The 104724-nt window shown below is 71.3% G+C and carries 92 protein-coding genes and 1 pseudogene (1 of these 93 cut by a window edge); 54 read left to right on the top strand and 39 right to left on the bottom strand.

Annotated features, from left to right (window positions below):
• Both BLU79_RS38885 and BLU79_RS50150 read right to left on the bottom strand, forming a co-directional pair.
• Nucleotides 1–1848: SpoIIE family protein phosphatase (locus BLU79_RS38885; RefSeq protein ID WP_371132021.1), on the bottom strand; the 1848-nt coding region annotated here is incomplete at its 3' end.
• Between the two features lie 471 nt (nt 1849–2319).
• Nucleotides 2320–2484 (bottom strand): annotated as a pseudogene (locus tag BLU79_RS50150) (MurR/RpiR family transcriptional regulator); the annotation flags it as partial.
• A 455-nt stretch (nt 2485–2939) separates the two neighbouring features.
• Between BLU79_RS50150 and BLU79_RS38880 the strand changes: the two are divergent.
• The 3 genes from BLU79_RS38880 to BLU79_RS49460 are packed head-to-tail and all read left to right on the top strand — an operon-like array spanning nt 2940 to nt 4461.
• Entirely contained in the window at nt 2940–3356 is a 417-nt protein-coding gene (locus tag BLU79_RS38880) for a DUF6313 family protein (RefSeq protein WP_143052554.1), read from the top strand.
• Nucleotides 3357–3358: 2 nt separating this feature from the next.
• Entirely contained in the window at nt 3359–3673 is a 315-nt protein-coding gene (locus BLU79_RS38875) for a DUF6313 family protein (RefSeq protein WP_093910735.1), read from the top strand.
• Nucleotides 3670–4461, top strand: coding sequence for a pentapeptide repeat-containing protein (locus BLU79_RS49460; protein ID WP_093910734.1), 792 nt, complete (start codon nt 3670–3672; stop codon nt 4459–4461). The genes BLU79_RS38875 and BLU79_RS49460 overlap by 4 nt, the downstream gene beginning before the upstream one ends.
• A 33-nt stretch (nt 4462–4494) precedes the next feature.
• Here the strand turns inward: BLU79_RS49460 and BLU79_RS38865 are convergent, their stop codons facing one another.
• On the bottom strand, nt 4495–5982 hold the full coding sequence (locus BLU79_RS38865) for an alpha/beta hydrolase (protein WP_093910733.1): 1488 nt from the start codon (nt 5980–5982) through the stop codon (nt 4495–4497).
• 149 nt (nt 5983–6131) lie between these two features.
• On the opposite strand from BLU79_RS38865, the gene BLU79_RS38860 reads away from it, so the two are divergent.
• The 10 genes from BLU79_RS38860 to BLU79_RS38815 all read left to right on the top strand — a co-directional run bounded on the left by BLU79_RS38860 (nt 6132) and on the right by BLU79_RS38815 (nt 17553).
• Entirely contained in the window at nt 6132–7388 is a 1257-nt protein-coding gene (locus BLU79_RS38860) for an ATP-grasp domain-containing protein (protein WP_177001340.1), read from the top strand.
• The gene (locus BLU79_RS38855; protein WP_093910732.1) at nt 7385–8230 is read left to right on the top strand and encodes a Rossmann-like domain-containing protein; all 846 of its coding nucleotides are present in this window, start codon (nt 7385–7387) and stop codon (nt 8228–8230) included. Before BLU79_RS38860 ends, BLU79_RS38855 begins: the two co-directional genes overlap by 4 nt.
• The gene (locus BLU79_RS38850) at nt 8227–9318 is read left to right on the top strand and encodes a PLP-dependent cysteine synthase family protein (RefSeq protein ID WP_093910731.1); all 1092 of its coding nucleotides are present in this window, start codon (nt 8227–8229) and stop codon (nt 9316–9318) included. The genes BLU79_RS38855 and BLU79_RS38850 overlap by 4 nt, the downstream gene beginning before the upstream one ends.
• On the top strand, nt 9315–10370 hold the full coding sequence (locus BLU79_RS38845) for a dipeptide epimerase (protein ID WP_093910730.1): 1056 nt from the start codon (nt 9315–9317) through the stop codon (nt 10368–10370). Before BLU79_RS38850 ends, BLU79_RS38845 begins: the two co-directional genes overlap by 4 nt.
• Nucleotides 10354–11616 (top strand): MFS transporter, encoded by a 1263-nt coding sequence (locus BLU79_RS38840; RefSeq protein ID WP_093910729.1) that lies wholly within the window; start codon nt 10354–10356, stop codon nt 11614–11616. The genes BLU79_RS38845 and BLU79_RS38840 overlap by 17 nt, the downstream gene beginning before the upstream one ends.
• Nucleotides 11617–11819: 203 nt before the next feature.
• A complete protein-coding gene (locus BLU79_RS38835) occupies nt 11820–12668 on the top strand; it encodes a class I SAM-dependent DNA methyltransferase (RefSeq protein ID WP_093910745.1) in 849 nt (282 codons plus the stop codon).
• Nucleotides 12669–12687: 19 nt separating this feature from the next.
• Entirely contained in the window at nt 12688–14253 is a 1566-nt protein-coding gene (locus BLU79_RS38830) for an ABC transporter substrate-binding protein (RefSeq protein WP_093910728.1), read from the top strand.
• Entirely contained in the window at nt 14250–15203 is a 954-nt protein-coding gene (locus BLU79_RS38825; protein ID WP_093910727.1) for an ABC transporter permease, read from the top strand. Before BLU79_RS38830 ends, BLU79_RS38825 begins: the two co-directional genes overlap by 4 nt.
• Nucleotides 15200–16009, top strand: coding sequence for an ABC transporter permease (locus tag BLU79_RS38820; RefSeq protein WP_093910726.1), 810 nt, complete (start codon nt 15200–15202; stop codon nt 16007–16009). Before BLU79_RS38825 ends, BLU79_RS38820 begins: the two co-directional genes overlap by 4 nt.
• The gene (locus BLU79_RS38815) at nt 16006–17553 is read left to right on the top strand and encodes an ABC transporter ATP-binding protein (protein WP_093910725.1); all 1548 of its coding nucleotides are present in this window, start codon (nt 16006–16008) and stop codon (nt 17551–17553) included. Before BLU79_RS38820 ends, BLU79_RS38815 begins: the two co-directional genes overlap by 4 nt.
• 88 nt (nt 17554–17641) lie before the next feature.
• Here the strand turns inward: BLU79_RS38815 and BLU79_RS38810 are convergent, their stop codons facing one another.
• The 3 genes from BLU79_RS38810 to BLU79_RS38800 all read right to left on the bottom strand — a co-directional run bounded on the left by BLU79_RS38810 (nt 17642) and on the right by BLU79_RS38800 (nt 20621).
• Nucleotides 17642–18385 carry a DUF2470 domain-containing protein gene (locus tag BLU79_RS38810; RefSeq protein WP_093910724.1) on the bottom strand — a complete coding sequence of 248 codons (744 nt, stop codon included), beginning with the start codon at nt 18383–18385 and terminating at the stop codon, nt 17642–17644.
• A gap of 83 nt (nt 18386–18468) precedes the next feature.
• Entirely contained in the window at nt 18469–19935 is a 1467-nt protein-coding gene (locus BLU79_RS38805) for a sensor histidine kinase (RefSeq protein ID WP_093910723.1), read from the bottom strand.
• Nucleotides 19932–20621, bottom strand: coding sequence for a response regulator transcription factor (locus BLU79_RS38800; protein ID WP_093910722.1), 690 nt, complete (start codon nt 20619–20621; stop codon nt 19932–19934). The genes BLU79_RS38805 and BLU79_RS38800 overlap by 4 nt, the downstream gene beginning before the upstream one ends.
• 152 nt (nt 20622–20773) lie before the next feature.
• Between BLU79_RS38800 and BLU79_RS38795 the strand changes: the two genes are divergently transcribed.
• From BLU79_RS38795 to BLU79_RS38785, 3 genes are read left to right on the top strand one after another with little or no spacing between them, the layout of a single operon-like run.
• Entirely contained in the window at nt 20774–22111 is a 1338-nt protein-coding gene (locus BLU79_RS38795) for a ferredoxin reductase family protein (protein WP_177001339.1), read from the top strand.
• 20 nt (nt 22112–22131) lie between these two features.
• Nucleotides 22132–22848: an FMN-binding protein gene (locus BLU79_RS38790; protein WP_093910720.1), complete on the top strand. Its 717-nt coding sequence runs from the start codon at nt 22132–22134 to the stop codon at nt 22846–22848.
• Nucleotides 22849–22850: 2 nt separating this feature from the next.
• Nucleotides 22851–23591, top strand: coding sequence for an FAD:protein FMN transferase (locus BLU79_RS38785; RefSeq protein WP_093910719.1), 741 nt, complete (start codon nt 22851–22853; stop codon nt 23589–23591).
• A gap of 80 nt (nt 23592–23671) precedes the next feature.
• On the opposite strand, the gene BLU79_RS38780 is transcribed toward BLU79_RS38785, so the two are convergent.
• A complete protein-coding gene (locus BLU79_RS38780; RefSeq protein WP_093910744.1) occupies nt 23672–25672 on the bottom strand; it encodes an ArnT family glycosyltransferase in 2001 nt (666 codons plus the stop codon).
• Between the two features lie 210 nt (nt 25673–25882).
• Between BLU79_RS38780 and BLU79_RS38775 the strand changes: the two genes are divergently transcribed.
• The 3 genes from BLU79_RS38775 to BLU79_RS38765 are packed head-to-tail and all read left to right on the top strand — an operon-like array spanning nt 25883 to nt 28373.
• The gene (locus tag BLU79_RS38775; RefSeq protein WP_093910718.1) at nt 25883–27022 is read left to right on the top strand and encodes an ABC transporter ATP-binding protein; all 1140 of its coding nucleotides are present in this window, start codon (nt 25883–25885) and stop codon (nt 27020–27022) included.
• Entirely contained in the window at nt 27019–27705 is a 687-nt protein-coding gene (locus BLU79_RS38770; protein ID WP_093910717.1) for an ABC transporter permease, read from the top strand. Before BLU79_RS38775 ends, BLU79_RS38770 begins: the two co-directional genes overlap by 4 nt.
• Nucleotides 27702–28373: an ABC transporter permease gene (locus BLU79_RS38765; protein WP_093910716.1), complete on the top strand. Its 672-nt coding sequence runs from the start codon at nt 27702–27704 to the stop codon at nt 28371–28373. Before BLU79_RS38770 ends, BLU79_RS38765 begins: the two co-directional genes overlap by 4 nt.
• Before the next feature lie 57 nt (nt 28374–28430).
• Here the strand turns inward: BLU79_RS38765 and BLU79_RS38760 are convergent, their stop codons facing one another.
• From BLU79_RS38760 to BLU79_RS38745, 4 genes are read right to left on the bottom strand one after another with little or no spacing between them, the layout of a single operon-like run.
• A complete protein-coding gene (locus tag BLU79_RS38760) occupies nt 28431–29036 on the bottom strand; it encodes a GTP-binding protein (protein WP_093910715.1) in 606 nt (201 codons plus the stop codon).
• Nucleotides 29023–29478, bottom strand: a complete 456-nt coding sequence (locus BLU79_RS38755) for a DUF742 domain-containing protein (protein WP_093910714.1) — start codon at nt 29476–29478, stop codon at nt 29023–29025. The genes BLU79_RS38760 and BLU79_RS38755 overlap by 14 nt, the downstream gene beginning before the upstream one ends.
• A 34-nt stretch (nt 29479–29512) precedes the next feature.
• Nucleotides 29513–29989, bottom strand: a complete 477-nt coding sequence (locus tag BLU79_RS38750) for a roadblock/LC7 domain-containing protein (RefSeq protein WP_093910713.1) — start codon at nt 29987–29989, stop codon at nt 29513–29515.
• Nucleotides 29986–32631, bottom strand: a complete 2646-nt coding sequence (locus tag BLU79_RS38745) for a sensor histidine kinase (protein WP_093910712.1) — start codon at nt 32629–32631, stop codon at nt 29986–29988. Before BLU79_RS38745 ends, BLU79_RS38750 begins: the two co-directional genes overlap by 4 nt.
• Nucleotides 32632–32980: 349 nt before the next feature.
• Here BLU79_RS38745 and BLU79_RS38740 point away from each other — a divergent pair, with 349 nt between their 5' ends.
• Nucleotides 32981–33934 (top strand): ABC transporter substrate-binding protein, encoded by a 954-nt coding sequence (locus tag BLU79_RS38740; RefSeq protein ID WP_093910711.1) that lies wholly within the window; start codon nt 32981–32983, stop codon nt 33932–33934.
• Nucleotides 33935–34003: 69 nt separating this feature from the next.
• Here the strand turns inward: BLU79_RS38740 and BLU79_RS38735 are convergent, their stop codons facing one another.
• The 9 genes from BLU79_RS38735 to BLU79_RS38695 form a co-directional block, all read right to left on the bottom strand.
• A complete protein-coding gene (locus BLU79_RS38735) occupies nt 34004–35383 on the bottom strand; it encodes a glycoside hydrolase family 43 protein (protein ID WP_093910710.1) in 1380 nt (459 codons plus the stop codon).
• 150 nt (nt 35384–35533) lie between these two features.
• Nucleotides 35534–36121, bottom strand: coding sequence for a GTP-binding protein (locus BLU79_RS38730; protein WP_093910709.1), 588 nt, complete (start codon nt 36119–36121; stop codon nt 35534–35536).
• The gene (locus BLU79_RS38725; protein ID WP_177001338.1) at nt 36108–36488 is read right to left on the bottom strand and encodes a DUF742 domain-containing protein; all 381 of its coding nucleotides are present in this window, start codon (nt 36486–36488) and stop codon (nt 36108–36110) included. Before BLU79_RS38725 ends, BLU79_RS38730 begins: the two co-directional genes overlap by 14 nt.
• Nucleotides 36469–36888 (bottom strand): roadblock/LC7 domain-containing protein, encoded by a 420-nt coding sequence (locus tag BLU79_RS38720; protein WP_062705779.1) that lies wholly within the window; start codon nt 36886–36888, stop codon nt 36469–36471. Before BLU79_RS38720 ends, BLU79_RS38725 begins: the two co-directional genes overlap by 20 nt.
• A gap of 11 nt (nt 36889–36899) precedes the next feature.
• Nucleotides 36900–39404 (bottom strand): sensor histidine kinase, encoded by a 2505-nt coding sequence (locus BLU79_RS38715; protein WP_093910708.1) that lies wholly within the window; start codon nt 39402–39404, stop codon nt 36900–36902.
• A gap of 238 nt (nt 39405–39642) precedes the next feature.
• A complete protein-coding gene (locus BLU79_RS38710) occupies nt 39643–40641 on the bottom strand; it encodes a substrate-binding domain-containing protein (RefSeq protein WP_093910707.1) in 999 nt (332 codons plus the stop codon).
• A 239-nt stretch (nt 40642–40880) separates the two neighbouring features.
• Nucleotides 40881–41684, bottom strand: coding sequence for an SAM-dependent methyltransferase (locus BLU79_RS38705; protein ID WP_093910706.1), 804 nt, complete (start codon nt 41682–41684; stop codon nt 40881–40883).
• Between the two features lie 139 nt (nt 41685–41823).
• Nucleotides 41824–42234, bottom strand: a complete 411-nt coding sequence (locus tag BLU79_RS38700; RefSeq protein WP_093910705.1) for a DUF6114 domain-containing protein — start codon at nt 42232–42234, stop codon at nt 41824–41826.
• Complete coding sequence (locus tag BLU79_RS38695; RefSeq protein ID WP_093910704.1) at nt 42231–42926, bottom strand: DUF6230 family protein; 696 nt, start codon at nt 42924–42926, stop codon at nt 42231–42233. The genes BLU79_RS38700 and BLU79_RS38695 overlap by 4 nt, the downstream gene beginning before the upstream one ends.
• Nucleotides 42927–43638: 712 nt before the next feature.
• On the opposite strand from BLU79_RS38695, the gene BLU79_RS38690 reads away from it, so the two are divergent.
• Nucleotides 43639–44280, top strand: coding sequence for a Tat pathway signal sequence domain protein (locus BLU79_RS38690; RefSeq protein ID WP_093910703.1), 642 nt, complete (start codon nt 43639–43641; stop codon nt 44278–44280).
• A gap of 18 nt (nt 44281–44298) precedes the next feature.
• Here the strand turns inward: BLU79_RS38690 and BLU79_RS38685 are convergent, their stop codons facing one another.
• Nucleotides 44299–45249: a lytic polysaccharide monooxygenase auxiliary activity family 9 protein gene (locus BLU79_RS38685; RefSeq protein WP_093910742.1), complete on the bottom strand. Its 951-nt coding sequence runs from the start codon at nt 45247–45249 to the stop codon at nt 44299–44301.
• 434 nt (nt 45250–45683) lie between these two features.
• Between BLU79_RS38685 and BLU79_RS38680 the strand changes: the two genes are divergently transcribed.
• Nucleotides 45684–47489: a S8 family peptidase gene (locus tag BLU79_RS38680; RefSeq protein WP_093910702.1), complete on the top strand. Its 1806-nt coding sequence runs from the start codon at nt 45684–45686 to the stop codon at nt 47487–47489.
• A gap of 176 nt (nt 47490–47665) precedes the next feature.
• Here the strand turns inward: BLU79_RS38680 and BLU79_RS38675 are convergent, their stop codons facing one another.
• Complete coding sequence (locus BLU79_RS38675) at nt 47666–48343, bottom strand: ScbR family autoregulator-binding transcription factor (protein ID WP_093910701.1); 678 nt, start codon at nt 48341–48343, stop codon at nt 47666–47668.
• A 180-nt stretch (nt 48344–48523) separates the two neighbouring features.
• Between BLU79_RS38675 and BLU79_RS38670 the strand changes: the two genes are divergently transcribed.
• The 3 genes from BLU79_RS38670 to BLU79_RS38660 all read left to right on the top strand — a co-directional run bounded on the left by BLU79_RS38670 (nt 48524) and on the right by BLU79_RS38660 (nt 51393).
• Nucleotides 48524–49465 (top strand): ScbA/BarX family gamma-butyrolactone biosynthesis protein, encoded by a 942-nt coding sequence (locus BLU79_RS38670; protein WP_093910700.1) that lies wholly within the window; start codon nt 48524–48526, stop codon nt 49463–49465.
• 70 nt (nt 49466–49535) lie between these two features.
• Nucleotides 49536–50183, top strand: coding sequence for a ScbR family autoregulator-binding transcription factor (locus BLU79_RS38665; RefSeq protein WP_093910699.1), 648 nt, complete (start codon nt 49536–49538; stop codon nt 50181–50183).
• Nucleotides 50184–50205: 22 nt separating this feature from the next.
• Nucleotides 50206–51393 (top strand): damage-control phosphatase ARMT1 family protein, encoded by a 1188-nt coding sequence (locus BLU79_RS38660; RefSeq protein WP_093910698.1) that lies wholly within the window; start codon nt 50206–50208, stop codon nt 51391–51393.
• A gap of 21 nt (nt 51394–51414) precedes the next feature.
• On the opposite strand, the gene BLU79_RS38655 is transcribed toward BLU79_RS38660, so the two are convergent.
• Both BLU79_RS38655 and BLU79_RS38650 read right to left on the bottom strand, forming a co-directional pair.
• Nucleotides 51415–52677 carry a cytochrome P450 gene (locus BLU79_RS38655; RefSeq protein ID WP_093910697.1) on the bottom strand — a complete coding sequence of 421 codons (1263 nt, stop codon included), beginning with the start codon at nt 52675–52677 and terminating at the stop codon, nt 51415–51417.
• The gene (locus BLU79_RS38650) at nt 52674–53456 is read right to left on the bottom strand and encodes an alpha/beta fold hydrolase (RefSeq protein WP_093910696.1); all 783 of its coding nucleotides are present in this window, start codon (nt 53454–53456) and stop codon (nt 52674–52676) included. The genes BLU79_RS38655 and BLU79_RS38650 overlap by 4 nt, the downstream gene beginning before the upstream one ends.
• A 161-nt stretch (nt 53457–53617) precedes the next feature.
• Here BLU79_RS38650 and BLU79_RS38645 point away from each other — a divergent pair, with 161 nt between their 5' ends.
• The 4 genes from BLU79_RS38645 to BLU79_RS38630 all read left to right on the top strand — a co-directional run bounded on the left by BLU79_RS38645 (nt 53618) and on the right by BLU79_RS38630 (nt 57162).
• Nucleotides 53618–54592 (top strand): ABC transporter substrate-binding protein, encoded by a 975-nt coding sequence (locus BLU79_RS38645; protein WP_093910695.1) that lies wholly within the window; start codon nt 53618–53620, stop codon nt 54590–54592.
• Between the two features lies 1 nt (nt 54593).
• A complete protein-coding gene (locus tag BLU79_RS38640) occupies nt 54594–55373 on the top strand; it encodes an ABC transporter permease (protein ID WP_093910694.1) in 780 nt (259 codons plus the stop codon).
• Between the two features lie 183 nt (nt 55374–55556).
• Nucleotides 55557–56375 carry an ABC transporter permease gene (locus tag BLU79_RS38635; protein WP_256333625.1) on the top strand — a complete coding sequence of 273 codons (819 nt, stop codon included), beginning with the start codon at nt 55557–55559 and terminating at the stop codon, nt 56373–56375.
• Between the two features lie 37 nt (nt 56376–56412).
• Nucleotides 56413–57162 carry an ABC transporter ATP-binding protein gene (locus BLU79_RS38630; RefSeq protein ID WP_093910692.1) on the top strand — a complete coding sequence of 250 codons (750 nt, stop codon included), beginning with the start codon at nt 56413–56415 and terminating at the stop codon, nt 57160–57162.
• Nucleotides 57163–57165: 3 nt separating this feature from the next.
• Here BLU79_RS38630 and BLU79_RS38625 read toward each other — a convergent pair whose 3' ends face one another.
• Entirely contained in the window at nt 57166–58407 is a 1242-nt protein-coding gene (locus tag BLU79_RS38625) for an endonuclease/exonuclease/phosphatase family protein (RefSeq protein ID WP_093910691.1), read from the bottom strand.
• 236 nt (nt 58408–58643) lie between these two features.
• Here BLU79_RS38625 and cyc2 point away from each other — a divergent pair, with 236 nt between their 5' ends.
• On the top strand, nt 58644–60803 hold the full coding sequence (gene cyc2 / locus BLU79_RS38620; protein WP_093910690.1) for a germacradienol/geosmin synthase Cyc2: 2160 nt from the start codon (nt 58644–58646) through the stop codon (nt 60801–60803).
• Nucleotides 60804–60827: 24 nt separating this feature from the next.
• Here the strand turns inward: cyc2 and BLU79_RS38615 are convergent, their stop codons facing one another.
• Entirely contained in the window at nt 60828–62315 is a 1488-nt protein-coding gene (locus tag BLU79_RS38615; protein ID WP_093910689.1) for a hypothetical protein, read from the bottom strand.
• Nucleotides 62316–62479: 164 nt separating this feature from the next.
• On the opposite strand from BLU79_RS38615, the gene phsA reads away from it, so the two are divergent.
• The 5 genes from phsA to BLU79_RS38590 all read left to right on the top strand — a co-directional run bounded on the left by phsA (nt 62480) and on the right by BLU79_RS38590 (nt 68107).
• Nucleotides 62480–64366, top strand: a complete 1887-nt coding sequence (gene phsA / locus BLU79_RS38610; protein ID WP_093910688.1) for an O-aminophenol oxidase PhsA — start codon at nt 62480–62482, stop codon at nt 64364–64366.
• Between the two features lie 107 nt (nt 64367–64473).
• Entirely contained in the window at nt 64474–65070 is a 597-nt protein-coding gene (locus tag BLU79_RS38605; protein WP_093910687.1) for a PDZ domain-containing protein, read from the top strand.
• 72 nt (nt 65071–65142) lie between these two features.
• Nucleotides 65143–65763, top strand: a complete 621-nt coding sequence (locus BLU79_RS38600; protein WP_093910686.1) for a LysE family translocator — start codon at nt 65143–65145, stop codon at nt 65761–65763.
• 189 nt (nt 65764–65952) lie between these two features.
• Nucleotides 65953–67080: an aminopeptidase P family protein gene (locus BLU79_RS38595; protein WP_093910685.1), complete on the top strand. Its 1128-nt coding sequence runs from the start codon at nt 65953–65955 to the stop codon at nt 67078–67080.
• A gap of 73 nt (nt 67081–67153) precedes the next feature.
• Nucleotides 67154–68107 carry an aminoglycoside phosphotransferase family protein gene (locus BLU79_RS38590; protein ID WP_093910684.1) on the top strand — a complete coding sequence of 318 codons (954 nt, stop codon included), beginning with the start codon at nt 67154–67156 and terminating at the stop codon, nt 68105–68107.
• A 47-nt stretch (nt 68108–68154) separates the two neighbouring features.
• Here the strand turns inward: BLU79_RS38590 and treZ are convergent, their stop codons facing one another.
• Nucleotides 68155–69909, bottom strand: a complete 1755-nt coding sequence (gene treZ / locus BLU79_RS38585) for a malto-oligosyltrehalose trehalohydrolase (RefSeq protein ID WP_093910683.1) — start codon at nt 69907–69909, stop codon at nt 68155–68157.
• A gap of 197 nt (nt 69910–70106) precedes the next feature.
• Here treZ and BLU79_RS38580 point away from each other — a divergent pair, with 197 nt between their 5' ends.
• From BLU79_RS38580 to BLU79_RS38570, 3 genes are all read left to right on the top strand, one after another.
• On the top strand, nt 70107–70658 hold the full coding sequence (locus tag BLU79_RS38580; RefSeq protein ID WP_093910682.1) for a DUF1707 and FHA domain-containing protein: 552 nt from the start codon (nt 70107–70109) through the stop codon (nt 70656–70658).
• Nucleotides 70659–70795: 137 nt separating this feature from the next.
• Nucleotides 70796–72166, top strand: a complete 1371-nt coding sequence (locus tag BLU79_RS38575) for a M14 family zinc carboxypeptidase (RefSeq protein ID WP_093910681.1) — start codon at nt 70796–70798, stop codon at nt 72164–72166.
• Nucleotides 72163–72681 (top strand): SSI family serine proteinase inhibitor, encoded by a 519-nt coding sequence (locus tag BLU79_RS38570; protein WP_093910680.1) that lies wholly within the window; start codon nt 72163–72165, stop codon nt 72679–72681. The genes BLU79_RS38575 and BLU79_RS38570 overlap by 4 nt, the downstream gene beginning before the upstream one ends.
• A gap of 69 nt (nt 72682–72750) precedes the next feature.
• Here BLU79_RS38570 and BLU79_RS38565 read toward each other — a convergent pair whose 3' ends face one another.
• From BLU79_RS38565 to glgX, 3 genes are all read right to left on the bottom strand, one after another.
• Entirely contained in the window at nt 72751–74001 is a 1251-nt protein-coding gene (locus BLU79_RS38565) for a M14 family zinc carboxypeptidase (protein ID WP_093910679.1), read from the bottom strand.
• A 386-nt stretch (nt 74002–74387) separates the two neighbouring features.
• Nucleotides 74388–76760, bottom strand: a complete 2373-nt coding sequence (gene treY, locus BLU79_RS38555) for a malto-oligosyltrehalose synthase (protein ID WP_093910677.1) — start codon at nt 76758–76760, stop codon at nt 74388–74390.
• A 106-nt stretch (nt 76761–76866) separates the two neighbouring features.
• Nucleotides 76867–79011: a glycogen debranching protein GlgX gene (glgX, locus tag BLU79_RS38550; RefSeq protein WP_093910676.1), complete on the bottom strand. Its 2145-nt coding sequence runs from the start codon at nt 79009–79011 to the stop codon at nt 76867–76869.
• Between the two features lie 181 nt (nt 79012–79192).
• Between glgX and BLU79_RS38545 the strand changes: the two genes are divergently transcribed.
• The 4 genes from BLU79_RS38545 to BLU79_RS38530 all read left to right on the top strand — a co-directional run bounded on the left by BLU79_RS38545 (nt 79193) and on the right by BLU79_RS38530 (nt 83589).
• Nucleotides 79193–80005, top strand: a complete 813-nt coding sequence (locus BLU79_RS38545) for a Tat pathway signal sequence domain protein (RefSeq protein ID WP_093910675.1) — start codon at nt 79193–79195, stop codon at nt 80003–80005.
• 56 nt (nt 80006–80061) lie between these two features.
• A complete protein-coding gene (locus BLU79_RS38540) occupies nt 80062–81390 on the top strand; it encodes a copper amine oxidase (protein ID WP_093910674.1) in 1329 nt (442 codons plus the stop codon).
• 103 nt (nt 81391–81493) lie between these two features.
• The gene (locus BLU79_RS38535) at nt 81494–82732 is read left to right on the top strand and encodes an SAV2148 family HEPN domain-containing protein (RefSeq protein WP_093910673.1); all 1239 of its coding nucleotides are present in this window, start codon (nt 81494–81496) and stop codon (nt 82730–82732) included.
• A gap of 119 nt (nt 82733–82851) precedes the next feature.
• Nucleotides 82852–83589 carry a 3'-5' exonuclease gene (locus BLU79_RS38530; RefSeq protein WP_093910672.1) on the top strand — a complete coding sequence of 246 codons (738 nt, stop codon included), beginning with the start codon at nt 82852–82854 and terminating at the stop codon, nt 83587–83589.
• A gap of 97 nt (nt 83590–83686) precedes the next feature.
• Here BLU79_RS38530 and BLU79_RS38525 read toward each other — a convergent pair whose 3' ends face one another.
• Both BLU79_RS38525 and BLU79_RS38520 read right to left on the bottom strand, forming a co-directional pair.
• Nucleotides 83687–84190 (bottom strand): YbaK/EbsC family protein, encoded by a 504-nt coding sequence (locus BLU79_RS38525; RefSeq protein ID WP_093910671.1) that lies wholly within the window; start codon nt 84188–84190, stop codon nt 83687–83689.
• On the bottom strand, nt 84154–85119 hold the full coding sequence (locus BLU79_RS38520) for a DMT family transporter (RefSeq protein WP_093910670.1): 966 nt from the start codon (nt 85117–85119) through the stop codon (nt 84154–84156). Before BLU79_RS38520 ends, BLU79_RS38525 begins: the two co-directional genes overlap by 37 nt.
• A 92-nt stretch (nt 85120–85211) precedes the next feature.
• Here BLU79_RS38520 and BLU79_RS38515 point away from each other — a divergent pair, with 92 nt between their 5' ends.
• Nucleotides 85212–86129 (top strand): LysR family transcriptional regulator, encoded by a 918-nt coding sequence (locus BLU79_RS38515; protein WP_093910669.1) that lies wholly within the window; start codon nt 85212–85214, stop codon nt 86127–86129.
• A gap of 3 nt (nt 86130–86132) precedes the next feature.
• On the opposite strand, the gene BLU79_RS38510 is transcribed toward BLU79_RS38515, so the two are convergent.
• A complete protein-coding gene (locus BLU79_RS38510) occupies nt 86133–86996 on the bottom strand; it encodes a phosphotransferase enzyme family protein (RefSeq protein ID WP_093910668.1) in 864 nt (287 codons plus the stop codon).
• Between the two features lie 169 nt (nt 86997–87165).
• Between BLU79_RS38510 and BLU79_RS38505 the strand changes: the two genes are divergently transcribed.
• The 5 genes from BLU79_RS38505 (at nt 87166) to mgt (ending at nt 92548) form a co-directional block, all read left to right on the top strand.
• Nucleotides 87166–88101, top strand: a complete 936-nt coding sequence (locus tag BLU79_RS38505; protein ID WP_093910667.1) for a carbohydrate ABC transporter permease — start codon at nt 87166–87168, stop codon at nt 88099–88101.
• Complete coding sequence (locus BLU79_RS38500; protein ID WP_093910666.1) at nt 88098–88931, top strand: carbohydrate ABC transporter permease; 834 nt, start codon at nt 88098–88100, stop codon at nt 88929–88931. The genes BLU79_RS38505 and BLU79_RS38500 overlap by 4 nt, the downstream gene beginning before the upstream one ends.
• On the top strand, nt 88931–90214 hold the full coding sequence (locus BLU79_RS38495) for an ABC transporter substrate-binding protein (protein WP_093910665.1): 1284 nt from the start codon (nt 88931–88933) through the stop codon (nt 90212–90214). The genes BLU79_RS38500 and BLU79_RS38495 overlap by 1 nt, the downstream gene beginning before the upstream one ends.
• 274 nt (nt 90215–90488) lie before the next feature.
• A complete protein-coding gene (gene erm / locus BLU79_RS38490) occupies nt 90489–91268 on the top strand; it encodes an ErmE/ErmH/ErmO/ErmR family 23S rRNA (adenine(2058)-N(6))-methyltransferase (protein ID WP_093910664.1) in 780 nt (259 codons plus the stop codon).
• A gap of 44 nt (nt 91269–91312) precedes the next feature.
• Nucleotides 91313–92548: a macrolide-inactivating glycosyltransferase gene (gene mgt / locus BLU79_RS38485; protein WP_093910663.1), complete on the top strand. Its 1236-nt coding sequence runs from the start codon at nt 91313–91315 to the stop codon at nt 92546–92548.
• Nucleotides 92549–92605: 57 nt separating this feature from the next.
• On the opposite strand, the gene BLU79_RS38480 is transcribed toward mgt, so the two are convergent.
• The gene (locus tag BLU79_RS38480; RefSeq protein WP_093910662.1) at nt 92606–94873 is read right to left on the bottom strand and encodes an MMPL family transporter; all 2268 of its coding nucleotides are present in this window, start codon (nt 94871–94873) and stop codon (nt 92606–92608) included.
• 304 nt (nt 94874–95177) lie between these two features.
• Here BLU79_RS38480 and BLU79_RS38475 point away from each other — a divergent pair, with 304 nt between their 5' ends.
• Together BLU79_RS38475 and BLU79_RS38470 are read left to right on the top strand one after the other, a co-directional pair.
• Nucleotides 95178–95732, top strand: coding sequence for a DUF1697 domain-containing protein (locus BLU79_RS38475; RefSeq protein WP_093910661.1), 555 nt, complete (start codon nt 95178–95180; stop codon nt 95730–95732).
• Complete coding sequence (locus BLU79_RS38470) at nt 95729–96100, top strand: nuclear transport factor 2 family protein (protein ID WP_093910660.1); 372 nt, start codon at nt 95729–95731, stop codon at nt 96098–96100. The genes BLU79_RS38475 and BLU79_RS38470 overlap by 4 nt, the downstream gene beginning before the upstream one ends.
• A 14-nt stretch (nt 96101–96114) precedes the next feature.
• Here the strand turns inward: BLU79_RS38470 and BLU79_RS38465 are convergent, their stop codons facing one another.
• Nucleotides 96115–96861 (bottom strand): GbsR/MarR family transcriptional regulator, encoded by a 747-nt coding sequence (locus BLU79_RS38465; protein WP_093910659.1) that lies wholly within the window; start codon nt 96859–96861, stop codon nt 96115–96117.
• Nucleotides 96862–97092: 231 nt separating this feature from the next.
• On the opposite strand from BLU79_RS38465, the gene BLU79_RS38460 reads away from it, so the two are divergent.
• The 4 genes from BLU79_RS38460 (at nt 97093) to BLU79_RS38445 (ending at nt 100810) form a co-directional block, all read left to right on the top strand.
• Nucleotides 97093–97758: a DUF4097 family beta strand repeat-containing protein gene (locus tag BLU79_RS38460; protein ID WP_093910741.1), complete on the top strand. Its 666-nt coding sequence runs from the start codon at nt 97093–97095 to the stop codon at nt 97756–97758.
• 95 nt (nt 97759–97853) lie between these two features.
• Nucleotides 97854–98870 (top strand): ketopantoate reductase family protein, encoded by a 1017-nt coding sequence (locus BLU79_RS38455; RefSeq protein ID WP_093910658.1) that lies wholly within the window; start codon nt 97854–97856, stop codon nt 98868–98870.
• Between the two features lie 117 nt (nt 98871–98987).
• The gene (locus BLU79_RS38450) at nt 98988–100463 is read left to right on the top strand and encodes a hypothetical protein (protein ID WP_093910657.1); all 1476 of its coding nucleotides are present in this window, start codon (nt 98988–98990) and stop codon (nt 100461–100463) included.
• 26 nt (nt 100464–100489) lie between these two features.
• A complete protein-coding gene (locus tag BLU79_RS38445) occupies nt 100490–100810 on the top strand; it encodes a hypothetical protein (protein ID WP_093910656.1) in 321 nt (106 codons plus the stop codon).
• Nucleotides 100811–100854: 44 nt separating this feature from the next.
• On the opposite strand, the gene BLU79_RS38440 is transcribed toward BLU79_RS38445, so the two are convergent.
• The 4 genes from BLU79_RS38440 to BLU79_RS38425 form a co-directional block, all read right to left on the bottom strand.
• Nucleotides 100855–102192, bottom strand: a complete 1338-nt coding sequence (locus BLU79_RS38440) for a protein kinase domain-containing protein (protein ID WP_093910655.1) — start codon at nt 102190–102192, stop codon at nt 100855–100857.
• 3 nt (nt 102193–102195) lie between these two features.
• The gene (locus BLU79_RS38435) at nt 102196–103086 is read right to left on the bottom strand and encodes a protein phosphatase 2C domain-containing protein (RefSeq protein ID WP_093910654.1); all 891 of its coding nucleotides are present in this window, start codon (nt 103084–103086) and stop codon (nt 102196–102198) included.
• Nucleotides 103080–103742 carry a vWA domain-containing protein gene (locus tag BLU79_RS38430; protein WP_093910653.1) on the bottom strand — a complete coding sequence of 221 codons (663 nt, stop codon included), beginning with the start codon at nt 103740–103742 and terminating at the stop codon, nt 103080–103082. Before BLU79_RS38430 ends, BLU79_RS38435 begins: the two co-directional genes overlap by 7 nt.
• A 197-nt stretch (nt 103743–103939) precedes the next feature.
• On the bottom strand, nt 103940–104724 hold the 3' end of the coding sequence (locus BLU79_RS38425; protein ID WP_093910652.1) for a TRAFAC clade GTPase domain-containing protein. It continues 805 nt past the right edge of the window; the window shows 785 of its 1590 coding nt (coding positions 806–1590); its start codon lies off the right edge, out of view; it ends in the stop codon at nt 103940–103942.

The following is a 104724-nucleotide window of genomic DNA, read 5'->3' as shown; positions in this document are numbered from 1 at the left end:
CTCGAACCAGACGACTTTGCCGGTGCTGAGGCGGGTGGCGCCCCAGCGGCGGGCGAGTCGGTTGACGAGGTAGAGGCCGCGTCCGCCTTCGTCGGTGGCGCGGGCTTGGCGCAACCGCGGCAACTGCGGTACGTCGTCGCCGACTTCGCAGCGCAGGACGTCGGTGCGTAGCAGGCGCAGGGTGACGGGTCGGGTGGCGTAGCGGACGGCGTTGGTGACGACTTCGCTGACGAGGAGTTCGACGGAGTCGGTGAGTTCTTCCAGTCCCCAGCGGGCCAGGGCGCGTCGGGCGAGGCGGCGGGCGCGGCCGGGGGCGGCGTCTTCGGGCTCGAGGAACCAGTAGGCGACGTCGCTGGGGGCGATGCCGTCGAAGCGGGCGGCGAGCAGGGCGATGTCGTCGTCGCGGTCGCCGGGGCCGAGCATGTCGAGGACTTCGTCGCAGAGGGCTTCGAGGGGCGGGGGGTGGTCGGGTCCGGTGAGCTGGGCGGTCGCGGCGAGCTTTTCGCGTAGTTGCTCTATGCCGGTCCAGACGTCGCGCAGCCGGGACTCGACCAGGCCGTCGGTGTACAGAAGCAGCGTCGCTCCGGCCGGCGCGTCCAGTTCCACGGCCTCGAAGTCGACGCCGCCGACGCCGATCGGGGCGCCCGCGGGAACGCGGAGTACTTCTGCCCGGCCGCCGAGGTGGAGCAGGACGGGTGGTGGGTGGCCGGCGTTGGCGATGGTGATGCGGTGGGATACGGGGTCGTAGACGGCGTACAGGCAGGTGGCCATGCGGTCGGTGCCCAGGCGTTGGGCCTGTTCGTCGAGGTGGTGGAGGACTTCTTGTGGGGGCAGGTCGAGGCCGGCGAGGGTCTGGGCGGTGGTGCGCAGTTGGCCCATGATCGCGGCCGAGGTCATGGAGTGGCCCATGACGTCGCCGACGACCAGGGCGACGCGGCTGCCGGGCAGGGGGATCGCGTCGTACCAGTCGCCGCCGACGCGGGCGGTTTCGGCGGCGGGGAGGTAGCGGGAGGCGAGCCGGACGCCGGTGGGGCGGGGGAGTGTTTCGGGCAGCATGGTGCGCTGGAGTTCGTCGGCGATGTAGGCCTCGCGGCCGTAGAGGACGGCTTTGTCGATGCCGAGGGCGCTGTGGGTGGCGAGTTGGGCGGCGACGAGGAGGTCGTCGGGTTCGAAGGCGAGGCGGTCGGGGCGGCGTAGGAAGACGGCGGCGCCGATGACGCGGCGGCGGCCTCGTAGGGGGGCGAGGATGGCGCGTTGTCCGTCGGGGATGATCAGTTCGCCGTCGTCGCCGAGGAGTTCGGGCAGGGCGGCGCGGGCTGCGGGTGCGTCGGCGAAGACGGGGCGTACGCCGCGCAGGACCTCGGCGAGCGCGCCGCCGGGGCGGACCTCGCACAACTCGGCGGTCAGGGCCGACAACTCGGCCAGCTCCGTCGGCTCCGGCTGGGCCTGCGCGGGCAGGAAGCCGCCGTCGGTGTCCCGTTCCTCGGGGATGCGGTCCGTGCGGCGCAGGCGCAGGACGACGGGGCCGGTGGGCCGTTCGTCGCCGACGGGGAGGGGGTCGCGCAGGTAGACGAGGATCGCGTCGGAGAAGGTCGGCACGGTCGCCCGGCACAGCCCCATCACGATCTCGTCCAGGTCGATACCGCGCGCGATCCGCCGGGTCGCGGCGCCGACGAAGCGCAGCCGGTCACCGTCCCGCCGCATCGGCGTCGGCCGGCCGGGCGGCAGCCCCTGCGGCGCGGACGGTTCCCCGCCCTGCCGCATCGGCGTCGGTCCTTCGGACGGCTGATCTTGTGGCGCGGACGGTTCGTCGCCCCGCCGCCGCAGTGGGGGACGCTCGGGCGGCAGCCCCCGTGGCGTGGACGGTGGTGGGGCCGGGGCTCGGCGTGCGGGCCTGGCGGGGACTTCAGGCGGCGTCGGGTCGGGATTCGCGGCGACGCCGAGTGCGACGTGGGACGAGAGCTGGCCGACGAGGTGCAGATCGTCGGGGTCGAAGACCGGTCGGTCCGGGCGGCGGAGGAACACCGCCGCCCCCAGGACGTTCCGCTCGGCGAGCAGGGGCGCGAGCAGGACACGATCGCGACCCGGAAGTCGGGGATTGGGCCCGAGCAGTTCGAGGAGGGCTGTTTCGAGTTCGAGGTCCTCGGGGCCCATGCTCCGGGCGTCACCCTGGTGCAGAACCTTGGCGAGGACACCGAGCGGCTCCACGGAGGCTGTCGCCCGCGCCTCTCCGCCCATCGCGCCGCCCAGCTTGGGGTGTGATGCGCCGTGCCATTCCGTGTCGCCGGCGAGCTGGAGGTCGGCCAGGTCGGCGAGTGCGGCGCGCAACCCCGCGTAGCCGGGGTACCCGAGGAGACGGGCGGTGCGTACGACCGTCGCCTCGCTGGTGCCGGTGCGCTCGGCGAGGCCGGTGATCGAGAGGGCTGCGGTGGCGGCCGGGTCGTCGACGACGGCTTCGGCGACCCGCTGCATGGACCGGGTCATCTGCGGGACGAGCGTGCGCGCCCTGGCCGCCAGTAATGAGGTCGCCGTATCCGAAGACCCGGGCTTGCGGGGAGGACGGAAGCCGCATCCAGTGAGCCGCAGTTGGCGGGGGATCGCAGCTGATGCACCACCTTCCGTATCTGCCCGCACACCGAGATAGACGACGACCGCGTCGGCCATGACGGGCACCGTCACCAGGGCGAACTCGCGAGCGACCTGTGTCGGACTCTCGGCGCGCGCGATACGGCGGACGGCCGGGGCAAGAAAATGGGGATCCTGCGGCATCGCCTCTCCGGGCCGGTGGCCATGAGTGTCAGCGTCATCCTCGGGCCGCCGGGGGCGATCTGTCCAGGAGATCGTCGGCCCTTCAACGTCCTTGTACAGGGATCGACTTGGCGAGGAGAACCGATGGAGATCCGGTGCCCTGCGGTAGGGCATCGGCTACCGTCGGGTCCGTGACGTCAGGGATGCCCGGTATCCAGCCCCCACCGCCCCCTGGCCTGCGCCGTCGGGTCTCGCGCTGGTGGAGGTCCCGGGACGCGCTGTCGCGGCTGCACCGCTGGCTGCTCCTGCGGGCCCTGCCCCTGCTGGCGGTCTTTCTCGGCCTCTTCGCGCTCAACGGCGCACTGATCGGCTGGACCGACGCGTACAACGTCCTCGTCGGCATCGACTCACCGGCCGACGTCAGTCCCCAGCTTCCCGCATGGCCCCTGTCGATCGTCGGCTGGGCCGCGATCCCCGCACTGGTGGGAGGAGCGGTCGGCTACGCCGTCACCGCCCAGATCCAGACGCACCGCACGCAAGAGCTCACGGAGATCCTCGACGAGCTCAGGCGGCGTTCCACCGCCTCCGTGAACTCCGACGGAGGCTGAGCGTGCGTTTGCTGTCCGAGATCCACGAATGCGGCGGTCCCTCCGCGGAGTTCGTCCAGCACTTCGCCGCCAAATGGCATGACGGAGACTGGGAGACGGCCGAGGACCACTGGCAACGAATCGTCAACAGACTGCTGCGGGGCAGGGAGATGGAAGGACTCAAGCCGCACGACGCACTGCGCACCGCCGAGCAGGAGGCGCAGAACTTCGGCCTGGCGCTGCTGCTCTCCCCGTCCCCCACCCGGTGCCCCATGTGCGCGATCGTGCCCCCTCCGAGTCCACCCGACGCACAACGGCCCGGGACGGAGCCCCGATGACGAAGAGGACAACGGAGCAGATCCTGCGCGAACTTCTCTACCTGGCCGCACCGGACAGCTCGGAGGAGGCACGGTCCGCCGCCGCCGAAGCCATCGCCGAGCGTGGTGATGAAGCCCTGCCCGCCGGTGATGTCTCCCGGTTGGCGGAGGTCCTGCGGTCCCGTGCGCCGGAGGACGGGGACGCGGGGGAACGTGTCGCCCTGCGCGGCGCCGACCTCGCGCACGCCAACCTCTACCAGGTCCGGCTGAACGGCGCCGAGTTGACGGAGGCCGATCTGACCGAGGCCGACCTCAGTTTCTCGTATCTGCGCGGAGCCCGACTCGACGCCGCGACACTGACCGGCGCCGACCTGACGGGCGCGGACCTGACCGATGCCGATCTGCGCGGAGCGGTGCTGCGCCGGGCCGACCTGACCGGGGCGTGGCTTCGGCGGGCTCGGCTGGACCAGGCCGACCTGCATGACTGCGACCTCACGGACGCCGATCTCAAGACGGCCTCCGGTGCACTGAGCATCGAGGGTCTGGGCGGAGTCAGGTGGTCGGCCGACACCCGCTGGCCCCAGTCCCAGCCCGGCCTCGGGAGTCAACTCCTGGACAGGTCGGTCAGGCTGGCACCGGGAATCTACCGCGTGGGCGGCGACGACGGCCGGGACCGCAGTACCGGTACGGCCCCCGGCCCGGGCGCGCCGGAGCCCTCCGGCCCCGGCACACCCGACCCCGCCTCTCCGTGGGGATTCTCCAACTCGGGTACGCCCAGCTCCGGCGCCCGCTCTAAACGCGGCGGGTGAGGTGACGGGCCGGAAGCTGCTGGGCCGAGTGCCTCAGGACACCGTCGGCAGCCCCGGACCGGAGCAGCGCACATCGGCCGCGGGCACCGTCCCGTCGACGAGATAGGCGGCCACCGCCCCGTCCACGCACGCGTTGCCCCGGCTCGCGAAGACGCCGTGGGAGTAGTCGTCGTCGAGCGTCACCAGCCGGGAGCCGGGCATGACCTCCCGCAGTCGCCGGGCGCCCTCGATCGGCGTCACCGGGTCGTGTGCGGACGCGACCAGCAGGACCGGCGGGGCGGCCGGACTGCCCAGGGGCGTACGGCGGTTCGGCCGGTGGTGCCAGTACGCGCAGGCCGACGCCTCCATGCCGGTCAGGATCGGCTGCGGGTCGAGAAGCCGGGTGCGGCGCATGTCCGCCAGGATCTCGCGCGGCGTCGGCCCCGGCCCGTCCGCGCACTTCACGATCCGGTTGGCCGCCTCGTAGTTGCGGGACTCGGGGCTGTCGAAGGCGGACGCGGGCCGCAGGCCGTCGGGGCTGCCGTCCGTCAGAGAGGTGCGCAGCCCGTCGGCGAGGCCAGCCCAGCGCTCGGTGCGGCCCAGGGCGCGGTAGACTGCACGGTCGAACTCCGCCGGGCCGAAGCCGTTCACCGGCCGGGCGGCGAGTCCTCGGCGTACGCGCAGATACGACCGCCGAACGGCATCCGCGCCGCCGCCCAGCCCGAAACGCTCCGCGTGCTCGCCGGTCCAGGCGAAGAACGTGTCGCGGGCGCGCAGCATCGCACGGCTCTGGACGACGTCGAAGTCGTACCAGTCCCAGGGGCCGACCACGCTGTCCAGCACCATGCGGCCCACCCGGTGCGGGAAGCGTGCCGCGTAGGCGGCGCCCAGGTAGCTGCCGTACGAGACACCGAGGAAGCTCGTCCGGGGCTCGCCCAGCGCGGCCCGGATCGCGTCCATGTCGTAGGCCGTCTGTTCGGTGGACAGGTATGGCAGCACATGCGTGCCCGCGCCCGCCGCGCAGTCGTCGGCCATCGCGCGCAGTGAGGTGAGATACGTCCGCTCCGTCCGCGGGGTCGTCGGTACCGGGTCCGTGCCCGGAGCGGTGAACAGGCCGCCCATCGGGCCGCACTCCACCGGGGTGCTACGGCCCACGCCGCGCGGGTCGAAGCCGATGACGTCGTACGAACGCCGCACGCTCTCGGGGAGTTTGGCGCGCTTGGTCACCGCGTAGGGGAGCCCGGAGCCGCCCGGGCCGCCCGGGTTCACCAGCAGGACGCCGCGGCGCTCGGCCGGGGTGCCGGAGGCGGGGACGCGGGAGACGGCGATCTCGATGCGCGGGCCGGACGGGTGCCGCCGGTCGAGGGGGACGGTGAGGCGCCCGCATTCCACGCGGTCCGGTGCGGGCGGGGTCGGGACGGAGTCCGGGCAGGGGCCGAACGTGAGGGGGGTCGACGCGCGGGCGGGCGTGGCCGTGGGGAGCAGGGCGGCCGCGGCCACGAGGGCGCACAGCAGGACGGTGGGTCGGGACGGGACGGACAAGAGGTCGCCTCCGAGGCAGCAGAGTAAGAACGGGGTAGCAAATGAAAATGATTATCGATAGCGTGTGCCAGTCAAGTCCGGCACCCCTCCGCCCGAGGGGCGCCCCGGGCTGCCTTGACGTCTGAACTCACGGCACGAAAAGGGGAGTTGTGGCTCATCTGCTGGTGGTAGAGAGCTGGGTCGGGTCGATGAGCAGGCTGCTGCCGCGTGCGATCCGGGAGGGCGGACATGAGTTCACCTTCCTCACCCGTGACCTGCATCACTACCTGCGCTCGGCGCCCGAGGGGACCGCGCATCCGCTGCTCGGCGCCCGCAACGTGATCACCGCCGACACCAACGACCTCGACGCCCTGCTGCCCGAGGTGGAGCGGCTGCACTCGGTCCTGGGCTTCGACGGGGTGATCACCTCCTGCGACTACTACCTGCCGACGGTGGCCCGGATCGCCGGACACCTCGGACTGCCCGGCCCCGGCCCCGAAGCGGTGGAGAACGCCTGCCGCAAGGACGCCACCCGCCGCGTCCTCGCCGACGCGGGCCTGCCCGGACCGCGCTTCGCCGTGCACGAGGAGTGGGCCGGTCTCGCGCGGGCCGCGCAGGAGATCGGCTATCCGCTCGTCGCCAAACCGGTCGACCTGTGCGCGGGCATGTATGTGCGCCGAGTCGACGACGAGGCCCAACTGGCGGAGGTGTTCAGGGCGTTGGCCGACTTCCCGGTCAACGCCCGGGGGCAGCGACGCACCCCCGCCGTCCTGCTCGAAGAGCTTCTCGACGGCCCCGAGGTGAGCGTCGAGACCGTGTCCTACGCGGGCGCGGTGCACATGGTCGGCGTCACCGACAAGAGCATCGGCGGGGCGCCCGCCTTCATCGAGACCGGCCACATGTTCCCGGCGGCCCTGCCGCTCGCCGACATCGACGCCGCCGAGCAGACCGCGCTCGGCGCCCTCAAGGCGCTGGGGCTGACGGACGGTGTCGTGGCGCACACCGAGATCAAGCTGACCTCCGCCGGCCCGCGCGTCGTCGAGGTCAACCCCCGGCCCGCCGGCAACCGCATCACCGAGCTGGTCCGCCATGTCACCGGCATCGACCTCGCCGCCGCCTGCGTGGACGTCGCCCTCGGCCGCGCCCCCGACCTCAGGCGCACCGACACCGGGCTGCGCAGCGCCGCCATCGGCTTCCTCGTCCCGGAGCGTGCGGGCACCCTCGAAGCACTCGACGCCGGTCGACTGGCCGACGAACACGGTGTGTTGGAGGTGCAGCTCGCCGAGCCCGGCAAGGCCGTGAAGGCGGCCGGCAGCAACAACGAGTACCTCGGCCATGTCATGGCGGGCGACCCGGAGGGGCCCGGCGCCCGCGACCGCGTCGAAGGCCTGCTGGCCGGATTGCGCGCGGGGCTGGTGATCCGATGACCGCCCTCAGCGCCTCGCCCACGGCGCCCTGTCGGACGTACGACGAACTCGTCGCCCGGGTCCGCGAAGGCGCCCTCGGCCCCGACCCGCGCACCCAGCGCATCGCCGTCGCCTTCACCACCTGCCAGGCCGTACGGCACGACGGGCGCGGCACCGGCTACCGCAACGAGGTCCTCAGCCTCCGCCTCGCCGAGGCCGTCGGATCGTGTGCCGTCGAGCCGGGGGAGCTTCCCGACGGCGCGCTCGACGACTGCGTCGGCACCGATGTCGCACGGCTTCTCGACCATCCCCTCGCTGCCGTGCGGGTGGCCGCCCTCGACGCCTACCTGATGCACATCACCCCGCACACGCCGGACCACGGGGCGCAGCCTGTCGCGCTGCCCGCCGGGTCGTCGCTGGAGAAGTCCAGGGCCAGGGCTCAGGCCGTGGTGGAGCTGCTGGACCTGCCGGCCGGTTCGACGGTCCTGGTGGTCGGGGTCGTCAACTCGCTGCTGGAGGCGCTGCGTTCGCGCGGGCTCGACCCGGTGCCGTGCGACCTCAAGGGCGGGGTGACCGAGTGGGGCGAACCCGTGGTCACCGACGCGCTCGCCGCGACGGGGCGCTGTGACGCGCTGCTCGTGTCCGGGATGACCCTGGGCAACGGCACCTTCGAACCGCTGCGTGAGCACGCGTTGCGGCACGGCAAGCAGCTGGTGATGTTCGCGCAGACCGGCAGCGCGGTGCTGCCCCGCTTCCTCGGGCACGGCGTGAGCGCGGTGTGCGCGGAGCCGTACCCCTTCTTCTGGCTCGACGGCGGGCCCGGCGTCGTCCACCGGTACCGGTGTCACGGGGGTGCGCGATGACCATCACGACCACCTCCGCCGCCGTACATCCACCCGCCGCTCGCCCTGAGCTGCTCGCCCTGCTCGGCCGTACCCCCGTCGTCCGCGTCACCACCGAACTGCCGCATCCCCACCCCGGATTCTGGGCCAAGCTCGAAGGGCTCGCGGCGGGCGGCATGAAGGCGCGGGCCGCCGTGTCGATGCTGCTCGGCGCGCGCGAGCGCGGTGAACTGCGGCCCGGCGCCCCGGTGGTGGAGTCCACCTCCGGCACCCTCGGCATCGGGCTCGCCTTCGCCGGACAGGCGCTCGGCCATCCCGTCGTGCTGGTCGGCGACAGTGAACTGGAGCCGTCCATGCGGCAGTTGCTGCGTGCACACGGCGTCCGCCTGGAGATCGTGGACCGCCCGGCACCCCAGGGTGGCTGGCAGGCCGCCCGCCTCGGCCGGCTGCGCGAACTGCTCGCCGAACTCCCCGGCGCCTACTGGCCCGACCAGTACAACAACCCCGACAACACGGCCGGTTACGCCTCCCTCGCCGCCGAACTCGGCGCCCAGCTCGACCACTTGGACATCCTGGTGTGCAGCGTCGGCACCGGCGGTCACAGCGCCGGCGTCATCGCCCCGCTGCGCCGGCACTGGCCCGCGCTGCGGCTCATCGGCGTCGACGCCACGGGCTCGACGATCTTCGGCCAGCCCGCCCGGCCCCGCCTGATGCGCGGCCTCGGCAGCAGCATCCACCCGCGCAACGTCGCCTACGACGCCTTCGACGAGGTCCACTGGATCGGCCCCGCCGAGGCCGTGGACAGCTGCCGACGGCTCGCCCGGGGCTCCTTCGTCAGCGGCGGCTGGAGCACGGGAGCCGTCGCACGGGTCGCCGCCTGGGCGGCCCGCGTGCACCCGGGCGCGGTCGTCGCCACCGTGTTCCCCGACGGGCCGCACCGCTACCTCGGCACCGTCTACGACGACGACTTCATCGCCGCCCACGGCCTCGACCCGGCCGGCGCCGCCACCCGCCCCGTGGAGATACCGCACCCCTACGCCGCCGAGGCGAACGGGTGGGCGCGGTGCACGCGGGTCGCCGATCCGATCTCTCCCGGAAGGACCCAGTGAAGGCCCACCTGCGCACCGTACGACTCGACCTCGCCGAGCCGTTGCGCATCTCCCGATCCACCATGTCCGCGCGCGACGCCGTATGGCTCGGCATCGAGCACGAGGGGGTCACCGGATACGGCGAGGCCGTCAGCAGCGTGTACTACGGGCTCGACGCCGACACGCTGCTACGGCTGCTGGCGGACGTGGACCTGCGGCGCTTCGCCGATCCGGAAAGCGCCCTGGAGGCCCTGCGGGCAGGGGAGTCGGCATCGGACGCCGCTACGCCTCCCGCCGTCACCGCCGCCGTCGAGTCGGCGCTTCTCGACCTCGTAGGCCTGCGCGCGGGCGTCCCCGTGCACCGCCTCCTCGGTGCGTCGGCGCCGCCCGAGGTGGCCACCGCCCGCACCATCGGCATCACCTCGCTCGCGGACGGGGCCGCCGAGGCCCGGCGGTTGGCCGCGCGCGGATTCGAGGTCATCAAGGTGAAGACGGGGGCGCCCGACCCCGAGGACGACGTGGAACGCGTACGGGTCATCCGTGACGCGGCCCCGCACGCGAGGCTGCTGCTGGACCCGAACGGTGCCTGGAGCGTGGCGGAGGCCGAACGGTTGCTGCCGCGGTTCGCCGAGCTCGGGGTCGAAGCCGTCGAACAGCCCCTCGCCCCGGGGGACCCGGACGCGCTGAGCGCCCTCGCCGAGAGGTCGCCGCTGCCGGTCATCGCCGACGAGGACGCGGTGAGCGCGGACGACGTACGTCGCCTGGCCGGGCGGGTCCACGGGGTCAACGTCAAGCTCGCCAAGTGCGGGGGAGTCCGAGCCGCCCTGCGGATCGCCGAGTTGATCGACGGCAGCGGGACCGAGCTGATGCTCGGCTGTCTCACGGCCAGCAGCCTCGGGCTGGCGCCCGCCGTGCACCTGGCCGACCGTGCCCGCTGGGTTGACCTCGACGGGCATCTGCTGCTCGCGCACGACCCGTGGACCGGGATCGGGGGCGCGGACGGCTTCGTACGCGCGAGTGACCGTCCGGGACTGGGCGTCGAGGAGGTGACGGCACATGCGGACGTGGCGTGAGGTGCGCGGCTTCCCCGTCGCCGTCCAGCTCCTGCTGGTCAACCAGCTCGGCGTCAACACCGGCTTCTATCTGCTCATCCCGTACCTCGCCACCCACCTCGGCGAGAACCTGGGCATGTCGGCGGCGGTCGTCGGGATCGTCCTCGGCGTGCGCAACCTCAGCCAGCAGGGCCTGTTCATCATCGGCGGCTCGGCGTCGGACCGGCTCGGGGCGCGCGGCGTCATCATCGCCGGGTGCGCGCTGCGGACCGTCGGGTTCGCACTGTTCGCGCTGGGCGACGGGCTGCCCGTGCTGCTCGCCGCGTCCGTGCTCAGCGGGCTCGCGGGGGCGTTGTTCAACCCGGCCGTACGGACGTATCTCGCGCAGGAGGCGGGGGAGCGCAAGGCGGAGGCGTTCGCGCTGTTCAACGTCTTCGCCACCACGGGTGCGTTGATCGGCCCGCTGCTGGGGAGCGCGCTGCTGCTCGTCGACTTCCGTACGTCCGCGCTGACCGCCGCCGGGATCTTCGCCGTGCTCACCGTGGCCCAGGCCCTCGTCCTGCCCGCGCGCAAGGTCGAGCCCAGCGGCAGCGGCGTCCTCGGGGACTGGCGCGAGGTGCTCGGCAACCGGACCTTCCTGGCCTTCGCGCTCGCCATGGTCGGCATGTTCACCCTGGAGAACCAGCTGTATCTGCTGCTCCCCGACGGGGCCCGCGAGGCCACCGGCTGGGACGGGGCGGCGGGCATCGTCTTCCTCGTCGGCACGGTCGCCAACCTGGCGCTCCAGCTGAGAATCACCAGGAGTCTCAAGTCGCGGGGCAGCAGGGTGCGTTGGATCGCCGTGGGGCTCGGGGTGATGGGGCTCGCGTTCCTGCCGCCGGCGCTGGTGGCGGGCACGGGATCACCCGGGTGGCTCGACGCCGGGCCCGTGCTGCTCGGCGCGCTGCTGCTCTACCTCGGCATCATGATCGCGTCGCCGTTCGTGATGGAACTGATCCCGCGCTTCGGACGACCCGAGCTGACCGGCACGTACTTCGGGATCTTCTACGTCGTGTCCGGCATTGCCGCGGCCGTGGGCAACACCGTCGTCGGGTGGGCCATGGACGCGGGGGAGAGCGGGGGCCATGTGTGGCTTCCGTGGGTGTGCTGCGCCGTCTTCGGACTGGTTTCGGCGGGCGGAGTGGCCCGGCTGCATCGGCGCGGGGCGCTGCCCGCGGAGCCGGCACCGGCGGTTTCCGCTCAGGCCGGAGAGAGGAGCTCGGCGTGAGTGCGGCGCGGGGCGTAGAGGCGGATCTGCGCGCGGCCGACGGCGAAGAGGCGGACGGGTGCCCAGGTGCCGTCGCCACCGGCCCGGTCGGCTGCGAGCCGGACATGGCGGTCGCGACGCCGGGCGAGCGGGCTGACGCGGGCGTCGCGGCGGTGGGCGGGGAGGGCGGCCTCGATGCCGGCGGTCCGGGCGGGAGCGGCGGTATCGCCGACGTCCATCCTGGCGGGACCGGCGACTCCGGCACCGGTGCCCCGCGCGCCGGCCGCAACCTTCTCACCGACAACCCCGCCCTCTACGAGGCCCGCTTCCCCGACCCCGACCGGCTCGCCGGACGCTGGGCCGAGGACTGCCTGCGCCGCCACGGCGCCGGGCCCCGCGTCCTGGACATGGGCTGCGGCACCGGCCGCGACGCCGCCCACCTGCACTCCGTCGGCCGTGCGGTGACCGGCGCCGACCTCTCCGAGGCGATGCTGGCGCACGCCCGCGCCCACCATCCGGGGCCGGCGTACGTCCGGGCCGACCTGCATGGCTTCGCCCTGCGCGACCTGGGCCGGGACGACGCCTTCGACGCGGTCGTCTGCCTGGACAGCTCCCTGCTGTACTGCCACACCAACGACCAGCTCGACGGCTTCCTCGCCTCCTGCCGCCGTGCCCTCGCGCCGGGCGGGCTGCTGGTCGCGGAGATGCGCAACGGGGCGTACTTCCTGGGCCGTACGGACCTCCTCGACGCCCCGTCCGTCAACGCCTTCACCTGGCAGGGCACCGCCTACCGGTCCACCACCACCCTGACCGTCGACCGCACGGCGCAGCTTCTCCGCCGTACCCGCGTCTGGACGGCCGACGACGGAACACCGCCCGTCGAACAGCGCTCCGCCTGGCGGCTGCTGTTCCCGCACGAGCTGCGGCACTTCCTCGCCGCCCACGGCTTCGAGGTGCTCGAACTGCACGACGGACCCGGACCGCGTACCGAACCCCCTTGGGCGGCGGGCGAATTGCCCGGCACCGCCACCGACCAGGACCGGCTGCACGTCGTCGCACGCCGCACCCACTGACCCGAAGGATCACTCACCCATGCATGACGAACGCTTCCCAGGCCTGCGCCGCCGCGGCTTCCTCGCCGCCACCACGGGCGCCGCCGCCCTCGCCCTCGTCGGCTGCGGAGGCGGCACGGACGACAGGACGGCCGGCGGCTCCGGCACCCCGAAGCGCGGCGGTCGCCTGCGCGCCGCGTTCGCCGGGGGCGGGGCGAGCGAGACCCTCGACCCGCACCTGGCCAACCTCTTCGCCGACGTCGCCCGCGCCAAGGCCCTCTACGACAAGCTCGCCGACTACGGCGCCGACCTCGCCGCCGAGCCCCGCCTCGCCGAGAGGTGGGAGTCCAACAAGACCTTGGACCGCTGGCAGGTGACGCTGCGTCAGGCCACCTTCCACGACGGCAGCCCGGTCACCGCCAAGGACGTCCTCTACAGCTACCGCCGGATCGCCGACCCCAAGCAGGCGTTCCGGGCCAAGGCGTCCCTGGAGCCCATCGACCTCGACGCCAGCCGTGCCACCGGCGAGCGGTCCATCGAGTTCGTGCTCAAGCGGCCCACCGCCGAATTCCCCAACGTCCTGGCCGCGTTCGGCGCGTACATCGTCCCCGAGAACGCCACCGAGTTCGACGCGAAGCCCATCGGCTCCGGCCCCTTCCGGTTCGTGTCCTTCGCGCCCGGCCGTTCCGCCGTCTTCCGCCGCCACGACGCGTACTGGGACGGCGCCCCGCTCCTCGACGAGGTCGAGTTCGTCGTCGCCAACGAGGAGTCCGCCCGCGTCAACGCACTCCTCGGCGGCCAGGTCGAGTACGCCCACGAACTCAACCCGACCACCGCCCGCGCCCACGAGGGCAAGGGCCAGATCGAGATCGTGCGGCTGCGCAACAGCGCCATGCAGGCCTTCTGCATGAAGACCGACCGGGCGCCCTTCGACGACAAGCGGGTCCGCGAGGCCTTCTTCCTCATCGCCGACCGGCAGGAACTCGTCGACGGCGCGCTGTCCGGCGCGGGCGAGGTCGGCAACGACCTGTTCGGCAAGGGATACGAGTACTACGCCGCTGACCTGCCGCAGCGCGCCCAGGACCTCGACAAGGCGCGGGCCCTGCTCAAGCAGGCCGGCGCCGAGAAGCTCAAGGTCACCCTGGACACCTCGGCCGTCGCCGCCGGGTTCACCGAGGCGGCCGGCATCTTCCGCGACCAGGCCGCCAAGGCGGGCGTCACGATCGACGTGAAGATGGGCAGCAAGGACTCCTACTGGAGCGACATCCTCGACTCCGGCACCCTGTCCTGCTACCGCTCCGGCGCCATGCCCATCGAGGCCCACATCTCGCAGCGCCTGCTCACCGGCTCCACCACCAACGCCACCAAGTGGCAGCACAAGGACTTCGACGCCCTGTACGAGCAGGCTCAGTCCACCCGCGACAAGAGCGAACGAGCCGCCGTCTACGAGCGGATGCAGCGCCGCCTGTACGCCGAAGGCGGCTTCCTCATCTGGGGCTTCGCCGACTGGATCATCGGAACGGCCGGGACCGTGAAGGGGGTTGAGACCAAGGCGCCCGCCAACACCCTCGACTGGGCACGCTTCGACAAGGTGTGGCTCGCGTGAGCGGACTTCGCTCTTTCGTCGCCCGGCGGCTGTTCCTCGGTGCCCTGCAGACCGTCGGCGTCGTGCTGCTGGTCTTCGCGCTCACCGAGGCGCTGCCGGGCGACGCCGCGGTGGCTCTGGCCGGGGATCAGCCGGACCCCGCGCGCATCGCCGCGATCCGTGAGGCGATGGACCTGGACCGGCCGGCGTACGAGCGGCTGGCCGACTGGGCGACAGGGCTGCTGCACGGCGACTTCGGCACCTCCCTGACCTCCGGCCGCCCGGTCGCCCAGTACCTCGCCGACGGCTTCGGCCCGACCCTGCTGCTCGCCACGCTCACCCTGGCCCTCCTGATCCCGATCGGCTTCGGCCTCGGCGTGCTCGCCGCCCGTCACGAGGGGCGGCTCGTCGACCGGCTGGTCAGCTCGGTGACGCTGGCCGTGTACGCGGTCCCCGAGTTCGCCCTCGGGGTGCTGCTGGTGACGGTCCTCGCCATCGAGCTGGCCTGGCTGCCGCCGACCGCGCTCGGCCACGGCACCGACCTGCTCGCCCATCCGGCGGTGCTGGTCCTGCCGGTGCTGGTCCTGCTGTCCCGCCCGGTGTGCTCCCTGTCCCGCCTGGTGCGGGCCGGCATGGTCGACGCCCTCGCCTCCCCCTACGCGGCCCACGCCCGCCGCTACGGCGTCCCCGGCGCCCGCGTCCGCTACGCCCACGCCCTGCCGAACGCCCTCGCCCCGGCCGTGCAGCAACTCGCCCGCACCGTCGACTGGTTGCTGTGCGGCGTGATCGTCGTGGAGGCCCTCTTCGTGATACCCGGCCTGGGCACGGTCCTCCTCAACGCCGTCGCCGAACGTGACGTACCGGTGGTGCAGGGGCTGGCCGTGGTGTTCGGCGTGCTGACGGTCCTCCTCAATCTCGGCGCCGATCTGGTGGCCCACCGGCTCACTCCTCGCGCGGAGGTGGCCGCATGACCACGCATCGCCGTTTCGCGCTCGGCCTCGGCGTCATCGCCGTACCCCTCGTCCTCGCCCTCCTCGGACCGCTGTTCGCGGGTGACCCGGGCCCCCGTGCCACGTCCTTCACCCTCGGCGGCGGCCACTGGCTCGGCACCGACTTCGTGGGCCGCGACGTCTGGCAACAGGTCCTGCTGGGCGGCCGTACGGTGGTCGTCACCGCGTTGGCCGCGACCGCGCTCGCCTATCTCGTCGCCGTCCCGGTCGCGCTCATGAGCGCGCTGACGCGGCTGCGCCTGCTGGAGGAGCTGCTGATGCGGCCCCTGGACGTGCTGCTCGCCGTGCCGTCGCTGCTGCTGATCCTGCTGGTGGCGTCCGTGCTGTCGCCGGGCGCGGTAGGGCTCGCGCTGCTCGTGGCCCTGGTGAACGTGCCCGACGCGGCCCGGATCGTGCGGGCGGCCGCGGGGGAGGCCGCCGCCCGGCCCGCCGTCGAGGCGCTGCGCATGCAGGGGGAGAGCCGGTGGCGGATCGCCGTCGGCTACGTCGGCCGGTCGGCGCTGCGCACCCTTGCCGCCGACGCCGGCATCCGGCTGACCGGTGTGCTGTACCTGGTGTCGACGGCCGCGTTCCTGGGGGTCGGTGTCGCGCCGGACGCCGCCGACTGGGCGGTCATGGTCGATCGCAACCGCACCGGCCTGTTCGTGCAGCCGTGGGCCGTGGTGGTGCCCGCGCTGCTGATCGTGGCGCTGACGATGGGCACCAACCTGCTCTTCGACGCAGCCCTGGAGAAGAACCCGACCAAGAAGAGGGGGCGACGCCCGTGAGCGACGTGCCGGACCCGGTCGCCGAGATCCGCGACCTGCGCGTCGAGATCGACGGCCACGCGATCGTCGACGGAGTCGACCTCCGGGTACTGCCCGGAAAGGTGACCGCCCTCGTCGGCGCCTCCGGCAGCGGCAAGACCACCACCGGTCTCGCCCTGCTCGGCGAGTACCCGCCCGGCGCCCGTGTCTCGGGCGAGGTCCGGCGCATCGGCGACGGCCCGGTGGGCTACGTCCCCCAGCACCCCGCCGCCGTCCTCAACCCGGCCCGCCGGGTCGACGCCCTCCTCGCCGACCTCGCCCGCCCCCAGGTCCGCCACCTGCCTCGCGCGCAGCGCCGTACGGCGGCCCGCGCGCTGGTCCTGCGGGCCTTGTCCGACGCCCAACTGCCGGACGCCGAGGCACTGTTGCGCCGCTACCCGCACCAGCTCTCCGGCGGCCAGCAGCAGCGCGTCGTCCTCGCCCAGGCCCTGCTGCTCGGCGCCCGCGTCATCGTCGCCGACGAACCCACCACCGGGCAGGACGCGTTGACCAAGAGCCGGGTCGTCGAGCAGCTCGCGGCGGTGGCGGCCCGCGGCATCGCGATCGTGCTGCTCAGTCACGACCTGGACGTCGTACGCGCCCTCGCCGACGAGGTCCTCGTCCTGCGCGCGGGCCGGGTCGTGGAGTCGGGCCCGGTGGAGCGGCTGTGGACGGCACCGCGCCACGAGTGGACGCGCCGCCTGCTCGACGAACAGCGCGCGGTCCCGCAGGGTGGGGCGGGCGCAGAGTCAGCCCAACTCATCTTGGAAGTACGGGACGTGACCGCCATACACGGCCGCCGGACCACCGTTCTGCGCGCCCCGCACCTCGCTCTCCACCCCGGCGAATGCCTGGCCGTGGTCGGCCGCTCCGGCAGTGGCAAGACCACACTCGGGCGCTGCCTGGCGGGACTCCACCGCGACCACGACGGCGAGATCCTGCTCGACGGCACCCCGCTCCCGCGCAGCCTGCGCCGGCGCGGTCGCGCCCAACTCGCCGCCGTGCAGTACGTCTTCCAGGACGCCCGGGCCGCCTTCGACGAGCACCGGCCCGTTCTGCATCAGGTGGCCCGTACGGCGGTGCGGTTGCGCGGTGCCGAGGAACGTGCGGCGACGGACGAGGCGGCGGCGACCCTCACCCGCCTCGGCCTGCCGGTGGAACTGGCCCACCGCCGCCCCGGCGAACTCTCCGGCGGCGAACTCCAGCGCGCCGCCCTCGCCCGCGCCCTGCTGGCCCGTCCCAGGGTGCTGATCTGCGACGAGGTCACCTCCGGCCTGGACGCGGTCACCCGGCGCGGCATCCTCGACGTCCTCGCGGGCCTGGTCGGCGAGGGCGAGGACCTGTCCCTGGTCCTCATCACCCATGACCTGGACACCGCACGCCTGGCTCACCGTGTCGCCGTACTGGACGCGGGCGAACTCGTCGAACAGGGTCCGGCGCACCGGGTTCTGACGGAGCCCCGGCATCCGTTCACGATCTCCCTCATGGAGACGACGGAGCGCCTGGAGGCGGGGACCCGGACATGAGCCGACCTCCGGGCGCGTGCGCGGAGGTGACGGGAAGTCCTCGGCGAGGGGCCCGGAGGTCGGCGGTCTTGGGGGTGCGCGCCCCTGCCTACTGCGAGGTCGGCAGGCGTCGGCGGCGCGGCCGGGCGGTGGCCTGGGAGAGCAGCAGGTGGAACTGGCGCACGGCCTCTCCCGGGTGGCCGGCCGGGGCGGCGAAGGGCAGGCGGGCGTCGTGGTGCGTGTCCGGTGTCTCCACGCGCAGCACCAGACCGTGCCGGTCGAGCCGCAGCGGCCGTACGCACGTCGCGCCGAGCTGCAGCCGGGGCGGGAGCAGACGGGCGAGCGGGGCCACGGTGTCGGCGTGGGTCGCGTCCAGCCGGGCCAGCATCTCCGCCTCGTGGGTGGCCAGCGGGTCGGGGGAGGCCAGGGTCAGTTCGTCGAGGCCGATGATGGTCGTCCCGTCGTCCTCCGTGAGGACGGCCCGCGCCGGGTGGAACACCAGGGCCTTCGGGCCGAGGGCGCTGAGCCAGCCGCCCAGCGTCAGCCGGGCGCGCACCCGTTCGCGTACGGCGACGGGGGCGATGTCGGTGAACTCCACGAGGGCGGCCAGATCGCCGTGCGGTGCCATCGCGAGCTCGGCGGCGATGGAGGTCCCCCCGCTCGAGCGAAGCCGAGTGTGGGGGAGGGCGTCCGGCGGGTTCTGCAGGAGCAGTCGTGCGGCGGCGTCGACGGTGTGCAGGCCGATCAGCTCGACGCGATGGCCGTGCGTGGTGACGGTCAGTGAGCCGGCCGCCGAGAGCACCGAGCGGGCACGCTCGGCGGGCGTCGGCTCAGGGCAGGTGGCAGCAGACATGGCGACCTTTCGACTTAGGTAAGGCTAACCTTAGCTTGTCTGCTTGGCGTTCACCAACCCACCAGGCCCTGGAGCCCCGCGCCTCACCCGTCCGCGCCGGCCTCGCGCCCCCGGTCCACCGCCAACGGAACCGTCACCGTGAACACCGTCGCCCCCGGCTCGCTCGTCAGGTCGATCCTGCCGCCGTGGGCGTGCACCAGGGACTGCGCGACCGCCAGCCCCAGCCCGCTCCCGCCCCGGTCCCTGCTGCGCGCCTTGTCGACCCGGTAGAAGCGGTCGAAGACCCGTTGCCGGTCGGCGGGCGGGATGCCCGGGCCGGCGTCGGCGATCCGCACCTGCGCCGTGCCGTTCGCCACCGACACCGCCACGGACACCTCCGTGCCGGTCGGCGTGTGCACCGCCGCGTTGGTGAGCAGGTTGTCCAGGACCTGACGGATGCGCTGGGGGTCCAGGCGCAGCTTCAGGGAGCCGGGGCCGGGGGCCACTCTCAGCGGGTGGTCGGCGTGGGTGACCCGGAACGCGTCCGCCGCCTGGGCGACCAGCTCCACCAGATCCGCCTCCTGCGGCCGCAGCGGCGTCTCCACCTCCGCGGCGTCCAGGCGGGCGAGCAGCAGCAGGTCGTCGAGGAGGAAGCCCATCCGGGCGGCTTCCGCCCGCAGCCGCGCCAGGTGCTTGTCGCGCTCCTCGGGGGCGTTGGCGGCCGCGTACTGGAAGAGGTCGGCGTAGCCCCGTACCGACATCAGAGGCGTACGCAGCTCGTGCGAGGCGTCCGCCACGAAGCGGCGCAGCCGCTGCTCCGCCTCCGCCCGCACCGCGAGCGAGTCGTCGATGTGCTCCAGCATCGTGTTGAACGCGGTCCGCAACTCCTCGACCTCGGGCCCGCCGCCGCGCCTGGCGTGCCGCACCGTCAGCCGTGCCGAGTCCGTCAGGTCGTGCGAGGTGATGTCGTGGGCGGTGTGCGCCATGTCGCTGAGCGGCTGCAGGCCCCGCCGCAGCATCTGCCGTCCGAACACCACGAGGGCGAGCAGCGCGAGCCCGAAGGTGACCACCTGGATCGTGATCAGCTGGCCCACGGTGTCCTCGATGTCCTCCATGGGCGCGGCGCTGACCAGGACCACGCCGGGCTCGACCTCACAGGCCCGCAGCCGGAACTCGCCCTTGCCCCGGAGGTGCTGGGTCCGCAGGACCTCCGTGTTCGCGGCGGTCTGCGCCCGTGCCACTTCGGTGAAGTCGTCGACGTCCTCCGGCAGGTCGCCGGGGTCCTCGGGCCTGCGCAGCACGGGCTTGCCGTCCGAGACGTCGTACACGGCGTAGAACCAGCTGTAGTACTTCTTGCCCGAGAGCGTGCCGTAGTCCGCGATGCTCTTGGACTGGGCGATCTGGCCCTGCGCCAGCTGCGTGTCGAGCTGGGCCGACAGATAGTCCCGCATGTACGTCGTCAGGGCCGTGCCGACGACGGCGAACACCACCAGCGACAGCCCGCCGAGACCCAGCGCGAGCCTGGTACCCAGCCGAAGTCTGCCGTACGTCCGCCGCAGCCGCCCGATCACTCGGCCGCCTGCCGGATCACATACCCGAAGCCGCGCACCGTGTGGATCAGCGGCGAGCCGGTGTCGTCGAGCTTGCGGCGCAGCCGGCTGACGACCAGCTCCACGACGTTGGAGCGGCCACCGAAGCCGTACTCCCACACATGGTCGAGGATCTGTGCCTTGGTCAGCACGGTCGGTGACTTGCGCATCAGATAGCGCAGCACCTCGTACTCGGTCGGCGTGAGGGTGAGCAGCTTGTCGCCGCGGCGCACCTCGCGGGTGTCCTCGTCCATCGTCAGGTCCGCCACCCGAAGGACGGAACGCTGGAACGCGGGCCCGGCGCTGCGCCGCAGCACGGTCCGCAGCCGGGCCATCAGCTCCTCCACCGCGAACGGTTTGACCAGGTAGTCGTCACCGCCCCGGGTCAGCCCGGCCACCCGGTCGGCGACCCCGTCACGGGCGGTCAGGAACACCACGGGCACCATCGTCCCGGCGCCGCGCAGCCGGTCCAGGACGCCGAAGCCGTCCACGTCGGGCAACATGAGGTCCAGTACCACGATGTCCGGATGGAACTCGGCGGCCAGCCGCAGCGCCTCCTCACCGGAATTCGCGGTGACCGCCGCCCAGCCCTCGTAGCGGGCGACCGTCGCGACGAGGTCGGCGATGGGCGGGTCGTCGTCCACGACCAGCAGGCGTACTTTCTCCACCCGTTCATAGTGCGGCACCCGGCGACGATCACCGGGGGCGGGTAGGGGGCCGCGACCACATCGATAACCACTTGAAAGAACAACGACAGCTTTTCGACAGCTGCCTGCGGACAAGCTCGGAAGCCACAGACCAGATCAAGGAGCTGTCGCCCGTGACGACCGTCCAATCGCCCCCTGCGCCCCCCACGGCGATACGCCCCAGGGTGGTCGCCCGCACGGGTCTGTACGCCGTGCTCGCCGCGAACGTTGCCGTGGTGCTCTACTTCTTCTTCGCCGCCGGCTTCGCCTCGAACACACTCATCGTGCTCGGCCGCCTCACCGGCCTGTTCGGCGCCCTGCTCATGGCCTTCCAGCTGCTACTGGTGGCCCGGCTGCCCTGGCTGGACACCCGGATCGGCATGGACCGGCTGACCTCCTGGCACCGCTGGACCGGCTTCAGCGTCCTGTGGGCCCTCCTCGCGCACGCCGTGTTCATCACCTTCGGCTACGCCGAGTCGTCCTCGCTGGACCCGGTGAACCAGCTGATCGACCTCGCCGAGACGGTCGAGGGCGTGCTGCGTGCCGTCGTCGCGCTCGGGATCATCATCGTGATCGGCGTGGTGTCGGCCCGGTTCGCGCGGCGTCGGCTGGCGTACGAGACGTGGCACTTCATCCACCTGTACACCTACGTCGCCGTCGTCCTGGCGTTCACGCACCAGGTCGCGGTCGGTACGTCCTTCACCTCGTCCTCCGTCGCCACGGCGTACTGGTACGGGGTCTGGGGCGTGGCCCTCGGCGCCGTCCTCGTCGGCCGGCTGGTCCTGCCGTTGTGGCGCAACTGGCGCCACCAGTTCCGGGTCTCGGCCGTCGTCCCCGAGTCCGACAACGTGGTCTCCATCTACATCACCGGCCGTGACCTGGACAAGCTGCCCGCCCGGGCCGGCCAGTTCTTCCTGTGGCGGTTCCTGACCAAGGACCGCTGGTGGCAGGCCAACCCCTTCTCCCTGTCGGCCGCCCCCGACGGCAACCGGCTGCGGCTCACCGCCAAGGCGGCCGGCGACGGCTCGGCAGCCCTCAGGCACATGAAGGTCGGCACGCGCGTCTTCGCCGAGGGCCCCTACGGCGCCTTCACCGCGCTGCACCGCACCCGGCCGGAGGCCGTGCTCATCGCGGGCGGCGTCGGCGTCACCCCGATCCGGGCGCTGCTTGAGGAGCTGCACGGCCATGCGGTCGTGATCTACCGCGTCGCCTCGGACCGGGACGCGGTCCTCTACGGCGAGCTGGTGGAACTGGCCCACGCCAAGGGCGCCGAGCTGCACCTGGTGACCGGCCCGGTCACGCCGGACAAGCTCGCCCCGGCCGAGCTGGAGCGACTCGTTCCGGACATCACGAACCGGGATGTCTTCCTGTGCGGACCGCCGCCCATGATGAACGCGGTCATCGGCAGCCTGCGCGAGCTGGGCGTGCCCAAGCAGCAGGTCCACTTCGAGCGTTTCAGCCTGGCCGGCTGAGAAGGACGAGGAAGAACACAGTGAAGCGCGCCATACCCGTCCTGGTCCTCAGCATCGCCGGTCTGGTCCCGGTCTGGCTCTACGAGCCGTCCCTGGGCACGGCCGTCGAGACCGCCGCGCCCGCCTCGACGCCCTCGGCGTCCTCCTCCGCCGATGCGGGGTCCGGCAGCACGGTCGTCAAGGGCTCGACCGTGCAGACCGACAAGGGTCCCGTGCAGGTCCAGGTGACCTTCGCGGGGACCAAGATCACGGCTGTGAAGATGCTCCAGCAGCCGAACCACCCGCAGACGACGGCCGCCGTGCCGAAGCTGGTCGCCGAGACCCTTGAGGCACAGAGCGCGGACATCGACACCGTCTCCGGTGCGACGATCACCAGCGACGGCTACAAGGAGTCCCTCCAGGCCGCGATCGACGCCAACGCGGAGTCGGCGTCCTCGTCCGCCTCCTCTCCTTCGGCCTCGGCGTCCGCCGAATCGGCGGCCCAGACGGTCGACGGCACGACGGTCAACACCGACAAGGGCCCCGTGCAGGTCCAGGTGACCTTCGAGGGCGACAAGATCGCCTCGGTGAAGATGCTCCAGCAGCCGAACCACCCGCAGACGACTGCCGCGGTGCCGAAGCTGGTCGCGGAGACGCTGGAGGCACAGAGCGCGGACATCGACACCGTCTCCGGTGCGACGATCACCAGCGACGGCTACAAGGAGTCCCTCCAGGCCGCGATCGACGCGAAGGGCTGATCATGCACCGAGTCGAACACGTCATGGGGTTCCCGGTCTCGCTGCGGGTCGACGACGCGCACGTGGGCGAGGAGACCGCGGACGCCGTGTTCGCATGGCTGCGCGAGGTCGACGCCCGGTTCAGCCCGTTCAAGGCCGACAGCGAGGTCTGCCGGCTGGACCGGGGCGAGATCGCGCGCGGTGACATCAGCGCGGACCTCGACGAGGTGCTGGGGCTGTGCGAGGAGTACCGGGTCGCCACCGGCGGCGCGTTCGACGTACGGCTCCCTGGGCGCGGGCTCGATCCATGCGCGGTGGTGAAGGGCTGGTCCGTGCAGCGGGCCGCCGACCTGCTGACGGCGGCGGGAGCGCGGCGCTTCGTCCTCAACGCCGGGGGCGACGTGGTCGCCTCCGGCGGGCCCTGGCGGGTGGGGGTACGGCACCCCGAGCAGGCCGACAAGGTGTGCGTGGTGGCCGAGCTCACCGACGGGGCGATCGCGACGTCGGCGCGCTACGAGCGCGGCGACCACATCGTCGACGGCCGCACCGGGCGTCCGGCGACGGGGCTGCTGTCCCTGTCCGTCGTGGCGTCCTCCCTGACCGTGGCGGACACCGTGGCGACCGCCGCGTTCGCGATGGGCGCGGAGGGTGCCGAGTGGGCCGCCTCGCGGGAGGGCTGCGAGGTGTTCGCGGTGGACGCCGAGCGGCGGGTTCTCCGTACGGAGGGCTTTCCGGCGGCGTCCGCACAGGCGCGGGCGGCGTAACCGGCTCAAGCTGCGACCGAAGCGGCGACGGCACCATGTCCTTGGGCATGGTGCCGTCGCCGTCCTCCTGGGATGTCCCGTCACCCGACGTCGGAGGCGTCCAGGCGGTACAGCCCGCTGTAGTCGCTCACCGCCGTGCCGTTCTTCTTGACCCAGGTCGAGATCTCGGAGTTCGTGCTGCCCTGGCCGCTGTCGCTGATCACGATGTAGTGCAGCTTGCCCGCCTTCACCAGGCTCTTGAGCTTGGCGAGGGTCATCGCCTCGTCGCTGCCGGACCAGCCGCCCATCGAGATCACCGGCTCACCGGACTCCAGGATGATCGAGGAGGCCGTCTGGTCGGTGGCCACCGCGACCAGCCAGGTGGCGCCGTCCTGGTTCTTCTTGAGGTACGTGATCATCTCGGAGGTGACCTGGGTGCGGCCGCCCGCCTGGCCACCGCCACCGGTACGGTCGCTGCTGCCCGACTGACCGTCACCGCTCGGTGCGGTCTCGCCGGAGGCGTTCTCGCTGGACGTGGCCCCGCTGGGCGCCGCACCGGTCGGCGCACTGCCACTGGGCCGCTCACCGCCGCCCATGCCGCCACCGGTGCTCGGACCGGCCGTCGGATTGGTCCCGTTGGTGCTCGCGGTCGTCGCCGCCGACACCGAGTACGCGGCAGGACCGGCCAGCAGGGCCACGGCCGCCGCCAGCGCCGCGACCCCGATCAGCCGCCGCCGCTTCAGGAACCGCCCGGCGAGCAGCCCGAGTACGGCGACCGCACCCGCGACCCCGACCACGATCTCCGCGACGGTGTACAGCGTCCCGGAACCGGAGACCCGCTCCAGCAGCACGACCGCCCACACCGCGCTCACGGCGACGGCACCCGGCAGCACCCAACCCCACTTGGCCGCCGACCCCTCCACGAACGCCCGGTACAGCATCACCGCGCCGATACCGACCAGGGCCGCGATACCCGGCGCCATGGCGGTGACGTAGTACGGGTGGAAGGTGCCCTCGGCGAGGGCGAAGGTCAGGTAGTGCAGGACGAACCAGCCGCCCCACAGCATGAGCGCCGCCCGCTTGGCGTCCGTCCGGGGCGCTCGGCCGCGCAGCACCAGACCGCCGACGAGCGCGATCAGCGCGAACGGGATCAGCCAGGAGATCTGGCCGCCCATGATCTCGTTGAACATCCGGTACAGCCCGGCCTCGCCGCCGAAGCTCGCGCCGTTGCCCTGCGAGCCCACCGACGAACTCGCCCCGAAGATCCGGCCGAAGCCGTTGTAGCCGATGACCAGGTCCCAGACCGTGTTGTCGGTGGACCCGCCGATGTACGGGCGCGACGAGGCGGGGACGAGATCGACGACCACCATCCACCAGGCGCTGCTCACCACCAACGCGACCGTGCCGACGGCGAGATTGCGGATCCGCCGGCCCAGGGAGGCGTTCGCGGCCCACAGGTACACCAGGAAGAACGCGGGCAGGACGACGTACGCCTGCATCATCTTCGTGTTGAACGCGAACCCGATCGCCACCCCCGACCACACCAGCGGCATCAGCCGCCCGGTGCGCACGGACTTCGCCAGCGCGGCGGCGCCGAGCAGCATCAGGAAGACCAGGATCGGGTCGGGGTTGGTGTCCCGGCTGATGGCGACGGTGATCGGGGTGAGGGTGAGCACCAGCGCGGCGATGGTCGCCGCGACGACTCCGAAGTCCCGCTTGACCATCCGGTACAGCAGCGCCACCGAGCCGACGCCCACCGCGACCATCGGCAGCATCAACTGCCAGGTGCCGTAGCCGAGGACGCGGGCCGACAGGCCCATCGCCCACAGCGCGAACGGGGGTTTGTCGACGGTGATGAAGCTCCCGGCGTCCAGCGCGCCGAAGAAGAACGCCTTCCAGCTCTGGGTGCCGCTGTAGACGGCCGCGTTGTAGAAGGTGTTGCCGGTGACGGAGGACAGGTTCCAGGCGTACAGAGCAGTGGCGAGGACCAGCACCGCCCAGAACGCGGGGCGGGCCCAACGGGGGTCCTGCGGGGGGCCGGTGAACAACCGGCGGGGGCCGGTGCTCCGGACGGGCGCGGGCGAGGGGGCGAGAGTCGTCATGGCAGTGACCATCGGGCGCGCTTCTGGGGGATCCCTGAGGCCGTCCTGAGGGGAGGGTGAGAATCAGCGGACTCACAGGTGGGGCACAGTGAGCGCCGTCGCGCACCGGCAGAAGTCCCGCAACACAAGCCGTCTAGACTCGGCCCTCAATGGCCGGGCCCGTGGTCGAAAGCGGGCGAAATCTGCCAGACCCGAAGGGTATTCGGCGCTTTGATACGGATAGATTCAGTCACCAAGCGGTATCCGGACGGCACGGTGGCGGTCGACCGGCTGACGCTGGAGATACCCGACCGCTCGATCACCGTGCTCGTGGGGCCGTCGGGCTGCGGGAAGACGACCACGCTGCGGATGATCAACCGGATGGTCGAGCCCAGCGAGGGCACCATCCTCATCGACGGCGTGGACAGCCGGCAGCAGCCCGTCAACACGCTGCGCCGGTCCATGGGTTACGTCATCCAGAACGCCGGTCTCTTCCAGCACCGCACGATCCTCGACAACATCGCCACCGTGCCCCGCATGCTGGGGTGGGGCAAGGAGAAGTCCCGGGCGCGGGCGCGTGAGCTGATGGAGCGGGTGGGGCTCGACGGGGCGCTCGCCAAGCGGTACCCCTACCAGCTCTCCGGCGGTCAGCAGCAGCGCGTCGGCGTGGCGCGGGCGCTCGCGGCGGATCCGCCGGTGCTCCTGATGGACGAGCCGTTCTCGGCCGTGGACCCCGTGGTGCGCAAGGGGCTGCAGGACGAACTCCTGCGCATCCAGGAGGAGTTGGGCAAGACCATTGTCTTCGTCACCCACGACATCGACGAGGCCGTCAAGCTCGGCACGATGGTCGCCGTGATGCGCACCGGAGGCCATCTCGCCCAGTTCGCGCCGCCCGCCGAGCTGCTCTCCCACCCCGCCGACGCGTTCGTGGAGGACTTCCTCGGTGCCGACCGCGGCATCCGGCGGCTGTCCTTCTTCCCCTCGGCGGGCCTGGAGCTGTTGACCGAGCCGATCGTCGCCGTCGACGCCACCGCCGAGCGGATCGCCGCGGCCGGCTCGGGCGACGCCCCCTACCTCCTCGTCACCGGCCCGGACGGCAGGCCCCTCGGCTGGAGCGAGCCGCAGGACCTCACCGCCGGGGAGATCGAGGCCGGGCGACTGCTGCCGTACGGCCGCCCGTTCGTGGCCGGTACGGACTCGCTGCGCGCCGCCCTCGACTGCGCCGTGCTCTCGCCCACCGGATGGGCCGTCGCCGTGGACGGGGAGGGGCGGGCCGCCGGGGTCGTCTCGCAGCAGAGCATCGGCGAGGCCATCCGTGGCGCCCACGCGGAGCGGAACGCGGACGACACGGCCCGGAAGGTCGCGCCGTGAGCGAACTCTTCGACATGCCCAGCGACCTCCAGAACACCTATCTCGGACTGGTCGCACTGCACTTGCGCGAGGCACTGATCCCGGTGCTGGCCGGACTGCTCGTGGCGCTGCCCGTCGCCCAGCTCTGCGTGCGCGTGCGCTGGCTGTACGCACCCGTGCTGTGGGTGACGACCGTGCTGTACGCGATTCCTTCCCTCGCCTTCTTCGTCATCCTCATCGACTACACCGGCCTGAGCGAACTCACGGTGATGATCCCGCTGGCCGTCTACAGCCTGGTGGTGCTCGTCCCGGCGATCGTGGACGGCGTGCGGTCGGTGCCGCAGGAGACCCTGGCCGCCGCCACCGCCATGGGCTTCGGACCCGTACGACGCTATGTCCAGGTGCAGTTGCCGATCGCGGCGCCCGCGATCATCGCCGGACTGCGGGTGGCGTGCGTGTCGAGCGTGTCCCTCGTCAGCGTCGGCATGCTGATCGGCAACGCGGGAGCCCTCGGCAACCTCCTCAACAGCGGCATGATCTACCACCAGCCACGTCTGATCTGGCTCTCCGTGGTGGGTACGGCCGTCCTCGCCATCCTCGTGGACGCCGTACTGATCGGCCTCCGTGTGCTGCTGACGCCCTGGATGCCGCGCGGCACCCGCAAGAACTCGCGCACGCTCGCCGTGAAGGAGGCCGCCCGGTGAACGTCCTGAACTTCATCAACTCCTTCTTCAGCGACAACGCCCACTGGCAGGGCTACGACGGCATTCCGACGCGGCTCGCCGAGCACCTCCAGTACACGCTGATGGCGCTCGGCATCGCCGCCGCGGTCGGACTGCCGATCGGCCTGCTCACCGGCCACACCGGGCGGGGCGGCAACACGCTCGCCCTCATCGCCACCTCCGCCCGGGCGCTGCCCAGCTTCGGCCTGATGGTGCTGATGTTCATCCTGCTGGGCCTGGGCATGGCCCCCGTGATGATCCCCCTGGTGGTGCTCGCCATCCCGCCCATCCTCGTCACCACCTACGAGGCGATGCGCTCCGTCGACCCCGCGCCCGTGGACGCCGCCCGCGGCATGGGCATGGCCGAGACCGCGGTCCTCTTCCGGGTCGAACTGCCCGTCGCCCTCCCACTGATCCTCAGCGGCCTGCGCTCGGCGGCCATCCAGATCGTCTCGACGGCCACCATCGCGGCGTACGTCAGCTTCGGCGGCCTCGGGCGGTACATCATCGACGGCCTCTACCAGAAGGACTACGAGAAGGTGGTGGGCGGCGCGACGCTGGTCGCGGCGATGGCGCTGGCCACGCTCGCGGTGTTTTGGGCGGTGGCCAAGGTCTCGGTTTCTCCCGGCGTGCGCAGGAGCGCCCCATAAGGGGCGCGGGGAACTGCGCGACCAGCCCCCACCGGCCCGCGGTGAACCACGGCCTTCTCAGCGGAGCGTCTCCGTGCGAGCCAGGGCCAGTTCCAGTACGACCAGGAGGGCGTCCCTCACCGAGCCCCGCTCGCGGGCGTCGAAGACCAGCACCGGGACGCCGTCCGTGACGTCGAGGGCCCAGCGGACCTCGTCCAGGGTGTGTTCGACCCTGCCGTCGAAGGCGTTGACGGCGACGGCGAAGGGGATGCCCTTGTGCTCGAAGTAGTCGACGGCGGCGTAGCAGTCGTCGAGGCGGCGGGTGTCGACGATGACGAGGCCGCCGACCGCGCCCTCGACGATGTCGTCCCACATGAAGCCGAAGCGCTCCTGGCCGGGCGTGCCGAACAGGTACAGCTTCAGTGTGGGGTCGATGGTGAGGCAGCCGAAGTCCATGGCCACGGTGGTCGTGGTCTTGCGCGGGGTGTGGGTCAGGTCGTCCACGCCCGCCGCGACCTCTGTGATGGCGGCCTCGGTGGTCAGCGGCTCGATCTCGGATATCGAGCCGACCGTGGTGGTCTTGCCCACGCCGAAGCCGCCCGATATCACCATCTTCACCGGCAGCGGCGGGCGTACGACGGCCGACCGCTCGGCGGGGACGGTGGCCGGTTCAGTCGGTGTCACTGAGTACCCCTCGTGAGTCGGGGATGGCACGCAGGCCCTCGATGACCCTGCGCAGGACTGAAGAGTCGTGGACGATGCCGGCGTCGGGCACGTGCACCGTCAACTGCCCCGCGGCGCGCAGGTCCTCGGCGAGGACGCGCACCACGTTCAGGTGCAGCCGCAGCCGGGCCGCGATCTCCGCGAGGGACTGCGGCAGCCGGCACACGGCGACGATGTCGTGCCGTTCGAAGGCGAGCCCGTCGAGTGCGTCGAGACCCTCGGCGGTGGCCACCACCTGGGTCTCGACGGGCATCGACAGGCCGTCGGTGCCGGCCGCCACCCGGCCGGCGGTGACCAGGAACGGCCGCACGGCGGAGGCGGGGCCGACCGTGTCCGGACCGTTCGGATCCAGGCCGTTCGGATCCGGGCCGTTCGGGTCCGGCGGTGGGATGCCGTCCGCCATGGGCTTGTCCGTTCTTCTCGACCGGGTGCCCCGGTCAGCGGGCCGACGCGGCGCCGACGCTGTTCTTCAGCTCCAGCACGAGCTGCGGGCTGAGGGCGCCGCCGGCTCGGTTGGCGAACACGGTCATCTCGTACGCGATGTTGCCCAGCTTGGCCTCCTTGTCGGTGACGACGCCGAGCACGGCGCCGCTGCCGATCGCGGAGACCAGGACATGGCCGCCCTCCAGGTCGATGATGACCTTGTTGAGGCCGCCGAGGCCGTAGTTGCCGGACGCGCCGGCGGCCAGGCTGGTGATGCCGGAGACGATCGCGGCGAGCCGCTCGGAGTCGGCCTGCTCCCGCAGTTCGGACACGGCGATGAGCAGTCCGTCGGACGAGACGGCGATGGCGTCCACGACGCCGGCGGTCTCGGTCGCGAAGCGATTAAGCAGCCAGGTGAAGTCGGCTGCGGCGGCCTGGAGTTCGGCCGGCGTGGTGCCTCCCGTCGGGGTGCCACCTGTCGACGTGCTCACTGCTCCGCTCCTTCCGGGGGGTCGTTCTGGTCTTGCTCTTGGGGGGTTGGGGATGTGGCTGTGGCGGAGGGTTCTCCGGTGCCCGCTCGATCGCCGCCGTGCCGGCTGTCGCGGTGCGCGCGCTCCACGGCGGACTCGAACTCCTCGATCGAGGCCCGCACCGCGTCCGCGTCCACGGCCCGCGCGCCCTGCCGCACCGCCGACGGCTGGGCGGGGACGCCGACCTGCGTACGGAGGGTCGCGCCTCGGACGCGGCGACGGAGGGGGCGGCCGACGGCGGAGGAGGGCGGCTGATCCGTCCCGCCGGCGTGCGCCGAGGAGTTCTCGTCGGCCCGGGCTCTGGGCGACGGGTCGGGCCGGTCGGCGCGGGCGTGGTCCGCGGGAGCCGGGGTGGCCGACTCCGCCGCCTCGCCGGCAGCGGCTCCGCGCTGGGAGACCCGGCGGGGGAGAGGCCGCACTCCGTCGCCGTCCGCGGCGCTGTCCGGCCGTACGGCATCCCGCTGTGTGGCGGCGGGCGTCGGGCCGTTGGCCGAAGAGGTGTGGGCGCCGTTGGCCGTGTGTATCGCCTGGGCGGCACGCGGTGTCTCTTCGGCCGCACGCGGTGTCTCTTCGGACGTACGCGTTGTCTCTTCGGCCGCCCGCGCCGCCACGGCCGCCAGCGCCGCCGTCGCCTTCGCCGTAGCCCCCGTCGTGCTCCCCGTCACCAGCAGCGACGGCGGTATCGTCACCTCGGCCGTCACACCGCCACCGGGCGTGCGCGACAGCGTGACCGTGATCTCCCACCGGCGGGCCAACGCGCCGACCACGAACAGGCCCAGGACCTTCGTCGGGACCAGGTCCAGTCGCTCACGGCGGATGAGGCGGGCGTTCTCCGCGTCGAGGCGCTCGGGGGTCATGCCGAGGCCGTGGTCGGCGACGACGATCACTGTGCCGCCGTGCTCGCCGTTCGCCACGGTCACCTCGACGGGGCTGCCCTCCGGCGAGAACGACACCGCGTTCTCCAGGAGTTCGGCCACCATCAGCGTGAGGTCGCCGATGACCTCGGGCTCCACCATGGCCTCGGTCCGCGCCCGCAGCTCCACGCGCTGGTAGCCCTCGATCTGGCCGAGTGAGGCGCGGACGAGGTTGGTCAGCGCGGTGGGCCCGGCGTCGAGGTCCGCCTCGTGGATGCCGGCGAGCAGCATCAGGCTGTCGGCGTTGCGGCGCAGACGTACCGCGATGTGGTCGATGGAGTAGAGGCGCTCCAGGAGCGCGGGGTCGGTCTCGCCCCGTTCCACCGCGTCGATCAGGGCGAGCTGACGGGTCGTCAGGTTGCTGACCCGGCGGCCCACGTTGCCGAACATCTCGGCCACGTTGCGCCGGCTGAGCACCTGCCGCTCCAGCAGCGCGACCGCCGTCGTCTGCACCTGGTTGAACACCTTCGCGAGCTCGCCGATCTCGTCGCGCGCCGCGACCGGGATCTCGTGCAGCCGTGGCGGACCGTCGTCCTCGGCGTCGTCGTCGGCCACCCGGGCCAGCTCGCGCTCGGCGACGTCGGCGACCTGCCGCGCAGCACCCGTGAGGGCCTGCACCGGCCGGACCACGGAGCGGCGGACCAGCATCACGACGACCAGCCACACGGCGAAGCCGAGCACGGCGAGCCCCAGTAGCAGGAGCGCGTTCAGCGCGGCCTCCTCGGAGGCGCGGTCCGCCCGGTCGGCGATCTGGCCGATGAGTGACGTGGTGATCGCCAGCCGGGTCTTGGCCTGGTCGCGATAGGCGGGGTAGGAGTCGAGCGCCTCCGCGAGCGACTTGCGGATCTCGGCGGGCGAATCGGCCTGCACCGCGCCGGGGTCGATCTGCAGCTCGGCGAACTGTCGGCTGATGACGTTCTGCGCGGCGGTGTACTTGATCCCGTTGAGCTGGGCGGTCTGTGCTTCGGTGGCGAACCGGGCGAAGCGGTCGGCCTGGTGGGTGTACTCGTCGTAGGAGCCGATCGCGCCGATGAACTCGATGAGCGCGTTGGAGTCACCGGTCGAGGCGGAGAAGACACCGGTCTCGAAGGCGCTGTGCGCGGCGCCCGCACGCAGCAGCGAGTCCAGCAGGTTGCCGGTGAAGGTGGTCGCGAGATCGGGGTTGTGGTCCAGTCCCAGGCCGTCGATCAGGCCCTTGGAGGCGTGGGCGTACGCCAGGTCGATGCTCTCGGCGGGCAGATACCCCTGCCCGACGGTGCCGCGCAGGCTGCTCAGGCCCTCGACCCCCTTCAGGGCCTGTGCCTCGGTCTCTGGCAGCCGGTCCCCGAAGGCGTCGCGCACCCGATCGATCTGGGCGTCCACCATGGACTGCGCGACGCGGTAGGCGGTGGACGAGGGCTTGCCGCCCTCGGTGGTCTCGTGCCGCACGGAGAGCAGGATGGCCTGCTGGTGCTCGGAGGCCAGCCGGTCGACGAGTGTGGCGACCTCGACGCTCTCACGGACCAGTTGCGCGGCGTCCGCCGCGTTGCGCGACTGCGCGATCTGCTGGGTGATGAGGTAGGCGAGGAGGACCGCGACCACGGTCAGCGGCACGCCGACCAGAAGGTTGAGTTTGCGCCGGAAGGCCCAGCGGTCGGCGAAACCGCGCAGCCGACGCGGGCGGGGCGCGCCGACCTCGTTCGTGGACACCGGGTTGCCTCCTTCGTGGGCGTCACACGGCGCGCGAGGTCTTCACGTGACCGTTGTTGATCGGCTCTGGAACGGTTGAATGCGCACGTCACACCCGCCAACGTCGGGGAGACTACCTCCTCTTGCCGTTCGTGACCGGAACTGTACGTCAAGAATCCGTTACAACACCCTCCGCCCCAAGCGTCCCCCCTTAACCTTCCGCTCCGCACCCGATCGCAAGTGACCGTTGTTCGAGGCCAATCGGTGACCGGATTGCTCTTGACTGAGGGAGAACCGGCTGGATTGGATCAGTGGAAGAGTGGAAGAGCTTTCTTCGCTCACCCAATCCCCAGAATCCGGAACGGGAATCGTGACTCTCACCGCCACAAGCAGCAGGTCCCTCAGGAACCATCCCGGCGCGGCCGCCGTCGCGCTCGCCGCCACGGCGGTGCTGCTGGCGGGATGCTCCTCCTCCGACAAGTCCGACCCGCTCGCCGGGGACAAGCCGAGCGGCGACACCGTCGTCGTCGGCTCGAACAACTTCGCCGAGAGCATCCTCCTCGCCGACATCTACGGCGAGGCCCTCAAGGCCAAGGGCATCAAGGTCACCTACAAGCCCAACATCGGCAGCCGCGAGACCACCTACGGCCTGCTGCGCAACGGCTCCGTGACGGTCCTGCCGGAGTACAACGGCTCGTTGCTCGCCTACCTCGACCCGAAGGCGGGGCAGAAGTCGGCGGACGCCGTGAACGCCGCGGTGAAGTCCAAGCTGGACGCCAAGCTGACGCTGCTGGAGTCGTCGCCGGCCGAGGACAAGGACTCCGTCAGCGTCAACGCGGAGACGGCGAAGAAGTACGACCTCACCGCCGAGTCCACCCTCGAGGACCTCAAGGACATCGCCCCGGACCTGGTGATCGGCGGCTCGCCCGAGTTCCAGACCCGGCAGCAGGGCCTGAAGGGCCTGGAGTCCGAGTACGGCCTGGAGTTCAAGTCCTTCAAGGCGCTGGACGCCGGCGGCCCGCTGACCCAGGCCGCGCTGACGAAGAACACCGTGCAGGCGGCGGACATCTTCACGACGGACCCGACCATCACCAAGGAGGGCTTCGTCGTCCTGAAGGACCCGAAGAACCTCTTCGGCTTCGCGAACGTGACCCCGCTGGTCTACAAGAGCGGCCTCTCCCAGGAGGGCGTCGACGCGCTCAACGCGGTCTCGGCCAAGCTGGACACCAAGACCCTCCTCGACCTGGACACCCAGGTCCAGCTGGAGAACAAGGACCCGCTCGACGTGGCCAAGGCCTGGCTGAAGTCGGCCGGCCTGAACTGACGTCCCCTACGGCGGGGTTGCGGACGGCGGATGCCGCCACAACCCCGCCGTACGGCTGTCGGGGGCCGCTCAGTAGCCGACCTGGAAGGTGGCGTCCTGCCGCTCGGTGGCGGTGGAGACCGGGTCGATGCGGAGGGCGAAGTCGGTGTGCCTGATGTACCGCGTCGGGTTGTTGTACGAGCGGAACGACGACCAGGACGAGTCGGCCAGCCCCGCCGTCCGGTAGAAGGTCGCGTCGCCGGCGAACGTCGACGTGCCGTCGTTCTCGTCGATGCGCAGGGCGTAGTTGTAGTGCCGCAGGTACCGGGTCGGGTAGTTGACCGACTGGAGCGAGACGGCGGAGGAGTCGGCGAGGCCCGGCACCAGCTTCCACTGCGAGTCGGGGAACGGGTCGAAGGGGTACGCGTCTATCCGCCCCGCGAAACCGCTGTGCCGGACGTAACGCGCCGGGTAGTTGTAGGACTTGAGCCGGTTCCAGGCGGGGGCGCTCCACCTGGCGATGAGGTTGTTGTACTCGGTCGAGGTGATCGGGTGGATGCCGCAGTGCTTGGAGTTGAGCGGCTGGGTGTAGAGCTTCTGGTCCACGGCCGTCCAGGTGCCGGAGGCCAGGTCACTGCTCTGCCAGGCGTAGAAGACCCCGTTCGGCGTGTACGTGTCTCCCCAGAGGTACCAGGTGTTGCCGGTCAGCGACTTCACCACGGTCGGGGCCTCGGTGCCGCCGTGCGCGACCCCGGTGCTGAAGGGCGTGAAGCTGCCGGGGTTCAGGGTCGTCGAGCGGGCGCCGACCAGGGTCTGGTCCTTCTTGTAGTAGAGGTAGTTGACCCCGTTCACGCCGACGGTGAGGTTGCCGTCGATGACGTCGTAGCCGGGGTCGAAGAAGACCTGCGGGTTCGTCGTCGTACGGAAGTCGGTCGTGTAGCTGACCATGATGACGTTGTGACCGCTGCTGTTCACCGACGAGTAGAGGATGCCGTACTGGCCTCGTGAGGCGTCCCAGAACGCCTCCGGCGCCCAACTGTGCGTGGTGGTCATGTCGTGCAGCTTCAGCAGGCGGTAGCCGGTGAAGGTGCGCAGGTCGGTGGAGTCCCAGACGTGGATGTAGACGCTGTTGCGGGTCCAGTCCGTGCCGCTCAGGTCCGTCGCGAGGACGACGAAGGTGCCGTCCTGCTTGCGCAGCAGGAACGGGTCGCGCAGACCGCCGGCGCCGAGGGTGGGGGTGGCGACGGGGGCGTTCTGGTTGAGCGGCGTCCAGCGCAGGCCGTCGGTGCTGACGGCCAGGTGGAGGTTGTAGTTCGCCTCCAGCATGGTGTTGGACTCGGTGAAGTAGACCATCGCGTACGCCGAGTCGGCGGCGTGCGCGGTCCCCGCGGCGAGGGCCAGGGCGCCGGTCGTGGCGAGCGGGACGGTCGCTGCCATGCCGAGGAAGTGTCTGCGGGAGGGGTTCGTCATGCGGCTCTCCAGGGGTGCGGGGGGTTCCCGAGCTGTCGGTATTTCGAACGCAGTTCGGTGAATCGACCAGAAGGTAGGAGAGCGTGGAGGGCGCGTCAATCACATGGTCATCCTTGGCGGTTTCCCGCCACTCGATGCGACGGCTTCGGTTCAGCTCGCCTTGCGGGCGTCGGCGATCAGCTGGTCGATCAGGGCGATCAGCACGTCCCGGGACGACTCGCGCTCCCGTGCGTCGCACAGCAGCACCGGCACATCCGCCGGGAGTGCGAGGGCGTCCCGGATGTCCTCGGCGGGGTAGGGGTGTTCGCCGTGGAAGCCGTTGACGCCGACCACGAAGGGAATGCCCCGGCGCTCGAAGAAGTCGATCGCCGCGAAGCTGGAGTCGGGCCGGCGGACGTCCACCAGGACCACGGCTCCCAGCGCCCCGATCGCGAGGTCGTTCCACATGAACCAGAACCGCTGCTGCCCGGGTGTACCGAAGAGATAAAGCACCAGCTCGCGGCTGATGGTGATCCGGCCGAAGTCCAGGGCCACGGTGGTGGCCTGCTTCTGCTCGATGCCGTTGAGGTCGTCGATGCCGAGGCCCGCGACGGTCAGGGGCTCCTCGGTGCGCAACGGGGCGATCTCGCTGACCGACCCGACCATGGTGGTCTTGCCGACACCGAAGCCGCCGGCGATGAGGATCTTGACCGTGTCGGGCGGTGCGATCGCCTCCACGGTGGTGTCAGAGCCGGCCAAGGCCGTCCCTCACTTTCTGCAGCAGGTCCAGGTCCGGGGTGCGGGGGGTGACGGGGTGCGGCGGGTGCATGGTGATCAGGCCCGCCTCCAGCAGATCGCAGAGCATGATGGCGACCACGCTCACCGGGAGGTCGAGATGGGCCGCGAGTTCCGCGACCGCGATCGGCCGCGCGCAGCGCCGCAGGATCCGCGCCTGCTCGGGCTGCGGCCGCGGTGCCCGCTCCGGCGGTGGATCCACCGCGGTCACCGTCGTGATGAGCGTGAAGTCGGTGCGGCTGGGCCGGGTCCGGCCACCGGTCAGCGTGAACGGACGTACCAGCCGCCCCGCCGTATCGTCTCCGCCCACCTCACGCGCCAGGGCCGACATGGGCCCGCGGTGCCGCCGACAGGTGCTCGCCGATCTTCTTCACCAGCATGTTCATCTGGTACGCCACCACACCGACGTCGGCGCCCTGGTTGGTGAGCACGACGAGGTGGGCGCCCGGTCCGGCGGAGGTCAGGATCAGATAGCTGTGCGCCATCTCGATCAGCGCCTGGCGCACCGGTCCGCCCCGGAAGTCCATGCTGACGCCCTTGCTGAGGCTCATCAGGCCGGACGCGGTCGCCGCCAGCCGCTCGGCGTCGTCGCGCAGGAACCCGGTGGACTTGCTGACCACCAGCCCGTCCTCGGAGAGGACGACGGCGTGGTTGACGTCGGCGACCCGCTCCACGAGTCCGGTGAGCAACTGGTCGAGCTGGGTGTCCGTGGCGGGGGTGGGGCGTGTCATGGCGGTGTCCTTCATGAGCGGTCGGCGGGCGGGGTGGAGGACGTGGGGGAGGCGGCGGACGCGGCGGCCGAGGCGGCGTCGGCCGAGGGCGGCTCCTCGCGGGCGGAATCGTCACGGGCCCGCCGAGCGGCCGGGACCCGCAGGTCCGGCACCTCTGACGCCTCCGGATCCTCGTCGCCGTCGCCATCGCTGGCTTCGAGCGTGCCCCGCTGGAACGCGGCCAGGGCGGCCGGGCCTTGGTGGTCTGTGGCTGCGAGGGCGTCTGGTGTCTCGTCGCCGCAGTCGTCGCGGGCCTGGAGCGTGCCCCGCTGGAAGCAGGCGAGAGAAGAGGCGGCTCGTTCCGCTGTGAAGTCGTCGGCGGGGTCGCTCTCCTCGGCGGGCGGGGCCTCCTCGCGCAGCTCGGCGGCCAGGCTGGTCTGCGGGACGCGGCGGGGGAGAGGGGAGAGGCCGCCAGGAGGTGCGGTGGGTGCGGGGGCCGGGGTGGGTGCGGTGCGGGACGGGACGACGGGGCGGGACTCCCGTACCGGCTCCTCCGGTTCGGCGGCACCGGCGTGCTCCACCTCCTCCCGGTCCGGGGCGGCGGACACGTCCCGCACCACGACGTCGTGCGGGATCAGCACGATCGCCGTCGTGCCGCCGTACGGCGAGGAGCGCAGCGTGACGGCGATGCCGTGCCGCCGGGCGAGCCGGCCGATCACGAACATGCCGAGCCGCAGGTCGTCCGCGAGCGCCACGACGTCGAACTGCGGGGGCTCGGCCAACTGGGCGTTGAAGGAGTCGTAGTCCTCCTCCGACATCCCGAGGCCGCGGTCCTCGACCTCCACGGCCAGCCCCTTGGCCACCATCGCGGCCCGCACCCCGACCGGCGCCGGAGCGGGCGAGTACAGCGTGGCGTTCTCGATCAGCTCGGCCAGCAGATGGATGACGTCGGCCACCGCGGGCGGCGCGAGATGCACCTCCTCCTCGGTGTGCACCTCCACCCGCTGGTACTCGGCGACCTCGCCGACGGCGCTGCGCAGGATGTCGATCAGCGCGACCGGCTCGCTCCAGCTGCGGCCCGGCCGCTCACCGCTGATGATGACGAGGTTCTCCTCGTAGCGGCGCAACTGGCTGGCGGTGGAGTCCAGTTCGTAGAGCCCCTTGAGGATCTCGGGGTCCTGGTGCGCGCGCTCCAGCGCGTCCAGCTTGGTGAGCTGGAGGTTGACCAGGTTCTGGCTCTGCCGGGCGATGCCGAGGATGATCTTCTGGAAGCCGCGCCGGGTGTCGGCGAGTTCGACGGCCGTGTGCACGGCGGTGCGCTGCGCGGTGTTGAACGCCTTGGCCACCTGGCCGAGTTCGTCGTGCCCGTAGTCGAGCGGCGGCGTCGCCAGCTCCACGTCGACCGTCTCGCCCCGCTCCAGCCGGGCCACCACGTCCGGCAGCCGATCGTGGGCGAGGCCCAGGGTGGCCTCCCGCAGGCCCCGCAGGCGCCGGGACAGCGAGCGTGTGATCCGCCAGGACATCCCGACGCACAGCAGCAGGGCGACCAGTCCGCCGGCGCTCAGGAAGGCGGCCTTGATCAGAAGGTTGCGCGCGTTGTCGGCGCTACGGGTCAGCAGCCCGGTGGTCTGCTGCCGGATCAGGACCTCGTACTCGTCGGAGACCTTGACCAGCGCGGCCCGCCACTCCTTCTGCGCGTCGGGAACGGCGATGTCACCCTCGGCACGCGCCGCCGCCCGGGCCGCGAGCACCCGGTCCTCGACGGACTCCAGGGTCCGCCACTGCGGGCTGTCCAGGATCCGCTCGGTCTCCGACTTCGCGCTCCCGGTGAGCGAGGGGAGGATCTGGTCGTCGACGAGCCAGCGGCGGGTGTTCACCAGCTCCGCGAACTCGGTCCAGGTCTTCTCGTCCATCTTCCGCGACGGCGAGGACAGCGTCAGCAGCGCGTCCTCCCGGGACACCAGTTCCGCCGCGTGCTCCAGCGAGACCAACGGACCGGCCTGCGAGGTGAGATCGCCGTCGTCGACCTGGGAGAGCTCCTGGAAGGCGTGGATCTGGTCGTCGATGATCGATGTGTACTGGCCGAGCGCCTGTACGGCCGGAATGTCGGTCGGGTTGTCCACCTGGCCCCGGTAGTACTCCAGGCTGCTCACCGACGCGACGACCGAGTACAGCCGGTCCTTGATCCGCGAGGGCGCCTGCTGGATCTCGTCCGACTGGGCGAGCAGCTTGGCGACCGCCTTGTCGGTCTTGCCGCGCTGCGCGTCGAGTGCCGTGCGGGCGGCCTCCTGACGCGTGGCGAGCCATACGGCCGAGTAGCTGCGTTCCTGCTGGAGCGCGAGCGTGGCCTCGGTGCCCATGGCCCCGGTCGACTTGCTCAACCCGGTCTGCGAGCGCAGTCGCAGGCCCTCCGAGAACATCTGGATCGTCGTCACGCTCCAGACGGCGGCGAGCGTGACGCTGGGGACCAGCGCGAGGAGGATCAGGGAGAGACGTATGGAGCCGAGGCGGCGCCGGGGACCTGTCCGTGGAGACATTGTCGTCCTAGGGCGATCAGCGGAGGGCGGGGAGGGTCAGCGCGGAAGCGGATGGGGAGGGGCAGGCGGGTGGGGGAGGGGCAAGCGGGTGGAGGTACGAGCGGAAGGTGGACGGGCGCGAGGGGGTGGTCGCGTGTCCGGCACGTCACAGGGGGTTCGCAGGATGTTATCCGTACATGTGGACGTACACGTCACACCTGACCGAATCTTTGGCGACACCCTCGGCAGAAGTGTCCGGTCAGCGCGTCCCGTTGGCGGCGAACTTCGCGACCGCGGCGATGTTCGCCTTGGTGACGAACGCCGGCCCGGTGAGCACCGGGTCCTCGCCGCCGCCGAGGGTGTTGCCGTTGGTCCGGTACAGCCAGAGCGAGTCCACGGCGAGATAGCCCTGCAGATACGGCTGCTGATCCACCGCGAACTGCACGTCCCCGTCCTGGACCGCCTTGACGAGGTCCTTGTTGAGATCGAAGGTCGCGACCCGCGCCTTGCTGTGCGCCTCGTCGGTCGACTTCACCGCGGCGAGCGCGAACTGCGCGCCGTTCGTGACCACTTCGTCGATGCTCGGGTCCTGCGTCAGCCGGGACGCGACGGTGGCGGTCACCGCGTCCATGTCGGTGCCGTCCACATAGAGGTTCTCGGTCTCGCCGCCGAACGTCTTCTTCACGCCCGCACAGCGTGCCTCCAGGGCGACGTTGCCGCGCTCGTGGATGACGCACAGCGCGTGCTTGGCCTTGAGATCGTCGAGCTTGCCGCCGACGGCGCGGCCCGCGACGCTCTCGTCCTGGCCGAAGTAGCCCAGCAGTCCGGCGGACTGCCAGTCGTCTATACCGGAGTTGAGGCCGACCACGGGTATGCCGGCTCGGCGCGCCTCGCTGACGGGACCCGTCATCGCCGACGGCTTGGCGAGGGTCACCGCGATGCCGTCGGCCTTCTGCCGGACCGCGTCGCGCATCAACTCGGCCTGTCCTGCCGGGTCCGAGTCGCTCACGTAGGTCAGCTCGATGTCGTCCTTGGCGGCCGCGGCCTGGGCACCCTTGTGCACCAGCTCCCAGAAGGCGTCGCCCTTGCCGCCGTGGGCGACGAGGGTGACCTTCAGTCGTGCGGTGCTCGCCGCCGCGTCGGCACCCGACGCGTCGTCGGTCCCGCCGAGGGCGGAGCAGCCGGACAGCAGCAGACAGGCGGCGGCCGTGAGAGCCGCGAGCCGAGCGGAACCGGGAGAGGGGGGTGGGGTCTTCATGAGGGTGCGGCACCTCGCTGTGCGGCCGAGCCGGAGGAACGAACGAGAGGACGATCGGTGCCGGGAGGAGTGCGCCGACCTGTGAACTCTCGCTGAGGCGGAGCCAATCGCGTGTGACCACCGGTAGTCAAGTGTGCAACCACAAGGCGTGAGTCGTTGCTCCCACATCGTGATGAACCGCTGGCCGGAGGGCAGACCGGCCTCCGGCCCGCCCACACCGCTTGCGCTCGCAAACCGGGTCAACTCGGCTTGCGTGCCACCGCCCCGTACATCGCGATGTCCGCGTCCCGGACCGCCTCGGTGCCGGCGCCGTCCGGACGCCACTTGTGGACCTGGACGATGCCCGGCTCGACGAGGTCCAGACCGGTGAAGAAATCCCCGGCCTCGTCGAGGGTGCGCAGCCGCATCGGCATGCCCCGGGCCGCGTACTCCCGGGCGACCCGGCCGACCTCGTCCGGCGCGAACTCGGCCGTACCGATGGACATCGCGAGGTAACTCCCCGCGGGCAACGGTTCGAGCAGCCGCCGTACGATCCCCACGGCATCGTGCTCGTCCAGCAGGAAGTGCACGATCGCGATGACGGTGAGCCCGACCGGCTCACCGAGATCGAGGGTCTCGCGAAAGGCCGGGGCGTCGAGCACGGCCGCCGGGTCGCGCATATCGGCTTCGATGTACGCCGGCCTGCCCTCGGGCGTGCCGGACATCAGCCCTTGGGACAGCGTGAGAACCAGCGGATCGTTGTCGACGTACACGACCCGGGACTCCGGCGCGACCGACTGGGCGATCTCATGGATGTTGGGCGAGGTCGGTATCCCGGTCCCGATGTCAAGGAACTGCCGTATACCGGCCTCCGCGGCGAGATACCGCACAGCACGGTTCATGAAGTCCCGGTTGGCCCGCATATGAACGGGCAACGCGGGCCACTCACGCACCATGGCGTCGCCCGCTTCCCGGTCGGCGGGGTAGTAGTCCTTGCCGCCGATGATGTAGTCGTAGATGCGGGCGGAATGGGCGGTTTCGGTGTCAATGCGGTCGGTGGACATGAGGCCTCCGGGGCGTCGGCGTCGGGCCGGGTCAGTTTGTCAACTGCCCAAGGGTGCTGGGAAGTTGGCGGGACGGAGCCAACCTGAAGGGGCGCGGGGAACTGCGCGACCAGCCCCCACGCACCCGCACCCGCCGAACTCAACCAGCCCCAACGGCGCTCCGGCGACGCTCCCGCCGACTCCGCCGCGGCTCCTGATCCGGCAGCCACCCGAACGCGAGAGAACTCCCCGCCACACCCAGCGACAGCCCCACGAAAAACCCACCAAGATTCGACGTGGGCCAGGTCCCGAGCGAAACCAGAACCCCGGTGATCGAGTAGAAGAGCCGCTGCGCCGGATTGAACAGCACCAGCAACCCCAGCAACACCATCAGCCCCGGCAGCAGATACCCGGCCAGCCCCTGCATACCGACATGCAGAACGACCTTCAGCGAAGCCTTCATCGTGAGCAGAATCCACGCCCCGCCCAGCGCGAGCAACAACCCGCCCCAGAACGGCCGGTCGGCCCGCCAACGACGGAAGGTCGACCGGAATCCCGCACGCTCGCTCATGGGCAACCCGAACTGCTGAACCGGAGCTTCAGCCCGGGAAGCCTGAACACCCCGGCAGTCGTCGCGTAGTTCGTCTGCCGCAGATTGGCGATGTGCACGGTGTCCGCCTGCTGGCTGAAGACACCGATCGGCCCCTTCACCCCCGCCTTGGTCAACGTACTCGCGTCGTTGCCGATCTCGATGTTGTCGAACGCCGCGTCACCCGACAGCTCGGTCGAGTCGGTGGTCAGATCGACCGCCGTCACCTTCTGCGCCCCGCTCCCCGCGGTGATGAGCAGGTTGACGCCGCCGAGGTCGACGCTCTGGCACAGCTTCGTGAGTGTCGCGTTCTTGATCGCGGACGTGACGACCAGCACCTGGCCGCCGGTGTCCCCTTCGTTGGGGCTGCCCGGCGCCATGTTGTCCAGGCCGCCGAACTGCTCGAACCCGGTGCCGTTGAGCTCGGTCGCGGTGACCGTGAAGGGCATGCCGGAGATGGCGAACTGCACGCCCAGCGCGCCTTCGGCGGTGAGGACCGCGAGGGCGCCGGCGACGAGGGTGGCCGGCACCGCCATCACGGCGGCCCGACGTGCCCGGACCCGCCCGCGTCTCGCGGGGCCGTCGGGGGTTTCGGAGGCTTCGGACACGGAACCGCTTTCCGGGTTCCGGGGTGTGTTGTCGGCGGACGAGGAGACGTCCGAGGACGAGGCCATAACTGCTCCCAGGTGCATAAAAGTGCGGGTAGGGCAATCAACGGCACGTTGTCCTGGCGCGGACAGCGCCCACGGCGCACGTCTCCTCGCAACTCCCGGCGGGTGCAAGGGCTTTCTCGTACTCCGCAGTAGCCTGCCGGGAAGTTACCGGTGGTTACACATGAGGGTCAAGGCGGTTGTGCAAAAAGGGTGTTGGTTGTGTGCCACCTGTGGGTCAAGGGTTTCCGGGGGCCTCAGGGAGCTCTGCGAGGAGCATCAACTCCCTTGCAACTCCTTGACGTTGACTGACACTCAGGTCTACAACTCTCCCTGGCTCCCCCCTGGATCCGTGGCGCCGGATCCGCCGCCACGCGGCCTCTGCCCGCGTTCCCGGACCTGATGTCCTTCACATTTCCTTTTCCGCTTCACTCCGCGAGATCACTCCACGGCGCCGTCACGGTCGCTTCCCCCTCGGTCCGTGCCGGCCGCCCCCCCCGCCCGGTCCGGCCGGAGCCCTCCCCACGGTCTTCGGCCGGCCACCGGTCGGGCTGTCGTTGCCGGTCCGTGTCGTACGGAGAAGGCGTCACGGACCGGCAACGGCCCACGCGGAACTCGCGCACCCCCCCACCTCCTTCCATCTCCCCCCCCACGTCCCTCCACCTCCCCCCCCGAACCCCCTGAGCCTTCAGACCCTCAGGGCACTCCCCCGCAACGAAAGACGAGGTACACCCGCATGCGCGCACGCACCTTCCTCACCCTCGCCGGCACCGTCGCCGCCCTCGGGCTCGCCGTCCCCGCCTCGGCCGCCGACACCCCGGTCCTGACCGCCACCGACGGAGCGGCCGTCGCGGTCGGCGCAGTCCTGGACGCGTCCCTGGCGAGCGGCACCGCCGCCACGTTCTACTCGAGCGCGACCGGCACCAGCGGCATCTCCTGCACCAGCTCGGCGTTCTCTGCCACCGTGACCGACAACCCCGCCGCTCCCGGCACCGCCACCGAGTCGCTGACCTCCCACACCTTCGACACGGGCGGCTGCACCGCCAACGTCACCGGTGTGCTCGGCGTCAGCGGCATCACCGTCGACAACCTGCCGTACACCACCAGCGTGTCCTCCGACGGCACGGTCACCGTGACCCCGGCCGCGGGCTCCGCCATCCAGTCCACGGTCAAGCTGCGCACCCTGCTCGGCAGCATCACCTGCGTCTACCAGGCGCCGAGCCTCTCCGGCACGGCGAGCAACGCCGACAACAGCATCGCCTTCGCCGGCCAGCCGTTCACCAAGACGTCCGGTTCGTCGCTGTGCTTCAGCAACGCCTACTTCACCGCCAAGTACGCTCCGGTGACGAGCTCGGGCCTCGCCGTGAACGTCAACTGACCGTCCTGCGGCGGTAGTTCACCGTCGACGCAGACGCAATGCCAGGGCGGCGCCGCCGGTGAGCACCAGCACCGCCGCGGCGCCGCCCGCCAGCATGGGAGTGGACGGCCCCGTGCCGGTGTCGGTGCCGGAGGCCACCGGGGTGCTGTCGCCCTGCGGTCGCGCGGACGCCGGGGACTTCGACGGCGGCTGAGGTGTGCGCTGGTCGACGGCCGGTGACGGGCTGCCGTCGGTGCGCTTCTCGGGCGCCGCCGAAGGGCTGCCGTCCGTACGCTTCTCGCCGCTGCCCGGGGAGGCGGCTGCGGCGCCCTCGCCGCCCTGCTCCTTCGTCTCCGGGAACACCACGTCCGAGCACGAGTAGTACGTGTCCGGCGTGCTGCTGTTCTGCCAGATCGTGTACAGCACATGCCGCCCGGCCCGGTCGGACGGCAGCTTCGCCCGTATCCGGTACGCCCCGTCCGTCAGCGCCGGGTCCTTCACCTCCGCGAACGGCCGCTCCGTGAGGTCGGACCAGGTGAGCGGCTTCGTCGGGTCGTAGCCCGGCTTGGTGAGATAGAGCCGGAAGGTGCCGGTGTGCGGGATCGTCGAGACGTACCGCATGGTCAGGTTGGCACCCGGGGTCAGCCGGGTCGACGGCCAGTCGGCGCGGGCGAGGTCGAGGCCCCGGTAGGCGGGCAGCCCGCCGCTGCACAGCTCTCCGTCGGGGACGACCTGCCGGTCCCGGCCGTTCACGTTCGCGATCCGCAGGTTGTCCCAGGCCGTGAAGGGCGCACCGTTCGACGCGACCGCCGCCTCGCACGCCGCCGACCGGGACGCGCCGCCGCCGTCGGGGGAACAGGCGAAGACCCGGCTGACCGGATCCGTCGGGGCGCCGTGCGCACGAGCGGGGCCCGCGGTCCACACCGTGAGCAGCAACGGCGTGACGGCGGCTGCTGCCAGGGCGGTGCGGTGCGATTTCATCCAGGGCATCCGGGGCATCCGGAACGTCTCCTCGGCCGGCGCGGGAACGGTCCTTGTGCAGTACGGGAAAGGGGCGCGGCGCGTTCAGTGCGCGACGAACCGGGCAGAGCCCGTCCATACCGGTCAACTCTTCGACGTAGAGGGTGGGTTTCCGGCCTGATCTAGGGTTTCCCCTGTATCCCGATGACCTTTTCTTTGCCTATCGTTCGACCACAGCCGCCCCACAGGTAACCCCGAACGGGTCGACTCCCGCGCCAGGCCGGCCGCCGCGCGCCCCGCACTTGCTGCACTGCCCCCCCACGCACCTGCTGCACTGCCCCCCCACGCATTCGCCGCATTGCCCCACCCGCCTTCCGGCGTAACCCCCCGCCGCTTCGAGGACGAAGCGAAGAGACCGCCGCTCCGCGCTGCCCGGAGTACGGCCGGCCACGAAAGGCACACCCTTGCGTACCTCTGCATCCACCAGACGGAAGCTGATATCCGTCGCCGCGGTCTCCGCCGCCCTGTTCACGGCCGCCACCACCGTCGCCGTGGCCCAGGAACCCGCTCCCCGGGAAGCCGCCGTCCCCACGGCGCAGACCGAGGCCGCCCCCGGCGCCGCCGCCGAGCGCCTCATCGTCGGCTACAAGTCCGGCGCCGCCGAGGCCAAGTCGAACAAGGCCGCCGAGACCGACGCCGCCGCCAAGGGCAAGGAGGCCGGCGAGGACCTCGACTTCCAGCGCCGCCTCGGCTCCGGTGCCGCCCTCGTCGACCTGGGCGAGAACCTCACCAGGACGGACGTCGCCGACGTCGTCGCCGAGTACCAGGCCGACCCGCAGGTCGCCTACGTCGTACCGGACCGGCTGAACAAGCCGCTGGCCACGCCCAACGACACCGAGTACACCAAGCAGTGGGACCTCTTCGAGACCACCGCGGGCATGAACGTGCCGGGTGCCTGGGACGTCGCCACCGGCACCGGGGTGACCGTCGCCGTCATCGACACCGGTTACGTCTCCCACTCCGACCTCGGCGCCAACATCGTCGCGGGCTACGACTTCATCAGCGACACCGCCGTCTCCAACGACGGCAACGGCCGTGACAGCAACCCGGCCGACACGGGCGACTGGACCACCGACGGCCAGTGCAGCGACGACTGGACGGCCACCACGTCCTCCTGGCACGGCACCCACGTCGCGGGCACCATCGCCGCGGTCACCAACAACAGCAAGGGCGTCGCGGGCATCGCCTACGGTGCGAAGGTCTCCCCGCTGCGGGTCCTCGGCCAGTGCGGCGGCTACGACTCCGACATCATCGACGCCATCACCTGGGCGTCCGGCGGTACGGTCTCCGGTGTCCCGGCGAACACCAACGTCGCCAAGGTCATCAACATGAGCCTCGGCGGTGGCGGTGCCTGCTCCACCGCGACGCAGAGCGCGATCAACGCGGCCGTGAACCGCGGCACCGCGGTCGTCGTCGCGGCGGGCAACAGCAACGCCAACGCGGCCAACTACTCGCCGGCCAGCTGCAACAACGTCATCAGCGTGGCCGCCGCCGACCGCCAGGGGAACCGCTCCTACTACTCCAACTTCGGATCGGTCGTCGACATCGCCGCCCCGGGCGGCGAGACCAACTCCGTCACGGCCAACGGCATCCTGTCCACGCTGAACTCCGGCGCGCAGGGCCCGTCCTCCGAGAGCTACGAGTACTACCAGGGCACCAGCATGGCCGCCCCGCACGTCGCGGGTCTGGCCGCGCTGATGAAGTCGGCCAACGCGTCGCTGACCCCGGCGCAGATCGAGTCCGCGATCAAGACCAACTCGCGTACTCTTCCCGGCACCTGCTCGGGCGGCTGCGGTGCGGGCCTCGCGGACGCGGCCAAGACGGTGCAGGCGGTGAGCGGCAGCTCCGGCGGCTCCACGGGGGGCACCACCTTCACCAGTTCCGGCGCGGTCTCCGTCCCGGACAACGGCGCGGCCGTCGAGTCCTCCATCACCGTCAGCGGCCGCAGCGGCAACGCCCCCTCGGCCCTCCAGGTCGGCGTGGACATCACCCACACCTACCGCGGTGACCTGGTCATCGACCTGGTGGCCCCGGACGGTTCGACCTACCGTCTGAAGGCCGCCAGCTCCTCGGACTCGGCGGACAACGTCAGCACCACCTACACGGTGAACGCCTCCAGCGAGACCGCCAACGGCACCTGGAAGCTGCGCGTCCAGGACACGGCGGCCCAGGACACGGGCAGGATCAACAGCTGGAAGCTGACCTTCTGAGCCAACCCTGAACACGGGTCCTGAACGGACGCGTATCACATGCGGGCGGGCCGGCCGATGCGGATGGGGCATCGGCGGGCCCGCCGTTCGTCTATGTCGGTGATGACCACCGGCCAAGCCTGTGATGACCACCCACCGGCCTGACGGAAACCGTCACTCCGGTCGGTGTCGTGTACTCAGCGTGCGGACAGGTCCATGGCGTCCTGCTCGGCGTCCTCCGTGTCGAGGGCGGCCAGGACGCGGACCCCTCGGTCGGGCCTGCGGTCGATGCCGGTCAGCAGTCCCGGTAGCGCGATACTCGGCAGGAGGTGTCCCCACAGCACCGAGGTCCGCTCCGCCAGATCGCCGCGGTCGGTCAGCGCGCGGGACATCAGCTGAATGCCTGCGAACGCGCCGACGATCAGCTCCGCCGTGTGCCTGGGCTGCACGGTGGGCAGCAACTCGCCCTGTTCATTGGCCCGTTCGAGCACCACTACCAGATGGTCCACCCACTGCCGGAACGGCCCCGAGTGGTCGACACCGGGCGGTGCACTCTGGTCCACCGCCAGCCGCACGCTTCCCTTGAGCAGTGAGTTGTCGAGCAGCCGCTGCCCGAACACGAAGGTTATGTCGACGAGTTCCTGCAGCTTGCACGGCTGCGGCGGCACCGCGCCGAGCGACAGTTGCTCGTCCAGGACGGCCTGGGCCAGGGACTCCTTGGACGGGAAGTGGAAGTACAGGGCGCCCTTGGTCACCTCGGCCCGCTCCAGGACCATCGAGATGGTGGTCGCGGTGTACCCGTGTTCGTCGAAGACCGCGCCCGCGGCCTCCAGGATCACCCTCCGCGTTCTGATGGCGCGCTCCTGCCTCGCCATAACAGCCCCTCCGCTGTACCGAGTTGGCCTGTGCGCCCGGCGTGCGCCGGAGCGGATTCGGGCACGGCGAGCGACCCGAGGCCGCATTGAAAACAAACCGGTCGCCTCGTACTCTAACGCTCGCGGCACGGGCACCTCGCCGTCTGTCAGCGCACACACGGAGGGACCCTGGGAGGGGAAATGCCTCATCCGCGGCAACTCGCCACGTACCCGCTCGCCGAGACCTCGATGGCGCCGGCCAGCCTGACCGCCACCGTACCCCGCCAGCTCGTCCACCGGGCCGCGGTGGCCGAAACGCTGCTCACCGGCGTGACCAGCACCGCCACCGACCGGTTCACCGTCTTCGCCCAATGGCCGCGCGCCCACCAGTTACACGTGTCGTCGGACCGGACGGCGTACGAGCCGCTGCTCGTCGCGGAAACCGTCCGTCAGGCGGCCGCCCTCCTGGCGCACACCGCCTACGAAGTCCCCCTGGGGCACCAGTTCGTGCTCAGGGAACTCCGGATCACCACACACCCCGAGCATCTGGCCGTCGGCGCCGCACCCGCCGAACCCACCCTCCGCGTCACCGTCTCCGATGTCGATCAGCGCGGTGGCCGCCCGGCCGGATTCCGGTGCGACGCCGACATACGGGTCGGCGGCGAGCACGTCGCCACCGGGCACCTGGCCATCACCTGGACCAGCGAGGCCGTCTACCGTCGGCTGCGCGGCGGCCGTACCGCGGCCACCGTGTCGGCCGTGCCCGTCCCGCCCGGTCTGCCGCCCGCCGAAGTGGAACGTGCCCTGCCCGCGGATGTCGTCCTCGCCCCGGCGGATCACCCCGACCGCTGGCAGCTGCGAGTTGATACCGCACATGCTGTTTTCTTCGATCATCCACTCGATCACGTGCCGGGAATGCTGCTCCTCGAAGCCGCCCGCCAGGCCGTGCGCGCCAGGGCCCGGAACCGCGGCCGGACGCCCGTTTCCTTCCACACCGTCTTCCACCAGTATGCCGAACTCGACCGGCCCACCTGGATAGAGGTGGTGGACGTGCCCGGTGCGCACGACTCCGACGTGCAAGTGGTGGGACGGCAGGGGGAGACGACGCTTTTCGAGTGTGCGGTGGGAACCGGGAAGGGGTGAGTTATCTTTGACGGAGAGTAAGAAACAAACGGCATGACCCGTTCTTTTCAGTCCCAGGAGAGTCCAGCCGATGGTGAGGCAGTTACGCGCCGAACAGACCCGCACCACGATCCTCACAGCCGCCGCCGAACTGTTCGACCGTCACGGCTATGAATCGACCAGCCTCAGCGACATCGTCGAGCATGCCCAAGTCACCAAGGGCGCCCTGTACTTCCACTTCGCGGCCAAGGAGGACCTCGCCCAGGCCATCATGGAGCTCCAGTCCAGGGCCTCCCGTCAGGTGGCGAGCGAGATGGACGCCCGGGGCCACTCCTCCCTGGAGGCACTGATCCGCACGACGTTCGGCATCACGCGCCTGACCGTCGAGGGCCCGATACCCCGGGCCGGCCTGCGCCTGGCCACCGGGGGAGTGGTGATACGGCCGCCCCTGCGGCACCCCTTCACCGAGCTGCTGGACATCACCACCCGCAGACTCCACGGCGCCGCCAAGGAGTCCGACATTCATCCGGACGTCGACGTCGAGGCAGCGGCCCACTCCCTCGTCTGCTTCTTCGTCGGCACCCGCGTCGTCGGCCGCTCCCTCGAACCCGTCGCGCGCCAGCCCCGCCGGGTGGCCGAGATGTGGCACCTCATGATCCGGGGCCTGGTCCCGGTACCCCGCCGCGCCCGCTACCTCACCCTCGCGACACAGCTGGAGCGGGAGAACAGAGCCGTATGACGCCCGCGATACGGTGAGGCGCATGCCCGACAGGTCCGACACCCCGCTCGCGCCCGTGCTCCTCGGCAGCGAACCCGGCTCGTTCCCGCACAGCGTTCTCGCCGAGCGGCATCCCGCGATCATCCGGCAGGTACGGGAGTCCTTCCCGTACGACCCCGAGCGGCACCGCGCGCTGGACGCGCTCCTCGCGAGCTGCGCCAAGGGCGTGATCGAACCGCTCCCCGCCGACGCGCACGACCGTGGCCGCTGGACGGCATGGGGTGCCGACCTGTACACCGGCCGGTCCTGGTTCGACGTACCGTGGCTGTGGTCGGAGAGCTACTTCTACCGCCAACTCCTCGAAGCAGTCGGCTACTTCACCCCCGGCCCCTGGCAGGGCATCGATCCCTTCCGCCCCTCCAAGCTGGCCGAGCTCGACGCCCCGGAGACCGACGAGGAACTGGCCGCCCTCGACTCCCTCGCGGACCGGCCCACCGACGAGCAGGACCGGGCGCTGCTGCACGGCTCCCTGTGGGGCAACCGCGCCGACCTCGGCTTCCGGCTGTCGGCCGCGCAGGGCGAGGCCTCCTCGGACACCCCGCCCCTGGTGGCCGACGACAGCGAGACCCTCTGGTCCCTGCTCCCGCCGTCCGGCGCGGCCACCCTGTGTCTGATCGCCGACAACGCGGGCCGCGAACTCGTTCCCGACCTGCTCCTCATCGCCCACCTCCTCACCCAGGGACGCGTCGGGCGGGCCGTCCTGCATATCAAGCCGTACCCCTACTACGTCTCCGACGCCACGCACACCGACGTACTCGACGCCCTGCGCCGACTGACGGCGGCACCGGGTGCGGCCGCGACGTACGGCCGCACGCTCTGGTCGGCGATGACCGACGGCCGCCTCGTCGTCCGCGCGCACCCCTTCTCCAGCGGCCCCCTGCCGTTCGCGGAGATGCCCGGCGACCTCCGCGAGGAGCTGGCCACGGCGACCCTCACCCTCGTCAAGGGCGACCTCAACTACCGTCGCCTCGTCGGCGACCGACTCTGGCCGCCGACCACGCCGTTCACCGAGGTCACCGCGCATTTCCCCGGACCGGTCGCCGCCCTGCGGACGCTGAAGTCAGACGTGATCACCGGGCTGGACGCCCGGACCGAGGCGGCGCTGGTCGAGGCGGAGGGGCAGAAGTGGCGGACCGGCGGGACGCATGCGCTGATCCAGGTGCGGACGTGATCACCGTGGGGCGGGAAGGGCTCAAGTGATCCGTATCGGGAGCGACTTGAGTCCGTTGATGAAGTTCGACACCAGGCGCTCCGGCGCTCCCGCCGTGCGCAGTTCGGGCAGGACCCGTAGGGCCTCCCGGTAGAGCACCCGCAGCTGGAGCCGTGCGAAGTGCGCCCCCATGCAGACGTGCGGGCCGTCGCCGAAGGAGACGTGGGGGTTCGGGGTGCGGGACAGATCCAGCCGGTCCGGGTCGGCGAAGACCCGTTCGTCGCGGTTGGCCGAAGCGTGGAAGACGACCACCTTGTCACCCGCGCGAATGCGACGGCCGGCCAGCTCCGTGTCCTGCGCGGCGGTGCGGCGGAAGGTGAGGACCGGGGGGTGCCAGCGGAGCAACTCGTCGACGGCGGGGGTGAGTTCGACGCGTCCGTTGCGTAGGCGGTCGTACGCCTCCGGATGCTGGGCGAGGGTGAGCAACCCGCCCGGAGCCGCACTGCGGACGGTGTCGTTGCCCGCGACTGTGAGCAGGAAGAAGAACATCTCCAGCTCGGCTCGCGAGAGTTCGGCGTCGTGGGCGAGCGTCGTCATGACGTCGTCATCGGGATACCGCCGCTTGTGCGCGGCCAACTGCTGGGCGTACCCGAACATGTCCCGCAGCATCGCCGGCGACCGTGGGTTGACCGGCTTGCCCGCCGGGTCCAGCACCTGCGGCCCCGCCTCGTCGGGGTCCTGGTAGCCGATGACCCGCTGCGTCCAGTGCAGCAGCAGCCTGCGATCGGCCTCCGGTACGCCGAGCAGGTCGGCGAGGTTGAGCAGGGCGTAGTCGTCGGTGACGGTGGTGACCAGGTCGACGGTGCCGTCCGAGGCGCGGGCCTCGTCGAGGGCGTGGGCGAGGAGCGTCCGGGCTCGGTCCTTGGCCACCTTGGCGAAGCGTTCGATGCGTCCGGGAGTGAAGGCCCGGCTGACCAGTCGTCTCAGGCGCCCGTGCCCCGGCGGATCCTGGTTGAGCATCATGCGGCGGATGAACGGCAGGTCGTCCGGGTCCGGGTCGCGGATCTGGGTCGCGCCGATGTACGAGGAGTACGTCGCCGAGTCCTTGAGCACCCGCACCACGTCCGCGTGCCGGGTCACCGCCCAGAACCCGGGCCCGGCGGGCCAGCCCAGCACCTCGGGCTCGTCCTGGCGGGCCACGGGGTGGTGGTCGCGCAGGACGCGATAGGCGTCGTACGGGACGCCGGTGGCGTGCTGGCGGGGGTCGAAGACGTCGGGGACGGGGGGTGCCTGATGGACGGTCACGCCTGCCTCCCCTCGTCCGCGCGCAGGAAGTCCTCGGTCACCCGGATCAGTTCCAGCGGGGTCTCGTCCATCGCGTAGTGGCCCGAGGAGGGGAGTTCGTACAGCTCGGCGCGGGGATACCAGATCATCCACGTCCGGCGGAGGAGATCGGCGGAGAGGGCCGGGTCGAGGGCGCCGGTCACGGCGAGCGCGGGGACCAGGGAGCCCTCGACCTGGGTGTGGAAGTCCTCCCCGGCCCAGGAGTCCAGCCAGGCGCGGAACGCCTTCTGGTCGCTGACCACGAGCGAACGGGCGACCATACGGTCGAGCCAGGCGGCCGGGCGGCGTCCCCCGGTGGTGATGTCGATGATGGCGCGCCGGTTCTCCGGCTTGTGCGCCGCCTCTGCGAACAGCTCCCACTGATCCGGCGGCAGCGCCAGCCCCGACGCCGGAACCGGAGAGACACCGACCAGCCTGCGCAGCCGATGTGGGGCGACGGCGAGGAGGCGCTGTCCGACCGCGCCGCCCATCGAGTGCCCGACCACCGAGAACCGCTCCCAGCCGAGCCGGTCGGCCAGTTCGACGAGGTCGAGGGCCCCCTCGATCGTCGTGTACGCGCCCACGGCGTCCTTGGCCCGGCCGTAGCCGCGCAGATCGACGAGGGCGTAGGTGAACTCCGTACGGTCGAGGTCGGGGAGGACGGCCGCGTAGGCGGACCGGTCGGCGAACCAGCCGTGCACGGCGAACACCTTGTGGGCGCCGTCGCCGTGCAGCTCGTGCGGGAGCGTGAAGGAGGTCATGCGACCAAGGTGGCGTATATCGATGAAGACCAACAGATGGACGCGTCCGGGTCGGTGTGCCGACCGTCGCGGTTCCGGCCGGTCGGCCGGCGTTGTTCACCGTTCATCCGTCTCGGATGGCACTGTGGTGATCATGACAAATTCTTGGTAGTCATGTCGCCATGCCGTTACGTCAATTGCGCTCGGGAACGAGGACAGCGGCGGCCGCCGCGGCCACCCTCATGCTGGTGGCGGTCACGGCCTGCGGCGACGACGGGGACTCCTCGTCCGGGGCCGAGGGGCGGGAGACCGTCACCGTGGCCGCCCTGCCACTGATCGACTGCGTCGCCCTCTACATCGCGCGGGACCGCGGCCTGTTCGAGAAGGAGGGCCTCGACGTCCGTATCCAGCAGGTCCAGCAGAGCCTCCAGGCGCTGCCGGCCCTGGCCAAGGGGCAGATCGACATGGTCGCGAGCGCGAACTACGTGACCTATCTGCAGGCCTACGAGAAGGGCACCCTCGACATCCGGATCGTCGCCGAGGCGATCAGGGCCGCGCCGCGCATGATGGAGGTCCTGGTGTCCGAGGACTCGGACATCAAGACCGTCGCCGACCTGGAGGGCAAGAAGCTCGCCGTCAACGTCCTCAACAACGTCCAGTCGCTGACCTTCGACGAGATCCTCGCGAAACAGGGCGTCGGCCGTCCCGTCTACCGGGCGATTCCCTTCCCGCAGATGGGCGCCGCCCTGGACAAGGGCCAGGTCGACGCCGTGCACGCGGTCGAGCCCTACGACAGCGCCCTTCAAGATGAGTTGAAGGCCAGGGTCCTCATCGACGGCTCGTCCGCGCCGGTGGAGGCCATCCCTCTCAGCGGGTACGTCAGCACCAGCAGGTACGTCGACGGGAACGTCAAGACGCTGGCCGCGTTCCAGCGGGCCATCAAAGCGGCCGTGCGGATCGCCGAGGAGGACCCGTCCGTAGTGCGCGACACCCTGCCGACGTACACCAAGGTGACTGAGAAGCAGGCCGAGTCGATCGATCTGCCCGTCTTTCCGCCCACGATGGACGCCGTGCAGCTCAAGCGGCTGACCGACCTCATGGAGAAGCACGGGATGCTGAAGAAGCCGCTCGATCCGGCGACGTTGCTGGTCAAGTGACGTGAAGGGCCGTCAGGGGCAGCTGCTGCTGGGCGCTTTGGGGGTGCTGCTGGCCTTCGGTGCCTGCGAGGCCGTCTCCCGTGCGGGTCTGGTGCGGCGCAGCTATCTGCCGCCCGCGTCCGAAGTGCTGGCCCGTGCCGTCGAGTTGGCGGGCGACACGGTGTTCCTGGACGGCATCGCCGCGACGCTGCGCGCCTGGGCGCTCGGTCTCGCCCTGGCGTGTGCGATCGCCGTTCCGGTCGGGCTCGTCCTCGGGAGTGTGCCGGTCGTCGACGCCGCGGTGCGCGCGATCGTCGAGTTCCTGCGGCCGTTGCCGTCTGTCGCGCTGATCCCGTTGGTCTCCCTGCTCCTCGGGTCGGGGACCGAGACCAAGGTCGCGCTGGTGACGTACGCGTCCGTCTGGCCGATCCTCTTCAACACCATCTACGGCCTGGGCGAGACCGACCCCCTCGCCAAGGACACCCTCCGTGCCTTCGGCTTCGGCCGCCTCTCCGTCCTCCTGCGCGTCGAACTACCGGGCACGGCCCCCTTCATCGCCGCAGGCATCCGCATCTCGGCCGCCGTCGCCCTCATCCTCGCCGTCGCCACGGAGATCCTCTCCGGCTTCGGCGAGGGCCTCGGCATCTTCATCGCCCAGGCCGGTCTGGCCACGGACGGGACGCGGGATGTGTTGGCGGGGGTCGTGTGGGCGGGGGGTCTGGGGCTGGTCATCAACGGGGTGCTGGTGTGGGGGGAGCGGCGGTTGTTCCCTTGGACGCCGGGGCGGCGGGGTGTGGGGTGACGGGGTGACGGGGTGGGTGGTGCGTGGCGTTCGGTGCGGGGCCGGTCATGCGACGCGGGTGTGCCTGACCTCCCCGAGTCGCGCCGTGAGGAGCGCTGCATGAACCAGCCTCGGAGCGCCCCATCCCGATCTGGATCCGCCGCAACTCCTGACCGACGGTCGGCAGTCGCGCGCCGGGTCCTCGTGCCGTCGCTTTTGCGCCGCGCCCTCGCCCCCGCCGCCGTACGCCACGCCCTTCTGCGCTGGACCGTCCTCGCACTCGCCGTGGTCCTCTGGCAGCTGGCGGCCCGTGCGCACGGGAGCGTCTACTTCCCGCCGCCCGCCGAGATTGCGCGGCATGCCGGGGATCTGTGGTTCTCGGGTCCCGTGCAGCATGTCTTCCTCACCGATGCCGCCGTCGCCGATGTCCTGCCCAGCCTTGGCCGGATGGCCACCGGGTTCGCGCTTGCCGCCGTCGCCGGGGTCGCCCTCGGCGTCGCGGTCGGCCGCTCGCGGCGCGCGTACGGCCTCTGCAACCCCGTCCTGCAGTTCGCCCGCGCCGTCCCGCCGCCCGCCCTGGTCCCCGTCTTCGTGGTGATCTTCGACTTCGGTACGCCGATGCAGATCGCCTCGATCGTCTTCAGTGCCGTCTGGCCGGTGCTGATCAACACCGCCGAGGGCGCTCGCGACACCGACCCACTGCGCCTCGAGGTCGCCGCGGTCCTGCGCCTCACCCCGGCCGAACGGCTCCGCTTCCTCATCCTGCCCTCCGCCCTGCCCCGCATCTTCGCCGGCCTGCGTCTGAGCCTCTCGCTCTCCCTCATCCTCATGGTGTTCTCGGAACTGCTGCCGGGCACCGCGAACGGCATCGGCTTCACGCTCACCGACGCCCAGTCCCGCTCCGACCTGCTCACCGTCTGGGCGGCGCTGGCCCTGCTCGGCGCCCTCGGCTACCTCCTCAACACCGGCCTGCTGGCGGTCGAGAAACGGCTCGTCGGAAGAGGGAGGAGCACGACCGTATGACCCGTACGCCCCCTACCACCTCCGCCCAGGGACAGTCATGCTCCGCCTAGCCGAGGTCGGCCAGCACTACGGCGACCACCAGGTACTGCACGACATCACCCTCACCGTGCCGGACGGCCAACTCCTGTGCGTCGTGGGCCCGTCCGGCTGCGGCAAATCCACCCTGCTGCGCACCGTCGCCGGCCTGCTGCCGGCGTACGACGGCACGATCACCTTGGACGGCACGCCCGTGCGCGGCGTCCCCGACAACCTGGCCGTGGTCTTCCAGGACTACGCCCGCTCCCTCTACCCCTGGCTCACGGTCCGCGAGAACGTGGCGCTCCCGCTGCGCCGCAGGGGCATGCCGCGAGTGGAACGCCGGGCCGAGGCCGACCGCATCCTGGCCCGCGTCGGCCTCACCGACACCGCCCGGCGCCACCCTTGGCAGCTCTCGGGCGGCATGCAGCAACGCGTGGCGATCGCCCGCGCCCTGGTCTGCCGCCCCTCCCTCCTCCTCATGGACGAACCCTTCGGCTCTCTGGACGCCCAGACCCGCGAGGACCTGGAGGACCTCCTCCTGGAGGTCCACCGCACGGACGGCGCGACGATCGTCTTCGTCACCCACGACATCGACGAGAGCGTGTACCTGGGCGACCGTGTCGTCGTCCTCTCCCCGGGGCCCGGCTGCAAGGTCGTCCTGGACCTCCCCGTCGAACTGCCCGGCGCCCGGGACCAGATCACGACCCGGGGCCTGGCGGAGTTCGTCACGTTGAGGTCGGAGGTGGGGCGGGCGGTGCGCAACCGGTAGGCGTCAGCCCAGGCGCACGTCCTGCCACACCAGCCGGTGGTCGGACGTCGGAACCGTCTTCCCGTCCCCGACCAGGCGGTACAGCGGGTCTTCGGACGTCGGCCAGAAGACGCCGTTCGCGCCCGGTGTCAGGCCCTTGGACGGGAGGACGTAGTCGACGCGCAGGTTCCCGGGAGCGGTGTCGCCGAAGTCGGAGGTGTCGTACGCCGGGTTGCCGGTGTGCGAGGCGTTGGCGCCGCCCTGGAGCCTCGCGGCCTCCACGCCGCCCGCGCTGGACGGCGGGGTGGCCGGGAGATTGACCACCGGGTGGTCGAGCAGCTGCCGTATGGCGTGGTCGTAGCTGTCGCCGTCGTACGGATCGGCGTTGTTGTCGCCCGCGATCACGAACAGAGCCCCGGGCCGCAGCCCGCCGCACACACCCTTGTCGTCGTAGAGGTAGGAGCTGCGCCGACGCCCGCCGATGTAGTCGGCCCAGAGCCGGATCTCGTCGTGGTTGCGCCGTCCGTTGCGGTCCTCGGGGCCGTCGAAGGTGGGCGGCGTCGGGTGCGAGACCAGGAAGTGCACGGTGGAGTGCCCGATGCGCACCGGCACGTCCCAGTGGCTCTTCGACGACAGCCGCAGGATCGCGCGCGCCTCGTCGCTGTAGTAGTCCGGCGGCATGATGTGGCCGGGCATGTCCTTCCACAGGAAGCGCTGGAAGGTGCGCACCGCGCGCGTGTCGATCGGGTACTTCGACAGCACGAGCATGCCGTACTGCCCCGGGAACCAGCCGTAGCCATAGGCGTCCTGCCCGTACGCGTCCGAACCGGGCGTCGTGACGGCGCCGTTCTTCCCGTCGAGGTCCACGCCGGTGGCGACGCCCGTGTTCACCGGGCCGGTGAAGTGGTATGGGTAGCGGACCGGCTTCGCCCCGCCCTGGCCGACGGACAGATAGTTGCGCAGGAACAGGCGGGCCGCTCTGCCCTGATCGTCGTAGTCGAACTCGTTGATCAGCAGGATGTCCGGGTCGACCCGCTGGATGGTCTCGGCGGCGTTGCGCGCCTGGGCGTTGTCCGGCGTGGACAGGTCGGTGATCAGCCCGCCCTGGGCGGAGCGGTTCAGGGAGGCGTTGAAGGTGGCGAACCGAACGGACCGGCGGCCGTGCCGCTCGGCCGCCGCGGCAGGGAACGTCGCGGTCGTGGCCAGCGCCGCCCCGGCGAGAGAGGCCAGGGCGGTGCGGCGGGAGAGGGATCCGGTGTGGTTCATCGCGACTCCGGTGCGGGAGGTGGACACAGGGGGACAACTCAGAGGGGACAGCTCAGGGGGACAACTCAGGGGGGACATATGAAGCTCGAAAGCGTGAGGCTCGAAAAGTCTGCGCGCGTAGAGGTGAACGCCACAAGGCCCGGCGAGAACTCCCGGATTCACCCGTGATTCACGCGATGGTGTGATCATGTGCCGCGCCGTGGATGCCTGTCGGAGCCCGGGGGTAGGGCCGGGCCATGACGCAGCAGCCCTTCGAACTCCCGCACTTCTACATGCCGTATCCCGCGCGGCTGAACCCACATGTCGACGAGGCACGCGCCCATTCGACCGAGTGGGCGCGCGAGATGGGGATGCTGGAGGGATCCGGGGTCTGGGAGCAGACCGACCTGGACGCGCATGACTACGGCCTGCTCTGCGCCTACACCCACCCGGAGTGTGACGCCGACGCTCTCTCCCTCATCACCGACTGGTACGTGTGGGTCTTCTTCTTCGACGACCACTTCCTGGAGACCTTCAAGCGCACCCAGGACCGCGTCGGCGGCAAGGCCTATCTGGACCGGCTCCCGCTGTTCATGCCGATGGACCTGTCGACCCCGATGCCCGAGCCGCAGAACCCGGTCGAGGCCGGGCTCGCCGACCTGTGGACGCGGACGGTGCCCGCGATGTCGGTCGACTGGCGCCGCCGGTTCGCGGTCGCCACCGAGCACCTTCTCAACGAGTCCCTGTGGGAGCTGTCCAACATCAACGAGGGGCGCATCGCCAACCCCGTCGAATACATCGAGATGCGCCGCAAGGTGGGCGGCGCCCCCTGGTCGTCGGGCCTGGTGGAGTACGCGACCGCCGAAGTCCCCGCGTCCGTCGCGGAGTCGAGGCCGCTCAGGGTCCTGATGGAGACGTTCTCCGACGCCGTGCACCTGCGCAACGACCTGTTCTCCTACCAGCGCGAGGTCGAGGACGAGGGCGAGAACAGCAACGGCGTGCTGGTGCTGGAGAAGTTCTTCGGCTGCACCACCCAGGAGGCCGCCGACACGGTCAACGACGTCCTCACCTCCCGGCTCCACCAGTTCGAGCACACCGCCCTCACCGAAGTGCCCGCCGTGGCGCTGGAGAAGGGGCTCACCCCGCCGGAGGCCGCGGCGGTCGCGGCGTACACCCAGGGGCTGCAGGACTGGCAGTCCGGCGGCCACGAATGGCACCTGCGCTCCAGCCGGTACATGAACGCGCGCGCCGAGTCCACCACGCCCTGGCGGGGTCTCACCGGTCCCGGCACCTCCGCCGCCGACATCGGCGCGCTGCTCGCCTCGGCGGGCGCGGAACGCCTGCGTGCCTACACGCACGTGCCGTTCCAGAAGGTCGGCCCCTCCCGGCTGCCCGACTTCTACATGCCCTACCAGGTGGAGCTCAGCCCGCACCTGAACGACGCCCGCCCCCGCCTCACCGAGTGGATGCACCGCATGGGCATGCTCCAGGAGGGCGTCTGGGACGAGGACAAGCTCGCCGCCTACGACCTCCCGCTGTGCTCGGCGGGCCTCGACCCGGACGCCACACCGGAGGCCCTCGACCTCAGCGCCCAGTGGCTCGCCTGGGGCACCTACGGCGACGACTACTACCCCCTGGTCTTCGGCCACCGGCGCGACCTGGCCGCCGCGCGGCTGACCACGCGGCGGCTGTCGGCCTGCATGCCCCTCGACGGCGAGGAGGCCACCGTCCCCCTCAACGCCATGGAGCGCGGACTCGTCGACCTGTGGGCGCGTACGACAGTGGAGATGACAGCTGACGAGCGGCGCACCCTGAAGGACTCGGTGGACGTCATGACCGAGAGCTGGGTGTGGGAACTGTCCAACCAGCTCCAGCACCGCATCCCCGACCCCGTGGACTACCTGGAGATGCGCCGCGCCACCTTCGGCTCCGACCTCACCCTCAGCCTGTGCCGGATGGGCCACGGCCCCGCCATCCCGCCGGAGGTGTACCGCAGCGGACCCGTCCGCTCGCTGGAGAACGCCGCCATCGACTACGCCTGCCTGCTCAACGACGTCTTCTCGTACCAGAAGGAGATCGAGTACGAGGGCGAGATCCACAACGCGATCCTCGTCGTGCAGAACTTCTTCGGCATCGACTACCCGACCGCGCTGGAGGTCGTCCACGACCTGATGACCCAGCGCATGCAGCAGTTCGAGCATGTGGCCGCACACGAACTCCCCATCGTCTACGAGGACTTCGGGCTCTCGGACGAGGCTCGGGAGATCATGGGCAACTACGTGGTCGACCTCCAGAACTGGTTGGCGGGCATCCTGAACTGGCATCAGAAGGTCGACCGCTACAAGGCCGAATACCTGGCCCGCCGCGCCCACGGCTTCCTGCCGGACCGGCCGCCGGCGGTGCCCGTCCTCACCTGATCTCCGGGCCGGCCGTGCCCGTCCTCAGCCGACCTCCCGCATCCGCGCGGCCGTCTCCTCGGCGAGCTCTCGTACGCCCTTCGAGGCGTTCTCCCAGAGCTCGCCGAGTATCGCGTCGGCGGCGGCGAGCAGCGCGCGGGCCTCCTCGGGGAGGTTCGCGTCGGCCAGGGCGCGGGTGAGCCGGTAGTGCTCCTCGGCGATGAAGCGGCCGAGGTTCACCTGCTGCCAGTGGCGAAGCGACTCGTCCCCAGGGGTGGCCAGGGCCTCCCGCACGGCGGCCAGGGTGCGGACGGCGTGCGGCAGTTGGCCCGCTTCCCGCTCCAGGCGGGCCTGGGTGTGGCGGGCCGAGACCCGGTCCCACGCCGACTCCTGAAGGGCGGCGTACAGCCGTTGAGCGCGCAGCGCCTGCGGCAGGTCCCCGAGTTCCTCGAAGTCGCGGGCGAGCGCGCTCAGCGGGGCGGTGGTCAGTGCACGAGACGCGCCGGGGCGGCGGAGTCTGCCCTGGTCCATGAAGATCGCGTCGAGTTCACGGATCAGGGGCACCCGGGCGAGTTCGGTCATGCCCTGGTCCCGCGCGAGGTCGGTCCAGGTGGAGACCGGCTCGTCCGACGGATCCGCCCCGAACAGCAACTCGTCGAGCTCGCGCGCCCACTCCCGCAATGCGTCCGCGTCCGCACCGGGTTCCGGCATGCCGCCCAGGCCGCACGCCGTGTCGAAGTCCGTCTCACGGACCTCGTGCAGCAGCGACAGGTCACCGACGTCTCCGCGCAGCCCCACCAGCACGGCGCCGAGTCGCAACTCGTCTGTCATCGAGGACCGCGTCTCGTGCCGCAACAGATGCCGCAGCAGCTCAAGATCGCCCTCGTCGCGGTCGAACTGCGCGGCCCGCAGGGCGAGTCGACGCCGTACGGGGTCGTCGGCCACCGCGTCCCACGCCACGCGGTCACCCGCCCGCAGCAGGGCGAGGTCTGCGCGGCCAGTCGCGAGCACCGGCTCCCACAGGGGAGGACCCGGCGGACCTAGCAACTCGTATGCGCACCCCTCGTCGGCGTTCAGCAGCACGAAGTCCGGCTCGGTGCGCAGGAGTGCGGCCTGTCGCATCGCTTCGAGCTCGGCCGTCGAGCGCTCCGGAAAGCCGAGCGCGGCGCGCAGCTCAGCCCGAGCCTCATCGAGACCAGGGTGCTGGTGGCATTCCTCCTCGTCGTCTTCGCTCTCCTCTTCCTCCTCGGCTTCCGCCAGCCCGATCATGATCTCGAGCGCCTCGTCGGCACTGGAGCCGATGATCCCGGCGCCGCCCTCCGAATCGGCGTACAACATCGAGCCGTCCGCGCACACGAAGTACGTACCGCCCGTGTCGTCCCCGGCCACCACCTCCAGCGGGCCGCCCGAGGCGAGGCGGACCTCCTCGACATGGCCGTGTGCTGCGCGGGCCAGGTCGAAGTTGAAGGGGAAGGCGGCCAGTTCGGCCAGGCGGGGATTCTGCCGGAGCAGCCGCAGCGCGTGATCGGTCATGTCACAGAACGTAACAGTCACCACTGACAACGGACTTCGGCCCTCCGAATGCCGTTTCCGAAACTTTCCGTGCGGAACGGGATATTCCTGGAACTCCGGCGGTGCGTTGCGAGTCTTCTGGGGTGAGGGGAACAGACAACGAGAACACACGGGGGTGTTCGACCTTGACCGACATCATCGAGAGGTTCACGGACAGCGACAGCAAGGCAGAGGAGGGAGAGCAGCGGCACGCCACCGGCGAACTCACGCCGTACGCGGCCCCGTTGCCCGTCCCTCCCGTCCTGCGACCCGCGTCCGACGACGTCCTGCGCGAGACCGAGATCGCCCTGCGCCCGACCTGGGTCCGCATGCACCCGCAGCTGCCGCCGACCCTGATGTGGGGGTACGACGGCCAGGTGCCCGGCCCGACCATCGAGGTGCGACGCGGGCAGCGCGTGCGCATCGCGTGGACCAACCGGATCCCCAGGGACAGCGAGTACCCGGTCACCTCGGTGGAGGTACCGCTGCGCACGGACGGCCGCCCGCAGTCAACCACCGAGCCCGGCCGCGACGGCGTCGAGCCCAACAAGGACGTCGCGGCCCTGCCCGCCTGGTCGGTGACCCATCTGCACGGCGCCCAGACGGGCGGCGGCAACGACGGCTGGGCGGACAACGCGGTCGGCTTCGGAGATGCCCAGCTGTCCGAGTATCCGAACGACCATCAGGCGGTGCAGTGGTGGTACCACGACCACGCCATGAACATCACGCGGTGGAACGTGATGACGGGCCTGTACGGCACCTACCTCATCCGTGACGACGAGGAGGACGCCCTCCATCTCCCCTGCGGGGAGCGGGAGATCCCGCTGCTGCTGGCCGACCGCAACCTCGACACCGACGAGGACGGCCGTCTCAACGGCCGGCTGCTGCACAAGACGGTGATCGTCCAGCAGAAGAACCCGGAGACGGGAAAGCCGGTCTCCATCCCGTTCACCGGCCCGTACAACACGGTCAACGGCCGTATCTGGCCGTACGCCGAGGTGGACGCCGCCTGGTACCGCTTCCGGCTGGTCAACGCGTCCAACGCGCGTATCTACAACCTCGTCCTGGTCGACGAGGACGACAACCCGGTCCCGGGCATCGTGCACCAGATCGGCAGCGACGGCGGACTGCTGCCGCGCCCGGTGCCGATCGACTTCGACGGCGCGCTGCCCACGCTGAGCGCGGCGCCGGCCGAGCGCTTCGACCTGCTCGTCGACTTCCGCTGTCTCGCCGGCCGCAAGCTGCGCCTGGTCAACAAGGGCCGCAACCAGCCGCCCGGCGTACCCGACCCGGCGGGTGACGTGCGCTATCCGGCGGTCATGGAGTTCCGGGTCCGGGAGAGCTGCGAGCCGGACACCTTCGAACTGCCCGAGGTGCTCTCCGGCTCATTCCGCAGGCTCACGCACGACATCGAGCACGGGCACCGCCTGATCGTGCTCACCCCGCCCGCCACCAAGGGCGCCGGCGGCCACCCGGAGATCTGGGAGATGGCCGAGGTCGAGCACCCGGGCGACATCCAGGTCCCCACCGACGGCGTCATCCAGGTCACCGGCCCGAACGGCAAGACCAAGACATACCGGCGTACGGCCCGGACGTTCAACGACGGCCTCGGCTTCACGATCGCCGAGGGCAGCCACGAGCAGTGGAGCTTCCTCAACCTGGCGCCGATCGTCCACCCCATGCACATCCACCTGGCCGACTTCCAACTGCTGGGCCGGGACGCCTACGACGTCTCGGGCTTCGACCCGGCGGTGGGCGGCACCCGCAGCCCGATTCGGTACGACGCGGGCACCTCGATCCCGCTCGCGCCCAACGAGCTCGGACACAAGGACGTCTTCCAGGTGCCCGGCAGCCAGGTGCTCCGCGTCATGGGGAAGTTCGACGGCGCCTACGGCCGGTTCATGTACCACTGCCACCTCCTCGAACACGAGGACATGGGCATGATGCGGCCCTTCGTCGTCATGCCGGCGGAGGCACTGAAGTTCGACCACGGCGGCGGGCACGGCGGTCACGGGGAGGGACACACGGGCTGACGTACGGGCATCGTCGGGCTTCCCGTTCCTGACCACCGGTCAGTCTCACTCGATCGTGGCTCGTTGTGCGCCGGTGCGCAGGGTAGTCACCAGGCGGAGGCGATCCGATGGAACAGACTGCGTTGCGACCCAAGCCCATGCCTGGTCAGGGGCCCGGTGACGGCGCCGAGACCGGCCCCGGCGCGCGGCGTCCACATGCCGCGCCCCGGCGCCGAGGCCGACGATGCGCGACCCTGCTGTGCGCCTTGCTCGTCGGGCTGGTCCTGGTCCTGTCCGGGGTCGGACTCGGCACGATGGGCGCCACGGTGATCGGTATGAGCAAGCTCGCCGAGCTGCAGCGTCAGCAGACGGGACTGGGCATCTCCGGAAGCCCGACGAGCTCGGCCCACCCCGGTTCCTCGGCCGCGCCGTCCCCGACTCCCTCGCCGTCCCCCGCCGCCGTCGCGACCCTCGGAGTCGAGGCCGTGGACGACGACAAGCCGGGTGCCCTGGTCGTCGGCGTCCATGTGCCGGGTCCCGGATACACGGCCGGACTGGTCCGGGGCGACGTGGTCCTCGCCCTCGGCAAGACCCGCGTCGACTCGGCCACCGACCTGGCGCGAGCCGTCGCCGGGTCCCGCCCGGGCCGTGCGGCCGTCCTGACGGTGCGCCACCGCAGTGGCGGCTACCAGCAGCTGACGGTGGTCCCGGGCGTGGTCACCTGACCCGCCCCGCCTTCCTGGGCGAGTAAGTGAAAACCACTCGCCACGCTCCGCCGACAAGGCCACCATGACCCCATGCCGACCACCCTCATCGCCTTCCTGGGGGCCTGTACCCTCGTCGCCGCCTCACCCGGGCCCAGCACCGTCCTGATCATCAGGCAGTCGCTGCACAGCAGGCGCTCCGGATTCCTGACCGTGCTCGGCAACGAGACCGGCGTCTTCATCTGGGGCGTCGTCGCTGCGTTCGGCCTGACCGCACTGCTGACGGCCTCCGAGGTGGCGTACGACGTGATGCGGATCGTCGGCGCGGTCGTGCTCGTCGGCTTCGGCGTCCAGACGCTCCGGCAGGCGCGCCGCGGCAAGGGAGCGGAGGAGGGCGCATGGGAGGGCACCCGGAAGAGCGGCTGGGCCTCCTACCGCGGCGGACTGCTGCTCAACCTCGCCAACCCCAAGGCGGCCGTCTTCGCCCTGTCCTTCCTCCCGCAGTTCGTGCCGGAGGGCGCCCCGCACCTGCCGACCATGATCGGCCTCGCGGCGCTCTGGGCGGTCTACGAGGTCGGCTACTACGGCCTGTACGTGTGGTTCGTCGGCCGGATGAAGACCCTGCTGTCCCGCGCGGGCGTGCGCCGGCGCCTGGAACAGGTCTCCGGAGGGGTGCTGCTGCTCCTCGGCGTCCGCATGGCACTGGACGGCTGACGCGATGCCCGGCCCGCCATCCGATGCCGGACCAGCCGCCGAGGCGCCCGGCCGGTCACCCGAGGCGCCCGTTCAGTCGCCCGAGGCGTCCGATCAGCCTCTCGAAAGACGCGCCGACCGGCTCGCGCCGCCCCTCCCGTCCGGGCAGGATGCTGCCCGTAGTCCTTTCACGCGCCCAGGGAGGCCCGGATGACCGGCACCGCACCCGCGCCCTTCACCGCCGACGACTACAGGGCCCGTACGGCACGTGCCGCGCGGACGGCCGCCGACGCCGGGCTGGCCGGGCTCCTGGTGGCACCCGGCCCCGATCTGGTGTGGCTCACCGGCTACGCGCCCACCGCGGAGACCGAGCGGCTCACCCTGCTGGTCCTCGTCCCCGGCCGGGACCCCGTCCTCGTCGTCCCCGCCCTGGAGGCCCCGGACGCCGCGAAGGCGGTCGGCGCACCCGGCCTGACCCTGCGCGACTGGACCGACGGCCAGGACCCCTACGCCGCCACCGCCGCCCTCCTGGACCCGAGCGGCCGGTTCGGCATCAGCGACAACGCCTGGGCGATGCACCTGCTGGCCCTGCAGAGGGCGCTGCCCGGCACGTCGTACGCCTCTCTCACCGACGCCCTGCCGATGCTGCGGGCCGTCAAGGACACCGCCGAGCTGGAGCTGCTGGCGGCCGCGGGTGCGGCCGCAGACGCAACGTTCGAGGAGATCCGGAAGGTTCCCTTCGGAGGCCGCCGCGAGTCCGAGGTCGCCGCCGACCTCGCCCACCTGCTGCGGCGCTTCGGCCACTCCCAGGTCGACTTCACCATCGTCGCCTCCGGCCCGAACGGCGCCAACCCGCACCACGAGGTCGGCGACCGCGTGATCGAACGCGGCGACATGGTCGTCCTCGACTTCGGCGGCCTGAAGGACGGCTACGGCTCCGACACCTCCCGCACCGTCCACGTCGGGGAACCCACCGACGAGGAGCGCCGGGTCCACGACCTCGTGCGCGAGGCCCAGGAGGCGGGCTTCGGCGCCGTACGGCCCGGCGTCGCCTGCCAGGAGGTCGACCGGGCCGCCCGCGCGGTCATCGCGGACGCCGGGTACGGCGAGTACTTCATCCACCGCACCGGGCACGGCATCGGCGTCACCACGCACGAGCCGCCGTACATGATCGAGGGCGAGGAGCAGCCCCTGGTACCCGGCATGTGCTTCTCCGTGGAGCCCGGCGTGTACCTGCCCGGCCGCTTCGGAGTACGCATCGAGGACATCGTGACGGTCACCGAGGACGGCGGCCGGCGCCTCAACGACACGTCCCGAGAGATGGTCATAGTGGACTGACCCGGCGAACGATCCCGGCGCAAGGAGCTCCCGTAGACCCCGACACAGACCCCCGAGCGACAACGGCGCGACCATGACCCAGGCACCGACACCCACCGCGGACACCGTCCGCCGGCTGGTCCGTTCCCTGCTCAAGGACGGCGTGGCCGACTCGGCCGGCCCCGAGGTCCGGCCCGCCGCAGCGGGTGCCGAACCCGCCACCTGGTGGGTCGGCACCCGCCATGTGCTGCGTCTCGCGCCCGACCGTGAGACCGCCGCCCGCCGAAGGCGCGAACTGCGCCTGCGCGACCTCGTCCGCCCACATGTCCCGGTCGCGGTCCCGACCAGCGTGGCGTACGGGGAGTGGGCGCCCGGGCTGACCTACACCCTGGACACCAAGGTGCCCGGCGGGTCGACCGCGCAGTACGACGTCTCCGCCGTCGGCGAGGCCGACCTGGCCGGGCTGCTCACGGGCCTGCGCGAGATCCCGGTGCGGCAGGCCGAGACGCTCGGCGTGCCGCGCGCCGCGCCGCGCTCCCTGGAGGCCCTGCGCCGCGCCGCCGAACGCCCCGCCGCGCGCCTTGCCGCCGCCGACGAGTTCGACGCCGCCCGCCTGCGCCAGCTCACCCAGCCGGCCGCCGTGCAACTCGCGGCCCAGCCCGGCACCGCGGTCCTCGTCCACCACGCCCTCACCGGCGACCACCTCGTCGTCAGTGCCGACGGCCGGGTGCGCGGGGTCCTCGGCTGGGCCGACACCGTCGTCGGCGACCCGGCCGAGGACATCGCCGGCCTCGCCCTCGCCGTCGGCTCACCGGCCGCGGTCCGCGCCGCCACCCTCGCCGGCTACGCCGCCCGCCCCTGCCTGCGCGGCCTCTGGCTCGCCCGCTGCGACGCGGTCGTCCGGCTCGCGGACCGAATCGACGGCAAGGGCGAGACACCACTCCCGCTGCTACGGACGCAGCTCCGCCACGCGTGGGAGGCGATTCTGCTGGAGCGCGTGACGGAGCTGCGGGAGGACGACGACGGGGACGACGACGAGGCGTACTGACGGGGACGAGGCTGTTCCGAGGGACTTCCGGTGCCTCCCCGCTCGCCTCACCCCTGCAACAGCACCACGCCCGACTCCCCGGGCACATGCAGCACCCCGTCCGCGCCCGGCGCCTCCACGGGCTCCCAGGCCGCCAGTACGACCGCCTTGCGGGGCCCCAGTGGGATCGCCGCCGGTTCCTTGGCGAGGTTGACGGCCACCCGTACGTCGCCGCGGCGGAAGGCGAGCCAGCGCTCCTGCTCGTCGTAGGCCACCTTGGTGTCGGCGAGGTCGGGATCCGTGAGGTCGGGCTGCTCGTGGCGCAGGGCGATGAGGAGGCGGTACCAGGCCAGCACGCGCGCGTGGGGCTCGCTGTCCGGCTCGGACCAGTCGAGGCAGGAGCGGTCCCGGGTCGCCGGGTCCTGCGGGTCGGGTACGTCCTCCTCCGCCCAGCCGTGCGCCGCGAACTCCCGTCGTCTGCCCCGCCGCACGGCGTCGGCGAGCTCCGGGTCGGTGTGGTCGGTGAAGAACTGCCAGGGTGTGCCCGCGGCCCACTCCTCGCCCATGAACAGCATCGGCGTGAACGGTGCGGTCAGGGTCAGTGTGGCCGCGCAGGCCAGCAGGCCGGGGGAGTCCGGCAAGAACGCGGCCGTCAGCCGGTCGCCCTGTGCCCGGTTGCCGACCTGGTCGTGGGTCTGGCCGTAGCCGAGGAGACGGTGCGCCGCCACACGCGCGCGGTCCAACGGGCGCCCGTGGTGCCGGCCCCGGAAGCTGGAGTACGTGCCGTCGTGGAAGTAGCCGCCGGTGAGGGTCTTGGCGAGGCCCGCCATGGGGGCGCGGGCGAAGTCGGCGTAGTAGCCCTCGGACTCGCCGGTCAGCGCGGTGTGCAGGGTGTGGTGGAAGTCGTCGTTCCACTGGGCGTGCAGACCGAGGCCGCCCTCCTCGCGCGCGGTGATGAGCCGAGGGTCGTTGAGGTCGGACTCGGCGATCAGGTATAGCGGCCGGGCGAGCTCGGCGGAGAGGGTGTCGACGGCCGTCGACAGCTCCTCCAGGAAGTGGCACGCGCGCGTGTCCACCAGCGCGTGCACGGCGTCCAGCCGCAGCCCGTCGATCCGGTAGTCCCGCAGCCAGGCCAGCGCGCTCTGAACGAGATACGCGCGCACCTCGTCAGAGCCGGGCGCGTCCAGGTTGACGGCGGCGCCCCAGGGCGTGTGATGCGTGTCCGTGAGATAGGGCCCGAAGGCGGGCAGGTAGTTCCCGGACGGGCCGAAGTGGTTGTGCACGACGTCGAGGACCACGCCCAGTCCCAGTTCGTGCGCCCGGTCGACGAAGCGTTTCAGCGCCTCGGGGCCGCCGTACGGCTCGTGCACGGCCCACAGCGACACCCCCTCGTAGCCCCAGCCGTGCCGCCCGGGAAAAGGACTCAGGGGCATCAACTGGACGTGGGTGACCCCCAGTTCGGCCAGATGCCCGAGCCGCTCGGCCGCCGCGTCCAGCGTGCCCGCGCGCGTGTACGTGCCCACGTGCAGCTCGTACAGCACGGCGCCCGGCAGCGGGCGCCCGGCCCATTCGCCGCGCCACGCGTACCGCCCGTGGTCGACGACCGCGCTCAGCCCGTCCGGGCCGTCCGGCTGCCGGCGGGAGCGCGGGTCGGGCAGCACGGGGCCGTCGTCGAGCGCGAAGCCGTACCGCGTCCCGTCCCGCGCCTCCGCCTCCCCCCACCACCATCCCGCGCGATCGGGATCACGCTCCAACGCGTGCGTGGCGCCCTCGCAATGGAGCGTCACTCGATCGGCCTGCGGTGCCCACACGTCGAACTGCACGGACGGTTCCCCTTCGTCTGCTCACCGTGATGTAGCCCGTCCATGGTGCTTCAAACGAGATCAATCCGCTTTTGAAGCTTCCCTTTTGTGGAAGGTGTCGCGGCCGGTGTTGTGGCCTGTTCCGTCGGGCACACGCGCGTGCCCGCCCTTTCCGCGTTTTCTGGACACCGGGGGTTCACTGACCGACAATCAGCACCGTGACGTCGTCCTTCGAGTTCAACACGTACCCCGCGCGGCTTTCCGACGCGGAGCGCGACAAGGCGCTGAAGGTGCTCCGTGACGGCGTCGCCATGGGTCGGCTTTCGCACGACACGTTCGTGCGGCGCATGGAACTCGCCCTCTCCGCCCGCCGTGTGGACGAGCTGGCCGTGCTCACCGCCGACCTGCCCGTCGAGAGCCGTGTGTCGCGTCTGGTCTTCGGCACCGTCGAGGCGATCTCCGGTTTCACCGTGCGACTGCGCCGGGCATGGCAGGCTGAGCGGCTGCCCAAGCTGCTGCTGCCGCACCCCGGGGCCGGTCATCCGCTGCGCATAGGGCGCGACCCCGCCAACGGGCTGCGGCTGACCCACGAGACGGTCTCCCGGGTGCACGCCGAACTGAGCCAACAGGGCGGCATCTGGGTTCTTCGGGACCTCGGCTCCACCAACGGCACGACGGTGAACGGCCGACGCGTCATCGGCGCCGTAGTGGTCCGTGAGGGCGACCAGGTCGGCTTCGGCCAGATGTCGTTCCGGCTCGCCGCGTACTGAGCCGAATCCCCGCCCTGGCCTTGGCTTCACCTGATGCTTGACCCAAGTCGCTTTGCCCTCTGTGGTGTTGACGTAGTCGTCAACTCGTGACTGACTGTGCGTACACCATGCACACCAGGTGAATCGACGGCACCACATTGTGGAGGTGTGCCCTGCCGCCACTCCTCCGCTACCCGACCGTCGACGAGCTCGGCGCCCGGGCGGCAGCACTCGTCGCCCGCCGTCCCCGTGACGCGCGGCTGCGCCGTATAGGGACGTCCCGCGCGGGCACCCCCCTGTGGCTGCTGTCCGTCGGCCACGGCACCCGCCAGGCCCTCGTCGTGGCCGGCCCGCACGCCAACGAACCGGTGGGCGGTGCGACCGTTCTGCGGCTGGCCGAACGGGTGCTCGCCGACCCCCGCCTGCACGAGGGCGCCGACGCGACCTGGAACCTGCTGCTGTGCCTCGACCCGGACGGCCTGCGCCGCAATGAGGGCTGGCTGCACGGCCCGTACGCCCTCGGCGGCTACTTCCGGCACTTCTTCCGGCCCGGCTTCCTGGAACAGCCCGAATGGCTGCCCGACGGCGCGGCCGCCGCCACGCTGCCCGAGACCCGCGCCCTGCTCGACCTCCAGGACGAACTGCGGCCCTTCCTCCAGTGCTCCCTGCACGGCGTCGACGTCGGCGGCGGCTTCGTCGAGCTGACCCACGACCTGCCCGGCCTCGCCCAGCGCGTCGCGCACTCCGCCGCACGCCTCGGCATCCCGCGCGAGCTCGGCCCCTACGACACCCTGTACTGGCCGGAACTCGGACCCGCCGTCTACCGGATCCCCAGGCCGCGCCGGGGCGATCTGGCCGCCGCCATCACCGAGGCGGCCGTCGAGTCGACGTGGTTCCATCCGTACCGGCACGGCACGGTCACGGCGGTCGTCGAGGCCCCCATGTGGGGCGTGGCGGCGGTGGAGGACGCCACCCGGCCCGCTGATGAGGAAACGGTCCTGCGCATGGTGAGCCACACCCTGCGCCACGACACCCGCGTCCTGGAGCGGCTGCTGGAGCGCCTGCGCCCGCACCTTCCCGCCGGACCGGAGACGGCCCGGCTGCTCGCCCCGGTGGACGACTATTTACTGGTCTGCCCCGGCCTCGCCGACACCTGGGACCCCGACGTCCCGGACACCGGCGGAGCCCACCCGCTGCCGCCGCTCAGCACCGCCCATCTGGCCGCACTGCGCATCGCCGGGCGGCGCCTCGCCCTGCGGACGGCCGGGCTGCTCCACCAGCTCGTGACGGCCGCCGGACGCGACCCGGCCGGAGTGATGCCGGAACTGGACGGCCTCCTGGACGAGTGGTGCGACGACTACCGGGACGGCTGCGGGGCGCGCTGGATACCGGTCGCGCGCCAGGTGGAGTACCAGTCGCGGGTCGTGCTCGCCACGTTCGATCTCGCCGGTCGGTACGCGCCCGCGTGCTCCCGTTCGGGTGAGTCCGGCTGGAATGCCGGGGCCGCCGTGCCGATGCATCGGGAATGACGCGAATCCTCACGAGGCGCTACCCCACCGGACACTCCCGCGCGACGAAGGCGGCACGGCTCGGCCTGTCGGCCGCCGCCACCCTTCTGGTCCTCGGCGCCGCTCCGGCGCCCGCGGCCGCGCACGACCCGCTCCTGGAGCCGGGGCCGACCCGCTGGCTCTTCCTCACGATCACCCCGGGCGACGGCGGACGCGGCGTCACGCGCGGCGAGGGCGGACACGCCGGCACGCGCGGCGAGGGCGGGCACAGCCGCGGCATCCTCCTCTCGTGCGACCCGCCCCAGGGTCACGAACGCGCGGTCGAGGCCTGCGCGGAGCTCGAGAAGGTGGACGGCGACGTCAGCCGGCTCCAGGGCCTCCAGCCCAAGAACACCTTCTGCCCGATGATCTACGCGCCGATCACCGCCCACGCGCGCGGGACATGGGGCGGACGAGCCGTCGAGTACCGGGAGACCTTCTCCAACTCGTGCGCGCTGACCGCGCGGACGGGTTCGCTGTTCACGCTGGACGGCTGACACGGTCGGTCGAGCCGATACGGCGGCCCGCCCGCGCCGCACCGTCCACCTCGCGCCGAGCGGTCCGTCTCACGCCGCTCGGTCGCGTGCGTGCAGGGCCGCCGCGACGACCGTGCGGGACTGGTGCTCGACCTGGTGCTGCAGGGGCACCCACCGGGCGCGGAAGCGTTCGGCGAAGGCGTCGCTCCAGGTCGACACGAGGTGTTCGAGGCGCGGCGCCGCGCGGTCGTCGGTCTCCTGCAGGACACGCAGCAGCATGGCCGCCGCCCGCAGCGGCAGCCGGCGCCCGAAGGCGTCCACGCTCCCGACGTACGCCCTGGTGTCGTCGGCGGGCGGCGTGTGCATCCAGTCGGCGGCCAGTCCCGGCACCAGCTCCAGCGCCCACTTCGAGGCCCGCCACAGGGGCCCGTCGACGCCGTCCAGGCGGGGGAGCGCCTCCGCCAGCACCCGCTCCACCTCCAGCGCGTCCCGCAGCAGCCGGCCCCCGAGCCACCGCAAAGCCCTGGCCGGGTCCGGATGCGGAGCCGGATCGTCCACCAGGTCGCTCGCCCACATCGGCACCTCGACGACCGCGGTCAGCCCGCCGTACCGATGCACGTGGTACCAGGTGCTGCTGCGCGCGTCGTCCGGCATGCTCGGATACGCAGCGCCCGCGCCCGGCGCCGGCATCACATGCACGCCGGGTCCGGCCGCGGGCCAGCCCGCCGCGTCGGAGGCGCCGGTCTCCACCGGGATGTGCAGCTGGGCCGCGGACTTCGCGAACGGCTCGGCGAGCCCGGGGACGTCCCTCGTCAACTGCACCCAGCTGCCGCCCAGATCGGTGCCGTGCAGGGTCACCTGGAGGTAGGGGCGCAGTTCGTCGATGACTCGGGTCAGCGCGCGGGTCTCCGGCGGCAGCCGGTCGGGCGGCAGCGCGGCCGGTGCCCACTCCGGCTGCTCCGAGGCCGCGGGCCGGAAGAAGCCGAGGTGGTACTCGAACAGGCTGCGGGGCGCCGGGGTGACATGCAGGCTCGCCCCGTCCGGGTCCGCGCACAGCAGGAAGTGCCAGGAGATGTCGGCCCGCAGGTCCCCCTCGTGCAGGACGCGTTCGGCCACCGCGAGGAGCGTGGAGCTTCCCGTCGGCTCGTTGGCGTGTGCGCCCGCGACCACCAGGACGGCACGGGAGGCATGGCCGATGGACAGCAGATGGAGGGGTCTGCCGCCCCGTGAGGTCCCCACCTGTCTCAGCGTGCACAAGCCGGGTCGGTGAGCAGCCAGGGCTCGGGCGGACAGGATCATTTCGGCAAGGGTGGGGTAGCGCAGCTCCGGCAGGAGACTCACCCCCGTCACGTCCGCCCTGCTTCGCAATCCGCAGTACCCCACGGTCTGGTTGACGTGTCAAGGAGTTCACCGGGGAGGCTCCAGGGGGCGCCCAGTTGCATTTACTGCCGGCAGGTAAGGGCGGGCGGCGTCAGAGGGTCCGCGACGTCCGCCCGGCCGCGCCACGAGGGCGGCCTCCGCGCCTCAGGAGTGACGGAACGAGGCATACGCCCCACCGATCACCGCCCGTCCACCACCAGGAGAGACATCGGAGCGGGACGCCCTGTACGCGTCGCCGCTCGTCACCATGCGCAGGCCGTCCGGCACGAGCGCCGGGAGCGCGCGCGGGTACGAGCCGGTCGTCGGAACGACGCCACGGCGCGCGGTGCAGTCGTACACGCCCGGCACTACGTCGCCTCCGTCCGCTCCTCCGCGCCGACCCGCTCCAGCAAGGCCACCGGCAGCCGCTCGAAGAGCTCCTCCACGCGCGCGTGCCCGGTGAACTCCCGCTCCGGAGCCAGCACATCGGCCCAGCGCCCCGGCGGCAACGGCAGCAGCGTGTCGCGCCAGCCGCCCGCCCGGGCCAGCCGCAGCGACAGCCGGGTCACGGCGGTGACCACCTCGCCGGAGCGTACGAAGGCCGCACAGTGGGCGGCAGCCGGGCCCTCGGCGGTCAAGGGCGCGTACGACGCCGAGTCGCCGAACACGTCGGGGCGCCGCCTGCGCAGTCGCAACGCGGCCGCGGTGATCGCGCCCTTGGCACCCGGCCCCTCGTGAGGGAACCGCACGGCCCGCCGGTTGTCCGGGTCCACCAGCGCCCGGTACTCGCCCTCGGTGCCCTGGTAGACGTCCGGGACCCCCGGCATCGTGAGCTGGGCCAGGGCCATGCCGAGCATGTTCGCCCGGATGTGCGGCTCCAGATCGCTCCGGAAGGCGGCCACGCGCGCGTACGGCGCCCCACACGGCCCCGCTGCGACGAACGCCGCCACCGCCTCCTCGTACGGCGGCTCCTGCTCCGTCCAGCTCGTGAACAGTCCCGCCTCGCGCACATGCTTCAGCAGGGCGCCCTGCACCCGTTCGACGGCCGCCTCGCCCAGCCCGAACACCGTCTGCCACGCGGCCCACGCCAGTTGCGCGTCCGGTACGCCCTCACCGGCGCGCGTCACCTCCGTCAGGACGTCCGCCCAGCGCTCCGGGCACTCGGTGAGCACGGCCAGTGCGGCCCGTACGTCGGCACTGCGCTTGGTGTCGTGCGTCGACGCGACCGTCCCCGCCGCGGGCCAGTCACGCTGCACGCGCGCGCAGTACGCGTGGAACTCGTCGGGCGAGAGCGCGGGGCTCCCCGGGTTGCCGCCCACCTCGGTCGCCGACAGCAGCGGCACATAGCGGTAGAACGCCGTGTCCTCCACGGACTTGGCCCGCAGCGCCGACGCCGTCTGCGCGAACCGCGAACGGAACTCCCCCTGCTCCGGTCCGTCACCGGCCCGCCCGAGCACCAGGTCGCGCACGATGTCGACCGCACCGGCCTCCTCGGGCACGACGAAGGCGAGCCGGGCCTCCGCGGCGGCCTCCTCGGTGACCACGCGGGCCGCGTCGCCGGAGGCGTACGGCCGGTAGACGTCCAGCCGGACGAGGAGTTCCTGCAGCGCGGTGCGCAGCGCCCAGGGCGCGCGGTCGCGCAGCGCCGGCTCCGGGGACGTCACGCACACGCGGTTCGCCACCCGCGTCAGCCGGTCGATCTCCGCCGCCAACTCGTGCGTGAGCACCTTGTACGCCGCCCGCCGCACCGTCGCCTCCCAGTCGCCGCCCCGGTCCGTCTGCGGGGCCGCGAACCGTCGGTACTGCCCCAGGAGGTCCCCGAAGCCCGCCGGGTCGGTGAAGAGGCCGTCCACGTGCCGCAGGGCGTCGTAGCCGGTGGTGCCCGCGACGGGCCAGGAGGCCGGCAGATGCTCCCCGTCCGAAAGGATCTTCTCCACGACCGTCCAGCGCCCGCCGGTCGCCTCGTGGAGGCGCCGGAGATATCCGTCGGGGTCGGCGAGGCCGTCGGGATGGTCGATGCGCAGCCCGTCGATCACGCCCTCGTGGAGCAGCTGGAGGATCTTGGCGTGCGTGGCCTCGAACACCTCCGGGTCCTCGACCCGCACCCCGATCAGCTCCGAGATGCTGAAGAACCGCCGGTAGTTGAGCTCCGTACGCGCCAGCCGCCACCACACCGGCCGGTACCACTGCGCGTCCAGGAGCTGTGGCAGCGGCAGCTCCTCGGTGCCCTCGCGCAGCGGGAACACATGGTCGTAGTAGCGCAGGGTGTCGCCGTCGACCTCCAGGCGGGCGAGCTCCTCGCCCAGCGGTTGCCCCAGCACCGGCAGCAGCACCTGGCCGCCCTGCGCCTCCCAGTCGATGTCGAACCACCGCGCGTACGGCGACTTGGGGCCCTCCCGCAGCACCTCCCACAGGGCGCGGTTGTGGCGCGGGGCCATGGCCATGTGGTTCGGCACGATGTCCACCACGAGGCCCAGGCCGTGCTCGCGCGCTGTGCGCGCCAGTGCGCGCAGTCCCTCCTCGCCGCCCAGTTCCTCGCGCACGCGCGCGTGGTCCACGACGTCGTAGCCGTGCCCCGACCCCGGCACCGCCTCCAGGACGGGGGACAGGTGCAGATGCGAGACGCCGAGCGAGGCCAGATACGGCACGGCCGCGGCCGCGGCTGCGAACGGGAAGGCCGGCTGCAGCTGCAGCCGGTAGGTGGCGGTCGGCACCATCGGGTCAGGTCGCTCAGGTGTCATGCAGAGCTACGTACCCGCCCTGCCGCCCAACGCGTCATCGACCCCGCCACGTGGGCCCACGCGCGTGTGCCCGACGCGAGCGGCGGGCACACGCCGACGCACCGACCTAGACCGGCCGCTGCAACACGGTCAGGCTCCGGTCCACCAACGTCAACCGGTCCCCGGCCTGCACCTTCGCTCCCGTCCCCGGCGGCACCCCGTCCGTGCGGGCGGTGTCGACGACCACCTGCCACTGACGGCCGTGGTTGATCGGCACGACGAAGTCCAGGGTCTTGGGGGAGGCGTTGAACATCAGCAGGAAGGAGTCGTCGGCGATGCGCTCCCCGCGCGAACCCGGCTCCGAGATCGCGTTGCCGTTGAGGAATACCGTCAGCGCCGACGCCTGCGTCCGGTCCCAGTCCCGCTGGGTCATCTCCGTGCCCTCCGGAGTGAACCACGCGATGTCCGACAGATCGTCGTGCGTACCCTCCACGGGCCGGCCGTGGAAGAAGCGCCGCCTGCGGAAGACGGGATGGTCGCGCCGCAGCCACACCATCGCGCGCGTGAAGGCGAGCAGCTCACGGGACAGGCCATCCGCGGACTCGCCGTCCTCGCCCTCCCCGGCCTCCGGCCACGCGACCCACGCCAGCTCGCTGTCCTGGCAGTACGCGTTGTTGTTGCCGCGCTGCGTGCGCGCGAACTCGTCGCCGTGGCTGATCATCGGCACGCCCTGGGACAGCATCAGCGTGGCGATGAAGTTGCGCATCTGACGGGCGCGCAGCTCCAGGACGGCCGGGTCGTCGGTCTCGCCCTCCGCCCCGCAGTTCCAGGACCGGTTGTGGCTCTCGCCGTCCCGGTTGTCCTCGCCGTTGGCGTGGTTGTGCTTGTCGTTGTACGCGACGAGATCGTGCAGCGTGAACCCGTCGTGGCAGGTCACGAAGTTGATGGAGGCCAGCGGGCGCCGGCCGTCGTCCTGGTACAGGTCGGACGAGCCCGTCAGCCGGGACGCGAACTCCGCCAGCGTGCGCGGTTCGCCGCGCCACAGGTCCCGTACGGTGTCGCGGTACTTGCCGTTCCACTCGGTCCACAGCGGCGGGAAGTTGCCCACCTGGTAGCCGCCCTCGCCCACGTCCCACGGCTCGGCGATCAGCTTCACCTGGGAGACCACCGGGTCCTGCTGCACCAGGTCGAAGAACGACGACAGCCGGTCCACCTCGTGGAACTGCCTCGCCAGGGTGGCCGCGAGGTCGAAGCGGAAGCCGTCGACGTGCATCTCGGTGACCCAGTAGCGCAGCGAGTCCATGATCAGCTGGAGGACGTGCGGGGACCGCATGAGCAGGGAGTTTCCGGTGCCCGTGGTGTCCATGTAGTAGCGCGGGTCGTCCGTGAGGCGGTAGTAGCGCTGGTTGTCCAGGCCCCGGAAGGACAGCGTGGGGCCCAGGTGGTTGCCCTCGGCGGTGTGGTTGTAGACCACGTCGAGGATGACCTCGATGCCGGCCTCGTGCAGCGCCCGCACCGCCGACTTGAACTCCAGGACCTGCTGGCCGCGGTCGCCCCAGGAGGCGTAGGCGTTGTGCGGGGCGAAGAAGCCGATCGTGTTGTAGCCCCAGTAGTTGTTCAGGCCCATGTCGACCAGCCGGTGGTCGTTCACGAACTGGTGGACCGGCATCAGCTCCAGCGCCGTCACGCCCAGCTCGGTGAGGTGCTCGATGACCGCCGGGTGCGCGAGGGCGGCGTAGGTGCCGCGCAGCTCCTCCGGCAGCCCCGGGTGCCGCATCGTGAGGCCCTTCACATGGGCCTCGTAGATCACCGTGTGGTGGTACTCGGTGCGTGGCCGCCGGTCGTCGCCCCAGTCGAAGTACGGGTTCACGACGACCGACGACATCATGTGCGGCGCCGAGTCCAGGTCGTTGCGCTGGTCGGGCCGGTCGAAGTGGTAGCCGTACACCTCCTCGCCCCAGCGGATCGCGCCGCTGATCGCCTTGGCGTACGGGTCGAGGAGCAGCTTCGCGGAGTTGCAGCGCCGGCCGCGTTCGGGGGCGTAGGGGCCGTGCACCCGGAAGCCGTACCGCTGCCCCGGCATGACGCCCGGCACGTACGCGTGCCGCACGAACGCGTCGCTCTCCCGCAGTTCCACCGCCGTCTCCGAGCCGTCGTCGTGCAGCAGACACAGCTCTACTCGGTCCGCGGCCTCCGTGAAGACCGCGAAGTTGGTGCCGGCGCCGTCGTAGGCGGCACCGAGTGGATATGCCTCTCCAGGCCAGACCTGCATGGACACGACTCTTTCAGCTCGGGCCCGCCGTCGGGGGCGCCTTGACGTCGAGTCTCCCCGAAAGTGATGGAACCACCTATGACTTACGTCCCTCTTACCGGGCGACCAGGCATACGCGGTATGCCGAACCAGTGGGGCAGACACGTACTCCCGGGGATGTTGGGGGGAGTAAGGGGACGATGTGCGCAAGATAGTGCACCGCCATCTGGGCAAGGTGGTGGCAGGTGCGGCCATCGCGGTGGCCGGAACAGCCGTGATGGTCGGGATCACCCTGCCGGGGACGGCGGGGGCCGACACCACGGGAGGGACCGACGGCAGCGGCCAGTCCGCGCAGCAGGCGGCTCAGGGGCAGGACGGCGCCGCCGCCGTACAGCCCGGCGTGGTCGAGGAGGCGCCCGCCGAGGGCGACCGCGGCAAGGGCAGCGACCCGCTGACCGACGACGAGATCGCGCGGGTCGAGAAGCTTGCGGTGAACCGGCAGCTGTTCAACGGGAGCGAGAACGTCAGGGGCGCGCGCGGCCCGCAGCGGATCGACACCCAGCTCGCCGAGCCGGAGGCCGACGAGGTCGACGACGTGAACGCGCCCCGGCGCGCCGAGGTGACCGTCTACGACTACCGGGACGACACCCTCGTCACCCGGACCGTGAACCTCGACACGGGCAAGGTCGAGCACACCGCCACGCAGCGCGGTGTCCAGCCGCCGCTGAGCCGCTCCGAGGAGGCCGAGGCGGCCAAGCTGCTGATCGCCGACCCGCTGGGCGCGGGTCTGAAGGCGGACTACAAGGACGCCACCGGCAAGGAGCTCACCTCCCCGGATCAGCTACAGCTGAACAGCATGGTGTACAAGGCCAACCCGGGCGGGTCGGCATCGGTCGAGAAGTGCGGCGAGCACCGCTGCACCCGACTGTTCCCGAAGATCAAGAACGGGTCGTGGGTCGACCTCCGGGACTTCGTGATCGACCTGAGCGCCCGCAAGGTGATCCGGCTCGGCTGAGCCGACCTCCGTTCACTTTTCCAACCCTGCACCTCCTGTAAGGGAGTCACTTCTTCATGCGCGTCAACAGAATCAGCCGTGCCCGCAGGCGGGCGGCCCTCGGCCTGTCCCTGGCCGCGCTGGCCGCCGGCGCCACGACCGGAGCGGGACCGGCAGCCGCCCAGCCCAAGGCCGCCGCCGCCCCGACGCCCAACTGCAGCGCGGCGTACCGCATCGAGCAGAAGCTCTCCACCGGGACCACCTGGCGGATGTGCTGGCGCTTCAACAGCACGGCCGGGGTCATGCTGGAGGACATCTCCTACCAGCCGCCCGGCGAGGCCAAGCCGATCAAGGTCCTCAACAGCGCCAAGCTCGCCCAGATCCATGTGCCCTACGACGACGGCGACTCCGAGTTCAACGACGTGACGGAGTACAACTTCGGCAACGGCCTGCTGAACATGAAGCCCGCCGAATGCCCCGGCGGCACCATAAAGACGGTCAAGGTCCGCGAGCCCGCGTACTCCGCCTCACAGGACGTCAAGGGCCTGTGCGCCACGACCCGTGCGCGCGGCCACGCGTACCACATGCAGACCGAGCCGATGAACGGCGGAATCGGCAAGACCTACCAGGCCCAGGGCAAGGACCTGCTGCTCTACACCATCAACAAGGTGAGCTGGTACGAGTACATCACCGAGTGGCGCTTCTCGGACGACGGCACGATCAGCATGAACGTCGGTGCGACCGGCAGCCTCGCGCCCGAGGACTACGACGCCGGTGACGGCCGCGGCTGGCCCATCGGCAAGGGCGCCAAGGACTACGCCGACAGCCACAGCCACAACGTCTTCTGGCGGCTCGACTTCGGCCTGGACGGCTCCTCCAAGACCCGGGTCGAGCAGTACGACTCGAAGGTCAGCCCGGCGGCGGGCGACCGCGGGCCGACCAACAAGACGACCCTCACGAAGGTCACCAAGGAACTCGCGGGCGACGCCAAGAACATGCGCTGGTGGCGGATGGTCAGCGCGACGGGCAAGAACAAGGACGGACACGCGCGCAGCTACGAGCTCGTGCCGGGCGCCACGACCAAGTTCCCGGGCCGTCCCTTCACCGCGCACGACGTGTACTTCACGGAGTACAACAAGTGCGAGCAGTACGCGAGCGGCAACCTGGGCGCGTGCGGTGCCGGACACCCCAAGGACGTCGACAAGTGGGTCAACGGGCAGTCCCTCACCCACCCCGTGGTCTGGATGAACGTGGGCTTCCACCACATCGTGCGGGACGAGGACCAGCAGCCGATGCCGGTCCACTGGCAGGGCTTCTCCATCGCCCCGCGGGACGTGACGGCTATGAATCCGCTCACTCCGGCGGACCTCAAGGACATCAATGGCCATGTCGGCCGCGATAGTTGAGAATCCCTCTTGTCCATCCGGCTGCACCGCCGACCGCTCCCGGAGTACCCTTCCTTGATCGTTGGGACGGGGAGTGCTCGGGGGAGCGGAAGGCGGTGCGCGGGTGGGCTCGGGAGGGCTGGAGTTGCCCCCTGGTGACGAGGGTCACGAGGGGAACTCCACAGAGGTCCCGCCCGGCACGGTGTCCCTGGCCAGGCCGATGGAGACCAGCTCCATCGGCCCGGAGCTGGACTGGGACACCGACGCCTGGCGCGAGGTGCGTACGCGCGCCCAGCGAGCCGGCCGGGCCTACATCTGGCTGAACCTCGTCGAACAGCGGCTGCGTGCTGTCGTGGCCGCTGTTCTGCGTCCCATCTACGAACCCGTCCACGGCGACGACTGGGTCGTGGCGGCGGCCGGACCGGCCGGCCAGGAGTGGGTGCAGCGCGCGGTCGCCGTCCGCGAGGTCAGCCGCCGCAAGGGCTACCTGCTCGACCCGGCCGACGACAACGTCCTGAGCTTCCTCACGCTGCCGCAGTTGCGCGAGCTGATGGTGCAGCACTGGCCGTGCTTCGAGCCGTACATCGACGACCGACGGGACGTCGAACTCGTGCTGGACGAGCTCGAAGTGACCCGGAACGTCGTCTCGCGCAACCGGGCCCTGTCCGAGGCGGTCCTGAACCAGGCGGAGCGGGCCTCGGCCCGCCTGCTGGAGATCCTGGGTTCGAGCGGCGACGTGCCGTCGGCGCGCCGGCTGCCCATCGACGCGGTCGAGGACCTGGTCGGCGACCGGTACGCCGACGTGGTCGCCGTGCACCCCGACCGGGTGCGGCTGTTGCGCCAGTTCCCGGCCGAGGACATCTTCGGCGGCGCGCGCCGGCTCGACGCCATCGGCATCGGTCTCAACCTGCTCGTGCAGAACTTCTCCGGGCGGCGCCTGGTCCGCCTCGCCGAGTCCGGCTGCCGGGTGCGGCTGCTGTTCCTGAACCCGGCCTCCAGCGCCGTCAAGCGGCGCGAACGCGAACTGGGCATCAAGCGGGGCGAGCTGAGCCGCGCGGTCGAGATGAACATCCTGCACATGCGTCGGGTGCGGTCCCGGCTGCGGGACCCGGGCGCCTTCGAGATCCAGGTCTTCGACGAGACGCCCCGCTTCACGGCCTACCTCGTGGACGGCGACGGCTCCGACGGCATCGCGGTCGTGCAGAGTTATCTGCGGCGGACGCGAGGCCTGGAGGCGCCGGTGCTGGTGCTGCGCAACGGCAGCCGGGTGGTCAAGTCGGACGAGATCGACGAGAGCGGGCTCTTCCCGACATATCGCGAGGAGTTCGAGCTCATGTGGGCGGATTCGCGACCCGTGTCCTGAACTGTCCCGCCGGGGAGTCCGTTCGGCCGCGGAAGCGGAATGCGGTCCTCTGATTGTCAGTGGCGCATGGGAGGGTGGAGACCACTGGGGGAAAGCACCACAGAGAAGGGGGACCGCCCATGGGCTGGCACCAGGAGCTGCTGATCGGCTTCGACCTGGAGACGACGGGAACCGATCCGCGCGAGGCGCGCATCGTCACAGGTGCCGTGATCGAGGTCAGGGACGGGCAGCCCCTCGGGCACAAGGAGTGGCTGGCGGATCCGGGCGTCGAGATCCCGGCGGACGCGGTCGCGGTCCACGGCATCAGCAACGAGCGCGCGGCTGCCGAGGGCCGCCCGGCCGACCAGGTGGCGGACGCCATCGCGGACGTCCTGGTCACCTACTGGAAGACGGGCGTGCCGGTCGTCGCCTACAACGCGGCCTTCGACCTGAGCCTGCTCTCCGCCGAACTGCGGCGGCACGGACTGCCGTCCCTGCGCGACCGCCTGGGCGGCTTGGACCCCGCCCCGGTCATCGACCCGTACACCATCGACCGCTGGGCCGACCGCTACCGCCGCGGCAAGCGGAACCTCGAAGCGGTCTGCCGGGAGTACGGCATCGCCCTCGACTCCGCCCATGACGCCTCCGCCGACGCCCTCGCCGCAGCCCGCCTGGCCTGCGCGATAGCGACCCGCCACCCCAAGATCGCGGCCCTCGGCCCGGCGGAGCTGCACCGCAGCCAGATCGAGTGGTACGCCGAGTGGGCGGCGGACTTCCAGAACTTCCTGCGCCGCAAGGGCGACACGACGGCGGTGGTCGACGGGATGTGGCCGCTGCGGGAGCCGACGGGGGAGAGGGTGGCCGGGGAGGCGGTCTGAGGGCCGACGGGCAGCCGGGTTCCGGTTGCGGCCGAGTCCCATACGCCGGTGCGGGGCCCGGCGGCCGCAGCGCTCCGAGCCCTCACGGCGTCCTCCCTCACACCTCCGCGGGTCCCGCGACGCGCTCGATCCGCGGCTTGGCCAACCGCTCGTAGTCGGCGCCCGAGATGAGGAGCGAGCGGTCCAGCCGGGCCGCGTTGAAGTACAGCTTCGGCTGTGCCACGACGTCCGGGTCGGCGAGGAGTTCCAGGTCGGGGTCGAAGCTGAACGGCAGGACCGTGCCAGGGACGGCGCGGGCCAGTCGCTCGGCGGTCTCCGCGTCGCTGAAGCCGACGTAGCGCGCGGCGAACAGCGTCCGGACGGCGTCCAGGTCCACCCGTCGGTCACCGGGGACGACCGCGAGGACGTGACGTGTCGTGCGCCGGTCCACCTTCACCCGCAGCACGATGCACTTCGCGGCCTCGGCGGCCGGGTGCCCGCGCAGGGCACACACGGCCTCGGTGCTGCCTTCGGGCTCGTGGTCGATGAGGCGGTAGTCGATCGAGGAGGAGTCGAGCAGGGAGATCAGACGGTCGTAGGTGTCGTATGTGCTGTCGGGCATTCCGGTTCCTTGTCGAGGGCGTGGGCCGGGGGGAGCAGGGGGTCCGGTGCGTTCCGGTGCGCCCGTTCCACGGCCTGCCCCCAGTACGTGCCGGCGACCATCAGGGCCGCGCCGAGTCCGGTGAGCGGGGTGAGGTGCTCGCCGCCGAGGACGATGCCCACCGCTACGGCCCAGACCGGTTCGGTGCCCAGCAGCAGGCTGGCCCGGCTGGCCGAGGTGCGCTGTACGGCCCAGGTCTGGGCGAGGAAGGCGAACACGCTGCAGAACAGGGCGAGATAGACGAGCTGGGCCCAGGTCGCCGGGTCCGCGTGGGCCAGCGTCGGCAGGTCGAGGGCGGTTGCCGGCAGGAACAGGGCCGTGCCGACGAGGGTCTGCACGGTCGTCAGCTGCAGCGGGCGGATCGCCCGTCCCACGGTGAGGCGGCCGACCAGCACGACATGCACGGCCCGGATCAGCGCGGCGCCGAGCATCAGCAGGTCGCCGAGGCGGAGGGCATGGAAGCCGTTGCCGGACATCAGCAGTCCGACGGCGAGCACGCACAGCCCGGTCGCGGCGAGGAAGGGGACCGGCAGCGCGCCGCGGCGGCCGCCGCGGTCGAGGAGCGGGGTGAGGACGATGGTCAGGCTGATGATGAGTCCGGCGTTGGCGGCGCTGGTGTGGGCGACGCCGTACGTCTCCACGACCAGGACCGCGGCCTGGGTCACCCCCAGAGGCACACCGGCGCGCAGCTCGTCCCGCGTCCACGGGCGCGCCCCGCCCCGCCGTGCGGCGACGACACCGAGACAGGCGGCTGCCGAGAGGGCGTAGCGGGCGAACAGCACCAGCAGGACGGGGAGCGCGGCAGTGGCCGTCTGGGCGGACAGGTAGCTGGAACCCCAGACGAGCGCGACCAGGAGGAGTACCGCATCGGTACGGCGAACATCGGACACGCGCCTACGGTGCACCGGCGGTGACCCTGAAGCCCAGTACCACTTTCTAAAACGATCATTTAGCGGCACTACATCGTCCCTAGACTGAGGCCATGGACGAACGGCAGCTGCGGATCCTGCGGGAGCTCGGCGAACTGGGCAGTGTCACGGCGGTCGCCGAGGCGCTGCTGGTGACGCCGTCGGCGATCTCCCAGCAGCTGCGGCTGCTGCAGCGGGCGATCCCGGTGCCGCTCACCGAGCGCCAGGGGCGCCGTCTGGTGCTCACCGACGCCGGGCAGGCGCTGGCGGGCGCGGCCGTCGAGGTGGAGACGGCGCTCGCACGGGCGAGGCACGCGGTCGAGGAGTTCGTCGAGCGACCGGAGGGGGAGGTGTCGGTGGCGGCGTTCCACAGCGCGGGCACCGCGTTCTTCCCCCTCCTCCTGCGAGCGCTGGCCGGCCCGGGCAGACCGGTGCCGAGGCTGGTCGACGAGGACGTACCGCAGGAGGACTTCCCCCGGCTCACCCGGGAGTACGACATCGTCCTCGCCCACCGCCTGGACCATGCCCCGCCCTGGCCGAACACGGTGGCCGCGACGACGCTCCTGCGCGAACCGCTGGACGTGGCCATGCCCGCCGACCACCCCCTGGCCGCCAAGCGTCGCGTCACCCCACGCGACCTGGCCGACGAGCCCTGGATCACCGTGCACGACGGCTTCCCCGTCCTCGCGGTCATCGAGGCCATCGCCGCAGCCGCGGGCCGGCGCCTCCATCTGGCCCACCGCATCAACGAGTTCGCGGTGGTGGCGGAGGTCGTGGCGGCCGGTGGCGGGATCGCCCTGATGCCTCGCTGGACGATGCGCCCGCATCCGGCACTCGTCCTGAGACCGCTCAGCGGGGTGCAGGCGCGACGCCATATCGACGCCCTCTACCGCCCCGAACGAACGGCAAGAGCAGCCGTCCGCACGGTCCTGACCGAACTGCGCCACGCAGCGCGGACTGTCCAGTGCAACGACGAGTCTCCTGGACAGTAGGCGTCAGAACGGATACCACCGCACCGTCTCGTCCCCGTCCCGCAAAGACGCCACCCGCCGCTCGAACTCCACCAACGCCTTCGGATTGCTCGGCGCATGCTGGGCCACCCACGCACAACTGGCCGTCTCCCGTGCCCCGCGCAGTACCCAACACCCCTCCCACTCCCGTACATCCCAGCCATAGGTCGCGACAAAGGACTCGTAAGCCGCCGCAGGCACCCCGTACCGGTCCCGCGAGAGTGCCATCACCACCAGGTCGTGCTCGCGCAGGTCGGCCGAGAACGTCTCCAGATCCACCAGCACCGGCCCGTCCGCCCCCACATGCACATTGCGCGGCAGCGCGTCCCCATGGATCGGACCCGGCGCCAGACGAGGCGTCAGCCCCGCCGCAGCCGCCGCGAAACCGTCCCGCCGCTCACGCAGGTACGCCGCGTCCGCCGGCTCGATCGCCTCGCCGGCCAACCGCAGCCACCGCTCCACGCCACCCAGCAACTCACGCGGAGGCAGATCGAAGGAGGGTGCGGGAAGGGCGTGCACGACCCGTAGCAGTTCGGCCAAATCCCGTGGCTCGGCGGGCCGTACCGGATCCGGCAGCCGGTGCCACACGGTCACCGGGTGCCCCTCCACCAGCAGCGCCTTGGACTCGGCCGCCCGCACCGCGGGCACGCCCGCCTCGGCCAGCCACACCGCGATGGCCAGTTCGCGCCGCGCCCGGTCGAGGAGTTCGGCGTCGCGCCCCACCTTGACGACCAGGTCACCGGCGGCGAACACCGCGTTCTCGCCGAGGGCGAGCAGCCGTGCGTCCCGTGCCGGGGCCGGAAGTACTCCCGCCGCGGCCAGTACGTCCCGCGCCCGTGCCTCGTCCATCGTCCGCCTCCGAGTGGTCGTACGCCTCCATGAACGGCGTCGGATTCCCGCCATCGGCGATCAGTCTCGCATTTCCACAGGTCGGACCGCGTGCGCGCGGTCTTGACGGGGCATAGCGCCTTCACGACCATGACCGGGCCCACCCGAGCCGCGCAGAGGGGCTGATTCAGTGACGTCGGTGACCGAGGCGCAGAGACCGGTGAGAGGTGCGCCCAGCGGCAAGGCACCGCGGCGCGTCACGGATCACGGCGCCTGGTTTCTCGTCCTGCCCGCGCTGATCCCCATCCTGATCCTGAGCGTCGGTCCGCTGCTCTACGGCGTCATGCTGTCCTTCACCGACGCGCAGTCCGGGCGGACCGAGCCCACGCAGTGGATCGGCGGTCTCAACTTCCGGGATCTGCTGCAGGACACGCTGTTCTGGGAGTCGTTCCGGATCGGCCTGGTCTGGGCCGTCGGCGTCACCGTGCCGCAGTTCCTGCTGGCGCTCGGCCTCGCCCTCCTCCTCAGCCAGGACCTGCGGCTGCGCTGGCTGGCCCGCGCCCTCGCGATCGTCCCGTGGGCCATGCCCGAGGTCGTCGTCGGCGTCATGTGGCGGCTGGTCTACAACCCCGACGCGGGCATCCTCAACGAGACCCTCCGCGACCTGGGCCTCGGCGACGGCCGCGACTGGCTCAGCGGGCTCGGCACCGCGCTGCCCGCCGTCATCGTCGTAGGAATCTGGGCGGGCATGCCGACCACGACGGTTGCCCTGCTCGCCGGCCTGCAGAACACCCCGCGCGAACTGCACGAGGCGGCGGCCGTGGACGGCGCCGGCGCCTGGCGCCGCTTCCGCACGGTCACCTGGCCCGCGCTCCGGCCCGTCGCCCTCTCCATCACGGCACTCAACCTGATCTGGAACTTCAACTCCTTCGCCCTGGTCTACGTCCTCACCAGCGGCGGCCCCGGCGGCCGCACCCGCCTGCCGATGCTCTTCGCATACGAAGAGGCCTTCCGCTACGGGCAGTTCGGCTACGCGGCGGCGATGGGATGCGTGATGGTCGCGGTGATCTCGATACTCCTCGCCCTCTTCCTCGTCGGACGACTCCGGGGAGGTGACGAGGCGTGAGGACCAGTCGAACCGGCCGCGCCGGACAGTACGTCGTCCTGCTCGCCTACCTCCTCTTCCTCGTCTTCCCCTTCCTCTGGCTGATCTCCACCGCCTTCAAACCGCCCCGCGAGCTGGGCAGCCTGCACCCCACCTGGATCCCGAAGGACCCCACCCTCGCCAACTTCCGCCAGGCCTTCGACGAACAGCCCCTGCTGCACGCGGCCCTCAACTCCCTGATCGCCGCGCTCGGCGCCGCCCTGATCGCCGTACTCCTCGCGACCCCGATGGCATACGTCATGGCCCGCCACCGCACCCGGCTCGCGCGCGCGGCGACCGGGTGGGTGGTCGTCAGCCAGGCGTTCCCGCTGGTGCTGGTGATCATCCCGCTGTTCCTGGTGCTGAAGAACCTGCGGCTGATCAACTCGATGCCGGGGCTGATCATGGTGTACGTGGTGTGGGCGCTGCCGTTCGCGCTGTGGATGCTCGTGGGGTATGTGCGGGCGGTTCCGCCCGAGTTGGAGGAGGCCGCGGCCGTCGACGGGGCCGGGCGGGTGCGGACGCTGGTGTCGGTGACCGCGCCGCTGCTGGCGCCGGGGATCGTGGCGACGGCGCTGTTCGCGTTCGTCACGGCGTGGAACGAGTTCTTCTTCGCGCTCGTCCTGCTGAAGACCCCGGAGAAACAGACCCTGCCGGTCGTCCTCACCCACTTCATCGGCGCGGAGGGCGTCGCGGACCTCGGCCCGCTGGCCGCCGCCGCGTTCCTCGCGACGCTGCCCTCGCTGGTGGTGTTCGCGGTCATCCAGCGGCGGATCACGGGCGGCATGCTCGCCGGGGCGGTGAAGAGCTGATGCGTAGGAAGCTGCTGTTGGCCCTGGTCGTCCTCGGTCTGCTGCTCGCCGGATGCAGCGGCGGCGGCGGTGACACCGCGGGCGGCCGTATCACCCTGCGCTTCCAGTCCCTGGCCTGGCAGGAGGAGTCGGTCGAGGTCAACCAGGAGCTGGTGAAGGAGTGGAACGCGAGCCATCCGGACGTCAAGGTCGAGTACGTCCAGGGCAGTTGGGACAGCGTCCATGATCAGCTCCTCACCTCCTTCGAGGGCGGTGAGGCCCCGGACATCATCCACGACGCCTCCGACGACCTCGCGGACTTCGCGTACGGCGGCTATCTCGCGGACCTGACCGACCTGCTGCCGCAGCGGCTCAAGTCCGACATCCCGCAGCACAGTTGGGACACGACGACCTTCGGGGACGGGATCTACGGCGTGCCCTTCCTCCAGGAGCCGCGGGTGCTCATCGCCAACGCCAAGTGGCTGAAGGAGTCGGGCGTACGCATCCCGACCCCGGAACGCCCCTGGAGCTGGGCGGAGTTCCGGAAGATCACCGATGAGCTGAGCGGTAACGGCAAGTACGGCGTCGCCTGGCCGCTCAAGGAGCCCGTCTCCGTCACCCTCAACGTGTCGCTGTCGGCCGGCGGACAACTGTTCCACCGGGGCGCCGACGGCAAGGTGACGATCCGGTTCGGGACGGGGGACCAGGTCGTGCCACGCACGATCCACGACCAGGCCAACACCGATCACAGCGCGTCGCCCACCACCCTGGGCAGCGGCGGCTCGGACACCCTGCCCGGCTTCTTCGGCGGCAAGTACGCGATGGTTCCGCTCGGCTTCTCCTACCGCCAGCAGATCGTGCAGCAGGCGCCGAAGGGCTTCGACTGGCAGGTGCTGCCCGCCCCGGCAGGCGCCGAAGGACTCACCCAGGGCGTCAGCCCGCAGACCCTGTCCATCGCCGAGGACAGTCCGCACCAGCGGGAGGCGGCCGAGTTCATCGACTTCCTGCTCCGGCCCGCGAACATGGTGCGGCTCGCGCTGGGGGACTGGATGCTGCCGACCGGCACCGAGGCGCTGGGGGACCCGGCCCTGCACACCGCCGAGAACGACTGGGCCACCGGCACCGCCCTCGCCGAGCATCTGCGCTCGGCCCCCGCACAGTCCGTACGGGGCTATCCGGAGTGGAAGGACAAGGTCGCCACACCAGCCTTCCAGGAGTACTACAGCGGGGCCATCGACCTCGCCGAGCTGCGCGAACGCCTGGAGGACGACGGCAACCTGGTGCTGGCGCGCTACCAGCGCTGACCCGGGGCAGGGGTAATTCGGTTGTCCGCGTCACCCGGCCCCGCCTAGGTTGCCGTCCGTGGCAGCGAACAACGCGATCATCAACACCGGTCTCGGCCGGGGCTACGCGCACTCCGTACGGATGCGCCGCGGCCCCGGAGCCCTGACCGGTCCGGGGAGTCGCGCCCGCTGATTCGCAGCGGACCCCTTTCTCTTCCTCCCTCTTTCTCCTGTCTTCCGGTCAGGGCCTTCGTCTGCCCTTCTCCCTCTCCACGGAAGACAAGGACCGCAGGCCATGGCCCGCCCCACCCGCGTATCCCGCGCGCTCTCCCAGAACTTCCTCGCCGACCGCGCCGCCGCCGGACAGCTCGCCCGGCTCGCCGTACCGCACGGCCGCGAGGCACCCCTGCTGCTCGAAGTCGGCGCCGGAAAGGGCGCGTTGACCGAGCTGCTCGCCCCGCGCTGCCGGCGCCTCCTCGCCTACGAGATCGACCCACGGCTCGTCCACGCCCTGCGGTCGCGCTTCTCGGGCGCACCCCAAGTCCGGGTCATCGGCGAGGACTTCCTCACCGCACGGCCTCCGCGCACGACGTTCTCCGTCGCCGGGAACGTGCCCTTCTCCCGCACCGCGGCCATCGTCGACTGGTGCCTACGGGCCCCCGCCCTCACCGACGCCACACTGCTCACCCAGCTCGAGTACGCCCGCAAGCGCACGGGTGACTACGGCAGCTGGACCCGGCTGACGGTCCTGACCTGGCCCCGGCACGAGTGGCGGCTGGTCGGCCGGGTCGGGCGGCGCGGTTTCCGGCCGGTGCCGAGCGTGGACGCCGGGATCGTACGGATCGAGCGGCGCCGCACACCGTTGGTCGACGCCGTCGCGTACGACAGCTGGCGGCGCCTGGTCGACCTGGGCTTCTCCGGAGTCGGCGGCTCGCTGCACGCGTCGCTGTGCCGGGCCCACCCGAGGCGGCGGGTCGACGCGGCGTTCCGCGCGGCGCGCCTCGACGTGCGGGTTCTCGTCGGTGAGGTGCCGCCAGCGGCGTGGCTGAGCCTGCACGAGGTGCTGGCGCCATGAATTCAAGTTGCACGAGACGTATCGTCTCGACTAGCGTCCACGTCATGACCAGTGCCGCTCACACCCCTCGCCCCGCTCACATCGCCATGTTCTCCATCGCCGCCCACGGCCACGTGAACCCCAGCCTCGAAGTGATCCGCGAACTCGTGGCACGCGGCCACCGGGTCACGTACGCGATCCCGCCGGCCTTCGCCGAGAAGGTCGCCGAGACCGGCGCCGAGCCTCGGCTGTGGAACTCCACGCTGCCCGGGCCGGACGCCGACCCCGAAGCCTGGGGCAGCACCCTGCTGGACAACGTCGAGCCGTTCCTCGCCGACGCGATCCAGGCCCTTCCGCAGCTGATCGAGGCGTACGAGGGGGACGAGCCGGACCTCGTCCTGCACGACATCACCTCGTACCCGGCGCGGGTCCTCGCCCACCGCTGGGGCGTCCCCGCGGTCTCGCTCTCGCCGAACCTCGTCGCCTGGGAGGGCTACGAGGAGGAGGTCGCGGAGCCGATGTGGGCGGAGCCGAAACAGACCGCGCGCGGGCAGGCGTACTACCGCCGCTTCCACACATGGCTGGAGGAGAACGGCATCACCCAGCACCCGGATCCGTTCGCCGGCCGTCCCGATCGCTCGCTCGTCCTCATCCCACGGGCGCTCCAGCCCAACGCCGACCGCGTCGACGAGACGGTGTACACCTTCGTCGGCGCCTGCCAGGGCGACCGGGCGGCCGAGGGCGGCTGGCAGCGGCCCGACGGCGCCGAGAAGGTCGTACTCGTCTCCCTCGGGTCGTCCTTCACCAAGCAGCCCGGCTTCTACCGGGAGTGCGTCCGCGCCTTCGGTGATCTGCCGGGCTGGCACCTGGTGCTCCAGATCGGCAGGCATGTCGAGCCGGCCGAGCTGGGTGACCTGCCGCCGAACGTCGAGTTGCGCTCCTGGGTGCCGCAGTTGGCGATTCTCCAGCAGGCAGACCTGTTCGTCACCCACGCAGGCGCCGGCGGCAGCCAGGAGGGCCTGGCCACGGCCACCCCGATGATCGCCGTACCGCAGGCCGTGGACCAGTTCGGCAACGCGGACATGCTCCAAGCGCTCGGCGTGGCCCGCCGGATCGACACGGAGGACGCCACCGCCCAGGCGCTGCGGGATACCGCCCTCGCCCTCGTCGGCGACTCCGAGGTCGCCCGGATCCTGAAGGGCATCCAGGCGGAGATGGCCGAGGAGGGCGGTACCCGGCGGGCCGCCGACCTGATCGAGGCGGAGCTGGCCGTCGTACGGCAGGCGCAAGGGAACAGCTGAAAGAGCAGGGCCCGTTGACTCCCCCGGAGTCAACGGGCCCTGGCCGGGCGGATCAGGTCAGACGGGCACCCGCTCGCCCTCGTCCTCCCGGGCCGTCCCCCGCGTCACGGCCTCCGGCGCCTCGTCGTGCGTCAGGTCCGGCAGGCGGTTCAGCCACTTCGGGAAGTACCAGTTGCGCTCGCCCAGCAGGGCCATGACCGCCGGGAGCAGCACGCCCCGGATGATGGTCGCGTCGATGAGCACCGCGGCCGCGAGGCCGACGCCCATCTGCTTCATGGACTGCATGGACAGGGTGCCGAAGATCGCGAACACGGCGACCATGATGACCGCGGCACTGGTGACGACCCCGGCCGTGGTGACCACGCCGTGCTGGATCGCGTCCTTCGTCGTACGGCCGCGCATCCGTGCCTCGCGGATCCGGGAGACCACGAACACGTGGTAGTCCATCGACAGGCCGAACAGGATCACGAAGAGGAACAGCGGCAGCCAGGTGATGATGGCGCCGACGCCCTCCGCACCCACCAGCGACGCACCCCAGCCGTGCTGGAAGACGGCGACGAGGATGCCGTACGCCGCACCCACCGACAGCAGGTTCAGCACGATCGAGGTGATCGCGATCGTCAGCGAGCGGAAGCACAGCAGCATCAGACCGAAGGCGAAGACCACGACGAAGGCGAAGACCGGGACGACCGCTCCGGCCAGCTGGTCGTTGAAGTCCTTCGAACCGGCGACCTGTCCGGTGATCGGCGCTTCGACGCCGTCGACCTTGCCGAGCGTGGCCGGACGTACCTCGTCGCGCAGCTTGTCCAGGCTGGCGCCCGCCTTGTCGAGGTCGGAGCCGCCGACCAGCGGGACGTACACGAAGGCGATGTTCTTCTCGTCGTGCAGCTTGATCTCCACCGGGCCGCGCGAGGCGCCCGAACTGACCGCCCGCTCACGGAAGTCGGCGAGCGCGGACGTCACCTCGGGAGCGTTGATGTCGTCGGCCTTGACGACGACCTCGGCCGGGTCGGAGCCGCCGGGGAAGGCCTCGTTGAGGCGGTTGTACGTCTGCACGATGGGCAGCGAGTCGCCGAACTCCTGGTCCAGCGTGAGGTTCTGCGTCTTCATGCCGACCGCGGGAGCCGCGATGGCGAGCAGCGCGCCGGCGGCGACCACGACCGAGATGACCGGCCGTGCGAGCACGCCCTTCAGTACGGCCGTCCAGAACCGGCTCTCGCGGTTCGCGCCGCCCCGCTTGCGGCGGAGCTTGCTCTCCGGGTGCAGGAAGGGAATCTTGCCCTTCTCGACCCGCGCGCCGAGCAGCGACAGCACCGCGGGCAGCACGGTGACCGACCCGACCATGGCGACCGCCACGACCATCAGCGAGGCCAGGCCCATCGCCTCGAACTCGGCGAGACCGGTGAACAGCATGCCGGCCATCGCCACGCACACCGTGACGCCGGAGACGATGATCGCGCGGCCACTGGTGGCGGCGGCGACCCTGAGGGCGGTCTGGGCGTCCCGGCCGGCCTCGCGCTCCTCGCGCTCACGGCGCAGATAGAACAGGCAGTAGTCGACACCGACGGCCAGGCCGACCAGCAGCATCACGGAGTTGGCCGTCTCGCTCATCGGCATCACATGGCTGACGATGCCCATCAGGCCCATCGTGGCCATGATCGCGGTGATCGCCAGGAGCACCGGCAGCAGGGCCGCCACCAGCGCGCCGAAGGCGATGAGCAGAATGCCGAGGGCCACCGGCACCGCGGAGTACTCGGCCTTCTGGAAGTCGTCCCCGAACGCGTCGTCGAACGTCTTCATCATGCTCGCGCCGCCGATCTCCTCGATCCGCAGCGAGCCGTGATCCTTCTGGACGTCCTCGACCGCCTTCAGCACGGGCTCCACCCGCTCGCCCGCGGTGTCCGACTCGCCGCGCATGTCGAACTGCACGAGCGCGCTGCGGCCGTCCTTGGAGATCGTCTGTGTGTCGTACGGCGATGTCACGTCCGTGACCTTGCCGGTGCCCTCGACGGCCTTCACCACCGCGGTGACGGCGGACCGGAACTGACTGTCCGTGGCCTTGAGCGAGCCGTCCCTGGACTGAATCAGGACGGTCTCACTGGCCGGCTCCTCGATGCCCGCGTCCTCGACGATCTTGGCCGCGGTGTGTGTCTCGCCCTTCAGCTGGTCGCTGTCCTTGACGTCGACGCGGCCCGCCGCCGAGCCGAGTCCCATCGCCAGGACGACGAACAGCACCCAGATGCCCACGGCAGCCCATCGGTGCCGGGCGCTCCAGCCGCCGGCCCGAGCGGCAAGGCCGCGGACCCGCATATCTCCGTTCACCATGAGGGCTAGCCCCTTTGATCTGCGGTGGCGGCCCCCTGCCACCACCTTTCGTTTCGAAGGTATGGGCCGGATAAGGGCATCTCGTCGTGCTCCCCGGTGAAGCTCGGCGGCCGGAACTCATCCCCCCGGACCCCGGGCTCTCCCCACTGGGGAGGATGCCGGTCCCTTACATCTGTCCGGTGGTGTCGGGGACGGTGATCAGGGGGAAGCGGTTGTGCTCTTGCTGACCGGTAAGTAACTTACGGGGCCAGGCGGTCGTCGTGCCCACCCCCACGGGGCACGACGACGGCCCTAGGCTGACGGGATGACGACGACGTACGCGGCGCTGCTCCGTGGCATCAATGTGGGCGGCAGCAGAAAGCTCCCGATGGCCGAACTGCGCACCCTGATGACCGGCATCGGTTACGGCGACGTACGCACCTACCTCCAGAGCGGCCAGGCCGTCTTCACCGCCGGCCACGGCGACGAGGAATCCCTCGCCGCGGAACTGGCGTCGGCGATCGAGAAGCACTTCGGCTTCGCCGTGGACGTGATCGTGCGCGACCACGCCTACCTCAAGGCCGTCGCCGACAACTGCCCTTTTCCTGCAGCCGAGTTGGAGCCCAAGCAGCTCCATGTCACCTACTTCTCGGCCCCGGTAGACGCCCAGCGCTTCGCGGAGATCGACCGGACCGCCTTCCTGCCGGAGGAGTTCCACCTCGGCGACCGCGAGCTGTACCTGTACGCCCCGAACGGCCTGGGCCGCTCCAAGCTCGGCGAAATCCTGTCGCGGCCCAGGCTCAACAAGGGTTTGATCGCCACGAGCCGTAACTGGAACACCGTGCTGAAACTCGTGGAGATGACAGGTGATCAGAGGTGACTGAACACGATTCCGCCGTGCAGGCCGCCATCGAGGGCGAGCTGAGGCTGATGGACCCCGAAGTCCGCCGCTCACCCGAACTGCTCGGGTCGCTACTGCACCCGGAGTTCCACGAGTTCGGCTCGTCGGGACGGCGCTGGGACCGGGCGTCGACCATGTCCCGCCTGCCCGCGGACACCGATCCGGTGGACCGTTATGTCGTCACCTCCGAGATCCAGGGCGTCCGGCTCGCCCCCGACGTCGTCCACCTCACCTTCGACACGGTGTACGACGGCGGGCACGCGCACCGCAGTTCGCTGTGGCGGCGCACCGATGACGGGTGGCGGATGTACTTCCATCAAGGGACGCCGTTCACTACCGGTTCCTGATCCCGCCCGGGACCTCACGTTGAGGGCTCGGCAGCGCCGCCCGAGGGGGTTTCGGGTTTCGTACGGAGGATTTCGCGGGCCTGTTCCGCGGCGCGGGCGGTGCTCTCGGAGACGAAGTCGAGGAAGCGGGCGATGTTCTCCAGGCGGGTGGCGGCCGGCGTGCCCGGGACGAGGACGTGGACGCCCTGCCGTGCGGTCTCGACGAGGTGGGCGATGGCGCGGGCGCTGGCCAGCATCGACTGGTACCAGACGTCGTCGTCGATGACATAGCGCTCGCGGCGGCGTTCGCCCTGTTCCCGGCGGACCATGCTCTGGCTCTCCAGGAACGCGATCGCCTTGGAGACGGACGCCGGGCTGACCTGGAGGCGCTGGACGAGTTCGGACGCGGTGAGGCTGCCCGAGTCGGTGAGGGTGAGGCAGGCCATCACCCGGGCCATCATCGCGGGCATGCCCGAAGCCACCATGACGGTGGTGAACAGCTCCTCGTACTCCCGCACGGCCTCCGCGTCGCGCCCGTAGGCCTGCTCGGGCGCCTCGGCCCCTCGGGGGGCGGGCTGCCTGCGCCGGTGGGCGCGGCGTTCGGTGGCGCGATGGGCCGCTTCGGCGCGGTAGGCGGTGGGGCCGCCGTTGCGCATCACCTCGCGCGTGATCGTCGAGGTAGGGCGGTCGAGACGGCGGGCGATCTCCGCGTAGGCGAGGCCGTCGGCCAGCCCCAGCGCGATCTGCTGGCGTTCGGGCTGGGTGAGTCTGCCTCCCGGCATCGCGGTCTCCTTCGTGCTCCCTGATGTTCCTTGCCTGCCCCAGAGTAGCGTTCACTCTTAATTCATTGCAACATTCGGAGTTCTTCCGTTGCGTTACTTCGGAAGCCGTTGCAACGATTTTCTCTCCTCTACCTGCGTATATGGCATTCATGCGCAACGACTTTGTTGTCAGATCTATGAATGCAACGTAGCGTTTCCGTCATCGCAAACGACAAGTAACGGGAGAGCATGATGCAGAAGTTCGACACCCCCGCCCCGGTCTCCGCCGTCCTCGCCATCCCCGCGGGACGTATCCGGTTCATCGCCGCCGACCGGGCCGACACAGTCGTCGAGGTCCTGCCCGCGGACGCCTCGAAGGGTCGCGACGTGAAGGCCGCGGAGCGGATCGAGGTCGCCTACGCCGACGGCGTCCTGCGGGTCGAGGCCCCGGAGGCGAAGAACCACCTCCTGGGCTCCTTCGGATCCGTGGAGGTGACCGTCCAACTGCCCGTCGGCTCCCGCGTGGAGGCGAAGGCGGACGCCGCCGAGTTCCGCGGCGTGGGACGGCTCGGCGACGTCGTCTTCGAGGGCGCGTACCGCCAGATCAAGATCGACGAGGCCGCGAGCCTCCGCCTCACCGCGACCGACGGCGACGTCGAGGTCGGCCGGCTGGGCGGCCCCGCCGAGATCAGCACAGCGAGGGGCGACATCCGGATCACCGAGGCCGTGCGCGGCACGGTCGTGCTCCGCACCGAGTCCGGGAACATCTCGGTCGGTGCCGCCGCCGGTGTCTCCGCCGCCCTGGACGCCGGCACCGGCTACGGCCGGGTCAGCAACGCCCTCAGGAGCGACGGCACGACCGAACTCGACATCCGTGCCACCACCTCCCACGGCGACATCACCGCTCGCAGCCTCTGACCCGCACACCATCACGGGCCCTGTCCCTGTCCCTCCCTGGGGCAGGGACAGGGCCCGTTCATGGGGCCTACATACAACTGTGCGAGGCTCGTCCCATGCGCTACATCATCATCGGTGCCGGGGCGATCGGCGGTGTCGTCGGCGGGCGGCTCGCGGGCTCGGGACACGAGGTCGTACTGGTCGCGCGGGGCGCGCACTTCGAGGCCCTGCGGGACCGTGGGCTGCGGCTCCGGGTGCCCGAGGGCGAGTTGCTCCACCGGCTGCCGGTCGTCGACGGGCCCGCCGCGCTCGGGGAGTTGCGCCCCGACGACGTGCTCGTCCTCGCCGTCAAGACGCAGGACAGCGCGGCGGCACTGCAGACCTGGGCAGCCGTACCGGTCGCCGGTGGTGGTACGGCCGCCGAGCGACTGCCGCTGTTCTGCGCGCAGAACGGCGTCGAGAGCCAGCGCCTCGCCCTGCGGCTCTTCCGGCGCACGTACGGCGTGTGCGTCTGGCTGCCGTCGACCTACGTCGAACCCGGCGTCGTCTCCGCCGCCGGCCGCCCCCTCACCGGCATCCTGCATCTCGGCCGCCACCCGCACGGCACCGACGAGACCGCCCGCCTCGTCGCCGCCGACCTGGAGAAGTCGCACTTCGAGGCGCCGGTCGTGGCGGACGTGGCCCGCTGGCAGTACGCCAAGCTGCTGGCCAACCTCGGCAACGCCCTGGAGGCGGTGACCGGCCCCGTCGACAGCGAGGAGGGCGCGGCGCTGTTCCGGCGCGTGCGGGCCGAGGGCGCGGCGGTGCTCGGCGCCGCCGGGATCGCGTACGCGGGCGCCGAGGAACAGCAGGCGGTGCGGGGCGACAAGGTGGCCCAGGCGCCCCTCGACGGCGCCCCGCGCGGCGGCGGCTCCTCCTGGCAGTCCCTCATCCGCGGCACCGGCACCATCGAGGCCGACTACCTCAACGGCGAGATCGCCCTGCTCGGCCGGCTGCACGGCGTACCGACCCCGCTGAACGAACTCCTCCAGCACCTCGCCGGCACCTTCGCGCGCGAGCGCCGGGCGGCGGGATCGATGCCGGTGGGGGAGTTGGTGCGGCTGGCCGACGAGGCGGTCCGGGCGGCGAGCTGAACCGCCGGGGGTGACTCGCCCGAACTCCGGGACAAATGGCGGGTGTTGTCCCTATGGTGAAGCGCGCGAGTTCGGCAGGAAGGGCAGGTCGCCGTGGCAGGCAGAGGGTTACCGTCGTTGCCGCAGTACAGCAAGGACGGGGTCACCCGGCGGATGTGCGCGTCGGCTCATCTGGACGACGACTTCGCCTTCGAGGTCGACCGCGACCTCACCGGGGACCGGCTGGACGCGATCGGGCTGACCCTCGGCGTCAACATGGTGGCCCTCGCCCGGCACACGCGCGTGGCCGTACGCCGCCGCGCCGCGCTCGACGCCCGACTGACGGCGCTCGGCGCCCTGTTGGTCATCGCCGTGTTCGCGCTCCTGTCGGGACTGGTCAGCGGCAACGGAACGGTCGTCCAGTCCGGGTTCTACAGCGCGCTCGGCGTCCTCGCGATCACCTGGTGGCTGGTCCACCACGCGGAGTCCCGGGCGCGTGCCGCAGCGCAGCAGGTGTTCCGCGGCCAGGGGAAGGCCGAGGAGCTCGCCCCGCCCGTGGAACCCGAGGCGGAGGCCTGGCTGCACGAGCTCAAACGCGCCAACGTCCTGCCGTACGTCGACGCGGCCGCCCTCGACAAGCCGTTCGTCGGCAGCGGGCATATCCAGCTCGGGAAGGTCGTCGTCTGGCAGCCCATCGACGTCAGCAAGCCCGCCGAGGCACCGGGCGGCGGCACGCTGCCGATCCTGCCCTTCGACGCCATCGACCTCCACACCTATGTGGCCCGCCAGATGGAGAGCATCTCCGGCCTGGACGGGCTGCGCGCCAGGAACCGGCTCTACGTCCTCGGCAGCCACGCCTGTCTGCTGCAGGAGCTGGTGCCCGACCGCACCAGGCGACCGCGGGCCCAGATCCCCAAGCAGCTCGTCCAGGCGGGCCTGCACCAGCCCGGCGCGGCGATGCGGACCCATCTGTGCCTGGAGCGGGTCGGCGAGGGCGGACGGATGGTGGTGTCCATGTATGTGCGGGCCATACTCAACCGGCCCAGCCTGAGCTGGGAGGTCGCCGTCTACGCGATTCCGCCGCTCGGCCCCCGCTTCCACCGGGTGGAGCGGCTGCCGGTGGCCCCGTTCGACCGCTGGAGGAGCCTGGTCGCACACGCGACCCTGCGCCTGTGGCCCGAGCTGAGCGGAGCTCCGGGGCGCATCAAGGAGCGAGGCCGGCAGCGGCGCCGTTCCGCGAAGTTCCTCAGGAAGGTGCGCCGGGACATCACCAGGCAGCACGCGGTCTACGACTACGGCGCCACCGACAGCCTGCGCGAACGGTACGGCGACTGGAACCACGCGGGTCACAACGAGCTCGCCGACGCGGCGGACTTCCTCAACCGGCTCCAGCAGGGCGTGCTCACGGCGACCGAGCGGTTCCTCAAGGACCACAACATCGACACCAGCTCGTTCGACAAGGCGCAGCAGATCATCACGCAGACCTACAACATCAACAACGTCAACGGCCCGAGCAATATCGGCCCCGGCGGTCAGATCAACAATCCGGGCGGACCGCAGGGGAGCGGTCCGCCGGGGCAACCGGGCGGCGGCACGCCACCGGCCAAGCCCTGAACGGCGCGCATCACAGGAGGCGGGACATGAGCACGTACAACATCCGCAACATCAACGGCCCGGCCAACATCGGCGACCACGGACGTATCGAGATCAACAACGGTGCCGACCCGGCCGCCGTCCTGAGCCTCGCGGAACAGCTCGTCGAGCGGCTGCGCGCCGACAACCCGGCACTCGTCCCGCAGGCGCAGATCATCCAGGGCGAACTGATCGACGCCGGCCAGGACAGCCGGCCCGCCGACCGCGGCCGCATCCGCTCCGCCCTGGAGACCATCGGCATCGGCGTCGCGGCGGGCAGCGGCAGCCTGGCCCTGGCCCAGGAGATCGGGCGCGTGCTCGGGCTGTGACGAGGGGTGCGCCCCACATCGGGATGCGGGGCGCACCGGACAGGTCACTTGGCCCGTACGACCGCCCGCGCCCCGCTTCCGAGGTCCAGCTCCAGGCCCGAGCGCAGGGGGACCGTCTGGCCGGGGCCGATCTGCTGGGCCGTGCCGTCGGAGCGGGTGCCCGTCCAGGTGTCCTTCGAGTGGTTCTTGATGCCGAAGCGGCCCGGTTTGCTGGGGTGTTCGACCAGTTCCGCGACGAGGGAAGCGTCCGAGAAGTCGTGCCGCGTCGGCTCCGGCAGCAGGTGGTGCGCCTGGACGCGGGCCCCGCGGCGCAGCCGGATGTGGTGCTGGGCGCGTGGCGGAGGCGTGGTCACCGTCAGCCGGGGCGGCAGCACCAGCTGCGTCCCGCACCCCCAGCAGGCGCGCGACGGCGGGTTCTCGCCCGGCTCGGTCATGTTCTGCCGCCCGCAGGACGCGCACTCGACCACCGAGTCCAGCACCGACCGCAGCACGTTGCGCCACTCGGTCTCCCGCACCCGGGCCGCCGGATCGTGCAGCCCGATCGTGAAGCTGCGACGGAACAGCTCCTGGAGCGTGCCCACCGCCGCGTCCCACGTCGCCAGCACGGTCGTGTGCTCCATCGGGTCGGGCGCGTTGGAGTCGTCCGCCGGGTCGAAGACGAACAGCGGGCTCTTGCCGTACAGCCGCTTCTCCGCCGCCTCGTCGAAGCAGTGGATGCCCAACTCTCGCTTTCCTTCAAGCGGGTGATGGTTCATCAGCAGCATGAACAGCAGTACGGCCAGTGAGTGCAGATCGGACTGCGTGCCCGGCCGCGCACCCGGCTCGGCGCGCACCAGCTCCGGCGCCATGAACTTCATCGTCCCCGAGATGCCGCTGACGTCGCCCTCGACGACCGCGTTGTCGTTGTCGCAGACCAGCACCTCACCGGTGGCCGGGTCGAAGAAGACGTTCCCCCAGGAGATGTCCCGGTAGGCGATGCCGCGCGAGTGCAGCGCCTGGTACGCCTCCACCGTGTACAGGCACGCCGTCAGCAACGCCCGTGTGGTGGTGCGCAGTTGGCGCCGGAAGAGGTCCGGCAGCCCCTTGAAGCGATCCGGGCGCAGTGCCATCAGATAGCCGAACGAACCCCGGTGCGCGCTGACGTACGCCTCCGGCCACAGGAACCGGTCGTCGTCGAAGTCCCGGCTCACCAGCTCCTTGACGATCGCCTCCTGTTCGGGTGTCGCGCACGTCGGGTAGTACCACTTGAGCGCCTTGTCACCGCCCGGCGTCCGCACCCGGTACACCTCGCCCTGACCGCCGGCCCCCAGCATGTCGATGATCTCGACCTCGTCGCCGTTCTCCGCAGCCAGCCGCGTCCCGCTGTCGAGCATGCCGCTCATCTTCTACGTCTCCGTCTTCCGTTCCGTTTCCATGGCCCCGGCGTCCTCGGGCAGCAGATCGACGGGCCGCAGCGCCGCCGCCAGAGTCGTGTCGTCCCCGGAGTACTGGGAGGCCTGCCGCAGCCACTCGGGCAGCACGGCCCGCACGCCTTCGCTGCCCTCGGCCCTCAGGCGCCCGTCCAGGCCCGCCACGAACTCCCGGTACCCGTCCGCAGAGGCGAAGCTCTTCGACAGTCCGTCCGTCGACAGCACCACCAGCCGCGGTGTCCGCGCCTCGTCGAACACCGGCGCCCAGTGCGTCCGCACCGCACGCCAGGCCTGCGGCCCGCACAGCGACTCCGTCTCGTCGCCGAGGTCTTCCTCGACGGGCGCCAGTGGCCGGCGCAGCGCCCCGTCGTGCTCGACGATCGCCAGATCCCCGTCGCCGATCTGCCACGCCACGAACAGCAACGGCGTGAGCACCGCGCCGATCAGCGTCGTGCCGTACAGCACGAGCTTCTCGTCCTGCTCCGGTTCCCGCGCGCCCTCGTCGGCGACCGACCGGTTCCTGGCCCAGTGGCCCAGGGCGGCCTCCCGCCAGTCGTGCACCAGCGCACGCGGGAAGTCGTCCCGGGCGTACGCCATCAGCCGGGCCAGACGCCCCGGTTCATGGCAGCCACGGGCGGCCCGTCCGAACTCGGCCGCCCGGAGCAGGAACCGGTCCACGGCGAACCGTGCACCGAGCCCGCTGCGGGCGTGCCTGGCCGAGCCGTGCCCGTCGGCCACCGCCAGCACCAGCGGGTCGTCACCGCCGCCGGTGCCCTCGCAGGCGTACCAGTCCTGGTTGTGCCGCTTGTTGACCCCCTGGACGCTGTCGCCGAGCGTCTCCCAGCGCCGCACCCCGAACGTCACCACACGTCGTCGTCATCGTCGTCGAGCACCGGCGGCGCGTACGGCTGCTTCACGGCGCCCGAATCCGCCGCGGCCGCCACCTGCTGCGAGGCCGCCTTCACCGCGGCCGTCGACGCCCAGCGGATCGCCGCCGCCAGCTGCTTGGGGCTGTTGGCGTCCAGCGGCTGCAACTCCGGGTTGCCGAGGAACTCCTGGAGCACCGAGCGGTCCGCGTCGGCGCCGATCGCGATGGCGACCCGTACCGCCTTGCGGCCCCACGGCGTCGCGTCGATCGCCTTGAGACCCGCCTTCCATTCGTCCGTGGGCACCCCGTCCGACACCAGCGCCAGCACCGGCTTCAGCGCCCGCTGCGGCATCGGCGGACTCTGCAGCTCCCGCGAGACCAGGGAGAGTGCCTCGCCGAGGTTGGTCATGCCGTCCACCTCGACGTCCTGCCAGGTGAAGTCGTCGACCGGGACCGGCGTCGGATGGTGCCACTGGGCCGTGGTGGAGAAGGTGATCGTGCGCAGCAGCAGTTGGGCGGCCGGGTTGTCGTGGGCAACCGAACGCATCTCGGGAATCGCTTCCCTGATCGCGTAGTTGAGTCTGGCGATCTTCTCGCCCTGCATCGAGTACGAGCAGTCGAGCAGCCAGATGAAGTGGACCGGCCGGTTGGCCATGGGCCCGCCGGGAATGTCGCTCACTTGGCTTGTCCTTTCCGGTGGTTGGGTTGTCCATGAAGGTCGGAAATCAGGGCAGCAGCCACAGCGCGAGCAGGGCCGGGGCGGCTGCCGTCAGCACGAGCGAGGCGACGAACAGGCCTGCCGCCATGCGCCGTCCACGCCCGATCGGTCGGGTCACCTGGGTCATGCCGGGCCTACCTCCTCTCGCCCTCGTCGCCGGGTCCGATCAGCGCCCCGGTCTTCAGCCCCGAGGCCGCGAGCAGCCACAGCACCGGCTCGGCGGCCCTGCGCTGCTCGGGCTCCAGCGGGCCGGTGCCGGTGGCGGCGTGGGCGCTGACGGCCCAGTAGCGCGCCGCCTTGGAGTCGTGTCCCAGGGCCCGGACGAGGTTGCCGAGGCCGACCTCCTCCAGCCAGCTGTCGATGCGGGCGCCGGCCACGGGCAGTGAGCTCAGCTGGTCCAGCACGTCCCGCTTGGTGACGACCGTCGCCACCGACAGCCGCCCACGCCGGCCGGCCAGCGCCGTGAGCTCGCCGATCAGCCGCTGGTACGTCTCCCAGGGCCCCTGCGGCGAGGGGCGGGCCGCCTTGGCCCGCCGGGTGTCCTCGGCGCTCAACTGCCCGCGCACCTTGGGCTCGGCCAGGACGTCGGCGACCAGGACGACGCCGTCCGCGTGGGCCAGGTACCGCTGGGCGCGCACGCGTTCGGCGTCGCTGACCGACTCGCCCATCGGGTCGTACAGGTACAGCAACCTGCGCCGCCGCCCGAGTGTCACGGTCAGCATCAGGGCGCGCGGCTGGCCACCGGTCGTGGCATGGGCCCAACCGGTCTGCTTCAGCTCCTGGTCGAGGTCGCCGGCCGTGCGACGGTCCTCGGTGGAGGCGTACTCGACGCGCAGATCGCCGCGCCGCGACCACGCGTGCAGGCCCTCCACCATCGCCGCCATCAACATGGTCTTGCCCGACGAGGTCCCGCCGATCA

Origin of the sequence: Streptomyces sp. cf386 (assembly GCF_900103585.1) — a bacterium.
Classification (GTDB): domain Bacteria; phylum Actinomycetota; class Actinomycetes; order Streptomycetales; family Streptomycetaceae; genus Streptomyces.
The sequence above is the reverse complement of the archived record's forward strand: the minus strand, read 5'-3'. Positions and strand labels throughout refer to the sequence as shown.

Bases quoted from the DNA above. Each gene is read 5' to 3' on its own strand.
- BLU79_RS38460 (WP_093910741.1), top strand. From the start codon at position 97,093: ATGCAGAAGTTCGACACCCCCGCCCCGGTCTCCGCCGTCCTCGCCATC.
- mgt (WP_093910663.1), top strand. From the start codon at position 91,313: ATGACCAGTGCCGCTCACACCCCTCGCCCCGCTCACATCGCCATGTTC.
- BLU79_RS38590 (WP_093910684.1), top strand. From the start codon at position 67,154: ATGACCCAGGCACCGACACCCACCGCGGACACCGTCCGCCGGCTGGTC.
- BLU79_RS38455 (WP_093910658.1), top strand. From the start codon at position 97,854: ATGCGCTACATCATCATCGGTGCCGGGGCGATCGGCGGTGTCGTCGGC.
- BLU79_RS38660 (WP_093910698.1), top strand. From the start codon at position 50,206: ATGCCCGACAGGTCCGACACCCCGCTCGCGCCCGTGCTCCTCGGCAGC.
- BLU79_RS38705 (WP_093910706.1), bottom strand. From the start codon at position 41,684: ATGTCCACCGACCGCATTGACACCGAAACCGCCCATTCCGCCCGCATC.
- BLU79_RS38625 (WP_093910691.1), bottom strand. From the start codon at position 58,407: ATGAACCACACCGGATCCCTCTCCCGCCGCACCGCCCTGGCCTCTCTC.
- cyc2 (WP_093910690.1), top strand. From the start codon at position 58,644: ATGACGCAGCAGCCCTTCGAACTCCCGCACTTCTACATGCCGTATCCC.
- BLU79_RS38755 (WP_093910714.1), bottom strand. From the start codon at position 29,478: ATGGCGGACGGCATCCCACCGCCGGACCCGAACGGCCCGGATCCGAAC.
- BLU79_RS38595 (WP_093910685.1), top strand. From the start codon at position 65,953: ATGACCGGCACCGCACCCGCGCCCTTCACCGCCGACGACTACAGGGCC.
- BLU79_RS38725 (WP_177001338.1), bottom strand. From the start codon at position 36,488: ATGTCGGCCCTGGCGCGTGAGGTGGGCGGAGACGATACGGCGGGGCGG.
- BLU79_RS38515 (WP_093910669.1), top strand. From the start codon at position 85,212: ATGGACGAACGGCAGCTGCGGATCCTGCGGGAGCTCGGCGAACTGGGC.
- BLU79_RS38785 (WP_093910719.1), top strand. From the start codon at position 22,851: ATGCACCGAGTCGAACACGTCATGGGGTTCCCGGTCTCGCTGCGGGTC.
- BLU79_RS38810 (WP_093910724.1), bottom strand. From the start codon at position 18,385: ATGTCTGCTGCCACCTGCCCTGAGCCGACGCCCGCCGAGCGTGCCCGC.
- BLU79_RS38600 (WP_093910686.1), top strand. From the start codon at position 65,143: ATGCCGACCACCCTCATCGCCTTCCTGGGGGCCTGTACCCTCGTCGCC.
- BLU79_RS38430 (WP_093910653.1), bottom strand. From the start codon at position 103,742: ATGGCCAACCGGCCGGTCCACTTCATCTGGCTGCTCGACTGCTCGTAC.
- glgX (WP_093910676.1), bottom strand. From the start codon at position 79,011: ATGCAGGTCTGGCCTGGAGAGGCATATCCACTCGGTGCCGCCTACGAC.
- BLU79_RS38830 (WP_093910728.1), top strand. From the start codon at position 12,688: ATGCATGACGAACGCTTCCCAGGCCTGCGCCGCCGCGGCTTCCTCGCC.
- BLU79_RS38710 (WP_093910707.1), bottom strand. From the start codon at position 40,641: ATGAAGACCCCACCCCCCTCTCCCGGTTCCGCTCGGCTCGCGGCTCTC.
- BLU79_RS38630 (WP_093910692.1), top strand. From the start codon at position 56,413: ATGCTCCGCCTAGCCGAGGTCGGCCAGCACTACGGCGACCACCAGGTA.
- BLU79_RS38530 (WP_093910672.1), top strand. From the start codon at position 82,852: ATGGGCTGGCACCAGGAGCTGCTGATCGGCTTCGACCTGGAGACGACG.
- BLU79_RS38685 (WP_093910742.1), bottom strand. From the start codon at position 45,249: ATGCCCTGGATGAAATCGCACCGCACCGCCCTGGCAGCAGCCGCCGTC.
- BLU79_RS38480 (WP_093910662.1), bottom strand. From the start codon at position 94,873: ATGGTGAACGGAGATATGCGGGTCCGCGGCCTTGCCGCTCGGGCCGGC.
- BLU79_RS38645 (WP_093910695.1), top strand. From the start codon at position 53,618: ATGCCGTTACGTCAATTGCGCTCGGGAACGAGGACAGCGGCGGCCGCC.
- BLU79_RS38690 (WP_093910703.1), top strand. From the start codon at position 43,639: ATGCGCGCACGCACCTTCCTCACCCTCGCCGGCACCGTCGCCGCCCTC.
- BLU79_RS38510 (WP_093910668.1), bottom strand. From the start codon at position 86,996: ATGGACGAGGCACGGGCGCGGGACGTACTGGCCGCGGCGGGAGTACTT.
- BLU79_RS38700 (WP_093910705.1), bottom strand. From the start codon at position 42,234: ATGAGCGAGCGTGCGGGATTCCGGTCGACCTTCCGTCGTTGGCGGGCC.
- BLU79_RS38475 (WP_093910661.1), top strand. From the start codon at position 95,178: ATGACGACGACGTACGCGGCGCTGCTCCGTGGCATCAATGTGGGCGGC.
- BLU79_RS38495 (WP_093910665.1), top strand. From the start codon at position 88,931: ATGCGTAGGAAGCTGCTGTTGGCCCTGGTCGTCCTCGGTCTGCTGCTC.
- BLU79_RS38735 (WP_093910710.1), bottom strand. From the start codon at position 35,383: ATGACGAACCCCTCCCGCAGACACTTCCTCGGCATGGCAGCGACCGTC.
- BLU79_RS38615 (WP_093910689.1), bottom strand. From the start codon at position 62,315: ATGACCGATCACGCGCTGCGGCTGCTCCGGCAGAATCCCCGCCTGGCC.
- BLU79_RS38440 (WP_093910655.1), bottom strand. From the start codon at position 102,192: ATGAGCGGCATGCTCGACAGCGGGACGCGGCTGGCTGCGGAGAACGGC.
- BLU79_RS38525 (WP_093910671.1), bottom strand. From the start codon at position 84,190: ATGCCCGACAGCACATACGACACCTACGACCGTCTGATCTCCCTGCTC.
- BLU79_RS38605 (WP_093910687.1), top strand. From the start codon at position 64,474: ATGGAACAGACTGCGTTGCGACCCAAGCCCATGCCTGGTCAGGGGCCC.
- BLU79_RS38540 (WP_093910674.1), top strand. From the start codon at position 80,062: ATGCGCGTCAACAGAATCAGCCGTGCCCGCAGGCGGGCGGCCCTCGGC.
- BLU79_RS38445 (WP_093910656.1), top strand. From the start codon at position 100,490: ATGAGCACGTACAACATCCGCAACATCAACGGCCCGGCCAACATCGGC.
- BLU79_RS38670 (WP_093910700.1), top strand. From the start codon at position 48,524: ATGCCTCATCCGCGGCAACTCGCCACGTACCCGCTCGCCGAGACCTCG.
- BLU79_RS38465 (WP_093910659.1), bottom strand. From the start codon at position 96,861: ATGCCGGGAGGCAGACTCACCCAGCCCGAACGCCAGCAGATCGCGCTG.
- BLU79_RS38820 (WP_093910726.1), top strand. From the start codon at position 15,200: ATGACCACGCATCGCCGTTTCGCGCTCGGCCTCGGCGTCATCGCCGTA.
- BLU79_RS38855 (WP_093910732.1), top strand. From the start codon at position 7,385: ATGACCGCCCTCAGCGCCTCGCCCACGGCGCCCTGTCGGACGTACGAC.
- BLU79_RS38780 (WP_093910744.1), bottom strand. From the start codon at position 25,672: ATGACGACTCTCGCCCCCTCGCCCGCGCCCGTCCGGAGCACCGGCCCC.
- BLU79_RS38570 (WP_093910680.1), top strand. From the start codon at position 72,163: ATGACGCGAATCCTCACGAGGCGCTACCCCACCGGACACTCCCGCGCG.
- erm (WP_093910664.1), top strand. From the start codon at position 90,489: ATGGCCCGCCCCACCCGCGTATCCCGCGCGCTCTCCCAGAACTTCCTC.
- BLU79_RS38695 (WP_093910704.1), bottom strand. From the start codon at position 42,926: ATGGCCTCGTCCTCGGACGTCTCCTCGTCCGCCGACAACACACCCCGG.
- BLU79_RS38850 (WP_093910731.1), top strand. From the start codon at position 8,227: ATGACCATCACGACCACCTCCGCCGCCGTACATCCACCCGCCGCTCGC.
- BLU79_RS38665 (WP_093910699.1), top strand. From the start codon at position 49,536: ATGGTGAGGCAGTTACGCGCCGAACAGACCCGCACCACGATCCTCACA.
- BLU79_RS38840 (WP_093910729.1), top strand. From the start codon at position 10,354: ATGCGGACGTGGCGTGAGGTGCGCGGCTTCCCCGTCGCCGTCCAGCTC.
- BLU79_RS38675 (WP_093910701.1), bottom strand. From the start codon at position 48,343: ATGGCGAGGCAGGAGCGCGCCATCAGAACGCGGAGGGTGATCCTGGAG.
- BLU79_RS38715 (WP_093910708.1), bottom strand. From the start codon at position 39,404: ATGTCTCCACGGACAGGTCCCCGGCGCCGCCTCGGCTCCATACGTCTC.
- BLU79_RS38650 (WP_093910696.1), bottom strand. From the start codon at position 53,456: ATGACCTCCTTCACGCTCCCGCACGAGCTGCACGGCGACGGCGCCCAC.
- BLU79_RS38720 (WP_062705779.1), bottom strand. From the start codon at position 36,888: ATGACACGCCCCACCCCCGCCACGGACACCCAGCTCGACCAGTTGCTC.
- treY (WP_093910677.1), bottom strand. From the start codon at position 76,760: ATGACACCTGAGCGACCTGACCCGATGGTGCCGACCGCCACCTACCGG.
- BLU79_RS49460 (WP_093910734.1), top strand. From the start codon at position 3,670: ATGACGAAGAGGACAACGGAGCAGATCCTGCGCGAACTTCTCTACCTG.